This window comes from Streptosporangium sp. NPDC006930, assembly GCF_040635605.1.
Taxonomy (GTDB): domain Bacteria; phylum Actinomycetota; class Actinomycetes; order Streptosporangiales; family Streptosporangiaceae; genus Streptosporangium.
Genome location: NZ_JBEYID010000009.1, coordinates 115,344 through 229,148, shown reverse-complemented (window position 1 = coordinate 229,148; position 113,805 = coordinate 115,344). Strand labels below are relative to the sequence as shown.

The 113,805-nt window shown below is 69.5% G+C and carries 100 protein-coding genes and 2 pseudogenes (2 of these 102 running past the window's edge); 40 read left to right on the top strand and 62 right to left on the bottom strand.

Annotated elements, in window-relative coordinates; all coding sequences use genetic code 11:
• The 3 genes from ABZ664_RS18370 to sigJ form a co-directional block, all read right to left on the bottom strand.
• Window positions 1-178 carry the 5' portion of an RNA polymerase sigma factor gene (locus ABZ664_RS18370; RefSeq protein ID WP_362510594.1) on the bottom strand. Its footprint begins 1,049 nt before the window's first position, so only the first 178 of its 1,227 coding nucleotides appear in the window; its start codon is at window positions 176-178; the stop codon falls past the left edge of the window.
• 21 nt (window positions 179-199) lie between these two features.
• The gene (locus ABZ664_RS18365; RefSeq protein WP_362510591.1) at window positions 200-541 is read right to left on the bottom strand and encodes a YciI family protein; all 342 of its coding nucleotides are present in this window, start codon (window positions 539-541) and stop codon (window positions 200-202) included.
• Between the two features lie 484 nt (window positions 542-1,025).
• Window positions 1,026-2,027 carry an RNA polymerase sigma factor SigJ gene (sigJ, locus tag ABZ664_RS18360; RefSeq protein ID WP_362510588.1) on the bottom strand — a complete coding sequence of 334 codons (1,002 nt, stop codon included), beginning with the start codon at window positions 2,025-2,027 and terminating at the stop codon, window positions 1,026-1,028.
• 183 nt (window positions 2,028-2,210) lie between these two features.
• Here sigJ and ABZ664_RS18355 point away from each other — a divergent pair, with 183 nt between their 5' ends.
• From ABZ664_RS18355 to ABZ664_RS18345, 3 genes are all read left to right on the top strand, one after another.
• Complete coding sequence (locus ABZ664_RS18355; RefSeq protein ID WP_362510585.1) at window positions 2,211-2,786, top strand: hypothetical protein; 576 nt, start codon at window positions 2,211-2,213, stop codon at window positions 2,784-2,786.
• Complete coding sequence (locus tag ABZ664_RS18350; protein WP_362510582.1) at window positions 2,779-4,407, top strand: multicopper oxidase family protein; 1,629 nt, start codon at window positions 2,779-2,781, stop codon at window positions 4,405-4,407. The genes ABZ664_RS18355 and ABZ664_RS18350 overlap by 8 nt, the downstream gene beginning before the upstream one ends.
• Before the next feature lie 152 nt (window positions 4,408-4,559).
• The gene (locus ABZ664_RS18345; protein WP_362510579.1) at window positions 4,560-5,237 is read left to right on the top strand and encodes a DoxX family protein; all 678 of its coding nucleotides are present in this window, start codon (window positions 4,560-4,562) and stop codon (window positions 5,235-5,237) included.
• Between the two features lie 171 nt (window positions 5,238-5,408).
• On the opposite strand, the gene ABZ664_RS18340 is transcribed toward ABZ664_RS18345, so the two are convergent.
• Entirely contained in the window at window positions 5,409-6,038 is a 630-nt protein-coding gene (locus ABZ664_RS18340; protein ID WP_362510576.1) for a TetR/AcrR family transcriptional regulator, read from the bottom strand.
• Between the two features lie 102 nt (window positions 6,039-6,140).
• On the opposite strand from ABZ664_RS18340, the gene ABZ664_RS18335 reads away from it, so the two are divergent.
• Window positions 6,141-7,673 (top strand): FAD-dependent monooxygenase, encoded by a 1,533-nt coding sequence (locus ABZ664_RS18335; protein WP_362510573.1) that lies wholly within the window; start codon window positions 6,141-6,143, stop codon window positions 7,671-7,673.
• A 116-nt stretch (window positions 7,674-7,789) separates the two neighbouring features.
• Here the strand turns inward: ABZ664_RS18335 and ABZ664_RS18330 are convergent, their stop codons facing one another.
• Window positions 7,790-9,373, bottom strand: coding sequence for an MFS transporter (locus ABZ664_RS18330; RefSeq protein WP_362510570.1), 1,584 nt, complete (start codon window positions 9,371-9,373; stop codon window positions 7,790-7,792).
• A gap of 316 nt (window positions 9,374-9,689) precedes the next feature.
• On the opposite strand from ABZ664_RS18330, the gene ABZ664_RS18325 reads away from it, so the two are divergent.
• The gene (locus ABZ664_RS18325; RefSeq protein WP_362510567.1) at window positions 9,690-10,190 is read left to right on the top strand and encodes a DinB family protein; all 501 of its coding nucleotides are present in this window, start codon (window positions 9,690-9,692) and stop codon (window positions 10,188-10,190) included.
• A 92-nt stretch (window positions 10,191-10,282) separates the two neighbouring features.
• Here ABZ664_RS18325 and ABZ664_RS18320 read toward each other — a convergent pair whose 3' ends face one another.
• The 6 genes from ABZ664_RS18320 to ABZ664_RS18295 all read right to left on the bottom strand — a co-directional run bounded on the left by ABZ664_RS18320 (window position 10,283) and on the right by ABZ664_RS18295 (window position 20,793).
• The gene (locus tag ABZ664_RS18320) at window positions 10,283-10,684 is read right to left on the bottom strand and encodes a hypothetical protein (protein ID WP_362510564.1); all 402 of its coding nucleotides are present in this window, start codon (window positions 10,682-10,684) and stop codon (window positions 10,283-10,285) included.
• A gap of 289 nt (window positions 10,685-10,973) precedes the next feature.
• On the bottom strand, window positions 10,974-12,956 hold the full coding sequence (locus tag ABZ664_RS18315; protein WP_362510561.1) for a hypothetical protein: 1,983 nt from the start codon (window positions 12,954-12,956) through the stop codon (window positions 10,974-10,976).
• Entirely contained in the window at window positions 12,953-14,086 is a 1,134-nt protein-coding gene (locus tag ABZ664_RS18310) for a VWA domain-containing protein (protein ID WP_362510558.1), read from the bottom strand. The genes ABZ664_RS18315 and ABZ664_RS18310 overlap by 4 nt, the downstream gene beginning before the upstream one ends.
• 37 nt (window positions 14,087-14,123) lie before the next feature.
• On the bottom strand, window positions 14,124-16,376 hold the full coding sequence (locus tag ABZ664_RS18305) for a DUF5682 family protein (RefSeq protein ID WP_362510555.1): 2,253 nt from the start codon (window positions 16,374-16,376) through the stop codon (window positions 14,124-14,126).
• A gap of 2 nt (window positions 16,377-16,378) precedes the next feature.
• Window positions 16,379-17,464, bottom strand: coding sequence for an AAA family ATPase (locus ABZ664_RS18300; RefSeq protein WP_362510552.1), 1,086 nt, complete (start codon window positions 17,462-17,464; stop codon window positions 16,379-16,381).
• On the bottom strand, window positions 17,461-20,793 hold the full coding sequence (locus ABZ664_RS18295; RefSeq protein WP_362510549.1) for a DUF4132 domain-containing protein: 3,333 nt from the start codon (window positions 20,791-20,793) through the stop codon (window positions 17,461-17,463). The genes ABZ664_RS18300 and ABZ664_RS18295 overlap by 4 nt, the downstream gene beginning before the upstream one ends.
• A gap of 215 nt (window positions 20,794-21,008) precedes the next feature.
• Here ABZ664_RS18295 and ABZ664_RS18290 point away from each other — a divergent pair.
• Window positions 21,009-21,095: pseudogene (locus ABZ664_RS18290) on the top strand (DUF4916 domain-containing protein); the annotation flags it as partial.
• A gap of 74 nt (window positions 21,096-21,169) precedes the next feature.
• Here the strand turns inward: ABZ664_RS18290 and ABZ664_RS18285 are convergent.
• Genes ABZ664_RS18285 through ABZ664_RS18265 form a run of 5 tightly spaced genes read right to left on the bottom strand, consistent with a single transcriptional unit; the run spans window position 21,170 to window position 31,656 of the window.
• The gene (locus ABZ664_RS18285; protein ID WP_362510546.1) at window positions 21,170-23,530 is read right to left on the bottom strand and encodes an SDR family NAD(P)-dependent oxidoreductase; all 2,361 of its coding nucleotides are present in this window, start codon (window positions 23,528-23,530) and stop codon (window positions 21,170-21,172) included.
• Entirely contained in the window at window positions 23,527-24,861 is a 1,335-nt protein-coding gene (locus tag ABZ664_RS18280) for a cytochrome P450 (RefSeq protein WP_362510543.1), read from the bottom strand. The genes ABZ664_RS18285 and ABZ664_RS18280 overlap by 4 nt, the downstream gene beginning before the upstream one ends.
• Window positions 24,858-27,440 (bottom strand): KR domain-containing protein, encoded by a 2,583-nt coding sequence (locus ABZ664_RS18275; RefSeq protein ID WP_362510539.1) that lies wholly within the window; start codon window positions 27,438-27,440, stop codon window positions 24,858-24,860. The genes ABZ664_RS18280 and ABZ664_RS18275 overlap by 4 nt, the downstream gene beginning before the upstream one ends.
• Complete coding sequence (locus ABZ664_RS18270; protein ID WP_362510536.1) at window positions 27,437-30,382, bottom strand: SDR family oxidoreductase; 2,946 nt, start codon at window positions 30,380-30,382, stop codon at window positions 27,437-27,439. Before ABZ664_RS18270 ends, ABZ664_RS18275 begins: the two co-directional genes overlap by 4 nt.
• Entirely contained in the window at window positions 30,379-31,656 is a 1,278-nt protein-coding gene (locus ABZ664_RS18265; RefSeq protein ID WP_362510533.1) for an acyltransferase domain-containing protein, read from the bottom strand. Before ABZ664_RS18265 ends, ABZ664_RS18270 begins: the two co-directional genes overlap by 4 nt.
• 446 nt (window positions 31,657-32,102) lie before the next feature.
• Here ABZ664_RS18265 and ABZ664_RS18260 point away from each other — a divergent pair, with 446 nt between their 5' ends.
• Together ABZ664_RS18260 and ABZ664_RS18255 are read left to right on the top strand one after the other, a co-directional pair.
• On the top strand, window positions 32,103-32,639 hold the full coding sequence (locus tag ABZ664_RS18260; protein ID WP_362510530.1) for an NUDIX hydrolase family protein: 537 nt from the start codon (window positions 32,103-32,105) through the stop codon (window positions 32,637-32,639).
• Between the two features lie 215 nt (window positions 32,640-32,854).
• On the top strand, window positions 32,855-34,141 hold the full coding sequence (locus tag ABZ664_RS18255; RefSeq protein WP_362510527.1) for an endonuclease Q family protein: 1,287 nt from the start codon (window positions 32,855-32,857) through the stop codon (window positions 34,139-34,141).
• A 113-nt stretch (window positions 34,142-34,254) separates the two neighbouring features.
• On the opposite strand, the gene ABZ664_RS18250 is transcribed toward ABZ664_RS18255, so the two are convergent.
• Both ABZ664_RS18250 and ABZ664_RS18245 read right to left on the bottom strand, forming a co-directional pair.
• Window positions 34,255-34,875, bottom strand: a complete 621-nt coding sequence (locus ABZ664_RS18250; protein WP_362510524.1) for a TIGR04282 family arsenosugar biosynthesis glycosyltransferase — start codon at window positions 34,873-34,875, stop codon at window positions 34,255-34,257.
• A gap of 452 nt (window positions 34,876-35,327) precedes the next feature.
• Complete coding sequence (locus ABZ664_RS18245) at window positions 35,328-35,576, bottom strand: hypothetical protein (RefSeq protein ID WP_362510521.1); 249 nt, start codon at window positions 35,574-35,576, stop codon at window positions 35,328-35,330.
• A gap of 282 nt (window positions 35,577-35,858) precedes the next feature.
• On the opposite strand from ABZ664_RS18245, the gene ABZ664_RS18240 reads away from it, so the two are divergent.
• Genes ABZ664_RS18240 through ABZ664_RS18230 form a run of 3 tightly spaced genes read left to right on the top strand, consistent with a single transcriptional unit; the run spans window position 35,859 to window position 41,069 of the window.
• Window positions 35,859-37,058, top strand: coding sequence for a DUF559 domain-containing protein (locus ABZ664_RS18240; RefSeq protein WP_362510518.1), 1,200 nt, complete (start codon window positions 35,859-35,861; stop codon window positions 37,056-37,058).
• On the top strand, window positions 37,048-37,674 hold the full coding sequence (locus tag ABZ664_RS18235; protein WP_362510516.1) for a hypothetical protein: 627 nt from the start codon (window positions 37,048-37,050) through the stop codon (window positions 37,672-37,674). The genes ABZ664_RS18240 and ABZ664_RS18235 overlap by 11 nt, the downstream gene beginning before the upstream one ends.
• Window positions 37,674-41,069 (top strand): DUF87 domain-containing protein, encoded by a 3,396-nt coding sequence (locus ABZ664_RS18230; RefSeq protein WP_362510513.1) that lies wholly within the window; start codon window positions 37,674-37,676, stop codon window positions 41,067-41,069. Before ABZ664_RS18235 ends, ABZ664_RS18230 begins: the two co-directional genes overlap by 1 nt.
• On the opposite strand, the gene ABZ664_RS18225 is transcribed toward ABZ664_RS18230, so the two are convergent.
• Window positions 41,029-41,736, bottom strand: coding sequence for a nucleoside/nucleotide kinase family protein (locus ABZ664_RS18225; RefSeq protein ID WP_362510510.1), 708 nt, complete (start codon window positions 41,734-41,736; stop codon window positions 41,029-41,031). The genes ABZ664_RS18230 and ABZ664_RS18225 overlap by 41 nt on opposite strands.
• A gap of 178 nt (window positions 41,737-41,914) precedes the next feature.
• Between ABZ664_RS18225 and ABZ664_RS18220 the strand changes: the two genes are divergently transcribed.
• Window positions 41,915-42,415: a SigE family RNA polymerase sigma factor gene (locus tag ABZ664_RS18220; RefSeq protein ID WP_362510507.1), complete on the top strand. Its 501-nt coding sequence runs from the start codon at window positions 41,915-41,917 to the stop codon at window positions 42,413-42,415.
• The gene (locus ABZ664_RS18215) at window positions 42,412-43,653 is read left to right on the top strand and encodes a hypothetical protein (RefSeq protein WP_362510504.1); all 1,242 of its coding nucleotides are present in this window, start codon (window positions 42,412-42,414) and stop codon (window positions 43,651-43,653) included. Before ABZ664_RS18220 ends, ABZ664_RS18215 begins: the two co-directional genes overlap by 4 nt.
• 150 nt (window positions 43,654-43,803) lie before the next feature.
• Here ABZ664_RS18215 and ABZ664_RS18210 read toward each other — a convergent pair whose 3' ends face one another.
• Window positions 43,804-44,427 carry a helix-turn-helix domain-containing protein gene (locus ABZ664_RS18210; protein WP_362510502.1) on the bottom strand — a complete coding sequence of 208 codons (624 nt, stop codon included), beginning with the start codon at window positions 44,425-44,427 and terminating at the stop codon, window positions 43,804-43,806.
• A 104-nt stretch (window positions 44,428-44,531) separates the two neighbouring features.
• Here ABZ664_RS18210 and ABZ664_RS18205 point away from each other — a divergent pair, with 104 nt between their 5' ends.
• Both ABZ664_RS18205 and ABZ664_RS18200 read left to right on the top strand, forming a co-directional pair.
• Complete coding sequence (locus tag ABZ664_RS18205; protein ID WP_362510499.1) at window positions 44,532-45,749, top strand: cytochrome P450; 1,218 nt, start codon at window positions 44,532-44,534, stop codon at window positions 45,747-45,749.
• 8 nt (window positions 45,750-45,757) lie between these two features.
• A complete protein-coding gene (locus ABZ664_RS18200) occupies window positions 45,758-45,961 on the top strand; it encodes a ferredoxin (RefSeq protein WP_362510496.1) in 204 nt (67 codons plus the stop codon).
• Window positions 45,962-45,963: 2 nt separating this feature from the next.
• On the opposite strand, the gene ABZ664_RS18195 is transcribed toward ABZ664_RS18200, so the two are convergent.
• The gene (locus ABZ664_RS18195) at window positions 45,964-46,941 is read right to left on the bottom strand and encodes an SDR family oxidoreductase (protein WP_362510493.1); all 978 of its coding nucleotides are present in this window, start codon (window positions 46,939-46,941) and stop codon (window positions 45,964-45,966) included.
• Window positions 46,942-47,137: 196 nt separating this feature from the next.
• On the opposite strand from ABZ664_RS18195, the gene ABZ664_RS18190 reads away from it, so the two are divergent.
• The gene (locus ABZ664_RS18190; protein ID WP_362510490.1) at window positions 47,138-47,704 is read left to right on the top strand and encodes a TetR family transcriptional regulator; all 567 of its coding nucleotides are present in this window, start codon (window positions 47,138-47,140) and stop codon (window positions 47,702-47,704) included.
• Between the two features lie 72 nt (window positions 47,705-47,776).
• Here ABZ664_RS18190 and ABZ664_RS18185 read toward each other — a convergent pair whose 3' ends face one another.
• Window positions 47,777-50,155: an excinuclease ABC subunit UvrA gene (locus ABZ664_RS18185; RefSeq protein WP_362510487.1), complete on the bottom strand. Its 2,379-nt coding sequence runs from the start codon at window positions 50,153-50,155 to the stop codon at window positions 47,777-47,779.
• A gap of 61 nt (window positions 50,156-50,216) precedes the next feature.
• Complete coding sequence (locus ABZ664_RS18180; RefSeq protein ID WP_362510484.1) at window positions 50,217-50,627, bottom strand: VOC family protein; 411 nt, start codon at window positions 50,625-50,627, stop codon at window positions 50,217-50,219.
• Between the two features lie 212 nt (window positions 50,628-50,839).
• Between ABZ664_RS18180 and ABZ664_RS18175 the strand changes: the two genes are divergently transcribed.
• The gene (locus tag ABZ664_RS18175) at window positions 50,840-51,739 is read left to right on the top strand and encodes a TIGR03619 family F420-dependent LLM class oxidoreductase (protein ID WP_362510481.1); all 900 of its coding nucleotides are present in this window, start codon (window positions 50,840-50,842) and stop codon (window positions 51,737-51,739) included.
• Window positions 51,740-51,951: 212 nt separating this feature from the next.
• On the opposite strand, the gene ABZ664_RS18170 is transcribed toward ABZ664_RS18175, so the two are convergent.
• The gene (locus ABZ664_RS18170; RefSeq protein WP_362510478.1) at window positions 51,952-52,380 is read right to left on the bottom strand and encodes a hypothetical protein; all 429 of its coding nucleotides are present in this window, start codon (window positions 52,378-52,380) and stop codon (window positions 51,952-51,954) included.
• Entirely contained in the window at window positions 52,377-52,604 is a 228-nt protein-coding gene (locus tag ABZ664_RS18165) for a hypothetical protein (RefSeq protein WP_362510475.1), read from the bottom strand. Before ABZ664_RS18165 ends, ABZ664_RS18170 begins: the two co-directional genes overlap by 4 nt.
• 721 nt (window positions 52,605-53,325) lie before the next feature.
• Between ABZ664_RS18165 and ABZ664_RS18160 the strand changes: the two are divergent.
• Window positions 53,326-53,523, top strand: a pseudogene (locus ABZ664_RS18160) (winged helix-turn-helix domain-containing protein); the annotation flags it as partial.
• A gap of 42 nt (window positions 53,524-53,565) precedes the next feature.
• A complete protein-coding gene (locus ABZ664_RS18155) occupies window positions 53,566-54,087 on the top strand; it encodes a UTRA domain-containing protein (RefSeq protein ID WP_362510874.1) in 522 nt (173 codons plus the stop codon).
• A 208-nt stretch (window positions 54,088-54,295) separates the two neighbouring features.
• Here ABZ664_RS18155 and ABZ664_RS18150 read toward each other — a convergent pair whose 3' ends face one another.
• The 3 genes from ABZ664_RS18150 to ABZ664_RS18140 form a co-directional block, all read right to left on the bottom strand.
• The gene (locus ABZ664_RS18150) at window positions 54,296-54,913 is read right to left on the bottom strand and encodes an RloB family protein (RefSeq protein WP_362510472.1); all 618 of its coding nucleotides are present in this window, start codon (window positions 54,911-54,913) and stop codon (window positions 54,296-54,298) included.
• On the bottom strand, window positions 54,913-56,202 hold the full coding sequence (locus ABZ664_RS18145; RefSeq protein WP_362510469.1) for an ATP-binding protein: 1,290 nt from the start codon (window positions 56,200-56,202) through the stop codon (window positions 54,913-54,915). The genes ABZ664_RS18150 and ABZ664_RS18145 overlap by 1 nt, the downstream gene beginning before the upstream one ends.
• Window positions 56,203-56,581: 379 nt before the next feature.
• Entirely contained in the window at window positions 56,582-57,184 is a 603-nt protein-coding gene (locus ABZ664_RS18140; RefSeq protein ID WP_362510466.1) for a TetR/AcrR family transcriptional regulator, read from the bottom strand.
• Window positions 57,185-57,302: 118 nt separating this feature from the next.
• On the opposite strand from ABZ664_RS18140, the gene ABZ664_RS18135 reads away from it, so the two are divergent.
• Window positions 57,303-58,322, top strand: coding sequence for an aldo/keto reductase (locus tag ABZ664_RS18135; RefSeq protein WP_362510463.1), 1,020 nt, complete (start codon window positions 57,303-57,305; stop codon window positions 58,320-58,322).
• Window positions 58,323-58,558: 236 nt separating this feature from the next.
• Here the strand turns inward: ABZ664_RS18135 and ABZ664_RS18130 are convergent, their stop codons facing one another.
• From ABZ664_RS18130 to ABZ664_RS18115, 4 genes are all read right to left on the bottom strand, one after another.
• Window positions 58,559-59,161 carry a response regulator transcription factor gene (locus tag ABZ664_RS18130; protein WP_362510460.1) on the bottom strand — a complete coding sequence of 201 codons (603 nt, stop codon included), beginning with the start codon at window positions 59,159-59,161 and terminating at the stop codon, window positions 58,559-58,561.
• Window positions 59,162-59,206: 45 nt separating this feature from the next.
• On the bottom strand, window positions 59,207-60,343 hold the full coding sequence (locus tag ABZ664_RS18125; protein WP_362510457.1) for a histidine kinase: 1,137 nt from the start codon (window positions 60,341-60,343) through the stop codon (window positions 59,207-59,209).
• Between the two features lie 316 nt (window positions 60,344-60,659).
• Complete coding sequence (locus tag ABZ664_RS18120; RefSeq protein ID WP_362510454.1) at window positions 60,660-61,379, bottom strand: ABC transporter permease; 720 nt, start codon at window positions 61,377-61,379, stop codon at window positions 60,660-60,662.
• Between the two features lie 106 nt (window positions 61,380-61,485).
• Window positions 61,486-62,376, bottom strand: a complete 891-nt coding sequence (locus tag ABZ664_RS18115; protein ID WP_362510451.1) for an ABC transporter ATP-binding protein — start codon at window positions 62,374-62,376, stop codon at window positions 61,486-61,488.
• 198 nt (window positions 62,377-62,574) lie between these two features.
• On the opposite strand from ABZ664_RS18115, the gene ABZ664_RS18110 reads away from it, so the two are divergent.
• Entirely contained in the window at window positions 62,575-63,555 is a 981-nt protein-coding gene (locus ABZ664_RS18110) for a methyltransferase domain-containing protein (protein ID WP_362510448.1), read from the top strand.
• Window positions 63,556-63,584: 29 nt separating this feature from the next.
• On the opposite strand, the gene ABZ664_RS18105 is transcribed toward ABZ664_RS18110, so the two are convergent.
• From ABZ664_RS18105 to ABZ664_RS18095, 3 genes are read right to left on the bottom strand one after another with little or no spacing between them, the layout of a single operon-like run.
• Complete coding sequence (locus ABZ664_RS18105) at window positions 63,585-64,892, bottom strand: polysaccharide biosynthesis C-terminal domain-containing protein (RefSeq protein WP_362510445.1); 1,308 nt, start codon at window positions 64,890-64,892, stop codon at window positions 63,585-63,587.
• Window positions 64,889-66,988, bottom strand: a complete 2,100-nt coding sequence (gene asnB / locus ABZ664_RS18100; RefSeq protein WP_362510442.1) for an asparagine synthase (glutamine-hydrolyzing) — start codon at window positions 66,986-66,988, stop codon at window positions 64,889-64,891. Before asnB ends, ABZ664_RS18105 begins: the two co-directional genes overlap by 4 nt.
• Window positions 66,976-68,142, bottom strand: a complete 1,167-nt coding sequence (locus ABZ664_RS18095; protein ID WP_362510439.1) for a glycosyltransferase — start codon at window positions 68,140-68,142, stop codon at window positions 66,976-66,978. The genes asnB and ABZ664_RS18095 overlap by 13 nt, the downstream gene beginning before the upstream one ends.
• 46 nt (window positions 68,143-68,188) lie before the next feature.
• Here ABZ664_RS18095 and ABZ664_RS18090 point away from each other — a divergent pair, with 46 nt between their 5' ends.
• Entirely contained in the window at window positions 68,189-68,338 is a 150-nt protein-coding gene (locus ABZ664_RS18090) for a hypothetical protein (RefSeq protein ID WP_362510437.1), read from the top strand.
• 9 nt (window positions 68,339-68,347) lie between these two features.
• Here ABZ664_RS18090 and ABZ664_RS18085 read toward each other — a convergent pair whose 3' ends face one another.
• The 6 genes from ABZ664_RS18085 to ABZ664_RS18060 all read right to left on the bottom strand — a co-directional run bounded on the left by ABZ664_RS18085 (window position 68,348) and on the right by ABZ664_RS18060 (window position 74,292).
• Window positions 68,348-69,217, bottom strand: a complete 870-nt coding sequence (locus ABZ664_RS18085) for an SDR family NAD(P)-dependent oxidoreductase (RefSeq protein WP_362510434.1) — start codon at window positions 69,215-69,217, stop codon at window positions 68,348-68,350.
• Between the two features lie 136 nt (window positions 69,218-69,353).
• Window positions 69,354-69,962 (bottom strand): ATP/GTP-binding protein, encoded by a 609-nt coding sequence (locus ABZ664_RS18080; protein WP_350941467.1) that lies wholly within the window; start codon window positions 69,960-69,962, stop codon window positions 69,354-69,356.
• Complete coding sequence (locus tag ABZ664_RS18075) at window positions 69,943-70,290, bottom strand: DUF742 domain-containing protein (protein ID WP_362510431.1); 348 nt, start codon at window positions 70,288-70,290, stop codon at window positions 69,943-69,945. The genes ABZ664_RS18080 and ABZ664_RS18075 overlap by 20 nt, the downstream gene beginning before the upstream one ends.
• Window positions 70,290-70,715, bottom strand: coding sequence for a roadblock/LC7 domain-containing protein (locus tag ABZ664_RS18070; RefSeq protein WP_362510428.1), 426 nt, complete (start codon window positions 70,713-70,715; stop codon window positions 70,290-70,292). The genes ABZ664_RS18075 and ABZ664_RS18070 overlap by 1 nt, the downstream gene beginning before the upstream one ends.
• Window positions 70,696-73,053 carry a nitrate- and nitrite sensing domain-containing protein gene (locus tag ABZ664_RS18065; protein ID WP_362510425.1) on the bottom strand — a complete coding sequence of 786 codons (2,358 nt, stop codon included), beginning with the start codon at window positions 73,051-73,053 and terminating at the stop codon, window positions 70,696-70,698. The genes ABZ664_RS18070 and ABZ664_RS18065 overlap by 20 nt, the downstream gene beginning before the upstream one ends.
• 426 nt (window positions 73,054-73,479) lie before the next feature.
• Window positions 73,480-74,292, bottom strand: coding sequence for a class I SAM-dependent methyltransferase (locus ABZ664_RS18060; protein ID WP_362510422.1), 813 nt, complete (start codon window positions 74,290-74,292; stop codon window positions 73,480-73,482).
• A 287-nt stretch (window positions 74,293-74,579) separates the two neighbouring features.
• Here ABZ664_RS18060 and ABZ664_RS18055 point away from each other — a divergent pair, with 287 nt between their 5' ends.
• The 3 genes from ABZ664_RS18055 to ABZ664_RS18045 all read left to right on the top strand — a co-directional run bounded on the left by ABZ664_RS18055 (window position 74,580) and on the right by ABZ664_RS18045 (window position 77,960).
• Window positions 74,580-76,313, top strand: coding sequence for a pyruvate dehydrogenase (locus ABZ664_RS18055; protein ID WP_362510419.1), 1,734 nt, complete (start codon window positions 74,580-74,582; stop codon window positions 76,311-76,313).
• Between the two features lie 160 nt (window positions 76,314-76,473).
• The gene (locus tag ABZ664_RS18050) at window positions 76,474-76,893 is read left to right on the top strand and encodes an MmcQ/YjbR family DNA-binding protein (RefSeq protein ID WP_362510416.1); all 420 of its coding nucleotides are present in this window, start codon (window positions 76,474-76,476) and stop codon (window positions 76,891-76,893) included.
• Between the two features lie 269 nt (window positions 76,894-77,162).
• Entirely contained in the window at window positions 77,163-77,960 is a 798-nt protein-coding gene (locus ABZ664_RS18045) for a hypothetical protein (protein WP_362510413.1), read from the top strand.
• Between the two features lie 109 nt (window positions 77,961-78,069).
• On the opposite strand, the gene ABZ664_RS18040 is transcribed toward ABZ664_RS18045, so the two are convergent.
• The 8 genes from ABZ664_RS18040 to ABZ664_RS18005 all read right to left on the bottom strand — a co-directional run bounded on the left by ABZ664_RS18040 (window position 78,070) and on the right by ABZ664_RS18005 (window position 85,421).
• Window positions 78,070-79,041, bottom strand: coding sequence for an amidohydrolase family protein (locus tag ABZ664_RS18040; RefSeq protein WP_362510410.1), 972 nt, complete (start codon window positions 79,039-79,041; stop codon window positions 78,070-78,072).
• A 3-nt stretch (window positions 79,042-79,044) separates the two neighbouring features.
• Window positions 79,045-79,560 carry a 3-hydroxyanthranilate 3,4-dioxygenase gene (locus ABZ664_RS18035; protein ID WP_362510407.1) on the bottom strand — a complete coding sequence of 172 codons (516 nt, stop codon included), beginning with the start codon at window positions 79,558-79,560 and terminating at the stop codon, window positions 79,045-79,047.
• On the bottom strand, window positions 79,557-79,979 hold the full coding sequence (locus ABZ664_RS18030; RefSeq protein WP_362510404.1) for a RidA family protein: 423 nt from the start codon (window positions 79,977-79,979) through the stop codon (window positions 79,557-79,559). Before ABZ664_RS18030 ends, ABZ664_RS18035 begins: the two co-directional genes overlap by 4 nt.
• Window positions 79,976-80,836 (bottom strand): fumarylacetoacetate hydrolase family protein, encoded by an 861-nt coding sequence (locus ABZ664_RS18025; RefSeq protein ID WP_362510401.1) that lies wholly within the window; start codon window positions 80,834-80,836, stop codon window positions 79,976-79,978. The genes ABZ664_RS18030 and ABZ664_RS18025 overlap by 4 nt, the downstream gene beginning before the upstream one ends.
• Before the next feature lie 189 nt (window positions 80,837-81,025).
• Window positions 81,026-82,039, bottom strand: a complete 1,014-nt coding sequence (dmpG, locus tag ABZ664_RS18020) for a 4-hydroxy-2-oxovalerate aldolase (protein WP_362510398.1) — start codon at window positions 82,037-82,039, stop codon at window positions 81,026-81,028.
• On the bottom strand, window positions 82,036-83,028 hold the full coding sequence (locus ABZ664_RS18015) for an acetaldehyde dehydrogenase (acetylating) (protein ID WP_362510395.1): 993 nt from the start codon (window positions 83,026-83,028) through the stop codon (window positions 82,036-82,038). The genes dmpG and ABZ664_RS18015 overlap by 4 nt, the downstream gene beginning before the upstream one ends.
• 148 nt (window positions 83,029-83,176) lie before the next feature.
• On the bottom strand, window positions 83,177-83,974 hold the full coding sequence (locus tag ABZ664_RS18010; protein WP_362510392.1) for a fumarylacetoacetate hydrolase family protein: 798 nt from the start codon (window positions 83,972-83,974) through the stop codon (window positions 83,177-83,179).
• Entirely contained in the window at window positions 83,967-85,421 is a 1,455-nt protein-coding gene (locus ABZ664_RS18005) for a 2-hydroxymuconic semialdehyde dehydrogenase (RefSeq protein WP_362510389.1), read from the bottom strand. The genes ABZ664_RS18010 and ABZ664_RS18005 overlap by 8 nt, the downstream gene beginning before the upstream one ends.
• A gap of 73 nt (window positions 85,422-85,494) precedes the next feature.
• Here ABZ664_RS18005 and ABZ664_RS18000 point away from each other — a divergent pair, with 73 nt between their 5' ends.
• Complete coding sequence (locus tag ABZ664_RS18000) at window positions 85,495-86,253, top strand: IclR family transcriptional regulator (protein ID WP_350941495.1); 759 nt, start codon at window positions 85,495-85,497, stop codon at window positions 86,251-86,253.
• Between the two features lie 38 nt (window positions 86,254-86,291).
• On the opposite strand, the gene ABZ664_RS17995 is transcribed toward ABZ664_RS18000, so the two are convergent.
• Window positions 86,292-86,513 carry a hypothetical protein gene (locus tag ABZ664_RS17995; protein WP_362510386.1) on the bottom strand — a complete coding sequence of 74 codons (222 nt, stop codon included), beginning with the start codon at window positions 86,511-86,513 and terminating at the stop codon, window positions 86,292-86,294.
• 276 nt (window positions 86,514-86,789) lie between these two features.
• Here ABZ664_RS17995 and ABZ664_RS17990 point away from each other — a divergent pair, with 276 nt between their 5' ends.
• The 4 genes from ABZ664_RS17990 to ABZ664_RS17975 all read left to right on the top strand — a co-directional run bounded on the left by ABZ664_RS17990 (window position 86,790) and on the right by ABZ664_RS17975 (window position 89,617).
• Entirely contained in the window at window positions 86,790-87,503 is a 714-nt protein-coding gene (locus ABZ664_RS17990) for a dienelactone hydrolase family protein (RefSeq protein WP_362510383.1), read from the top strand.
• A gap of 311 nt (window positions 87,504-87,814) precedes the next feature.
• Window positions 87,815-88,378 carry a VanZ family protein gene (locus ABZ664_RS17985; protein WP_362510380.1) on the top strand — a complete coding sequence of 188 codons (564 nt, stop codon included), beginning with the start codon at window positions 87,815-87,817 and terminating at the stop codon, window positions 88,376-88,378.
• 129 nt (window positions 88,379-88,507) lie between these two features.
• Window positions 88,508-89,260, top strand: a complete 753-nt coding sequence (locus ABZ664_RS17980; RefSeq protein ID WP_362510377.1) for a GntR family transcriptional regulator — start codon at window positions 88,508-88,510, stop codon at window positions 89,258-89,260.
• Between the two features lie 126 nt (window positions 89,261-89,386).
• Window positions 89,387-89,617, top strand: a complete 231-nt coding sequence (locus ABZ664_RS17975; protein WP_362510374.1) for a hypothetical protein — start codon at window positions 89,387-89,389, stop codon at window positions 89,615-89,617.
• A gap of 485 nt (window positions 89,618-90,102) precedes the next feature.
• On the opposite strand, the gene ABZ664_RS17970 is transcribed toward ABZ664_RS17975, so the two are convergent.
• A complete protein-coding gene (locus ABZ664_RS17970) occupies window positions 90,103-91,389 on the bottom strand; it encodes a hypothetical protein (RefSeq protein WP_362510371.1) in 1,287 nt (428 codons plus the stop codon).
• A gap of 140 nt (window positions 91,390-91,529) precedes the next feature.
• Here ABZ664_RS17970 and ABZ664_RS17965 point away from each other — a divergent pair, with 140 nt between their 5' ends.
• The gene (locus ABZ664_RS17965) at window positions 91,530-92,072 is read left to right on the top strand and encodes a gamma carbonic anhydrase family protein (protein ID WP_362510368.1); all 543 of its coding nucleotides are present in this window, start codon (window positions 91,530-91,532) and stop codon (window positions 92,070-92,072) included.
• A gap of 380 nt (window positions 92,073-92,452) precedes the next feature.
• Window positions 92,453-93,796, top strand: a complete 1,344-nt coding sequence (locus ABZ664_RS17960) for a hypothetical protein (protein WP_362510365.1) — start codon at window positions 92,453-92,455, stop codon at window positions 93,794-93,796.
• Window positions 93,797-94,281: 485 nt separating this feature from the next.
• Here the strand turns inward: ABZ664_RS17960 and ABZ664_RS17955 are convergent, their stop codons facing one another.
• From ABZ664_RS17955 to ABZ664_RS17930, 6 genes are all read right to left on the bottom strand, one after another.
• Window positions 94,282-94,563 carry a metal-sensitive transcriptional regulator gene (locus ABZ664_RS17955; RefSeq protein WP_350941509.1) on the bottom strand — a complete coding sequence of 94 codons (282 nt, stop codon included), beginning with the start codon at window positions 94,561-94,563 and terminating at the stop codon, window positions 94,282-94,284.
• Window positions 94,564-94,581: 18 nt separating this feature from the next.
• Window positions 94,582-95,658, bottom strand: a complete 1,077-nt coding sequence (locus tag ABZ664_RS17950; protein ID WP_362510361.1) for a glycosyltransferase — start codon at window positions 95,656-95,658, stop codon at window positions 94,582-94,584.
• Entirely contained in the window at window positions 95,655-96,449 is a 795-nt protein-coding gene (locus ABZ664_RS17945; RefSeq protein WP_362510871.1) for a hypothetical protein, read from the bottom strand. Before ABZ664_RS17945 ends, ABZ664_RS17950 begins: the two co-directional genes overlap by 4 nt.
• 168 nt (window positions 96,450-96,617) lie before the next feature.
• Window positions 96,618-98,768, bottom strand: a complete 2,151-nt coding sequence (locus tag ABZ664_RS17940; protein ID WP_362510358.1) for a heterodisulfide reductase-related iron-sulfur binding cluster — start codon at window positions 98,766-98,768, stop codon at window positions 96,618-96,620.
• 352 nt (window positions 98,769-99,120) lie between these two features.
• On the bottom strand, window positions 99,121-99,909 hold the full coding sequence (locus ABZ664_RS17935) for a TetR family transcriptional regulator (protein WP_362510355.1): 789 nt from the start codon (window positions 99,907-99,909) through the stop codon (window positions 99,121-99,123).
• Between the two features lie 11 nt (window positions 99,910-99,920).
• The gene (locus ABZ664_RS17930) at window positions 99,921-100,730 is read right to left on the bottom strand and encodes a sugar phosphate isomerase/epimerase (protein WP_362510352.1); all 810 of its coding nucleotides are present in this window, start codon (window positions 100,728-100,730) and stop codon (window positions 99,921-99,923) included.
• A gap of 162 nt (window positions 100,731-100,892) precedes the next feature.
• Here ABZ664_RS17930 and ABZ664_RS17925 point away from each other — a divergent pair, with 162 nt between their 5' ends.
• From ABZ664_RS17925 to disA, 5 genes are all read left to right on the top strand, one after another.
• Window positions 100,893-101,591 carry a class I SAM-dependent methyltransferase gene (locus tag ABZ664_RS17925; RefSeq protein WP_362510349.1) on the top strand — a complete coding sequence of 233 codons (699 nt, stop codon included), beginning with the start codon at window positions 100,893-100,895 and terminating at the stop codon, window positions 101,589-101,591.
• 99 nt (window positions 101,592-101,690) lie between these two features.
• Complete coding sequence (locus tag ABZ664_RS17920) at window positions 101,691-102,071, top strand: MerR family transcriptional regulator (protein ID WP_362510346.1); 381 nt, start codon at window positions 101,691-101,693, stop codon at window positions 102,069-102,071.
• Window positions 102,068-102,382 (top strand): thioredoxin, encoded by a 315-nt coding sequence (trxA, locus tag ABZ664_RS17915; RefSeq protein WP_362510343.1) that lies wholly within the window; start codon window positions 102,068-102,070, stop codon window positions 102,380-102,382. Before ABZ664_RS17920 ends, trxA begins: the two co-directional genes overlap by 4 nt.
• Before the next feature lie 92 nt (window positions 102,383-102,474).
• Window positions 102,475-103,878 (top strand): DNA repair protein RadA, encoded by a 1,404-nt coding sequence (gene radA, locus ABZ664_RS17910; RefSeq protein WP_350941518.1) that lies wholly within the window; start codon window positions 102,475-102,477, stop codon window positions 103,876-103,878.
• Window positions 103,879-103,982: 104 nt separating this feature from the next.
• The gene (gene disA / locus ABZ664_RS17905; protein WP_362510340.1) at window positions 103,983-105,068 is read left to right on the top strand and encodes a DNA integrity scanning diadenylate cyclase DisA; all 1,086 of its coding nucleotides are present in this window, start codon (window positions 103,983-103,985) and stop codon (window positions 105,066-105,068) included.
• Between the two features lie 186 nt (window positions 105,069-105,254).
• Here the strand turns inward: disA and ABZ664_RS17900 are convergent, their stop codons facing one another.
• Window positions 105,255-105,920: a hypothetical protein gene (locus ABZ664_RS17900; RefSeq protein WP_362510337.1), complete on the bottom strand. Its 666-nt coding sequence runs from the start codon at window positions 105,918-105,920 to the stop codon at window positions 105,255-105,257.
• A 232-nt stretch (window positions 105,921-106,152) separates the two neighbouring features.
• Between ABZ664_RS17900 and ABZ664_RS17895 the strand changes: the two genes are divergently transcribed.
• Entirely contained in the window at window positions 106,153-107,028 is an 876-nt protein-coding gene (locus ABZ664_RS17895; protein WP_362510334.1) for an A/G-specific adenine glycosylase, read from the top strand.
• Between the two features lies 1 nt (window position 107,029).
• Here ABZ664_RS17895 and ABZ664_RS17890 read toward each other — a convergent pair whose 3' ends face one another.
• Together ABZ664_RS17890 and ABZ664_RS17885 are read right to left on the bottom strand one after the other, a co-directional pair.
• Window positions 107,030-107,671: a phosphotransferase gene (locus ABZ664_RS17890; RefSeq protein ID WP_362510868.1), complete on the bottom strand. Its 642-nt coding sequence runs from the start codon at window positions 107,669-107,671 to the stop codon at window positions 107,030-107,032.
• Window positions 107,652-108,428: a hypothetical protein gene (locus ABZ664_RS17885; protein ID WP_362510331.1), complete on the bottom strand. Its 777-nt coding sequence runs from the start codon at window positions 108,426-108,428 to the stop codon at window positions 107,652-107,654. The genes ABZ664_RS17890 and ABZ664_RS17885 overlap by 20 nt, the downstream gene beginning before the upstream one ends.
• Window positions 108,429-108,630: 202 nt before the next feature.
• Between ABZ664_RS17885 and ABZ664_RS17880 the strand changes: the two genes are divergently transcribed.
• Both ABZ664_RS17880 and ABZ664_RS17875 read left to right on the top strand, forming a co-directional pair.
• The gene (locus ABZ664_RS17880) at window positions 108,631-109,377 is read left to right on the top strand and encodes a GntR family transcriptional regulator (protein ID WP_362510328.1); all 747 of its coding nucleotides are present in this window, start codon (window positions 108,631-108,633) and stop codon (window positions 109,375-109,377) included.
• A 32-nt stretch (window positions 109,378-109,409) separates the two neighbouring features.
• A complete protein-coding gene (locus ABZ664_RS17875) occupies window positions 109,410-110,498 on the top strand; it encodes an alanine racemase (RefSeq protein ID WP_362510325.1) in 1,089 nt (362 codons plus the stop codon).
• A 182-nt stretch (window positions 110,499-110,680) separates the two neighbouring features.
• Here the strand turns inward: ABZ664_RS17875 and ABZ664_RS17870 are convergent, their stop codons facing one another.
• The gene (locus tag ABZ664_RS17870; RefSeq protein ID WP_350941523.1) at window positions 110,681-111,631 is read right to left on the bottom strand and encodes a TIM barrel protein; all 951 of its coding nucleotides are present in this window, start codon (window positions 111,629-111,631) and stop codon (window positions 110,681-110,683) included.
• Window positions 111,632-112,023: 392 nt separating this feature from the next.
• Window positions 112,024-113,805: the 3' portion of an ATP-dependent Clp protease ATP-binding subunit gene (locus ABZ664_RS17865; RefSeq protein ID WP_362510322.1), read on the bottom strand. Its footprint extends 711 nt past the window's final position; the window shows 1,782 of its 2,493 coding nt (coding positions 712-2,493); the start codon falls outside the window, past its right edge; it ends in the stop codon at window positions 112,024-112,026.

The following is a 113,805-nucleotide window of genomic DNA, read 5'->3' as shown; positions in this document are numbered from 1 at the left end:
CCGGTACGCCTGATTCCGGCCACCTCTGGAGTGCCTGCGCGAACGCGTCCTGCGTACACTCCTCGGCCAGGTCCCAGGCACCGCCGGTGAATCGGATCATGGTGGCCACGATCCGACTCCACCCGTCGGCGTAGATCCCGGCGATCCGGTCCTTCACCCGAGCCACCTGAGCTGTCATCGACGTCGTCCGTCTTGGCCGTCAGTCCTCGCCGTCGGGCCAGAACGGACGCAGCTCGATCATCCCGGCCCACGCCATCGGGTGCCTGGACGCGACGTCGATGGCCTCGTCGAGGTCGCCGCACTCGAGGACGTCGAAGCCGACTATCTGGTCCTTGGTCTCCGCGTACGGGCCGTCGGTCAGCAGCACCTTACGGTCGCGGACGCGAACCGTGGTCGCGTCGCTCGCCGGGCGGGTGCGGTTACCCATCAGCCGGATCCCCTTGCCGTCCATCTCCGTGACCCAGTCCTCCACATCCGGGGCGCCGTCGTCCTGGCCGGGCGTGTAGGCCGGGTCGGTGCATACCAGCATCAGGTACTTCATCGGGTTGCTCCTATCGCGTAGCCGGCGGTGACCATCACGGCGATCGTGGTGGCCATGTTTCGGCACAGGGCGATTGTGCACCGGTGACCATGTCCATGGGTGCCCTCCTCTCCCGTGCGTCATGTGGATGACGAACGGGAGGGGTCCTCCACTACAGCCCACACCAAGATTCTTTTACGCACCCGGTCGGGGGGCGTATCCCGCGCGCGGACGGGGCGGCGACTCTTCACGTGGAGACCTTCTCGGGGCCGGACCACACGATGACGCCGAGAGGTCACGACGGGCCACGCCTGGCGGTGCTCGGCAAGCGGGCGCTTGACGAAGAGCTTCGCGAGCACGGCCGGGGTCTGCTCCCCGTCGGCCCACAGGATCTCGGAATGTACGTCGTCGAGGAGCGAACACGGCATCGACGGCCGCGCGGGTGGTCTCGTCTGCGGAGTCCTACGGGTGTCGGTACGTGTCGATGCTCACGTGCCCAGCACAGTCATTTTTTGTGATTCGTATCTGCGTCTTGTTGTGGCGGAGCCGGCGTTTCCAGTGGTGGCCGCTGCGGTTCCGCCGTCCATGAGCGGAGCTTGTCGGGGTTGCGTACCGCCCAGATGTGCTTGATCCGGTCGTCTGCCACCTCGAACGCGTAGACCGACACGGTGACGCCGTCTTCCTGGGCGATCAGGCCGGGCCGGCCGTTGACCGTACGCTCCAGGAACGTCAGGTCGTGGAGCCTTCCCTCAAGCTGGACCAGGGAGCGCACGATCCGCTCGGCGCCTTCGACCGGGCGGAGCAGCGCGCCGACGACGCCGCCCCCGTCGGCGGTCGCCGTGGCGCCGGGGTCGAGCAGGGCGACGAGGGCGTCGATGTCCTTGGCCTCCCATGCCCGCTTGAACTCCCTGACGATCCGGGCCTGCCGGGCCGCCGGGGTCGTGGACGCCCGCGCGGCACGGATGCGGCGGCGGGCCGAGGAGGCCAGCTGGCGGCAGGCCGCCGGGGTGCGGCCGACGATCTCGGCCACCTCGGCGAAGGAGTAGCGGAAGACGTCGTGCAGGACGAACGCGACGCGCTCGGCCGGGGTCATCGATTCGAGGACGACGAGGAAGGCCATGTTGACCGACTCGTCGAGAGTGACCCGGTCGGCCGGGTCGACGGTGATGCCGTCCGGCCGTCCGCTGATCCACTCCGTGGCTTCGGGGAGTGGCTCGGGGATCCACTCGCCCACGTAGGTCTCTCGCCGGGCCCGTGCCGAGGTGAGCACGTTGAGACAGATCCGGCCGGCGACCGTGGACAGCCAGGCGCCGGGGGACGCGATGTCGTCCTGCTGCTGCCGGGTCATGGCGTACCAGCGGGCATAGGTCTCCTGGACGACGTCCTCGGCCTCCGCCAGCGAGCCGAGGAGCCGGTAGGCGAGATTGATCAGCCGACGCCGCTCGCCCGTGATCGCGCTCAGGCTTGGATCGAGCGGTATGTCTCCTGGCCCGGGCTGGGTGGTCATGGTGTCCCCCGACTTCTCTGGTCGCGGTCGGCTGTCAGTAGGACGACAAGACAGCTCTTCGAAATGTGAGCTTGACGCGTTGTCTCACATTTCGAAGCGCTGTCTTGTCGTACGGGTCAGGCCAAACACCTTTCCACCGGTCGTCTCGCCGGCCGGCTTGTCGAGACAGCGTGAGGAGAACGCTTGATGGTTAACGCGGCCAACAGGCTCCGCGCGATCGTGTCGGCCCGGCCCGATGCGACGCATCGGACGGGGCATCGGACGGGGCCCGCCGACTGGGTGCTGCGGGCCGTCGTCAGCGCGCACATGGTCGCGATCGCCGGCCAGCCGGTGTTCGCCGGGGTGTACATGAGCGGTGACTACGACGGCTTGCGCTGGCATGCGGCCGGCGCCGACGTGGTCACCTATGTCGGCTTTGTGCAGGTGATCGTGGGGGTCGTGATCTGGGTACGGAGGCGTCAGGCCTGGCCGTTCCTTGCCACGTCGGCGCTGATGGCGGCCGAGTCGGTGCAGTACTTCGCCGGGCTGGACGGCGCCCTGTGGTTGCACTTCCCGCTGGGGGTGATGACCGTCGTCGCGCTCGTCGCGCTGTTCGTCGCCGTGTGGAGCCGGCCCCTCCGGAGGCGACAGCACCCCCGAAACGAGCGGGAGCGGGGCGAGCGGCAGCGGATACGGAGCTCGCGGGAACGGGGCGAGCGAGAGCGGGAGCGGATACGGAGCTCGCGGGAGCCGAAACGGCAGGGAGCCGACGATGCGTGAGCCGTACGACGACCGACCCGGCCGTGCCCGTACGGTGACCAGACGTCAGGCACTGGGCATCGGCGGGGCACTCGGCCTGGTGGCGGCCGGCGGGCTGTCGGCCTCGGCCGCGCTGGCCCGCCGTACGCCGTTCACCGGGGCCGAACTGCGCAGCGCCGTGCCGCTGCCGCCCGCGTTCCAGGTGCCGTTGCCGCTTCCCTCCGTGCTGGAGCCGGTCAGCACTTCGGGCGGGGTCGGCCGTTACGAGATCACCCAGCGCGAGGCGACGGTGGAGATTCTGCCCGGTGTCAGGACGCCGCTGTGGACGTACGAGGGTTCCTTCCCGGGGCCGACGATCGAGTCGCGTCGCGGTCGGCCGGTCACCGTGACGCATCGCAACGACCTTCCCGTGCCGACCGTCGTGCATCTGCACGGCGGCCGGACCCCGGCGGGGTCCGACGGGTACCCGACCGACCTCGTCCTGCCCAAGGGCTGGCCGGACGCCGCCCACGTCACGCACGCGGGCCCGGGCGGACCGGGACATGTCATGCACGACCCGCGGGCGGTGGTGACCGAACTGTCGCGGGACTACACGTTCCCGCTGGACCAGCGGCCGACGCTGCTGTGGTACCACGACCACCGGATGGACTTCACCGCCCCCGCCGTCTGGCGGGGCCTCGCCGGGCTGCACGTCGTCCGTGACGATGCCGAGGACTCGCTCGGCCTGCCCGCCGGGCGGCGCGAACTGCCTCTCATGATCGTGGACCGTGCGTTCGCCGCCGACGGCGGCCTCGACTACCCCGCCCTCGATCCCACGTCGCGGGAGCGGCCGGGCGTGCGCGAGCCGTACCTTGCCGGGGTTCTCGGTGACGTGATCCTGGTCAACGGCGCCCCGTGGCCCGTGCACGAGATCGATGCGGCCCGCTACCGGCTACGCGTACTGAACGCCTCCAACGCCCGGCACTACGAGCTTGAGGCGATCACCGACGACGGACACCGGCTCGACCTCGTGCAGATCGGGGCCGACCAGGGGCTGCTCGCGGCTCCGGTCGTCCACCGGTTCCTGCCGATCGCGCCGGCCGAACGCTACGACGTGGTCGTCGACTTCTCCGGCGTCCCGGTCGGCGGCCGCGTCAGAGTCGTCAACCGGCTCGGCTCCGGCCGCACCCGCGACGTGATGGCCTTCCGGGTCGCGCGCGAGGCCACCGACGACAGCCGCATCCCGCGTGTCCTTTCCACCGATCTCCCGACCTGGTGCCGGTCGGACGCCGTCCGGGTGCGCGACCTCTCCTTCCGCGCCGGGCGCATGCACGGCGGTCACGGATGGCTGATCGGCGGGCTGCCGTTCGACCCCGCCCGCTCCGACGTCACCACCGGATTCGGCGACGTGGAAGTGTGGCGGCTGATCGCCGACGTCCACCATCCCGTCCACCTGCACCTGGTCGGCTTCCTGGTGCTCTCGCGCCGCGACCGGCCACCGCTGCCCCACGACGCCGGTCTGAAGGACACCGTCTCCCTGCGGCCGGGTGAATCAGTGGAGATCATCACCCGCTTCGACGGCTATCGCGGCCGCTATCTCTTCCACTGCCACAACGCCGAGCACGAGGACATGGGGATGATGGCCAACCTTGAAATCGTCTGACACCACCGCGCCGCGGAAGGTTGACGAGCATGCGGGCGAAAGTCGCGTTCAGCGGCCCTCGCCCCCTGCCGGCCACTCCGTTGTGGAGTCAGTGGAGTCAATCGCCACCTGCGACTTCGAACCGAAGTCGCTCGCAACGCAAGGAGAATCTCATGAACATGGCGGACCGACGTGACGAGGAGGCCGCGATGCGAACTCGAACGACCACGACGTTCCAGCACACGACGGGCGAGAAGCCGGCCTCCGCAGCACGAAGCGGCTGGAATCGGGGCGGGATCCGCCCTGTCGCCTTCTGGGCCACCACGTTTGTCATCGTCTTCGAGTTGGTTGCCGGATCGGTGTGGAACCTTGTGCCGATCGAGTGGGTGGAAGCCCAGTTAGGCCACCTGGGATATCCCCAATTCTTCGCCTATGTTCTGGCCGCGTGGCAGGCGGGCGCGGCCATCGTGATCATCGCGCCCGGGCTGCCGCTGATCAAGGAGTGGGCGTACGCGGGTGCCTTTTTCCTGTGGTCGAGTGCCGTGGTGTCGCATCTGACGGTCGGCGACGGTCTTCGGACGTGGGGGGTGCCGCTGGTGTTCGGGGCGTGCGCCGTCGCGTCGTGGGCGCTGAGGCCTGACGACCGCCGGCTCCCGGGGACGCGGCTCCGGCGGGAGCGCCGTACCGACGCCGGACAGGATGAGGCAGGTCCGCCGGAAGCCCGCACTCGCGCCTGGGCCGTTCCGATCGGGCTCCTTGTCGTTCTGTACGCCGTTTCGTTCCTCACGCTGCCCGCGGCCGAAGCCATGACGTACGGGTGGGCGGTCGAGCTCGGCTGGATCGACGGGTAGCGGTGTGGTTCCGCGGCACCGTCGCGGGCGTACGAAAGCGTGCCGCACGCGATGGAGACGGTTCGGCTGTTCTCGCCCTCCGGCCTGCCGAACAGCCGCCCCGCCCACACACTCGAAGCAGGATGGGCGGCCTTGGCGCCGTCCGGCGCACGGAAACCCGCGCAGGAGCCGTCATCCCGGCACACCACGCTCATCGCCGACGCCCACGCAGAGCGGAAGCGCCTGGATGATCAGCTTGCTCGTCGCCTCGACGCAGGAGTCGTCGACGGTCCGGCCGGTGTTGAGGACGCGCCACTGGGTGAGCCCGACCAGTAGGTCGAGGGCCAGGTCGAGGTCGAGGTCGGCGGGCAACTGGCCGCGCTCCATCGCGCTCCGCAGAAACCGCTCGCAGGCGGCCCTGCGCGGTTGCCGGATCGCGGTGTCGAACGCCCGGGAGAGTTCGGGGTTGCGAGCGGCCTCGGCTGTCAGATCGAGCACGATGCACATGACCACGGGATCCGACAGCGTGTCCGCCACCGCTCGGACGTAGGCTCGCACGTCGCCGCTCAGGTCACCGGCCCCGCCTGCCGGGACCTGCCGGGAGGCGACGACGTCGATGAGGTCGACCACCATCGCCTCTTTCGACGACCACCGCCGGTAGAGCGCGGCCTTTCCCGTGCCGGCTCGCCGGGCCACCGCGCCCATTGACATCCCGGCGTACCCTGTCTCCGCCAACTCGGCGACCGCCGCCGCGAGGATGGTGTCGGTGACTGTCCGGCGCAGCACGGCTGCGCCGCGACCACGCGGGCGGATCTCGGCCATGTCGGCGACATTAACACGAGACGGAACGGTTGCGTCCCAGCTTCGGGGCCGCTTATCCTCCAAACGGAACGGATAGGTTCCGTTCCGGAATCGGGGGAAGACATGACCGACGTAGACGTACTCATCGTCGGAGGCGGACCGACCGGACTGACGCTGGCCTGCGAGCTGGCCCGGCGCGGCGTCACCTTCCGGGTGATCGACAGATCTCCCGAATTCCACCGTCAGTCTCGGGGCAAGGGCATACAGCCGCGCAGCTTGGAGGTGTTCGACGACCTCGGCGTGGTCCAGGACTTTCTGGACGCCGGGGCGTCCGAGATGCCGGCGCGGATCTACCTGGACCGCCGGTTCGTCGCGGAGCTTCACCTCCTGGCCGGTGTCCGCCCGCGGCCGGATGTGCCGTACCCGACGCTCGTCCTGCTACCGCAGTGGCGCACCGAGCAGATCCTCCGCGCCCGCCTGGCCGAGCTGGGTGGCCACGTGGAGCGCGGCCTGCGACTGACCGACCTCAAGCAGTCCGACAGTCAGGTCGTCGCACGGCTCGCCACGGGTGAGGTGATCCACGCCTCCTACCTCGTAGGCTGCGACGGCGGCGGTAGCGCCGTGCGCGAGGCCGCCGGGATCACCTTCCCCGGGCTGGTGTCGGAGACCGAGCACTACCTGCTCGGCGACGTGGAGGTCGACGGTCTGCCCCGCGACGGCTCCTACGTCTGGTACGCAACCGATGAGTCCTCCGTGGGCCTCGCGCTGCTGCCCGGTACGCTGTCGTGGCAGTTCGGCCTCACCGTACGCCCTGGCGAGGAGGGGGCCGGCCAGGAGCCCTCACTCGAGCTTTTCCAGCGCCTGTTCGCGCAGCGCACCGGCCGGACGGATGTGCGCCTGCACAACGCCACCTGGCTGTCGCGCTTCAGCTACAAGGTACGGCTCGCCGACCGCTACCGTGCCGGCCGCGTCTTCGTCGCCGGAGACGCGGCCCACGTCCACCCGATCGCGGGCGGGCTCGGCATGAACACCGGCATCCAGGACGCCTACAACCTCGGCTGGAAGCTGGCCCTCACGGTACGCGGCCAGGCCCCCGACAGCCTGCTCGACACGTACGAGCGGGAGCGCCGCCCGGTGGCCGAATCCGTGCTCAAGGCCAGCGGCGCCGGCATGACCGCGCTGTTCTCCACCAAACCTCTGATGACCTTCCTGCGCGACCGGATCATCCTGCCGCTGATGCGCAACCCCGCGGTGACCAGGGCGATCGTCGGCAAGACCTCCCAGCTCGGCGTGAACTACCGCGCCTCCGAGCTGTCGGTCGGCGACAAGGGCAAGGTCCGGCCCGGTGACCGGGCGCCCGACTCACCGTGTCGGCACCCGGTGACCGGCGAGCGGTCGCGGCTGTTCGACCTCTTCCGCGGCTCCCACTTCACGCTGCTCCAGTTCGGCGCGGTGACGCCGGATCCGGCCGAGCGCCTGGACAGACTTTACGGCGACGACATCCGCGTTTACCGGCTGGAGCCAGGACCTCCGAGCAAGCGCTACGGCGCCGGCGGGGGCACGCTCGTCCTCGTCCGGCCGGACGGCTATGTGGCCGTACGGACCCGGTCAGGCGATGCGGTGGCCGACTACCTAAGGACGATCTTGGTCGCCTGAACCGGGACGAGCCGCCGGCCGGTCGGCGCCGTCCTCGGCGGAGGTGACCTCCGGACCGAGGATCTCCCACCGGCCGTTGGCGTTGGCCGCCGTGGCCACCGGCACATGCGGTCCGATCAACGTCCTGTGGTCGGCTTGGGGCCGACTCTGCCGCGCCCGAGCATGACCGCGACCGTGACGGCCATCACCGCCACGATCGCGGCGCTGACCAGGGCGCTCAACTGGAATCCCGCGGTGAACGCCTGACGGGCCGCACCGAGCAGCGTGTCCCCGAGCCGGTCGGGGAGCATGCGACTCGCCGTCACAGCACCGGCCAGGCTCTCCGTCGCGGCGGACGCGGCCTCCGCGGGGAAACCCACCACAACGCCGCCGCTCATTTCGTCTCGGTAGACCGCGGTGATGGCGCTGCCAAGAATGGCGATGCCGAGTGCGCCGCCCAGTTGGGGAGCGGTCGAGGAGATCGCCGAGGCGGCGCCGGCCTGCTCGGGCGGCGCGACACCGACGGCCATGTCGGTGGCGAGCGCCATCATCGGACCGAGCCCGGCGGACACGATGACGGCCCCGGCCACCAGGATGGCCAGGTCGCCTGTCCCGGCTGTCATGCCTACCGGCGGGACGCCCACCTGCGCGACCACCACGAAGCCGGTGGCGGCGAGAGCCAGTCCGACCGCGATGACCGGTCCCGGGGCCGTCCATCGCACGATCCTGGAGGCCAGCGTCGACCCAATGATCACCCCGACCGCCGAAGGCGCCGTCCACAGGCCCGCCTCCAGCGGAGAGAGTCCGTGTACCAACTGCAAGTACTGTGCGAAGGCGTAATTGAAACCCCACAACACGAAGATGCCGAGCGCCAGCGTGGCCACCGCGGTGCTGAACGCTCGGTTCGCGAACAACCTCAGGTTGATCAACGGGTCGCGGAGCGCACGCTGCCTGCGTACGAAGATGACGGCGAACAGCAACCCGGCCGCGACGGAGAACACGGGCAACGGGTCGGGACCGTCGGCGGCCATCTGTTTGAGACCGTAGACCGCCACCAGGACCGCGGCCAGCGACAGTACGGCGCTGATCGGGTCCAACCGCCCTACCCCGGCATAGCGTCGCTCCGGCAGCAGGATCGGCCCCAGCACCAGAAGCAGCGCCATCACCGGCACGCCGAGCAGGAACACCGACCCCCACCAGAAGCGCTCAAGCAACCAGCCGCCCACGAGAGGCCCGATCGCGGTGCCTCCGGACACGCTCGCGATGACGACCCCGACGGCGACAGTGCGTTGCCGCGGGTCCCGGAACATGGCGACGGTCAGGGAGAGCACGGACGGCATCAACGTGGCACCGGAGATTCCGAGCAGCGCGCGGATCGCGATGAGCGCACCCGCGCTGGGCGCGTAGGCCGCGAGCACGGAGGCGATGCCGTACGCGGCCGCACCGATCAACAGGAGTCGTCGGCGGCCGATCCGGTCGCCCAGCGTACCCATGGTGATCAGCGATCCGGCGAGCAGGAAGGCGTAAACATCCACGATCCACAACAGCTCAGCGCTGTCGGCCGCCAACGCCCTGCCGATGGCGGGCAACGCCAGATGGGTCACGGTCAATTCGAGGGAGGCGAGGAAAGCGGGGAGGGAGAGAACGGCGAGCCCGATCCACTCTCGTCGCCCAGCGCGGTCAAGGACAGCCGGGTCGGGGGCCGCAGAAGATCTTGTCACCCGTCAATCATGAAACCTCAACCATAGATGAGGTCAACCTTCGGCCCGTGGGCGCGACCGAGTCCCCTTCCGATGCCAGGGGGCTCGCCATCGGACAACTCACCGCCCGCGCCGACGTCGCGGGGACCAGGTGGCGTGCCCTCGCCGCCCGCGGTGGCGTCGCAGGGAACCACACCGCGCGTCGAACTCACCGCCCGCGCCGATGTCGCGGGGACCACATGGTGCGCCGGACTCGCCGCCCGGATCGGGCAAGCTCCGCCTGAAGCGTCGATGCCCGCGTCACCGGCCCGCCGCCTACGACGGATAGGTTGTGCCCGTGACCGACACCCGTGTTCCGCCGCCCCTCAACGGCGACGAGCTCACCGTGCTCAACAACTGGCTCGAATGGCACAGGGCCACTCTCGCCGTGAAATGCGCGGGCCTGACGGACGACCAGCTGCGCCTGCGCTCCGTGCCGCCCTCGACCCTGTCCCTGCTCGGCCTGGTCAGGCATATGGCATACGTCGAACGCATCTGGTTCCGCCGCGTGCTGAACGGCGAGGACATCCCCAAGCTCTGGGTCAAGGACCGCGACAACGACGCCGACTTCAACGAGGTCGACACCGCCTCCGTCGAGGAGGCCTTCGCCACCTGGCGGTCCGAGATCGAACACGCCCGTGCCATCTCCGCGGCCAAACCTCTGGACGCCTTCGGTGACCGCAACGGCCGGGACTGCACCCATCGCTGGATCCTCGTCCACATGATCGAGGAGTACGCCAGGCACAACGGCCACGCGGACCTGCTGCGCGAGCGCATCGACGGTGCCACCGGCGAATAACGATCCCCGGTGCGAAACCGGGGAACCGGTTCCGGCCGCGCTCGGGGTCCTGCTCCTGTGGCGACGAACGCTGTGCTGCCAAGGGGGCGCGCTCAGTCCTCGCCGCGTACCAGTTCGGGGCGGAACGCGATGATGAGTCCGAGGGTGGCGTACCCCACGAGCAGGTGGGTCGCGGCGACGACGCCTCCGATCGAGGCGCCGAGAATCCCCATCGCGGGGATGGACACGATCGCCCAGCTCTCGGCGACGAGCGGCCAGACGCGGGCGAGTCCGCGCCACCGGCCGGCCACCGCGACCTTGATGCCGATCACGAACATGCCCAGCATCGAGAGCGGCCAGAAGATGTCGAGGATGCCCAGCCAGAGCGTGTCGCGGGCGGCGGGGAAGAGACCGTGGATCAGGCTGCACACCATCGCCGGGGCGAGCAGCACCCGTTCGACCGTGAGCATGACGCGGGCGGTGCGGGTCACCCCGATCGCACCGGTGCGGCTCATGAGCGTGATGAGGGCCCAGAGGCCGAGCTGGAAGGCCAGGCCGCCCAGGTCGGTGATCGTCCAGCCGATCTCGGAGGTGGGCTGGAAGCCGTGGACGAAGCTGGAGGTCGACCAGATGAGCGCCCCGGTGGAGAGGCACAGGGCGAAGCGGGCACGGTCGATTCTGACGGCTGCGTGGACGGGTCGGTGCTGTGGGCGGCCTGCTGCGTGTGGTCGCGGAGGGTCTCGGTCATCGTTCTTCGTTCCTTGTCCGGTTCGGCGGTACGGAGCACCGCGTACGGTTCGGCGGTCAGCAGAGATCGAGAGCGACCTCCAGGCGCAGGTACGCGTCGACCCAGGCCTGCTCGGTCGCCTGGTCACGGCCGTGGGTCAGCGTCGCCCCGAAGGCCGTGACGGCCTGCGCGACACGGTGCAGTCCGAGCGCGGTCAACCGCTGCGCCGCGTCCGCGAGCCGATCACCATAACTCGGGGGCAGGTGGCTCAGGCCCCGGTGGGGCGCTTCCGCGAGGAGATCCCGAGTGTCGGCCAGGGCCGCGAACAACGGTTCGCGTGGGGTCGCGTCGGCGACCGCGAGCCCGACAAAGCTCCCGGCGGGCCGCAGGTCGGGGACGATGACCCGATCTTCGACCGCCAGGCCGACCGGTTCGATGACGACGCTTCCGGCTGTTCTGCGCACGATGCCGCTGATGAAACGCAGCTCACCTTCCGTACCGGCGAACACGGCCGCCAGGGCGTCGAGGCGTCCGGGGGCGGCGCTGGTGTGGGTGGCGGTGACGGTGACGGGGTTGCCCGCCCGATCGGTGATCACGGCCTCGAGACGCTGGTCACCCGGAGTGTAGGTGACGGACTCCACCCCGCCCACCGCGACGACCCGGACCAGTTCCGCTTCGACACGCGGACGGATCGGCTGCGGGGGGAGGGCGTCGAGCTCGCGGGCAAGGCCGGTGAAGTCGGTCGCCACCAGTGACGGTGGTAGTTCGTCCCAGTTGCCCCGCGAAGGGCTGACAGTGGTCTTGGCGATCCGTCCCGTGGCCAGCCGCACCGTCCGGTTGGCGCTGCGGACCGCGGATTCGGTGACGAGGTTGCCGGCGGCGAGCGCGCCCAGCGTGGTCGTGGCGATCCGTCGCCGTGACAGCTCCGCGCCGTCGGCGTCGCCGTCCCAATGACGGCGAAGCACGAGCACCATGGAACTGGCACCGTGGACGAGATACACCTCGGCGATCCGCTGGTTGCCGAGGGCCCGAATCCGGCAGCCGAGACTGTCGAGGCGGGCCCGGCGCAGGGGTGTCTCCGCGGCCTCCGCGGTGCCCAGCACGCTGCTGCGCAGAGTGGCGTTCGGGCGGATCACCGCACGGTGGCGGGCGTGCAACTCGGCGATGTGACCGGCGAGCAGCTCCGGACGGTAGTGGGCGCCGCGGTCGTGGTAGGCGGTCAATTGCTCGGCGAGATCGTCGACGGCCAGGAGCGGCCAGCGCAGACCGGCGTCGTCAAGGTGGCGGCGCACGTCTGCGACGGTGGTCTCCAGGCTCTGCCCAAGATGCGTCGCACCCTCGTGCAGGACCGTGGCGGCCAGCGTCAGCGCCCGCTCCAGCCCGGAGCCGGTGCCTGCTTCGACGCCGCCGACGTCGACCCGCACGTCGGACACCTCGGGATGCCTGTCGTCGGCGGCGCGGAACGCCCACACCGCCAGGGCGACGACCTCGTCGCGGTTGCCTGCGGCGGTGTCGGTGTGCACGAAGCCAAGGTCACCGGGGACCAGGAAACGCACGGTCGCCGCAGCGAGCTCGACCTGAGGCACCGGATTCGCGGCGGTGGCGCGGCGGACCCTGGCGGTGTATCCGGCCTGCTCGGCACGGCGGGCGGCGGCCATCATGCGGGTGCCGATCCTCGCGGTGAGTTCGTCGTCGGTCACCTGCCCCGGATTCCAGGGCGCGGGCGGGCGGGCGGCCGGACGTTCCACACCGGGTTCGCCGGCCCCTTGACCGGCCGAGAGCCCCTCACCCGGCTGGTCGGCACGCTGGTAGGCCAGGATCACGCCGATCAGGTGGCGGCAGATGCCGGTGGCACCACAGGTGCACCTCCCCGCGTCGAGGCCGCCAGGAGGCAGACTGGCGGCCGGGCCGTCGGGAAACTCACCGTGCACCGTACCGTCGGGATCGGCGCGCAGTCGTGGCGCGACGCCGTCGAGTTCTCTGGCGGCTCGTTTGACCAGGCCACGATTGGTGAGTGCGGCGAGGGAGTCGGCGGTGAGCGCGAGCAGGTCGGTCCTCATCGGCCCACGTGCTCCGCGACGAAGGCGGCCAGTTCGCCAGGTGTCATCGCGCCCACGTGCGCCCCGACATTCGCCAGGCGCTGCGCCAGCTCCCGGTCGTAATCGGGGTTGGCCTGCTCGTCGAGAGCGGCCAGGCACAGCACCTTGGTGCCCTGCCCTACCAGGTCTCGAACGATACGCACCAGCCGATGGGGATCGCCGCCCTCGTAGAAGTCGGAGATCAGCACGACGATCGCCCTCCGCGGCTGGTCGACCAGGTCGGCGCCGTACGCCGTCGCGCGGGCGATGTCGGTGCCACCGCCGAGCTGGACCTTCATGAGCAGCTCCACCGGATCGTCGACATCGGCGGTCAGGTCGACGACCTCGGTGTCGAAGGCGACCAGGTGGGTGCGCACGCCGGGAAGCCCCCACAGGCACGCCGCGGTGACCGCCGAGTGGATCACCGAGTCGGTCATGGACCCGGACTGGTCGACGAGCAGGATCACCTGCCACTGCTCAAGGTGGCGGCGGGTGCGGGTGAAGAAGTACGGGGTCTCGATCACCACCTTGCCGGTGTCCGGCCGGTAGCGGCCCAGGTTGGCGCGCAGAGTCCGGGTGACATCGAAGTTGCGGGCCTGCCGCAACCGACCGGGACGGCGCGCCTTCGTGCCGGAGAACGCGGTCCGCACCTCGGTGGCGAGCTTGTCCGTCAACTGCCGGACGACCGTCTCCACGATCCGCCGGGCCAGCCGCAGCACCTGTGGGTTCATCAGGTGTTTTGTGCGCAGCACCGCCTTGAGCAGGGCCTGGTTGGGTTCGATGCGCTCCAGTACGGCCGGGTCGGTCACCACGTCGTGGATCTCGTAGCGTTCGACCGCGTCGCGTTGCAGCCGCTCGACCGTCTCCTTCGGGAACAGCCGGGTGATGTCGTCGAGCCAGTCGACGGTGGTCGGCATCGATGCGCCGGTGCCGCCCTCACGGAAACCGCCTCGCCGTACACCCCGCTTACGCAGGTCGTCGTCGCGGCCGTAGAGCCAGTCCATGGCCGCGTCACGGGCGCCTGCCTGCGCGCTGAGCCGCTCTCCGCCCAGGCAGGCTTCGCCGGACTCACCCAGCAGCAGCCGCCAGCGTTCGAGGACGGGATCGATCATGAGACTTCCTTCGTCCTCGTGACCGGAACAAGCGTGGTCATGATGTGATCAGTCCCTCCCGGCGTAGCGCCGCGTCGACCCGCTCGTCCAGTGCCATCCCTGCCGCCACCAGCTCCGGTCTCGCATCGAGCCGCATCAGGTCCCGGCTGGAGCCGGTGCGCCACCGGACCAGGCGGGTGGCGATGATGTGCCGTTCTCGGGGCGGGAAGTAGCCGAACGCCTGGCGCAGCGCCGGCAGCGCCACCAGGAAGTCATGGTCGGTCATCGCCCCCAGCAGTTCGTCGAGCAGTTCCAGCATCCCTGCGGTGTGCAGCACCTCCTCACGGGCCAGTGCGAACAGCCCGGCCAGCCAGTCGCCCGCCGAGGCCGGGGTGAACGCGCCGCGTATCGCCCGCGTGGGGTCGGCGGCGGCCGCACCTCGCAGTGACCAGCCCAGCCCGAACGACGCGCCCCGCAGGTCGGGCGGCGCCTCGTGGCAGGCGGCGATCCGGTCGGCGACCCCCAGAGCCGCCCGGGTGTCCAGTTCGAGCGGCGTCGCGGCGTGGGTCAGGACGTCGCGGACCGCGATCATGGCACCGATCCGCCCGAGGTCGGCCGGTGCCGGACCACCCCGCGCTCCCTCGGCCAGCCACAGTGCCCGGCGGGTGGCGGCCGCGATGACCGTACCCAGCGTGGTGCTACGGCTGGTCTGGAACATGTCATCGTGTCGCCACATCGCCAGGGCGACGGTGAGCGTACGGCCCAGTGACCCCAGGTCGGCCGCCGCGCCGATGGCCCGCGTCAGGTCGTCCAGCACCCGCCCGGTCAGCTCGCCGATGCCGCACACCGCCGCGTCGAACAACAGGCGGGCCAGCTGATCCAGGTCCCCGGCCGTGACCTTCTCCGACAGGGCGGCGGCGGCCGCCTCCCGCGGGTCCACGCCGTAGCCACCGGCCTCGATCAGGGCGGGCAACCGGTCGTCGGCGTCGGTGAGCGTCCACTGCTCGACCAGCACCGGAGGGCCTGCCGGCTGCGGTCCGGACTCGCGCGCCAGGCCGGGGATCGCCAGGACCCGCAGCCGGTGCAGCAGCCTGCTGCGCTCTCGGTCGATCTCCTTTCCGAGGTCGAGACGCACCTCACCGGAGCCGTCCAGACCGTGGCGGCACAGCTGCTCGGTGACGGCGTGCACCAGCGGCGGCAGCGGAGTCGACGGGTGCAGCCGGCCGACCCGGTCACCGCTGAGCGCCGCGACCATCTCCACGATCGCGGGATGGTTGCCCGCCCGCAGACGCCCGCGGGTCGCCCAGGGCAGCGGAACCTCGAGCGCCTCGTTGACCAGGGCGCTCGCCAGGCCGTCCAGTACGTCGACCCGGGCCGGATGGCGGTGGCCGCGCACCAGCGCCAGCCCGTCCGCGGTGGCCCGAGCGGCGATCAGGTCCGCGGTGGACACCTGCAGTCTCCGTGCGCGCAGCCGTACCGCCACCGCCTCGGTGAGCCCGCGGGCGGCCTCCGCCGGGCCCGACTCCCACAGCCGCTGGTAGTAACCCGGCGACGGCATGCCCGACTGGTAGCCGTCGAAGGCGTCCAGCCGCCGGAAGGAATACGGCACCAGGTAGCTGCCGACGACTGCGTCATCGGGCGGTTCCGGCAGTTCCGGCCAGGTCCGCTCGCCCTGCTCGCTCAGCCGGATCAACGCGGGGCGGTGGAAGCCGCCGATGACCACGACGACCGGCCGCTCGCCCGCGTCGGCGACGGCGGCTCGGATCCACCGCGCCATGTACGCCTCGCGGGCCATGTCGTCGGCGCCGGGCTCGGCGTCACCACGCACCAGGTCGAAGTAGGTGGCCAGCCGTTCGGCCAGCCCATCGGCGGGCTCGATCTCGAACAGGTGGTCCCACAGGGCGTCCACGTTGTCGACGGCGAAGGTGCGGCACAGCCGCTCGGTCACCTCGGCGTAGCGGGCCTCGGCGTCGGCGTAGCGGTTGTGGACCTCGGCCAGCGCCGGATGCCAGGCGGGCAGGTCGATGAAACGCGTCTCCGCACCGACGGCGTGGCCGGCGGTCAGCGCCGTCCACTCCGGGGAGTACTCGCACAGCGGCGCCCACGAGCCGTGCCGGCGCTGCGCGTCGCGGTAGCCGGTGTACACCGCGATCGGCAACTCGTGCCCGAGCAGCAGTTCCCCGAGCCGGTGGTTCATGTCGGCCGGGCCCTCGATCAGCACGTACGCCGGCCGCAGCGCCGAGATGGTGTCGGCGACCAGCCGGGCACAGGCGGGACTGTGGTGCCGGACACCGATGAACGTCGCGGTCATCGTCAGCCCGGCAGCAGGTGACGGGCCTCGTACAGGGCCTGCCACTGGTCGCCACGCCGCCCGTTGGCCTGCTGCTCCAGATACCTGCGGAGCTTCGCCAGGTCCTCGGGGTTGTCCTTGGCCGCGGTTCCCGCCAGGCACGACACCAGGTCGGCCGCCGTGCCGGGCTCACCGCGTAGAAACCAGCCGCGCAACCCGACGGCGTGCGCGACCGAGACGGCCTCGGCGGTGCTCATCACCCCGGACAGCCGGTCGGTGGCGTCGCCCCGCCTGGTCTGCCCCTCGCGCAACTCGCGGAAGGCGGTGACCAGGACCTCCAGCACGTCACGCCGGGGCGGCGCGCCGACCCCCGAGCGCCGCAGGAGCGCCGCGGCCTCCGCCTCCACCAGCGACAACTCGGTGTCGAAGTCGGGAATGGGGAAGACGGTCTCGAAGTTGAAGCGCCGCTTGAGCGCGGCGCTCATCTCGTTGACGCCTCGGTCGCGGGTGTTGGCGGTGGCGATGACGGTGAAGCCCTCCTTCGCGAACACCATCGACTCCGGCCCGGTCAGCTCGGGTATGGAGAGAACGCGGTCCGACAGCGGCGACAACAGGCAGTCCTGCACCTCCAGCGGGCATCGGGTGATCTCCTCGAAGCGCACCACCTTGCCTTCGGCCATGCCGCGCAGCAGCGGAGCGGGCACCAGCGACCGCGTCGACGGGCCGTCGGCGACCAGCAGCGCGTAGTTCCACGAGTACTTGATCTGGTCCTCGGTGGTGGCCGCGCCTCCCTGAACGGTGAGCATCGATGTGCCGCTGACCGCTGCGGCGAGCAGCTCCGACAGCAACGACTTCGCGGTGCCCGGCTCACCGACCAGCATGAGCCCTCGATTGGTCGCGAGGGTCACCAGAGCTCGATCGATCAGTGACGGGTCGCCGGCGAACTTACGGCCGATGCCGAGTTTCTCGTCGCCGATGACGAAGCGTCGGGCGGCTCGCAGGCTCAGCGCCCAGCCGGGCGGCCGGTCGCCGTCGTCGCTTTCGCGCAGCCGGGCCAGCTCGTCCGCGTAGCGCACCTCGGCCGGAGGCCGCTGGATGTGGTCGTTCATCGGACGAGCTCCCGCAGGTCGCGCATGATCTCGGAGGCGGCGATGGGGTCGAGGCCGTCGAAGTCCTGCTTGGAGACATGCAGGGTCTGCTCCTCCTGCATGTCGATGTAGCCGATGGCGACACCGGGTTCGAGACCGACCGTGAAGGTCCTGCCTCCGGGAAGGTCGCGCTCGATCCAGCCCTGCCAACCGGCGTCCTGCGGATGACCACGTCGCCAGGCCCGCCGTTCCAGACCGAGCACCCGGCCGGTCGGGATCTTGGTGAACGCGTTCGGGTCGAAGTCCGCGGTCGAGGTGTGGACCTCCCGGCCCAGCTGCGGAAACGGCTGCAGGATCTCGTAGTCGGCGAACGTCTCCGCCCAGGCACTGAGGGTCTCGGTCAGTTCCAGCGGATGCGCCACCCCGATGAGCACACCGTCGGGCAGGGTCAGCGTCTCGTCCTCGACGTCGGCGAAGCCGCGGTCCTCGGCCACGCGTAACGCGCCGAGCGGCTTACCCGAGGAGTCGTAGTATCCCCAGACCAGCCGCCGCACGATGTGCCACAGCAACGGGTGGCCGACGAGCAGCCGGGCGAAGTCCTCCCCGCTCCAGCGCCGCTGACTCACCATGGCCTGCTCCAGCCGGCGGATGTTGTCGGCGGCCACGGTGCGGACGTCCTTCTTCAGCCCGGCGAAACGCCGGTGGGCCGCGGGCGCCAGCTCCGCGTCATCCTTGGCGCCCGGCTTGGGCAGGCTCTTCAGCCGCTTGCCCCCGGAGTCGACCACGTACGGCTTGAGCTGCTCGTCGAAGCCGACCACGAACTTCCTGGCGCCGTAGTCGAGGGTGAGGCTGCCGTCGGCGGCCAGGCCGAAATCCGGCACCAACCGGTCGGCGAGCTCCTGAGGCTCCAGGCCGAGTTCCGCGGCGACCTCGACCATCTTCTGCCGGGCCCGGTTCTTGAGCCCGCTGAACTTGACCTTCTCCGCGATACCGTGCAGGTGCATCAGCGCGACCTCGGACCCGAGGGTGGCCAGGATGTCCAGGCCGGCGACGGCCCGGCTGTGCCCGCCTTCCCCGGGCCAGGTCCGGATCAGCGGGGTCAATCTGCGGACGGTCTCGTCGTCGCCGAGTGGCGCGAGCGCGTCCATCATCCAGCTCTCCTTGGACGGGTACCCGGCCATCTGCCAGCGCTGGAAGAGCGCCCAGGCGAAGTCCGCGAGACTCCGGCTGTCGCAGGCATCCTTGACCAGGGAGATGCCCGCGTACGGGTCACCGGGCCGGGAGATCGCCAGCATCGTCATCACGTGGCGAGCCGCCTCGATCGACAGTGCCTCGGCGCCACCACGCAGCCGGACACGGGGCAAGATCGCCGGATCGGCCCAGTCGGGCAATGTCGGGATCTTGCTGGGGAGCGCGTCGAGCGGATCGCCCACCAGCAGGTCGGCGATCGCGGCTTCGGCGGCCGGGCCGTACCCCGTGGCGGCCTGGGCCACAGCGTCGCGGTTGCCGCCCGCGACCAGCGCCAGCAGGGCCTGCTCGGCCTGCCGGCGGGCCGGCCCCGGCTTGCCCAGGGCCGGCGGAACCAGCGCCCGGGCGGCGGCGGCGGGGTGCCGCGTCAGCCAGGACAGCGCGGTGGCCCGCACCGACTTCAGCCGGGTCAACCACTCGGCCATCAGCACGGCGATCTCCGGGGCGGCGAACGGGAGCAGTGCCGAAGCGATCGGCCCGGGGTTCTTCCTGGCGCTGTCGACCGCCATGGGCAGCGCGGCCGACTCGAAGCGGGCGAGCACCACCCGAATCCAGTCGGAGGCGCCCCACAGATCGGACGGGCGCCACATCTCGATCAACGGCCTGGCGAGTTCCTCCGGTCCGGCCGTGAACAGACTCACCTCCTGATACCAGGGGACGCGGCTCGGCCCGGCCCCGGCGATGCCTGCGGCGGTGCGCTTCCAATCGTGGTCGCCATAGCCGCTCCAGTGCTCTGGGACGGAGAGCCAGGCATCGCGCTCGCCCGCCCCCCACACCACCTTCGGCTCATCCGCGCACACCAGGCCGCCCACCACCACCGGCTTGCGAGCCGTACGCCGCCGTGTCCACGGCGGGCTGACCAGCACCTCGGGCAGGGCCTCCGGCGGAGCGACGGCGACCGCCGCAGCGGTCGAGATCGTGCTGACGCGCCGCGCGGCGGCATCGCCCAGCTCCGCCGACACCTCGTCCACCAGGTCGGGGTGGGCCAGCACGTGGGCCCGCAGCAGCTCATCCACCACCTTGCCACCGGAGGCGGCCAGCATCCGCATCGCCCGGCGCGGGAAGCGGGCCGCCGCCCGCAGAAGCGCCGGCTGGGCGTGCCTGTGCTCGATCCGGTCGATCAGCGCCCGCATCGCCTCGTCGGTCGGCGACTCGGCGAGCACCGCCAGCAGCCGCCGCTGATCCTCCTTGCCGTAGGCACCGTCGAACCATCCGGCCAGGACCGGCACGGCCGCGGCGCCCATGCCGTCGATGAGCGTGGCCGGCAGGGCGAGAGAGTGAGCCACCTGGTAGACCGAGACGTGATCCACGATCAGCGCCGCCTGGGCGGGGGTGCTGATCGCGGCGATCAGGCAGTCGGCGAGGCCCGAGCCGAGGCCCACGGCTTCGGTGCAATCCGCGTCCACCCAGTCGATCTCGGTCGGCACCAGGTAGGACGCGGCCATCCGATGGTGCGGGCCCTTCTCACGGCACTCGGCCAGCGCGGCCACCACCTCGGCGTACTCGGCGTCCGACGTCGCCGCGACGGCGGCGCGGACCCGCAGGGGCAGCTCCGTTCGGTTCCAGCCCCACCAGCGACCGGGGCGCTCGGTCGCGCCCAGCCACTGGATCGGCAGGGCGGATTTCATGCTGCTGTGGTAGTGGTGGTCGCCGCCGCATTTCACCGCGTTCAACTCCGCCACCGCCACCGCCGCGAACACCGGGCCTCGCTCCAGCAGCCAGGTGTCGGCGAACGCGGGCAGTGTCGTCGTGTCCTGCCAGCCCAGGTGCGCGCCCACCACCTCCGCGATCACTGCGGCGCCCAGCGGAGTCACGTTCCCGGCCAGGTACGCCGTGGCTGCTTCGACGATCTCCGGATCGGAGCACAACTTCAGGGAGCCGAGGATCGTCTGCCGATACTCGGCCAGTGTCGCGGCGACCTTCGCCGGTGCGCCCGCATCCGGCCGCTTCACGGTGACCGCCACACCGCCCCGCCGTGGGTGAAGGCCGCGTACCCAGCTCGCCGGCATCGTGAAGAGGTCTTCGTCGGCGGTCTCAGCGGGTCGCTGTGCCGGTGCCGGCGCGTCAGGCACGACATGGGTCGGCGTGCGTTCCACGGTCATGGGGATACCTCGCAAGGGTCTACGCATTACGCGCTCAGGTGGCACGGGACAAAGTAGCCACGCATGCCGACAAACTTTGGAGCGCATGCCCTGACGAGGCATGATGCGGGAACTTCGTCTCGTACGAAGCCGGCCGTGCGCAGACCCGCTCCGCCGGGCCGCCCCGGCCGTGTCACGTCATGAGCGCTTCCGACATCCGCTTTTCGCCGCCTCACGCCGGCCCTGTACGGGTCGACGAGACGGGAACGGTCACGCGCGTCGGCCTGCTGCTGCGCATCGGGGCGGACGGAGCGGTCAGCCGCGCCCGAGACGCCGGCCTTGGCCGCTGAAACCCCGCCGTTCGTGATCGGAGACCGCCTGACGAACGATCGGCTCCTCACCACGACCGATGTCGCGGGGAACCTGCCGCCGATCTCCCAGTCCTTCGGCTGCCGGGGATCACCTCTGCGACGAACAGTACGGGCTCGCCCGCCCGCGACCCGACCCAGCCACCTTCCACGGGCAGCAGCCGGTCCACGTGTTGCGCCCCTGGGCAGGGCACGATCCGGTCAATGGTGAGAAGATCGCCGCTCACCGGGCCTGCCGCGCGGACGGCGGCCTCCAGAGCGGCGGGCGAGATGCCGTGGGTCGGCGGGAAGGGTGTCGTCCACAGGTCGGCGGCCGTCACGACGGGCAGCGGGTCCTCCGCCGTCCCGAGAACGAGCCCCGACCAGGCCAGGCGGCCACCGTCGCGCGCCTTGACCGCGGATGGGGCGGGGATCAGGGGAGAGAGCGCGGGGGGTTCCGGCTGGTGATGAGGGAGCGCTGGAGGGTCCGGTTCGTAAAGCAGGCGCATCGAACCGGCGACCGCGCCGTCGGCGGCGGTGATCGTGACGTTGACCGTCCAGCCCTCCTCCGTCGTCTCGCCCACCGCCGACGTGGTGAACCGGCCGCCCTCCAGGACCAGCGCCGACAGGTGCACCCGCACGTCACGCACCGAGGCCAGGTGCTGCGGCGGCCAGCCGGGCGGCACCACCCAGTCGGCGACCGAGCACGCCTGCTCCACCAGCACCGACACCGGCAACGCCGGTCGGCCGTCCACCGTGAAGTCGGTCAGGCAGGGATGGGAGCCCTGCCGGTGGACGATCGAGCCGCGCAGTGAGTGGAAGGGCCGGAAGTCCTCGACGTCGCCGAGGAAGTGCGCCAGGCCGTGCAGCCGGGGCAGGTCGGGGTGGCCGGTGAACAGCCAGAAACCGCGCAGCTGCGTGGGCACCAGCGCGCCGCCCACCTGACCGATGAACATGACCTCGCCGGTTCCGCCGGAGCGCAGCTCGTCGATCCAGCGGCGCACGCCCTCGGCGGGGTCGAGGGTGGACACGTACCGGACCGCCGCGTCGTAGTTGGCGATCACGCCCAGGCGCTCCCACGTCGGCCAGCAGAGCGTCTGAGTCGGCAGCCCGTAGGTGTTCCGCGCCCAGAATCCCAGCCTCGGCAACGCCTCGTTGCCCGCCGCGTAGTCGATCTGGCCGATCATGCCGCCCATCCGGCCGGCCAGCGACCCCACGTTGCAGAAGACCTTGAGCGCCGCCCGCCGCTCCGGGGTGGCGAGCACCGCCCTGGTCAGGGACACGAACCCCGACACCTTCACCTCCACGGTGCGCACGACCTCCTCGGGGCTCTTCATGTCGAGCCTGGTCGGCACGTCGATGCCCGCGTTGTGCACCACCACGGTCGGAGCCGGGAGACGGGCGAACAGGGCGTCCACCTGCTCCTGCCGAACGCAGTCACACGCCTCGTACGCGATGCGCAGGCCGTCCCGCTCGGCGGCGGCCAGATTGGCCGCGACCTGGCGCAGCTCCGACTCGCGCTTGAGCGCCGCCCGCGTCTTCCTCAGGGCGTCGGCGGTGCGGGCGTCCGCGATCCGGGCGTGGCGGTGGGCGGCGTAGCGGTCGTCCGGCAGCGTGAGCCAGTCCGCGGTGGGCAGCTCGTCGCGGCCCGTCACCACGACGCGACAGCCGAACCGCTCGGCCAGTCCGCGCGCCAGGGCGAAGCCGACGCCTCGCGCGCCTCCCGAGATCAGCACCACGTCGTCGGCGTCCAGGTCCAGGCGCGGCTGCGGTTCCGGGCTCGGCAGGGCGGTGAGCGCGTGGCGCACGCCCCGCCGGTAGCCGATCTCGAACAGGTCCCACGCCGCCAGCTCGGACTTCAGAAGCCCTGCGAGCCCGTCCGGGTCGGCGGTGTCGACGTCCAGCACCTTCACCGCGAGGTTGGGCAGCTCGCGTGGCAGGCACTTGGCGAACCCCGCCCAGATGCCGCCCAGGGGCGTGCCGATCCGCCCGTCGTCGTAGCCCATCAGGCCCCCCAGGTGGGTGACCGCGACGTAGCAGTATCGGTCGGCGCGCGACTCCGCCCGCCAGGAGGCGTAGCGGCGCTGCACCATGCGGGTGGTCCTGTCCAGCGCGTCCCGCCACTCGCCGCCGCCGAGCCGGTACGGGACGCCGGTGACGTTCAGGTCGACGATTCCGTCCCAGTCGTCGTGCTCCGGCTCGCGACCGGGGGCGCACACGTCGGCGCCGAGGCGGCTCGCCAGCCGCACGGCCAGGTCCGTGTCCGAGCCGATGACCAGTAGCCGCCGCGCCACGGGGGACGGGGGCGGGAGCGGGTGGGGCACCGGCTCCCAGACCATGCGACGCACGGGCCTGACGAAGGAGCCGGTCTCGAACGACACCAGATGCGGCCGGACCGCCGTCACGGTCACGTCCGTTCCCGCACGACCACTGGCAGCCCCGAGCTGGGGAAGAGCGTGATGTAGTGGCCGCTGCGCACCTGGCTCGTGCCCGGCAGCCGCAGCCGGTAGCGCCGCGACAGCATCGCCACCGCCGTCACCAGCGTCGCCATCGCCAGTCCCTTGCCGACGCACATACGCCGCCCGCCGCCGAACGGCAGGAAGGCGTGCTTGTGCCGCTCGTCCTGGGCGTCGCCCAGGAAACGCTGCGGGTCGTATGCCTCCGGGTCCGCCCAGTGCTCGGGCGAGCGATGCGTGCCGTACACGCTGAGCAGGACCGTCGTGCCCGCGGGGACGTGCCGCCCGGCCAGAGTGTCCGGCTCGATGGCGTCGCGGGGGAACTGCCAGACCGGCGGATGCAGGCGGAGAGCCTCGTTCACCGCCGCCGTCGTCTGGGGCAGCTCGCCAAGCCGTTCGAGGTCGGGCGGCCCTTCGGCCAGTACCTCGTCCACCTCGCGCTCGACGGCACGGCGGGCCTGCGGGTGGCGGGCCAGCTCGTACATGGTCCAGGCCAGCGCCTGGCCGGTGGTGTCGGAGCCGGCCAGCAGCAGCGTGCGCAGGTTGTCCGACACCTCCGCGTCGGACAGTCCGGCGTCCAGCAGCAGTCCGGCGGCGTCCGTGCCATGCTCGCCTGCGGCCCGCCGCTCCTCGATCACCTGGCTGACGATGGCGTCGAGCACTCCTTCCGCCCACTTGCGGTCGCGGTGATAACGCGTCGGCACGAAGGACGGGATCAGCGCGGAGATGCCCTTGATCGTGCTGGTGTACATGACCTTGTTGGCGATCCCCGCGGCCCGGGAGTAGTCGGTGCCCGACAGGTCTCGGCTGATCAGGGCCATGCCCATCACCCGTGCGGACACGTCCATCAGGCCCGGCGCGACGTCCACGACCGCGCCCGAGGCGGCGTGCTCCGACCAGCGCCGCAGCAGTTTCTCCGTGGCCGCGATCGCCTCGCGGGCGCTGCCGGTCACCCGTCGTGGGGTGAAGGCCGGCTGCACCGCCTTGCGCGGGCCGCGCCAGCCGTCGGTGTCGAGCGTGAGCAGGCCCGTTCCCATCGTGCCGACGAACCCCTTGTAGAGGGTGCCGCGCCGATAGTTGTCCGGGTTGACGCGCAACACCTGCTCGATCGCCTCCGGCTCGGTGACCTGGACGAACGGGATAGGCAGCTGGACCGACACCAGCGAGTCGCGCTCCTGCATGCGCAGCGTGTAGGCCAGCGGGTCCTTGAAGTAGGGGATGGCGTCGCCGATCACCGGCAGCCCTCGCGGGCCGTGGGCGACCGGGCAGGTCCCTTCGGGGGTCATCGGCGCTCCTCGCGGTCGAATCTCTCTCTGTCGACGTACTCACCGGTCTCCTGGTCCACGTAGCCGACGACGGCGCCGACGATGTCCTTCGCCTGTAGCAGCACCTCACCGTTCGACGCGACCGCGATGGCCCGGTTGTCCGGTTCGGGGTCCTCCAGGTCGAGGTCGACCGGGGTGACGTACAACTCCACCGGCTCGGTCAGCGCGGCCAGCGTCAGGTCGGTGTGCCCGCCGTACAGGTCGACGCGGCGGATCGAGCGGGGGATCGCGACCGGCGTCCAGCGGCCCCCCGCCCGCTCCAGGACGGCCACTCGCACCAGGCCGTCCAGCGTCACGGACGGGACCAGCAGGTCGGGAAACCATCGGCGCAGCGCGGGCGCGTCGAGTGCGAGCCGGCCGCGCCGCCCCAGCGGATGCGTCCGAGTGTCGGTCGTGGACACGAACACCTCGCGCAGCAGGACGTCGGATCCCGGCATGTGGTACGGATCGCGCAGTGGCCGGCTCCCGTGCTCGTCCCAGTGCGTCCACGAAGGGCCGGGCACCGCCGCGTCGCGCAGCCGCACCGTGACCGAGAAGTGCAGCCGGTCGCGAGCGACTATGACACCGTTCGGGGCGACCACGTCCCCCAGCACCCGCACGGCCACCACCGACTCACGCTCGTCGGCGCGCACCAGCCTGGCGGTGAGCCGCTTCACCTCCGGCCGGTCCGCACGGTAGACGCGCAGGAACGACTCCAGCCGCAGGTCCTCGAAGACGGCGGGCACCCGGCCGGGCACGAGTGAGACCGCGGCCTGCGCCGCCAGCTCAGGGACGAACGTGCCAGGCAGTGTCGGGTAGCCGCGGACCCGGTGGAGGTCGAGGTATCCGTCCCGCTCCAGGGAGAACGTCCGCTCGGCCACCAGCTCTGCGGCGTCGTGGCGCAACGTCCGGTCGATGAACGGCAGGGGCCGCTTCGCGCCCGCGGAGAACTCCAGGAACTCCGGTACGGCGGCCCTGATCGCGGCCCGCTCCTTGGCGCCGAAGAACACGGTGACGGGCGCGTCCGGGGCGGCGGCCAGCTCGGCCATGAAGTGCTCGACGCCCTCCTCGGTCGGCGTCGGCGTGAACTCTCCGCTGCCCTCCAAAAAGTCGCGCATCAACGGCGACGCGCCCAGGCCGATGTCGCGCCAGAGCGTCCAGCCGATGGTGAACTCACCGGCGGCGTTCACGGCGGCCGTGTTGAGGAAGTCGTTGGCGGCGCCGTAGTCGGTCTCGCCACGCTGGCCCGTCAGCCCGATGAACGAGCCGAAGTTACACCACAGGCGTGGCTCGCGGCCCCGGGTCGCCTCCTTCAGGTTCAGGTACGCACGCACCTTGAGGTCGCGCACCGCCCGGAAGTCCTGGACGGACTTGGCGGTGACGTCGGAGGCCCGGTTCGTACCCGCGATGTTGAGCAGCAGGTCGATGGGGCCGTCCACGGTGGCGAGGGCCCGCTCGACCTCGTCGCCGTCACGCAGGTCACAGCGCAGGTAGCGGACGCGTCCCGGCCCGCATAGCCGTTCCAGCCCGGCCAGCGTACGCCGGGTCTGCCGCGCCTCGCCGAGCCGGTCGTACCGGGCGTTCGCCTCCGACACCGAGACTCCCTGCCGCACCTGGATGCGGATGAACGCGCTGCGGTCGAGCTCCTCACCGGCGTCGTCGGGCAACTCGGAACTGCCCAGCACCACCAGGCGCGGACGATGACGCGCGGCCAGCGCCTCCAGTATCGGCGCGCCGATGCCCCGCGCCCCTCCGGCTGCCACGACCAGGGCGTCCTCGCCCAGCGCCGGGACCTCGGACGGCGGGGCCAGGGTGGGCACCGCTCTCGGTGTGAGCCGCATGCCTCCCGCGTGGTAGGTCACCGGGATGAGCCGCCGCGCGCCCAGCTCGGCGCTCACCGTGGCCAGCACCTCGTCGAGCGGCACGTCCTCGTGCACGGTGGCCAGCACGTCGACGCCGGGGAACTCCAGCGCCAGGCTCTTGACCAGGCCCGTGAACAGGCCCGTGAACGGCAGCGGCACGCCCGCCTCCGTCACACCGCCCACGACGCTCACCACGAACGAGCCACCGTCCAGATACGCGGCGCACTCCTTGGCCTTCAAGAACACGCGTTCGTGCAGGTCGAGCAGCTCATCGACCGCTTCCGACCGGCGAGCCGCGCGCAGACGGGGGTCGGTTGCGTCCACAAGCACCCTGACGTGCGCGGACACACCGTCGTCGCGGCCCGTCCTGAAGCGCGGTGCGTTGGTCAGCACGACGGCGTCCGCCGGGATCGCGGGGGGTGCCGTGCGGACAGGGCGGCGCGGGTCGGGGGCCAGCTCGAACACGTGACGGTCCAGCAGCCGTTGCGGTTCGTGCTGTGCGGCGGACCTCGGAGACCGCGTGTCCCGCACGGCGGCCCCGGCCTTCCGCGGGTCCTGCGTGTCGGGTCTCCTCAGTTTGATGAGGCGCGCGCCGGCGCCGGGGTCGGGCCTGAGCTCGATCGTCCCGTCTCCGCCGCCCTCCAGGAACGCGATCAACTCGCGGGCGCCCTGCGCGCCCAGCAGATTCGCCCTGCTCATGCCGTGGCCTCCAGCCTGTCCTCGGCGACCGCCTCGACGGACACCACGGCCAGCACCGGCAGTCCCTCGGCCAGAGCCAGCGACTCGCGGGTGACCGCGAACAGGAACGTGCCCTCGCCGATCGGCCCGCAGCCGAGCAGGTCGCCCCACGACCGCAGGCTGTTGCCGTTACTTCCCGCCACCAGAACGACGTCCACGTCGCCGAAGTCCAGGTAGCGTCCGGCCAGGTCGAAGGCGTCGGCCAGCGAGGCGGCACCGCCGTCCACGGCGATGTTGAGCCCGCGCAGGTCGAAATAGCCACACAGGCGGGCGGCGATGACGTTCGGCATCTCACCGGGAAAGGAGTCCTCGTCCGGCGGCCCGATGAGCCCTTCCACGCGCTCGCGCAGTTCCACCGCCCGCTCGCCCGCCAGGTGATCGAGCTCGTCCAGGTAGGCGCGCACGGCGTACAGGACGGCGTTGCGTGTGGGACCGGTGTGGCCCACGACCACGCCGGTCGTGCGGCTGTGACGGGCGCAGAACTCGCGGACGCGCGGCTCCAGCCGCTGCATGCACTCGATGATCATGAGCTGGGTACGATCGGTCGCCCGGATCGTGGACGCCGGCAACCGCAGGCGGGCGAACGGCGGATGCGGATAGCGGTCGCCGAACGAGTCCGGCTGGAGGTGCCGTCCGCGCGCCCACGCGCCTACCTGCTCGTTGTCCTCGGCCCCCGGCGTGTGCGCCGACCAACCGACGATCACCATGGGCTCGGCGTTCCTGACCCCGTAACCCGCACGAGCGGGCCGGTCCTGGAGGAACTCCTGCACCAGCAGGTGCGCGTTCGTGCCGCCGAAACCGAATCCGGACACGGCGGCCGTGCGCGGCCGCGGCCCATCGGGCCGGGACGGCCACCGCACCGGCCGCGTGGGAATGTTCAGATTGCAGGTCGCCAATCCGAAGGAGTCCGGCGCGGCCGAGAAGCGATGCTGGGGAGGGATCGTCTCGTGCCGCAGCCCCAGCAGCGCGTGGATGACCGACACCACGCCCGCCGCCCAGCCGGTGTGGCCGATCAGCGACTTGTTCGAGGTCACCCGCACCTGACGGGTGCCGGCATAGGCGGCGCGCAGGCTGAGGAACTCGGCCTCGTCACCCGCCGGGGTGCCCGTGGCGTGCGCGATCACCCAGTCGACGTCATCGGCGCCGACGCCCGACTTGTCGAAGGCGCGGGCGATCGCGAGTTCCTGGCCCGCGCTGGAAGGCGCGTAGATCGCTTTGCCCTTGCCGTCCGCCGACAGCCCGACGCCCGCGATAAGGCCGTGCACGGTGTCGCCGTCCGCCAGCGCCCGCGACAGCCGCTTCAGCACCACGACACCGGCGCCGTCGGAGAACAGCACGCCGTCCGCGTTCCTGTCCAGGGCGCGCACCTCGCCGCCACGCGACAGGCCGTGAAGCTTGGAGAACAGCACAGAACCGCCGGGGGCCAGCGCGAACGCACCGCCGCACACGGCGACCTCGGCCCGGTCCGCCAGGAGGTCGCGCACCCCCAGATCGACGGCGTAGAGGGATGACGAGCACGCGGTGTCCACCATGAGCAGCCGCGTGTCCGCCGGGAGCAGGCCGTCGATCGCGCTCGCGCCCACCCGGTGCGGGAGCGGCTCCGACCGGAGGGCGTCGCCGTGCGGCAGCACACCGGGGCCGCCGAGCTCCAGGTCCACCAGCGCCTCCACCAGGTGCTGGCTGCCGTCGGGGGTGTAGCCGAAGCAGGCGGTGAAACGATCGGCGTCCCGCCTGGTCACACCCTCCAGCGCCTGGTGGACGCTGTGCCGCAGCCACAGCGTGGTGTGGTCGAGCCCGGCGTCCGGGCGTTCCGCGGCCAGGGCGGGGTGCGGGGTGAAGTCGGTGATGAAGCCGGAGCGGCGCTGGTAGGTCTTGTCGGGGGCGCCGGGGTCGTCGTCGTGGAAGCTTGCCAGCGGCCAACGGTCCGGTGGGACGTCCACGAACAGGTCGGCGCCCTCGGTGAGCAGCCGCCAGAACGCGTCGGGATCGTTGGCTCCCGGCACGGCCAGCCCCATGCCGACCACCGCGATCGGATCCACGCCCTGGATCCGCTCTGTGCGCGCCTCGGGCACGGGGCTGAGCTCAGATCCGGGTTCCGGCCCGGGTTCCGGTCGCGACCGCGCGGGCTCCGGCCCGGGGCCCGGGGACAGTGCCGCGCGGTGCAGCGACAGGCCGCCGTCCGCGACCACCGTCTGTCCCGTGACCCAGGCCGCACCCGGCGACGCCAGCAGCAGCACCAGGTCCGCCAGGTCGGCCGGGGTCGCCAGCCGGCCCATCGGGGTCGCGGCCACGGCGTTCGCGCTCATCGAGTCGAAGCCGGGGAACATCCGTCCGACAGGGTTGTCCAGCAGCCCGGCGGAGGCGGTGTTCACGCGGATCCCGTCCGGCGCGAACTCGGCGGCCAGGTAGCGGGTCAACGCCTCCAGCGCCGCCTTGGACAACCCCACCGGCAGATAGTTCGCCGGTGTGTACGCCGCCCCGACCGAGGAGACGTTGACGACGCAGCCCCCGTCCGAGCGCGCCAGCAGCGGACGGGCTGCGCGAGCACACCACAGCGCGCCCTTGACATTGGTTTCGTACGCCTGGTCCAGGTGCTCCTCGGTGAGCTCGTCCCAGCCGACGAAGGTGCCCGTGGCGGCGTTGTTGACCAGCAGGTCCAGCCGTCCGTACGCCGAGGTCACCTCGTCGAACATCCGACGCACCTGGTCTTGCTTTGCCACCGACGCCCGGATCACCCGGACGCCGCCGCCCAGCTCGGCCGCGAGCTCTTTGGCCGCGTCGTAGGAGTGGAAACAGTTCAGCACCACCGTGGCGCCTGCCTCGGCGAGCGAGCGCACGAGGTGCGCTCCCACGCTGCCCGCCCCGCCCGTGACGAGGGCCACCCGGCCCTCGAACGCCGTCATGCCGCGTCCGGCTTGGCCAGCGAGTCGACCGTGAAGTCCACCACTTGGCCGAACGTGCGGTAGTCGGACACTCGCAGGTCCTCGGGGCGCCTGCCCAGCTCGAACAGGAGGTTGAGCCGGCTCATGAGCTCCACGCGCTTGACCGAGTCGACACCGAGGTCGGCCTCCAGTTCGGCATGGTCCTCGAAGACCTCCTCGGGGTACTCCAGGGCGGTGGCGTAGAGGTCGCGCACGCGGGCGGCGATCGCCTCCCTCGACTGCGAGGCCGCGCCTCCGGCGGAGACGGCGGTGCTTTCGTCGACGGCCACCTGAGTGGTGGCGACATCGGCGGTCACCGGTCGGGCGACGGCGCTGTCAGCGGAAATCGTCTGGACAGTGGGGTTCTCGATGGTCATCGACCGAGTGACGGGATTTTCCGCGGTCACCGACCGGAAGGTGGCGGCGGGAGCCAGGAAACGTCCGGTCTCCCGCAACGTGTCCACGTCCTGAAGCAGCGGCGTGCACACGGACGCGGCCCGGTGCGCCGACCGCACCCGTGACGTCAGTGCCCGCCCCGCGCCCACCTCCACCCAGACGCCCGCGCCGGAACGGTGCAGCCGCTCGACGGCCGCGCCGAAGCGCACCGGGGTGACGAGGTGGGAGGCGAGCAGTTCGCCGAGGTCGTCCGAGTCGCGATAGTAACGGCTCAGGATGGGCGAGAAGACGGGCACGTCCAGCCCGCGCCGCCCGTACCCGGTGAGCCTACGGCCCAGTTCCCGCCCGGCAGGGTCGAGCAGCGGGCTGTGGAACGGGTGCGGCGCGCGCAGCTCGGTGACGGAAAGGCCCACGGCGTCGGCGATCGCGGACGTGCGCCGCAGCGCGTCGGCCGACCCCGACACCACCGTCTGATCCGGCCCGTTGTCCACCGCGATCACGGCCCCGGAGGTGGGCAGCAGATCCAGGATCTGCTGGGCCCGCTCCGCCGCGCAGCCCAGCGCCAGCAACCCGCCGCCGCTGCTGTCGTGCTCGCGCAGCACGATGATGCGGTGGCAGAGGATCTCCGCCCCCTCGGCGATGTTCAGCGCGCCGCCGGCGACCAGTGCCGCGATCTCGCCGAGGCTGTGCCCGACGAGCACGCTGAACCGTGCTCCCTCCTCGGTGAGCGCGCGGTGAGCCGCGGTGGACGCGGCGAACACGGCCAGCTGCAGGACATCCGGCGCCTCATTCAGCAACTGCTCCAGGGAATCACCGGAAAAAGCGCGATCCAGGCCCTTGCCCAGCATTCCCCTGGCCACTTCGTCGATGATTTCAACCGCTTCTGTCGCACCATTTCCATAGTCCTTTAACCATCGCAGGGCGTTCGGCACATATGCGCCTTGACCCGGGAAAAGGCCGACTACTATCTCTACGGTGCCCAGCATTTCCTTTCCCTTCCCGAGCACGAAGAACAGACAAACGCATCGCCCATTGCAGTCCCCACGAAAAAATGCGTGCGAGGGATTGACTCTTTTGACGACAACCGCGATCATGATGCACTGGACACCCCTAAGGTTTTAACTACATTCGTAGATCATGGTTCAAGTCACCGGGGGACGGCCTGTAGTCGGTGGAGCATCCCGCGGTGAGCTTCGCCTTGACCTACGATCTGGTCGTGTCCCGGAATGCCGATCTGACCGCGCTCGTCGGGAAGAACCGGCCGCTCCGACGTCTTTCCGAGCCGACCACGAAGTACGATCGGTCAATGACCGAAATGACCGAAACCACGCCCGGCTGGCTCGCTCCGGAAGAACTGGAGGCGACCCGCGCGCGGATGCCGATCCTCTACGTCGACGCCGTCCCCGTACGGGTCGACGAGACGGGAACGGTCACGCGCGTCGGCCTGCTGCTGCGCATCGGAGCGGACGGAGCGGTCAGCCGCGCCCTCGTCTCCGGCCGCGTGCTTCACCACGAGCGCGTCCGTGACGCGCTCATGCGGCACCTGGAGAAAGATCTCGGTCCGACGGCACTGCCCTGCATTCCCCCTTCCCCGCAGCCGTTCACCATCGCCGAGTACTTTCCGACCCACGGCGTCACGCCCTATCACGACCCCCGGCAGCACGCGGTCTCCCTCGCCTACGTCGTCCCCGTCACCGGTGACTGCCGTCCCCGGCAGGACGCCCTCGACCTCGTCTGGTTCACCCCCGAGGAGGCCTCGTCACCGGTGGTGCAGCAGGAGATGCTCGGCGGACAGGGCATCCTGCTGAAGCAGGCCCTCGCCCACGTCGGCTGCCTTTCCTGACCATCGCACGACCTGGGGAAACGACCGGTCGTCGTACCCGGGCCGGTGCCGCACGCGTCGGCTGCCTTTCCCGACCGTTCGCCCTCGCGATATACGGCCATGATCTTTTTCTTGGGCTGTGGCGGTCTGGGTCATGACGGTCTGGGTATGAGGGCTTCACCGACGCCTACGGGTGGCCCTCGCCGAGCCGGCTTTCCCGGGACAGGAAGCGATGGATGCGTTTTCATGCGGATTTACACATTCACTCGAAATACGCGCGGGCCTGCAGCAAAGACAGCGACCTGGAGCACCTGACGTGGTGGGCGCGGCGCAAGGGCGTCGCGTTGATGGGCACCGGTGACTTCACGCATCCGGCGTGGTTCGAGCATTTACGCGAGAACCTCGTACCGGCGGAGCCTGGGCTGTTCCGGCCGCGTGAGGAGATCGCCCCAGAGGCCCTCGGGCCGCTGCCCGCCGGTGTCGCCCCCGGCGAGGTGCGGTTCATGCTGTCCACGGAGATCTCCACGATCTACCGGCGCGGCGAGCACACCCGCAAGATCCACCACCTGGTCTACATGCCGGGCTTCGACGAGGCCGCGACGTTCAACGACAGGCTCGACCGGATCGGCGACCTGAGCTCGGACGGGCGGCCCATCCTCGGCCTCGACTCCCGCGCCCTGCTGGAGATCACCCTGAGCAGCGGTGACGGCGCCTACCTGGTGCCCGCCCACGTCTGGACGCCGTGGTTCGGCGTCTTCGGCTCGAAGTCGGGCTTCGACACGATCGAGGAGTGCTACGGCGAGCTCTCCGGCCACATCTTCGCGCTGGAGACCGGCCTGTCCAGCGACCCGGCCATGAACTGGCGGGTCTCCGCCCTCGACCGCTACCGGCTGGTCAGCCACTCCGACGCCCACTCGCCGCCCATGGTCGGCCGCGAGACCACGGTGTTCGAGACCGACCTCGACTACTTCGCCGTCCTGCGAGCGCTCCAGACCGGGACCGGGTACGCGGGAACGACCGAGTTCTTCCCCGAGGAGGGGAGATACCACGTCGACGGGCACCGCAGGTGCGACGTCCGGATGGGCCCCGAGGAGACACGCGGGCGCGACGGGATCTGCCCCGTGTGCGGGAAGCCGCTCACGGTGGGCGTGCTGAACCGGGTCCAGGAGCTGGCCGACCGGCCCGACGGCTTCCGGCCCGAGGGCGTCGCGGGCTTCCGCAACCTCGTACCGCTGCCGGAGATCATGGGCGAGATCCTCGACGTGGGGTCGAAGAGCAAGAAGGTCCTCAGGGAGGTCGACAGGCTCACCGCTGCGCTGGGACCCGAGCTGAGGATCCTGGAGGACGTGCCGGTCGAGGACATCGCGGACCTCTCACCGCCGCTCGCGGAGGCCGTCGGGCGGCTGCGCCGCGGCGAGGTGATCAGGGAACCCGGGTACGACGGCACGTACGGTGTGATCCGGCTCTTCGAACCGGGCGAGCTGGAGCGGGCGCGCGAGGAAACCGCCCCGACGCTTTTCTAGTCCCGCTCCCCCGACCTCGCCTTCCAGGCACCGCCGACCGCGACCTCCCTTCGGTCCCGGTCTCCGTCGACCGCGCTCCCCGGTTCCGTCCGCGCGGTCTTCCCGGACTCCGGTCACCTCAGCGCGCTCATCCTCGCGAGGGCGGCGGCGAAAAAAGAGCGCGGAGCCTGCGCGGCCACCACGAACGCGTCGGCCGCGGTGTCCACGTCGGTGAGGCGGGGCATCAGGGCGACGCTCAACCCGGCCTCCTCCAGCCTCCGCAGCTGGACCTCTCCTGCGGTCGGCTCCGACACCGGTACGCCGAGCAGGAGGGCGGGGTGGGGAGCGCGTAGCCCGAGCAGCCAGAACCCGCCGTCCGTCGCCGGGCCGAACACCGCGTCGTAGGCGCTGAGCATGGACAGGGCGTAGGCGAGCATGTCCGGGGTGACCTGCGGGGTGTCGGCGCCGATGAGCACGACCGGCACGGGCAGGAGCCGATGGGCGTCGTCGAAGGCCGCGGCGAGCCGCTCGTCCGGCGCGTCCCCGCGCTGCGGCAGCACCGTGAACCCGTGGGGAAGCCAGGGTCCGGGGACGCCGTCGAGCGCGATCACCCTCCTGTCGACGGGAACGCGGGCGACCGCGCGCAGCGTGTCCTCAAGGGCGGCGGCGGCGAGCGCGGCCGCCTCACGCGCGGTGAAGGGCGGGATCAGCCGGGACTTCACCTTTCCCGGCACCGGCTCCCTCGCGATCACCACGACCTGTCCCTCGGGCGGCCCGCCCTGGGACGGTACGCGCCGCGACGGCTCACCCCAGGCTCGTCGGTTCCTGGACGCCTCGCCATGAGGTGTCCCGTCCCGGGCACGTTCGGCCCAGATGTCCCGGGTGGCCCGGGTGTGAGGGAAAGGGCCGGTGCCGTACCGCCCGTTCCCGGCACGGCTCATGCGTCCGCTCGATCGGCCATGACCCGGCGCGTCAGAACCGCCTCCCCGTACGGGCACTGCGGCACCACGTCGATCTTCATCGTTCGACGTTAAGGCCGGTGGACGGGCTCCCTCGTGAGGGAAAGGGCGTGCTTCCAATAAATGACCGGTTCAGGCCCACGATTGGAGAATGTTTGGGAATTCCGGCGCGGATACCCCCACTCGCCACGCTCACGAACCACCGTCGCACCCCCGGGCTCTCTCAGGAACGCGTTCGGGACAACTCCCTACATGCTCTCTGTGAACGTCCGGGAGTTGCTCTCACTGCTCTGGTAGCTCTGGTAGCCCGGCCCCCACGTCCAGATTTCCGTACGATCGCCGTTTTTGACGATCTTCTTCCCGAAGAGCGAGCATTCGCTCGCCATGGCAGGCGTGGGCGGGATGAGGGCGGCGGACGCGACCGGTGCGGCGAGCACCACCGTGGAGGCTGCGAGGGCGGCGAGGACGATGACAGTGATACAGCGGGCAACGGGCATGGGTTCTCCCATGACGTGCGGATGATCCGACGGAGATATCGCCTTTTTTCAGGAAAGGCGAACCACGCCGACCATCAAGATTCACACCGAGTCGCATTCGGATCATCCCACTTTGTCCACCACTTGGAATCACACCTTCCACAACCAGGGGATAAATCATCTCAAATACGAAATTTCGGGCATTGAAAACGGATGAATTTTATCGCTTCTCGCAAAACACCTGCATCACCCAGCACTGGCGTATAGCCTCGCGAAGTCTCAACACGCAGAAAAGGAAGTGGCGTGGCAGGATCATGGGCGGAGCTGCCGACGGGACGCGTCGTGCGCGTTCACGGCGCGGACACCGACGCCATCGCCCTTTCGATCGACCCGCTTCCCGACGACGCGCCGGCGATTGTCACCTACCACGCGGGTGACACGCGATCCGCGGGGGAAACGGTCTCCTCGGTACTGCGTGAGCTGGAAAAAGCCGCCGTCGGCCTTTTCCCCGCCTGGCTGCCCGGCGCCGAGGGCATCGGCGGCCCCGGTGGCGCGGGCGGGCGTGCCGTACGCGTGCTCGCCCTACAGGCCGCGTCCGCGACCGAGCACTTCGGCCCCTTCCTCGCCGACCTCGCCGAGCGGGCGCTTCACGAGGTCGAACCTCCCACGCCACAAGGGGCGTCCCGGGAGGCACTCCGAGCGTCGCGGGAGGCGGCGACTCGGGAGGCACTCCGAGGGGCGTCGCGGGCCGCTCGGGAAGCGCTACGAGGGGCCTCTCGCGAGGCGAGAGCGCGGCGCCCCTCCAGATTCACGGCCGAGATGCGAGCCGCCGGCCTCGGGCGAGTGATCGCCGCCAGCTTCGGCCGGTCCCGCGCGGCCGTCCTCGTACACGTGCCCGCAGACCTCTCTCTCTCGGCAGAGGAGGCGCTCGTCGCGGGATGCGAATGGCTCGCCCACCACGGTGACCTGGGAGTCTGGCTGATCGGCGCCCCCCTGGCCACCGTGGACCGGATCGCCGTGACGACCCTGCGACTGCCGACCGAGGTGACGGACCTCCTCCGCGGCCTACCGGAACCGGCGGATCCCCAGCCCGAGGCCCGTACGGCGCACACGGTCACCTACCCGGCGTTGGCGGGAAGGCCGCACCCGGCGAGCGTCGCCGAGCGGACGCTGGAGACCGCGCTCGCCACGTGCGACTGGGCGACGGGACGCGCGTGGAACCAGACCCACCGGCCGCACCCGCTCGTCAACCCCATCCGGGTGGACCTGCTCTGGCGGGACGAGCGGTGCGTGATCGAGATCGACGGCCCCGAGCACCACTCCCCGCGCGCATACGCGGCGGACAGGCAACGGGACGTACGGCTCCAACTCGACGGCTACGCCGTGCTGCGCTTCACCAACGCGCAGGTCATCACCGATACGAAAACCGTGCTTCACCAGATAAGGCGATTTCTCCGGGACCGTCGCCCCGGAGCGTTGGAAGGATTAGAACATGCCCGATAAAGCACTTTCACTGCCGGAAATCGCCGCACTGCTGGTGTTGATGATCGAGGCGAGAGAGATCTCCAATCCGGAGCTCAAGGAGCTTCACGGCCTGACGTTCACCAAACAAGCGCGCGAGAAGTTGAACGACCTGAAGCTCGTGGAGAGCCGGAAGGGAAAGCGCGGCGCATTCTTCCACACGCTGACCGACGCCGGATGGGCCTGCCTGAACACCGAACTCCGCGCCGGGATCGTCGTCCCGAAGGGCTCAAGCTTGGAGAGGGCCGCGCTCCGCGCCGCCCTGCACATCCTGCAGGGCTTCATGAAGCTGACCGACCACAATCTCGCCGACGTCGTCGGGGGAAACTCGGCGGCTCCGGACGTCGAGCAACGCATTCGTGCCGCATACCGCGAACTGGCCGCCAAGCCGGACGCCTGGGTGAGCCTCACGAAGCTCCGCCCGCTCTTGGGCGAGGTACCGAGGGCGACGGTCGACGAGACCCTCATCCAGATGAACCGTATGAAGGACGTCAACATCGCCCCTGATGACGACCAGAAGATGCTTTCCAAAGAGGACAGGGACGCGGCGGTGACCATCGGCGAGCAGGAGAAGCACCTCCTCTGGATCGAGGCGTGATGAGGGACGAGGAGCGCAAGGCTCTGACGGAGCTCAAGCTCAGGCTGAACTCGGTGCTGACCATCGACGACGTGTGGAACACCTCGCCGTTCCACGTGAAGGGCCTGCACCGCCACACCGGCCAGCTCCTGCTCGACGGGCTGGGCGAGGCCGGGGAGAGCCGGGGCCCGAGCCCGATCGGCGTGGTCGTCCAGGGCCAGCGGGGCACGGGTAAGACGCACCTGCTGGGCTGGGCGCGCGCCCGGGTCCTGAAGGAGGGCGGATACTTCTTCCTGGTGAGCCTGCTGGACGCCAGGAGCTTCTGGGAGAGCGTCGTGGTGTCGATGCTCGACAGCCTCTCCCGCAAGGTCAGGGAGGATGACGGGGCGAGCCAGCTCGGTGTCTTTCTGGAGCGCCTGTCGGAACTGGTCGAGGTCCCCCGGATGGTGCGGCGCGCGGTGACCGGGAACACGACGCTGACGAGGGAGGCCCTCGACGCCTTCGTCGAGGCGCTGCACCGCTTCGACGGACAGCTGTGCCGGGACACCCAGAACACCGTACGGGCGCTCGTCCTGCTCGCCTCCGGCGGCCTCGCCACACAGGACATCGGAACCTCCTACCTCTCCTCCATTCCCGAGGAAGAGCCGGGCGAGCGCGCCCCGTGGGGCATCCGGCGGGGTGAGAAGACACCGCAGGAGATCGTGCGGGACATCTCGCGGCTCATGGCGCTCACCGGCCCCACCGTGATCGCGGTCGACCAGATCGACATGCTCATCGCGCAGTCATCGCTCATCGACGTCAACGACTCGGAACAGGACTGGCGCCAAGCCCTCGTCATCGAGCAGGTGGCGGGTGGTCTGATGGCACTGCGGGAGGTCACTCGCAGGACACTCACGGTCGTCTCCTGCCTCCCGAAGACCTGGATCCTCATCGAGAGGCTCGCGACCGGCACCGTTCAGGATCGGTTCAGGAAGACGGTCCAGCTCATGACCATTCCCAACGCCAAGGTGGGCTGCGAGCTGGTCGAGCGGCGGTTCGCCCCGCCGTTCCGAGGGGTCGACTTCACGCTGCCCTATCCGACGTGGCCGGTGCGGCCGTCCGCGTTCGAGGACGCACCCGACTTCACCCCACGGCAGTTGCTGAAGGTCGTCGACCGGCACCTCCACTCCTGCCTGGTCGACGGCGAGATCAGGGAGCTGGAGAGCCTCAACTCCCGCCCCGCCCCGGATCCGACCTCCCTCCCCGACCCCCCTGTCTCCCCTCAGGAGTTCGCGGCACTGGACGCCCGCTTCGCCGTACTGCGGGACAGGGCGGACATGACCTCGGCGACCAGTCCCTCGACCGAGGACATGACGATGCCCGCGCTGCTCTCGGCCGGACTCAGCGCCTGGATCGCCGAACAGGGCGACGCGGGACGCCTGTTCAGCCAGGACCCCCCGCCGAGTTCGAAGCCTCCCCTGCACGCGCGTCTGCGGCGCAGCCTGGACGAGACCACCGAGGACGAGGCGCACTGGTGCTTCCGTGCGATCGCCACCAAGCACGCCAACGCCGCGCTGGTCCGCCTGCGCAACGCCTCGGTGGCGGCGGGCTTGGACGCCGGGGTTCCGAAGCGGAAACTGTTCGTACTGCGGAACGCGGAGTGGGCGAAGGGGCCGCGCACCCGGGAGGTTCTCGCGGAGTTCGAGCGGGCGGGCGGCAGGGTGCTCCGCGTGGACGACGAGGACCTCAGGATCCTCACGGCGCTCCGTGACCTGTTCGTCGAGGACCCCGCGAACCTGCAGGCCTGGCTCGTCTCACGGAAGCCCAGCGGTGACGTCAAGCTGTTCAGCGAGGCGCTGGGTGACGGGTGGACCGTTCCCGGCGAGCCTTCGGGCCCCGAGCCGCCCTCTCCCGTCGCCTCCGACGAGCCGTCCGGCCGGGCCACTCTCGAAGATGCCGAGGTGGCGGGGCACGCCACCGTACTCGCCGAGCCCGGAAACACCGCCGCCGGAGGGCACCCCGGCCGGGTCGCTTCCTCGCCGCTTTCCTCCCCCGCGGCGAGACCCGCTGTGAGGCCCGACGCGGAATCCGACGCGAGCCCTCACACGAGACCCGCGAACCACACGGCCCCTCGTACGGGAACCGGCACGGAATCCAACGCGAGCCCTCGTACGAGACCCGACGCGAACCGCGCGCCTTCCGTCACCCTCGGCAGGGCGACGGCCGACGGCGCCCCCCTTGAGCTCGACCTGGAATCGCTCAGGAAACACACCGCGATCTTCGCCGGGTCCGGGTCGGGGAAGACCGTGCTCATTCGCGGCCTGATCGAGAGGTGCGCGCTTCAGGGCGTGTCGGCCATCGTGCTCGATCCCAACAACGACCTGGCACGTCTGGGAGACCCCTGGCCGTACCCGCCGACACACTGGGACGCCGATGCCCCCGCGAAGGCCGAGAGGTATCTCGCCGACACCGATGTCGTGATCTGGACGCCGCGTCGCAGCGCGGGACGTCCCCTCAGCTTCCAGCCCCTGCCCGACTTCGCGAGCGTCGTCGACAATCCCGACGAGTTCACCGAGGCCGTGGAGGTGGCCGTCGCGTCCATCGTGCCGCGAGTCAAACTGGACGCGAGAACGACCAAGGCCCAGCTCGGGCAGGCGGTGCTCAGGGAGACGCTCAGACACTACGGAAGGCAGGGGGCGAGCAGCCTCAGAGGGCTCATCGCGATGCTGTCGGCACTGCCGGACGGGGTGAGCGAGCTCGACAACGCGGAGAGGATCGCGGCCGAGCTGGCCCAGAACCTGACCGCGGCCATGGTGAACGACCCGATGTTCGGCGGTGAGGGTACGCCGGTGGATGCCGGGCTCCTGCTCACCCCTCCCCCGGGAAAGAGGGCACGCGTCTCGGTGATCAGCCTTGTCGGGCTGCAGTCGGACCACCAGCGGCAGAGCTTCGTGAACCAACTGCAGATGGCCCTGTTCGCCTGGATCAAGAAGAACCCGGCCGGTGACCGGCCGCTGGGCGGGCTGTTCGTGATGGACGAGGCCCAGACGTTCGCGCCGTCAGGCGTGATGACGCCCTGCACGCACAGCACGCTCGCGCTCGCCTCCCAGGCCCGCAAGTACGGGCTCGGTCTCGTGTTCGCGACCCAGGCACCCAAGGGACTGCACAACCGGATTCCCGGTAACGCCGCGACCCAGTTCTTCGGCCTGCTGAACAGCCCGATCCAGATCTCCGCCGCGAGGGAGATGGCCCAGGCCAAGGGGAGCGACGTCACCGACATCTCGCGGCTGCGGACGGGTCAGTTCTACGCGGCCTCCGAGGGCGCGGCGTTCGTGAAGGTGCAGGTCCCCATGTGCCTGAGCCACCATCCGAAAGATCCGCTCAGCACCGAGGAGGTCATCGCGAGGGCGGGGAGGCCGGTGGCGGACTTCCGCTGACCTCGCCGATCGAGCGCAGGACGGCGTCGGGGACGACGAGGTCGGCGCGGAAGCGGGTGGTGGCGATGAGGTCGGCGTTGCGCTGGTCGGTGCCCAGCGCCCAGGCCGCGGCGGCCTCGGGATCCTTGCCGAAGCGCTCGTGCCGGGCGACGAGGCGGCGTACGCGCTCGTCCGGGTCGAGGTCGCAGTACCAGACCTCGTGGAGCCACGATCGCACGCGTGCCCAGTCGCCCCGGTCCAGCAGCAGGTAGTTCCCCTCGGTGACGACGAGCCTGGCGGCCCGAGGGACCGGGATGCTTCCCGCGATCGGCTGCTCCAGGTCACGCTCGAACGCGGGCGCGTAGACCATGTCGTCCTCGTCCTCGCGCAGGCGGCGCAGGAGCGCCGCGTATCCGGCGGCGTCGAAGGTGTCGGGCGCGCCCTTGCGCTCCCGGCGCCCGAGCCGGTCGAGCTCGACGTCGGCGAGGTGGAAGCCGTCCATCGGCACGTACGCCACCCACTCCCGCTCCGGCAGTCCCTCCGGAGGCACCGAGCGCAGCAGGCCGACCAGGTGCTCGGCGAGGGTGGTCTTGCCCGCCCCCGGGCTCCCGGTGACGCCGAGCAGCGCCCGCCGCCCCTCCCGTACGAGGGAGCGCGCCCTGTCCACCAGATCGTCGAGGGAGCTCATCGGGTCAGGCCCACACGGAGCGGGTCGTCCTCGGCCGAAACCGTCGAAGTGCTCGTCACGTGAACGAACGTAGCCGAGCCGCCCGCCGGCATCCAGCGCGGCCCGTACGTCCCGACGGCGCTGCAACAATTCCGGTCCCTGCGCCGTCTAGGCCGTAACGACGCAGAAAGGACGACAGTTGGACGACGAACCCGGCTTTGACGACTTCGTGGTCGAACGAGGCGAGGCGCTGCTCCGCTACGCGTATGTCCTGACCGGCAACCCCCACGACGCCGCCGACCTCACGCAGGAGGCGCTGACCCGATTACGCGCCGCCTGGCCGAGGGTGCGGCACAAGACCGACGCGCTCAGCTACGCCCGGACGACGATGGCGCGGCTGCACATCAGCATCTGGCGTCGACGCAGGCGCGAGCACCTCACCGGGGAGCCGCCCGAGCAGACCTGGAAGGCGGTCTTCCCGTCCGACGAGGATCAGGGGCTCTGGCGAGAGTTGGCCGCGCTGCCCCGCAGACAGCGCGCCGTGCTGGTGCTCCGCTACTACGAGCAGCTGACCGACGCCGAGATCGCCGAGGTGCTCCGCATCTCCCAGGGGACCGTGCGCAGCCAGGTCTCCCGGGGCCTGGACAAGCTGCGATCCGCCATCTCCACCTCACCGAAGGCCTACGGGGGCACGCGATGACCGAGATCGAAGACAAGTTGAGCCGCGTCCTGTCCGTAGCGGCGGAGCAGGTGCCCGAGCAGGCGCGGATCAGACTGTCCGCGGCGGTCGGGGAACGCCGTCGGCCTCGGCGAGCACCCGCCGCACTGCTCGCGGCGGCGGCCGTGATCGTGGTGGTCGGTGGGGCGGGTACGGCGGTGCGAACCCTGGGCACCTCGGCCGCACCCCAGCCCGCGGTGAACGCCACAGGCACGCAGAAATCCACGCCACCGCCGGCCCCGGTGCCGAAGGAGAAGCTGCCACCGCCCATCGAGCGGGTATGGCCGCAGGCCCTGCACAAGATCCCGGCCAGGCTGCCCGACGGCCGCGTCTACTATCCGCAGTTGCTTCTCGACGATCGGACGCTGCTTGTCAGGTCGGGAGCGAGCGGCGGGAAGAAGCAGTTCCTGTGGAGCTATGACCTGGAGAGCGGAAGGCCTCGACGGATCGCCGAGATCCCAACCCGGAATTCGATGACCTTCGTCGACGACGTCACAGCGAGTGGCGGGAACATCGCCTGGTGGACATGGTACAAGGAGCCGGGCAGGCAGCGGGTCGTCCAAATTTGGACGGTGCCCGTCGGCGGCGGCACCCCTCGGAAGGTGACCGATCTCCCGCCGAAGAAGGTCCGGGCGATGGAGGTTGTGGGCCGGGACGTGGTCTTCTCCAACGAGAGCGGAGTGTACCGGGTGCCACTGCGCGGCGGCGAGCCGCGGGCGGTGCCGAGGACCGCGGGACAGCACCTCCTGCGGTGGCCCTGGGTGGGCCGCGACATCCCTCGGGATACCGCCACGTGGAACGACTCGGCCATGCTGACGCGATTCGGCGAGCTGTTCAATGTCGAGACGGGGGAGCGGCGGGGCGCCGTGGTCAAGCCCCACGAGAACTTCGTCAGCTGCGGCATCAACCGGTGTTACGGCCAGAGCCTGCCTGTGGGGTCCGAACCACGCAAATTCGTTCGCGACCGCGATGGTTCCCGGGAGCGGACGTTGCCCTTTGATGTCCAGATAGACGATCCCGGTTTGGAGCGGTTCTACAAGAGGATGCCCATTGACGGCGGTGTTTTCCTCTACGACCTGGCCACCGGCACCTCCGCCGACCTGGGCGTACGACGGAACAAGCAGAAAACGACGACCGTCCCCGACGGCGGCTTCGACCGGCTGATGGCCTATCGGGTCGGCGAGGAGATGTACGTCGTGGACCTGGCGGCCATCAGGTAGCGGAGGGGCCGGGGCTTATGCCCGCCCCGGCGCCTTCGGGGAACACTCCTCACCGCGAGAACAGCCGGCCTCTCCCCCTGAAGCAACCCGGGGAAGACCGGCCGGTCCGAGGTGTACGGATCATCGTCTGGGCCGAAGACGGAGGCGTGGTCAGAGCGGCGGCGCGGAGGCGGCGCGGAGGGCGGAGAGGACGAGTTCGCTCGCCTCGCGGCCGGCCTTCAGCATCTCCTCCGCCGAGGCACCGTTGCTCATGCTGACGATGGCGGCAAGCTTGCCCCCGCCGATCACCGCGCCGACGACCGCCGACGCCTCGACGAGGCTCAGTTCCTCCGGGCATGCCCGGTGCAGGGCCTCGGCGAGCTCCCGCTGGCTCTCGAAGAGAAGCAGCAGGCCGCGTGCCCGCAGCGAGGGGACGGTCATGACGAGGTGGTTGATCGGGCCTATCTCGCCCTGGAGCCGCTCGTCGAGGGTGATCGCGGAGAAGCCGGAGTCGACGGCGCGGGTGAGGAGGTCGATCGCCCGGTCTCCAGGACGGGGCTCCGCGACCACCCGCAGCACGCGCTCGACTCCGTCGCGCGAGTTGCAGAAGATCACGTCCTCCTTGCTCGCGAAGTAGCTGAAGAAGGTGCGCGTCGAGACGTCGGCGGCCGCGGCGATCTCCGAGACGGTGGTCTGCTCGTAGCCCTTGTCCATGAAGAGCTCCAGCGCGGCGGCGATGAGCGCGTGCCGGGTGCGCAGTTTCTTGCGTTCGCGCAAACCCAGAACCTCACACATGCGGGCAGTTTAGTACATCAGACCATACTTTGCACCTGTTGAAATTTTGCACTTGATGTAGTTTTCTGGATGGGACGAAGCACGTCACCGCAAAGGAGCGTGAGATGGCACAGTCCCAACCGGAAGCCCAGGCCCACCAGGAAGCCGTCACCTTCCCCTTCGGACGTCCCAGCCCCTTCGAACCGCCCGAGCGCCTGACCTCGTTACGCGAGGAGGGGCCCATCACCCCGATGGTCTACCCGGACGGCGCGACGGGCTGGCTCGTGACCGGCTACTCCGCCGTACGGTCGATCCTGGCCGACCCCCGCTTCAGCTCCCGGCGCGAGCTGCTGCACGTCCCCGTGCCCTTCCCGCTGATGCAGGAGATGCGCCGGCCGGCCGACCCCGGCATGTTCATCCGGATGGACCCACCCGACCACACCCGCTACCGCAAGCCGCTCACCGCGCAGTTCACGGTGCGGCGGATGAAGCAGCTGGAGCCGAGGATCCGCGAGATCACCGAGGAGCGGCTCGACGCGATGGAGAAGGCCGGGCCTCCCCAGGACCTGGTGAAGGAGTTCGCGCTGCCCATCCCCTCCCTGGTGATCTGCGAGCTGCTCGGCGTCCCGTACGCCGACCGCGACGAGTTCCAGCGGTCCACCGCGGTGCTGCTGAACCTGGAGTCCTCCGTCGAGGACATCCGCGCGACGATCGTAGGCTTCAGCGCGTTCTTCGCCCGGCTCATCGAGGCCAAGCGGGCCGACCCCACCGACGACCTGCTCAGCGGGCTGATCGCGGGCGGCGAGCTGACCGACGAGGAGCTGGGCAACGTCGGGTTCCTGCTGCTCGTCGCCGGACACGAGACGACGGCGAACATGCTCGGCCTGGGCACGTTCGCCCTGCTCCAGCACCCCGACCAGCTCGCCGCGCTGCGCGCCGACCCCTCGCTGATCGACAACACGGTCGAGGAGCTGCTGCGCTATCTCGGGATCATCCACGTCGGCCCGCTCCGCGCGGCCCTGGAGGACGTCGAGATCGAGGGGCGGCTCATCAAGGCGGGAGACCCGGTGACCCTCTCACTCGTGGCCGCCAACCGCGACCCCGCGCGCTTCTCCGACCCCGAGCACCTGGACATCACCAACTCCGCGACCGGGCACCTCACGTTCGGCCACGGGCTGCACCAGTGTCTCGGCCAGCAGCTCGCCCGCGTGGAGATGCGCACCGCGTTCCCGATGCTGTTCGACCGCTTCCCCGGGCTGCGCCTCGCCGTACCCGCGGAGGAGGTCCCCATGCGCGAGAAGATGTCCATCTACGGTGTACGGGAGCTGCCGGTCAGATGGTAGGAGACGGAATGAAGGTCACCACGGACGTGGCGCGGTGTATCGGAGCGGGCATGTGCGTGCTCACCGCGCCCGAGGTCTTCGACCAGAGTGAGGACGAGGGCACCGTCGTGCTTCTCGACGAGACGCCCGCGCCCGAGCTGCACGCGGCCGTCCGCCGGGCCGTGCAGCTGTGCCCCTCGGGCGCGATCTCGGTGAGCGATCCGGAGGGCTGAGGCTAAGCGGACCGGTCGGCCCTGAACGGGAGGGCTGAGGTTCCCCCGGGCCGGTCGGTCCTGAAGTAGTGGCCCTTCTCCAGGTCCTCTATCAGGCCCGGCTGGGTCGGCTGCCATCCCAGCAGTTCGCGGGTGACTTCGCCGGAGGCGGGGTTGTCGGTGGCGAGGAACCACGACAGCCAGCCGAAGTGCCCGGCCGCGTCGTCGACGGAGACGGAGCGGGTCGGCAGGTCGAGGTGGCGGCCGATGACCTCTGCGATCGAGCGGAGCGGCACGCCCTGTTCGGCGACCGCGTGCAGGACCGATCCGGGCGGCGCGCCCTCCAGGGCGAGCCGGAACAGGTGCGCGGCGTCGACGCGGTGCGTGGCCGGCCAGTGCTGGAAGCCGTCGCCGATGTAGCCGGAGAAACCCTTGTCACGGGCTATGCCGACCAGGGCAGCCACGAACCCGTAGTCGCCCTCGCCGTGCACGGTCGGCGGAAGTCGTACGACGGACGAGCGGATGTTCCGGTCGGCGAGGGCGAGGGTGAGGTGTGCGGTGCCCATCCGGGTCCGCGGGCCGCTGGCCAGGTCCGCGGGCAACGCCTCGGAGGTGAGTCCGTCCTCTTCCGTGCTCATACGGCCCGGGGTGAGCCCGACCACCCCGGAGGCGAGCAGGAACGGCCTGGCGGAACCGGCGAGTGCCTCCCCGAACGTCTCTACGACGCGGCGGTCCGCGTCGGCGGCGGTCTGGAAGTCTCCCCTGAAGGCGATCTCGTGCTTGAACGCGAGGTGGACCACCCCGTCCGAGGCGGCGGCCGCGTCGCGCAGGACGTCGAGGTCGTCGAGCGTGCCGCGGACCACCTCGGCCCCGGCGCTGGTGAGGGCTGCGGCCGAGGCGTCCGAACGGCCGAGCCCCACGACCTGGTGACCCGCGTCGATGAGTTCGGGGACGAGTGCGGAGCCGATCCATCCGGATGCTCCGGTGACGAAAACGCGCATGAGTCATGCCTCCCGCTCGGGTCGGTCGCCCTCGCGCGGAGAAGCGCGTCGGGCGACCGAGTAATGTCAGTCACTGCCATCACACCGTAGCAACCGATGTCAGTCGCTGTCATCACATGGTGGCAAACAATGTCAGTGACTGTCATCACGCGGCGCCGACCGATGTCAGCCACTGCCATCGGGTACACTGCCCGACATGGGGAGATGGGAGCCGAACGCACGATCTCGGCTCGAACAGGCGGCGCTGGATCTCTACCTTGAGCGCGGCTTCGAACGGACCTCGGTCGCGGAGATCGCCCAGCGGGCGGGGCTGACCGAGCGGACGTTCTTTCGCCACTACGCGGACAAGCGCGAAGTGCTGTTCTCGTGTCCGAGCCTGCTGCAGCAGCTTTTCACGGACGCGGCCACCCAGGCCCCCGAGTCCGCCACCCCGATAGAAGCCGTGGCGGCGGCCATCGAAGCCACCGCGGCCGTGCTACAGGAACGTCGGGAGTACACCCTCCGCCGCCAGACCGTCATCGCCGCCAGCGCCGAGCTGCAGGAACGCGAGCTGATCAAACTCGCCTCACTGTCGACCACACTCGCCGACGCGCTGCGGCAACGCGGAGTCGAGGACGCCTGCGCGAACCTCGCCGCGGAGGCGGGCATCGCCGTCTTCAAGATCGCGACTCGCCTCTGGGTCGAGCAGTCCGGCCAAGGAGATCTCTCCCAGTTCGTCAAGGAGTCGTTCGAAGGACTCAGAGCGGTGACCGCGGGCACCTGACCCGCGAGATCCGACCGGCTCGGATTCCCGGCGCTCGACGTTCCCCTTGGTCAGGTGCCCGCGTTCTCCCGCTCAGGTGCCGACGTAGGCCGCGAGGTGTTCGCCGGTGAGGGTGGAGCGGGTGGCGACGAGGTCGGCGGGGGTGCCCTCGAAGACGATCCGGCCGCCGTCGTGACCGGCACCCGGACCGAGGTCGATGATCCAGTCGGCGTGCGCCATCACCGCCTGGTGGTGCTCGATGACGATGACCGACTTGCCGGAGTCGACGAGCCGGTCCAGCAGGCCGAGCAGCTGCTCGACGTCGGCGAGGTGCAGGCCGGTGGTCGGCTCGTCGAGGACGTAGACGCCGCCCTTCTCCGCCATGTGGGTGGCGAGCTTGAGCCGCTGCCGCTCGCCGCCGGACAGCGTGGTGAGCGGCTGGCCGAGGCTGAGGTAGCCGAGCCCGACGTCGGCGAGCCTACCGAGGATCGCGTGCGCGGCCGGGGTGCGCGCCTCGCCCGCGCCGAAGAACTCCTCGGCCTCGATCACCGACATCGCGAGCACCTCGCTGATGTCGCGACCGCCGAAGCGGTATTCCAGCACCGACGCCTGGAACCGCTTCCCCTCGCACTCCTCGCAGACGGTGGCGACACCCGCCATCATCGCCAGGTCGGTGTAGATGACGCCCGCGCCGTTGCAGCCGGGGCAGGCGCCCTCGGAGTTCGCACTGAACAGCGCCGGCTTCACGCCGTTCGCCTTCGCGAACGCCTTGCGGATCGGTTCGAGCAGTCCGGTGTACGTCGCCGGGTTGCTGCGCCGCGAGCCCTTGATCGCGCTCTGGTCGACCGAGACCACCCCCGCGCGGGCGGGGATCGACCCGTGGATGAGCGAGCTCTTGCCGGACCCCGCGACGCCGGTGACGACGACGAGCACCCCGAGCGGGATGTCCACGTCGACGTTCTGCAGGTTGTGACGGTCGGCGCCGCGGATCTCCAGCGTGCCCTTGGGCGTCCGCACCGTCTCCTTGAGCGTGGATCGGTCGTCGAAGTGGCGGCCGGTGATGGTGCCGCCGGTCCGCAGCCCCTCGACGGTGCCCTCGAAGCAGACGGTGCCTCCCTCCGTACCGGCTCCGGGGCCGAGGTCGACGACGTGGTCGGCGATCACGATCGTCTCCGGCTTGTGCTCCACGACGAGGACCGTGTTGCCCTTGTCCCGAAGCCGCAGCAGCAGGTTGTTCATCCGCTGGATGTCGTGGGGGTGCAGGCCGATGGTGGGCTCGTCGAAGACGTAGGTGACGTCGGTGAGCGAGGAGCCGAGGTGACGGATCATCTTGACGCGCTGGGCCTCACCGCCCGACAGCGTGCCCGCGGGCCGGTCGAGCGAGAGGTAGCCCAGCCCGATCTCCACGAACGAGTCGAGGGTGTGCGCCAGCGTGCCGAGCAGCGGAGCCACCGAGGGCTCGTCCAGGCCGCGCACCCATCCGGCCAGGTCGCTGATCTGCATCGCGCACGCGTCGGCGATGCTGACCCCGCCGATGCGTGAGGACCTCGCCGCCTCGCTGAGCCGGGTGCCGTCGCACTCGGGGCAGGTGGTGAAGGTGACCGCCCGGTCCACGAACGCCCGGACGTGCGGCTGCATCCCCTCCCGGTCCTTGGACAGGAACGACTTCTGGATCTTCGGGATCAGTCCCTCGTAGGTGAGGTTGACGCCGTCGACCTTCACCTTGACCGGCTCCCCGTAGAGGAAGTCGTGGAGTTCCTTCTTGGTGTAGTCGCGGATCGGCTTGTCCGGGTCGACGAACCCCGACTCGGCGTAGACCCGTACGGTCCAGAAGCTGTCCGACTTCCAGCCGGGGATGGTGAACGCGCCCTCGGCGAGCGACTTGGAGTCGTCGTAGAGCTGGGTGAGGTCGATGTCGGAGACCGCGCCCCGGCCCTCGCAGCGCACGCACATGCCGCCGATACGGGTGAAGGTCGCCTTCTCGGTCTTACGGGCACCGCGCTCGACCGTGATCGCACCGCTCGCCCGGACCGTGGCGATGTTGAAGGAGAACGCCTGGGGCGAGCCGATGTGCGGCTGCCCGAGCCGGCTGAAGAGGATGCGCAGCATCGCGTTCGCGTCGGTGGCGGTGCCGACCGTGGAGCGGGGGTCGGCGCCCATCCGCTGCTGGTCCACGATGATCGCGGTCGTCAGCCCTTCGAGGACGTCGACCTCGGGCCGCGCCTGCGTCGGCATGAAGCCCTGCACGAAGGCGCTGTAGGTCTCGTTGATCATCCGCTGCGACTCGGCGGCGATCGTACCGAAGACCAGAGAGCTCTTGCCCGAGCCGGAGACACCGGTGAACACCGTGAGCCGTCGCTTCGGGATCTCGACGCTCACGTCCTTGAGGTTGTTCACCCGCGCGCCGAGCACGCGGATCAGATCGTGGCTGTCGGCGGCGTGCGGCTCGGACGACCTCTCGGTCATACTCATCGGCTCTCCAACTGTCTGCGGGGGCGGCTGTGCGAGTTCTTGGCTGCGCCCCCCGGGGGGATCAGCGCAGCTCCTGGATGCGGATCAGGTTGCCCGCGGGGTCGCGGACGGCGCAGTCTCGAACGCCGTACGGCTGCTCGGTCGGCTCCTGACTGATCTCGGCGCCGCCTGCACGCAACCGTTCGAAAATACTATCGAGATCGTCGGTGGAGAGAACAATACCGGCGTAGGTGCCCTTCGCCATCATCTCGACGATGGTGCGACGCTCGTCGTCGGTGATGCCGGGGTCGGCGACCGGCGGTTGCAGGACGATGGAGGTGCCCGGCTGTCCGGGGGGACCGACCGTGATCCAGCGCATCCCGGCGTATCCGGCGTCGTTGCGGACCTCGAAGCCGAGGGTGTCGCGGTAGAAGGCCAGGGAGGCGTCCGGGTCGTCGTGCGGGAGGAAACTCGCGTGAATGGTGATGCCCATGGCCTTCACGCTAGGTGCGGCTCGGGGGTGTGCGCTTCTCCGATCCTGACCGGTCGGGTCACCTGTCCGGCCAGGCAGGACGGTATCCCCGCCGTCGCCCGGCCGAATCCGCACGGAGATTTCGGCATCCCTCCCGGGGAGAGCGCAAAAATCTCATGCCCGCTCCGACTACTCATCGAAAGGACACACCTCAACGATCATCGGAGAACGAGATGAACCATCCGCGTATCGGCGTCAGCCTGCCGCACTTCGGGCCGTACGCGGGCCCGGACGCCGTCGTCGCCGTGGCACGGGCGACCGAGCGGCTCGGGTTCCACGCCGTGTCCGTCAGCGAACGGCTGCTCATGCCCGCCGCACCGGACTGGACCAACGACGCCGGTCTGCCCGAGTCCCATGTCTGGGACTCACTGGAGATCCTGACCTGGGCCGCGGCCCACACGGAGCGGATCCGGGTGAGCACCGGAATCGTCAACTCGATCTTCCAGTCGCCCGTCATCCTCGCCCGCAGGCTGGCCACCCTCGACCGGCTGTCCGGTGGCCGCCTGGACGCCGGTATCGGCCAGGGGGGCGGCACGATGGAACCGCCGTACTACATTCCCGAGGAGTTCGTCGCGGCGGGAGTGCCGGCCTCGCGCAGAGGTGCCGGGTTCGTCGAGCACGTCGCCGCGATGCGGGCCTGCTGGGGGCCGGATCCCGTCTCGCATCACGGCCGCCACTACCAGATCCCGTCGTCCCTGGTCGGGCCGAAACCGTTCGGGGACACCATCCCGCTCTTCATCGGCGCGCTGACCCGGCACACCATCGAACGGGCGGCGCGCATCGGTGACGGCTTCATCGTCGTGGCCCTGGACTGGGAGGAGACCCGGACCAAGATCCAGTGGTACCGGGACGCGGGCGGCACCGGCACGGTCGTGGTGAACACGATCCAGGCCTACCCCGACACCCCGATCACCCCCGCCACGTTCACGGACGCCACGCTGAACGACCTCGAACGCGCCGCGAAAGCCGACGCGGACGAGATGCACCTCACCCTCAACCTCAAGCCCGTCTCCCCGGACGATCAGATCGAACTGCTGGAGGCCCTCGCCGGCAAGCTCGGCCTGTCCGCCTGACGAGGTGCCGGTGAACGCTTCGTCCCGCGTCCGCCGGACCGTCTCCTGGGGGTGCCCTCGCCGGGGCAGGGCACCACTCTTGGAAAGCGGCGTCCCCAGGTCGATCGTCCGGTCGAGGCCGGGCCACCCCTCGGAGCGCTGTTCTTGCCGGGGAACGACCGGCAGCGGTGCCCTCGCCACCCCTGACAAGGGCACCGCCACGGCGACCGGGATCATGACTCCCGGTCGCCCCCGGCCCCGCGAGCGATCCCGGAGGGTTCGCACCACCGCTCGCGCTCACGGGAGTCATCGGCACGACGATCACGAGACCGCCTCCGCGCCCGTTCAGGAGACGTACCAGAGCCCTCCACCACGGACCGGACGGCCAGAGCCATCACGATCCCGTACATCTGGGCTTCGAGATCGTCGGCGGTGGAACCCTGGAGGATCACCGGGCCGGGCACCGGCCAGGCCGCGATCGCGTAGAACAGCCGCGAGTGCGCGCCGTAGAAGACCGTCCAGTCCTTCCACTCACGATCCAGCCGCTCCGCCTCACCACGGGCACGGTGATCCCACGTACGCCGGGGAACAAGGGCGGGGGCCATACCGTCGCGGCCGTCACGGTGCCGCCCTCCGGTGGACGCGGACCTGCGCCGGATCACGAGACCGCCTGCCCGCTCACCCGCCGAGCGGCACTCTCCTGCCGCTCGACCTCCTCCCGCAACCCGTCGAGAGTATCGGCGTCGACCGTACGCGCCGCCCCGGCATCGAACTCCGCATCGGTGAACGGAACAACACGAGACGCCCACAACCGCCCCTTGTCACTGAGAATGACCCGCCAACCGGAAATCACCGGCTCAGGAGTCGTTGACTTACCATCGTCCATGGATCGGACCTCCATCCGATCAAGGACCCGCCCGGACGTCGCGAGCGCCGGGCGGGTCCGGCTTGTATGGGCAGGAGGGGTCTGACATGCGCCGCCGTACGGCGGCCTGGGTGGAACGTTCTTCGGGCGAGAACGCCGGGTGACCGGATGTCCTCTACCGGCCGGGCATCGGGTGTCTCTACGCCGAGGCGGCATGGCTGCGGGACCTGTCCCCCGAGATCGATGCACTTGCCGGGGAAGCGGTGTGCGCGCGGTGGGTGCGACCGCGTCGGTCTTGGACCGGCCGGGGCCACGCTGCACGGGCACCAGAGGAATCACCTCGGCAGGGGCCTCGTCGGCGGCCGACTTGGAGACCGGCATAGGAAGACCGAGGCGACGGGCTTCCAGGCGCACCGCCATCAGCTCACCGGACGGCTGCGCGTATTCGTGATCAGCGGGTTGACCGGGACAACCGTGCGCGTACGGCGCGTGCCCGCAGACGGCACACCCCATCGGCAACGGTGCGACCTCGGCGAAACAGCCGCATCCACTCGGCGTGGCCCGGTCAAGAACCAGAGCGCTGGAAACGTTCACTGGCCGAGAGAACCTTCCTGGTCATGAGGGACAACAGCGGGCATGAGCACTCAAAGGCGACGCTGTATACTGGTTAATCGAGTTCGTATACGAACTTGCCCGACCGTGTACGCTCCTGTCAAGCCAAACTGAAATTCAGGAGGTAGACGTGACCGAAAGGCCACATGCCTATCTCCGTATTGCCGATCACCTGCGAGAACTGATCGTGTCGGGAGTGCTCGCCCCGGGAGCGAAACTGCCGACGCAACGGCTCCTTGCCGAGGAGCACGGGGTTTCCGACATCCTCATCAGGCGGGCGCTGGAGATCCTTCGCAACGAGGGCTTGGTCGAATCGCGCCAGGGCTCCGGAACGTACGTCCGGGAGCGTCTGCCCGTACGTCGCATCTGCATGGACCGCTACCTGATCGATGCGGGGCCGCAGGACAGTCCGCAGACGAGTTTCACACATGATGTCGGGATCACCTGGTCGCAGTACCGTCTCGACAAGGCTTACCGGATGATTCGAGCCGACGAGCGCCTGGCCGGCCTGTTCGGAGTCTCGACCGGAATCCGGGTCCTTGAACGCCGGTTCGTCTTCTACGCCTCGGGCAACCCGAGCCAGATGGCGCGCTCGTGCCTGTTGGCCGCTGACGTGGAGGGCACGCCGGTCGCCAACCCGAGCAATGAGCCGTGGCCGGGCGGCAACATCGGTCAGCTGCGGACTCTCGGGATCGAGGTCGACAAGATCACCGAAGAGACCGCGACGCGTATGCCGACACCGGAAGAGACCGAGCTGCTCAGGATCGCGGCTGGAGTGCCGGTCTTCTCGATCACTCGGCTGATGTACTCAAAGAAGCGTGTCGTGGAGGTCGCGGATCCGATCGTCATCCCCGGCGACCGGGCCGTGCGGGTGGATCACATCGTGCTGTGAGAGGCAGCCCGCTTAGGGGTCCCAACAGGAAGGTAAGGCATCGCCAGCAGCCAATCGCGAGGGTCATGAAGACCTCGTGAATATCATCGCGCGCCTCCCTCTCAACGGATACGTAGTCGGCGAAACCAGCGCAGCGGGCGATCGTCTGCTCGCCCTCCATCGGTCCAGCCCAGTCAACTGGTCCGTTAGTTACAGAAGCACCTCGGCGCTATTCGCCTTCAAGACTCCGTAAAAATTTATACATCCCCGAAGATGGATTGTCATGTGGAAAAGATGTGCCATTTTGCACATGCCGTGCATCGAGGCGCTTGGCGTGCTCGGCCGCCTTCTTTCTTAGAGGCATATAGACTTCGGGGTTGATCCTCTTTCCTGATCGGCCGTCCAGCGAACGGGATCGACTGTCTGCGGAATTCGTGTCCATAAATGCACTGCAGTTGCTGTAGTGCAAGATCAGCCACAGCTCGAAACACGGGTTTGATATCGCAAGGTTTATCCCGTTCGACCTCGCTAGATCTATTGCCTGCGGCAGGTTCGGGTGATTTTTGGGCCACTCCACATCAAAAAGGCACCAACATTCATCGATTTCGGGATCGCTCTTGTACGCCATGGCCTTCTTGACCAAGGTGAGAGGCACGCCCTGTTCGGGATGGATCTCTATGCTCAGCGCTGTGTTTTCGGCTATGTGCGGAAGCCTCTTCAGGCCGTTTATGTAATCGGGTTCAGAGTTCTGCCCTTCACAAAAAACCATTATCGTGCGGAGCTCGGGCCGCTTTTCAGCGGTCCTCCTCAGTGACTTCCCGCCCCTTTGGCGCCTACTCGAAATCATCAGCCGATTAATCCAAGAGCGCGCAACAGGGCAGTCTGGTCCACTTGAGGTAGAGCGCCGAACCTGCCGTGGAGATAAGCATTCTCAAGGTTCTGCGATTTGCGCACACGCTCTCCGGAAAAATCGGCCAATGCGCCGAGGCGGGTGGAGCCGTCGGCTTGCTTTTCGGTCAGCCAGACTTCGTCTCGATTGAGGTGATTCAGAAGACTGGTGTCGTGAGACGTAAAGATCAATTGAGCACCGCGTGGATTGGTCACCGGACTACGGAAGATCCTTAGCAATTCCGCTGACAAGGTTGGGTGCAGGCTCGTGTCCAGCTCGTCGAACAGGACGACCGAACCCTGCCGTAGGGCAGTCAGAACTGGGCCGATCAGAGCGAACCACGTTCTCGTGCCCTCTGACTCGACATCTAAATCAAACGGGACGCTCTCCTCTGAGGTCTTATGTAGAAGTCGCACCCTGCGTTGAGTACGCACCTCCGAGTCGGAATAGATGACCTCTCGGCGATCGATGACCACGTCTTCGATGCCAAGGTCGGCCAGACGCAACAGCGCCAATGCTTGTTGGCGAACTCCAATAAATCTCCCGCCAAGTTCGTTGTCATCGAAAAGGGTCAGTTGGTTGCCCTCCTCTTCGAACCAGCGAATTGTTGAGCGATGGCTTGAGTTTCGATACGCTCCCGCCGGGAGGCGCGACTTGCTACGCCTGGGCATGTGACCAAGGTTCTGTATGCCTAGAAGCTCTCGCGTGAATTCCGACACCAGCGGTTCATCAAAACGTCGCGCGATCGAAAGTGCCAGAGTCCTGTGCGTGATAAGTTCGCGAGTGCCGGATAGGCCGCCAAGCCCTCTTTGCAGCTTCAGCTCCAACTCTTCTCGCTCAAATATTCTCCTGCGCTTTTTCTCTGGATAGTGAAACAAGCCTTCATGGATCACATGTTCGCGGTCCAACTCAAGTACATACTCAAAACGAACGCCATCGATTATGACTTCGACGCTGAACTCACTCGCAAGTGTACGACCATCACCAAAGGCGAATGGCTCAACCGGTATTTCGTCCTCCCAAAAACGAAAAGAAAAACTGACCGCATCGCACAACCAGGAGAGCGCTGCTACGACGTTTGACTTTCCAGAGGCATTTGGTCCATATATCGCCGCAATTGGTAGAAGGCTCTCTCCGAGCAGCGGTACGGGGCGCGCTTCTTCGCGATCTCGATCGATTGCGACCATCGAAAGATTGACTGGCCCTCGGATGGAGCGATGGTTCGTGGCTCCGAATCTGATCAACACGATCTCACCCTACATGCACTCCAACTGCTGACACAGGGCCTACGCCGTAAGTTTAAGACGAAATCAGTCCTCTGTCTGCAGCACTCCTGCATGCACGTGCCTGCGTTGATACGCCCCGCGATGATCGCCACGCCGAGATCGAGGTCGGCACACGACTGGGGCATCGTTGCCGCACTGCTTTCAGTCCTCGGGGTTTACATGCCATCGAATAACAAGAACGGCTGAATACAGCAAAACCGCTCTGAACGATCAAAAGCACCAGACCGCATCTGCCGCTTAGAACTCCTGACAGAATGCGGCCGGCAGTTGAGGCCGCCCCCTTCTACATCACCCTCAAGCCGGACAAACGGCGACCAAGTTTCTTACAACCCCCGTCCGGTCAGTGCGACGAGTCGGAGGAAACACGCCGGTGCGGGGTGCGCAGTCCGTCGATGAGCAGCGCGACCATCCGTCGGCTGTGGTCGTGGCCTTCGCCGGGTACGGGCATGCACAGATTGGCGACGGCGTACAGGAGGTCCCGGGCACCGACGTCGTCGCGCACTGATCCGTCGGCCACGGCGGCATCGAGCAGTGCCGTGAGAACGGGACCTGTCTTGTCGATGAAGTAGCCGGAGAGGGTCTCGTAGGCCGGATCGCCGGAGTGGAGGGCGGGGGCCAGTCCTCGTTTGGTCCCCAGGAGCTCGGCGTACCGGCGCAGCCACCGGGCGAGCGCTTCCGCGGGCTCGTGGGCGGCGCTGAGCTCGGGTCCTGCCGCGGCGACGGCGTCGATCCCGCTTTCCACGACCGCCTTGACCAGGTCCGAGCGCAGCGGGAAGTGCCGGTAGAGAGTTCCGACGCCGAGTCCGGCCAGGTCGGTGATCTCTTTCGCGGGTGCGTCGACACCGGTCGTGTCGAAGACCGTCTTCGCCGCCTCGATCAGGGCGTCGACGTTGCGCTGCGCGTCCGCGCGCATGCGGCGGGACGGCCCTGTCTTCTCGGTCATGAGATCCCTCCGGTTGCGTAACCGGAAAACCTTTCCGTATAGTTCCGGAAAGCTTTTCCGCTTAGATGGAGCGTAGAGCACCCCGCGGACGCTCCACCACACCCCGAGGAGAAACCCCATGCAGTACCGTCCCCTGGGCCGCACCGGCATCAAGGTCAGTCCCTACGCGCTGGGCACCCTCATGTACGCCACGCGCATGGGCAACGAGCCCGAGGAGTCGGCACGCATCATTCACAAGGCTCTGGACGCCGGCATCAACTTCATCGACACCGCCGACGCCTACGGCGACTCGGAGGAAGTGGTGGGCAGGGCCCTCAAAGGACGCCGTGACAGCGTCGTCCTCGCGACCAAGTTCGGCAATCCGATGGGCGAGGACCCCAACCACCGGGGCACCTCCCGGCGCTGGATCACGACCGCCGTCGAGAACTCGCTGCGACGGCTGCGGACGGACTACATCGACGTCTACCAGATCCACCGCCTCGACCCCACGACCGATGTCGAGGAGACCCTCTCCGCGCTCACCGACCTGATCCGCAGCGGCAAGATCCGCGCGATCGGCTCCTCCACCACCCCGGCCTCCGACATCGTCGAGGCGCAGTGGGTCGCCGAGCGCCGGAACCTGGAGCGATTCCGGACCGAGCAGCCGCCCTACTCCCTGCTCAACCGCGGCATCGAGCGCGAGGTCCTGCCCGTCGCGCAGAGCTACGGCATGGGCGTCATGGTCTGGGGTCCGCTCGGTCAGGGCATGCTCACCGGCCGCGTGCGCAAGAACGGGGAGAACGACCTGAGCCGCGCGGGCTTCTTCAGGCACCTCAACGACGAGCGCCGCATCGACGTCGTCGAACGACTCATCCCTGTCGCCGAGGAGGCGGGCATGCCCCTGACCCACCTCGCCATGGCATTCACCATCGCCCACCCGGGTGTCACCAGCGCCCTCGTCGGCCCCCGCACGATGGCCCACCTTGACGACCTCCTCGCCGGCATCGACGTCCGGCTCGGCGACGACATCCTGGATCGGATCGACGAGATCGTCCCGCCCGGCACCGATGTCGGCGCCCTCGACCAGGACTACCTGCCGCCCGCCCTGCAGACCGCGGCCCTGCGCCGCCGCCCCGTCGGCGAACGCGCGGCAGCCTGATATCCCGGCCCGAATCCCGCGGCCGGTCTCGTACGCCGAGCAGCCTGCTCGACCAGGTTCGAGCTCACTCTCAGCCCCGCCGGTGTTCCCAGGGCCGGCTCGGAGGCCGCCTCCCCTGCGGGCCGGCCGGACACCGCCGCCCGGATGCAGACGCGGCCCGCGGTGACGTCGAAACCAGAGACGTCCGGCAGGCGCCATGACATCGAGAAGCCCTCCTCGACACCGGCCTCGGGCGGTTACAGCCAGTCGTGTTCGCGGGCGTATCTGGCCGCTTCGTGGCGGGTGCGGGTCTGGGTCTTCTGCATCGCGTTCGAGAGGTAGTTGCGGACCGTGCCCTCCGCCAGGTGGAGCCGGGTGGCGATGTCGGCGGCCGAGTAGCCTTCGCTGGTCGCGCGCAGGACGTCGATCTCGCGGTCGGTGAGCGGGCAGTCGTCGATCACGGCGAGGGCGGAGACGTCCGGGTCGATCCATCGTCTGCCCTCGTGCAGGGTTTTGATGACCGAGACGATGTGTGCCGGTTCGGCGGACTTGCTGACGAAGCCCTGGACGCCGAGCCTGAGCGCCCTGCGCAGCACGCCGGGTCTGGCGTGGCGGGTGAGCATGAGGATCACCTGGTCGGGCCGGGTACGGCGGATCTCCGCGACGGCGCCGAGCCCGTCCACGCCGGGCATCTCCAGGTCGATGACGAGCACGTCGGGCCGGTGTCGCAGGGTGGCCTGGACGGCTGTCTCTCCGTCCTCCGCTTCGGCGAGTACGGTGATGTCGCCTTCGAGGGGGAGCAACGCGGCCAGCGCCTTGCGGAGGAGGGCCTCGTCGTCGGCGAGCACCACGGTGGTCATGTCGGTCGACTCTCCTTCCACAGGTGTCGATTCTCCTTCCACAGGTCAGGGAGTGACGGTCGAAGGGTCGTGGGGGAATGTCGCAGCCGTGAGGAAACGTCCGTCCTTCTGCTCCACCGTCAGCTCGCCCCCGTTGGTCGCCACCCGTTCCCTGAGGGTGGCGAGCCCTCGGAGCGCGGGAAGCGGGGCGTCCGGGACGCCGTCGTTCACGATGACGATGCCCGACTCCGAGAGGGTGACGCGCACCTGCCTGGCCTGCGCGTGCCGCAGGATGTTGGTCGTCGTCTCCCGTAGGACCAGGCCGAGCAGTTCGCCCGCGCGGGCGTCGACCTCGGCCTCGCGGTCGACGCGTACGTGGATGCCCGCGGCCTCGAAGAGGTTCTTCGCGTTCTCCAGCTCCGCGGAGAGGTTGAGCCGCCGCTGGGCGTAGGCGAGCTCCTTGGTCTGGTTGATGGTGTCGCTGACCAGGGCGTGCACCTCGCGTAGCTCCTGCTCGGCCCGTTCGGCGTCGCTGCGTACGAGCCGCTGCGCCAGCGCGATCTTGAGCTTCACCACGTGCAGGGTGTGGCCCTGGATGTCGTGCAGGTCGCTGGCGAACCGGACGCGTTCGCGGATGACGGCCAGCTCCGCTTCGCGCTCTCGTGCCTCCTCCAGCTCCTCGACGAGGCCGTAGAACCGCTTGTTGGGGAACATGAGGCCGATGACCGCGGCCGTGCCGCCCGTGGGAAAGACGACGTACTCGATCAGAGCGGAGGAGTCGACCTCCTGGGTGATCAGCAGCCTTGTCGCCCCCACCGCGGCGACGTAGGCGACCACTCCCAGGGCCGCCGCGACCCGGTGGCGCGGTAGCTGGGGGATGACGTGGGAAGCCACGATCGAGATGCCGTAGAACGCCATGCCGCCGCCGACCACGAGCACGGAGAAGGGCCACACGGCCGCGGCGACGATCAGGCAGGGGATCGCGACGCGCAGGACGTCGCCCGCCGCCCACCGTACGAAGGCCACCAGGGCCGCCACCACGCCCGCGCTCAGGACAAGGGCCTCCCACCAGGTCCTGGCGTCCTTCACCACCACCAGCACCCCGACGCCGATGAGCATCGGGAGGAACAGGGTGAGGTTGAGCCTGCGCAGCCGCCCCCGCGTGGACTCGGTGGCCTGGGGCACCGCGTGTGTCGGGCTCACTGATCCTCACCTGGTCGCCGGACGGTCGGTCCTCGCGGTCGGGCCGCTGGGCCGCGGGTCGTACACAGCCGCAGGTCGTACACGTCGGCCGTGTCCACAGTCGGCGGCATCGCGCGGTGGTCCCGCAGGAACGGCTCTCCAGGGTCGAACAGCGGAGTCCGCCCCGGCATTCCTCTCGCTCCGGGGCACCACCGGTGACACCGTTTCATGGATTAAATGGATTGACCTGTGGAAACGTCACGACAGCCCCTCGCGTCCCGCCGCCGCGGCAGGAGCACACGAGGCACTCTCGTACGGTCGGCGGCGTCGAAGGGTGTCATCGGCGCGGCTCCCAGCGGAAGATCCGGGAGGCGAGCGCGACGGCGACGATCACCCAGCCCAGGGTGGGCGCGAGGAGGATCAGGGAGTCGGTGAAGGGAACGCCGCCGTTCCAGGCGTTGACGGCGAGTTCGGTGGCCGAGCCGCCGGGGAGTAGCCGTTTGAGCATGGCGAGCTCCTCGGTGCCGGTGATTCCCACCCAGCTGGCCACGGCGATGGCGCCGAGGCTGACGGGCAGCGTGGTCACCTGGGCGTGTTCCGGGGAGTTCGTCACTCCCGCCGTGGCCAGTCCCAGGCCGAGCATCATGACCACCATCGAGAGGACGGCCGCCGCCAGGAGGAGGACGTTGTCCGGCCGGCCCGTGACGGTGGCAAGCGCGGTCATGATCACGGCAACCTGGACGAGCGAGATGACGGTGGCCGGGAGGATCAGCCCGGAGATGATGTCGCCGTCGCTCGCCGCGGTGGAGCGTAGCCGCTTGAGGAAGAGGTTCTGCCGACGCGAGGCGAGGGTCGTCACCGTGGTGGTGTAGAGCCCGAACGCCCCCACGGTGAACATCGTGATCGCCGCGATGTATCCGAGGCTGCCGATGGCCGCGAAGACCTCGTGCTGGTAGATGAAGAACCCGCTGACCACTATGGGCATGACGAGACTGGTGACCAGGACCAGACGGTTCCTGAAGATCTGGATCAGCTCGCTGCGAGCGATCGAGAGCATGGCGAAGCTTCTTTCCTTTGGGAATTCGGGGGTCTACTGAGGATTCGGGGGTCTACTCGCTTGAGAGAGCGGAGGTTCGCTCGCTTGAGCTTGCGAGGGCGGAGGTCTACTCGCTGCCGAGGGCGCGGAAGACGTCGTCGAGCCGGGTCGATCCGGCCTGGAGGTCCCGCAGTTCCACCGAGTGGTCCTGCGCCCAGCGGAGCAGGGTGTACAGGTCCTTCTGCAGACCGAAGGTCTCGATCAGGAACGTGCCTTCGGCGTCGCGGGCGGCCTGCAGCGGGAGTGGCGCCTCGGGGAGGGTGCCCGGCAGGGAGAAGCGGATGGTGGAGGGCAGGGTACGCGTCAGTTCGGAGACGGTTCCCTCCCGGTGGAGGGTGCCCTGGCGCATGAGGCCGATGCGGTCCGCGTACTGCTGCGCCTCTTCCAGGTAGTGCGTGGTGAGAACGATGGTGGCGCCGTCTTCGCGCAGCTTGCCGACGGTCTTCCACAGGTCGTCCCTGGACTGGATGTCCAGGCCGGTGGTGGGCTCGTCCAGGAAGATCAGCTCAGGCGTTCCGTACACGGCGGTGGCGAAGTCCAGGCGTCGCTTCTCGCCGCCGGAGAGCTGGGCCACCTTGGTGTCGGCCTTGCGGGTGAGGTTCACGACGCCGAGGACGCGTTCGACCGTGTCCGTGCGCCGGGTGAGTTTCCCGATGAGCCGGACCGATTCCCGCACCGTCAGGTCCGGGGAGAACCCGCTTTCCTGCAGCATGATGCCCATCCTGGGTCGTACGGCGTTCCGGTCGTTCGGGCTCTGCCCGAAGACCCGCACGGTGCCCGAGGTGGCTCTGCGGTGGCCTTCGATGGTCTCCAGGGCCGAGGTCTTCCCCGCCCCGTTCGTGCCGAGCAGCGCGTAAAGCTCTCCCTGCCGTACCTGGAGGGAGAGGTCCTTCACTGCGTGGAAGTCGCCGTAGGCGAGATTCAGACGTTCAACGTCGATGACCGGTGTCGAGGACATGCATCGATCTCACCAGCCGCCGCGCTCATCGGGCAGTGCGACCACGTCATGAGCTTGTCATGACATTTATCGGGTGAACGTATGACGTGGCGTCACTGTCGCCACCCCGGACCACCTTCTTAGTGTGACCGATCAGTTGCGATAGGTTACGGATCATCGTTTGGGAAGTCCTCGTACGGCATGTGGCAGGAGACGATGGTGGACGAGATCCTTCTGCAGGTCAGGCAGGGTGAGAGGTTCGCCTTCGGCCGCAACTGGAAGGCGTTCGTCGCACGTGTCGACGAGAGTCGCGTCCAACGCGCGATCGACTCGCTGCGGGCGGCCCTGGAGGTCGAGGATCTCGCCGGGCGCACCTTCCTCGACGTGGGCTGCGGCAGTGGTTTGTTCTCACTCGCCGCGCATCGCCTCGGGGCCCGCGTGCACTCCTTCGACTCCGACGCCGAGGCGGTTGAGTCCGCCGTACGGCTACGGCACGCCTTCGCTCCCGACAGTTCCCGGACCGTTGAAGGGGAAGCGACCGGCACCCCGCGGATGACCGAACGGGAAGCGGCCGACACCTCCCAGATGCTCGAAGAAAGAGACGCCTCCTGGACGATCGAGCGGGGGTCGATTCTGGACGACGGTTACCTCGCGGGGTTGGGGACCTTCGACGTGGTGTACTCCTGGGGAGTCCTGCACCACACCGGGGCCATGTGGCGGGCCTTCGACGCCACCGTCGGGCTCGTCGCCCCCGGCGGGCTGCTGTTCGTCTCGCTCTACAACGACCAGGGCAGGCAGAGCCGGGTCTGGACCGCCGTGAAGCGGCGCTACAACCGGTCGGGGCCGGTGACCCGTTGCGCCCTGGTCGCCGGGAGCGCGGCGTACATCTACCGGGCCTGGCCCGTGATCAAGGTCGCGCGGCTGCTCCGTGGCCGGGCCGACCCCACGGCCCCCCAGCCGCGGGGCATGTCGCGCCGGCACGACATGCTCGACTGGGTGGGCGGGTACCCGTTCGAGGTTTCCAGGCCCGAGCAGGTCCTCGCCCGTGCCCGCGCGCACGATCTCAGCCTCCTGCTCCTCAAGACGTGCGCGGGCGGACTCGGCTGCAACGAGTATCTGCTCAGGCGACCAGCCGAACCAGTCCGACCGGCCGAACCAGCGCGATCAGCCGTATCAATCGGGTCAGCCGAATCAGCCTGATCAGGCGGGTCGCCCCCCGATCAGTCGGATCAGCCGACGCGCAGGAGTCCGCGGACCCGGTGGGCGATCTCGCGCACCTCGGCGGCCCCCGGGCTCAACCTCCGCAGGGGCACTCCCACTGATCGCGCGAACCAGACCAGCTGGGTCGCGGCGAGGGCCGTGTAGGCGATCGTGGACGCCAGGGCGCACCCCGCGACACCCGCTTCGGGGATGAGCAGGACGTTCAGCACGAGGTTCGCCGACAGCGCCGCGCCGTACATCAGCGAGGTGACGAGCGGCAGGTCGAGGCGGAGCAGGTAGGCCGCGGCCGGGGCCGCGGTCGCGGCGGCGGCCACGCCCGGTGCGAGCACCAGCATCGGGACGACGCACCCGGCGAAGGCCGGACCGGCCGCGGCGACCACCAGGAACGGCCCCGTCAGGCAGAGGAGGGCGAGTGACGAGGCGGCGAGGACGGCGGTGATCCGGATCGTCCGCGCCGTGTACGCGGCGGCCGCCTCCCGGCTCGACTCCATCTGCCGGGGCAGGGCGACCTGAACCACCGCGCCGGTCATCGCCCGCAGGAGTTCGGCCGGTGTCACCGCCATGGAGTAGATCCCCACCGAGGCGGGCGTGCTCATCGCGTTCAGGATGAGGACGTCGAGCCGCAGCAGCAGGAAATGACAGACGTACCCCGGGTGGTAGCGCAGCCCGCACGACAGCGTACGGGCGGCCAGCCGCCCCTCGCGCGGGCGGCGTAAGGGCAGGGACGGCAGCAGGAGCAGCAGGTTCACCACGAAGGAGAGGGCCCAGACGATCACTACTCCCTCGACGGTGAGCCATCCGGGAAATCCGAGGGCCGCCAGGGCGGAGCACTGCAGGGCGGCTCCGGCCAGCGAGCCCCGGTTGACGACCCCTGTGCGGGCGCGCAGGACGTGCACGTTGTTGACGTAGACGATCGTCGTCATGACGGGTACCGCGGCCAGCCCCCAGGCCAGGGTGGAACGGTCGGCGCCGACGCCCGGCAGGGGCGCGACCGCGAGGAAGGCGATCCCCGCCGCCACCGCGCCCACGGCGAGCCCCAGCCACGGGGAGTTCGCCGCGATCGCGGGCCGATTCTCCTCCCGCGTCCACAGCGCCGTCTGTGACTTCTCCACCGACAGGTTTCCCATCGCCGCCGCCGTGGTCGCGATGGTGACGATCACCCAGTAGGCGCCGCGGTCCCCCGGTCCCAGGGCGCGGGCCACGATCACGCTGGTGAGTCCTCCGGCGACGGTGAGCGTGAGGTGGGTGAGGAGCAGGTGGGCCAGGCGAGTGGCGGTCGCGTCTCCGCCGCGCCCCGTCGCGACCGTGGCACTCACGTGAGCCGCGGTCGCCGACAACGGTCCTCGGCCGGTTGTACGGCGGGTTGTTCGGCCGATCGTGCGACCGGTTCCACGGCAGGTCGTGCGACCGACTGCCCGACCGGTCGTGCGGCAGGTCGCGCGACCGACTGCCCGACCGGTCGTGCGGCAGGTCGTGCGACCGGCTGCCCGACCGGTTGTACGACGGACTGTTCGGTCGATCGTGCGACCGGTTGTACGGCGGGTTGTTCCGGCAGGTGGGTTCGGTGCCAGAGCTCGAACTGCAGCAGCGCCCAGATGCGCTTCGAGTGGTCCCGGCCTGCGGCGTGCTCGGCGAGCAGGCGGGCGACGACCTTCGGATCGAAGATCCCCCGGTCCCGGGCGGTGGCGTCGGTGAGCAGGTCGTGGGCGAGGGGACGCAGCCCGCTCCTGAGCCAGGAGGCGAGCGGCACCCCGAACCCCATTTTCGGGCGCCTCAGCAGGTGGGCGGGCAGCCAGCCGGCGAGGGCGTGTTTGAGGAGGTACTTCGTCGTACCGCCACGGACCTTCAACTCCCCCGGCAGGCCCGCGGCCCATTCCATCAGGACGTGGTCCAGGAAGGGGGAACGCGCCTCAAGCGAGTAGGCCATCGTGCTGATGTCGGTCTTCACCAGCAGGTCGCCGGGCAGGTAGGTGTTGACGTCGACGTCCATGGCCCGGGTGAGGTCACAGCCCGCCGAGGACTCCTCGAAGGCCCGCTCGATGATGTCGCCGCTGTGGACGCCCGCCACCCGGCCACGCTGCCACGGGGTGTAGACCTGCCACTTCTGTTCCTCGGTGAAGTAGGACATCAGGCGTGTGTATCCGCCTGCCGTCGGCAGTCCGGCCAGTTCCATGCCCCACCCCGCCTTGCGGAGCATCGATCCCGGGCGCGACAGGGCCTGCACGCTCCTGCCCGCCGCGCCCAGCAGCGGTGACGCCGCCGACGGCATCCGCAGCCGGGAGATCCAGCGCAGCAGCGCGTAACGGCGGTAGCCGCCGAAGGACTCGTCCCCACCGTCCCCGTTGAGCACCACCGTCACCTCCCGGCCGCTCATCCGGGCGACGAGGAGGCTGGGAATCGCCGAGGAGTCGGCGAACGGCTCGTCGAAGTGCCAGGCCAGGGTGGGGAACACGTCCAGCGGGGCGCCGGAGAGGACGAGCTCGGAGTGGTCGGTGCCGTAGAGGGCGGACACCTCCCCGGCGTGCGCGCGCTCGTCGAAGGCGGCCTCCTCGAAGCCGACGCAGAAGGTGCGGACCGGCCGCGAGGACTGCCGTGCCATCGCCGCGACGACCGCGGAGGAGTCGACGCCCCCCGACAGGAAGGCTCCGATCGGGCGCTCGCCGGTCATCCGCAGCCGGGTCGCCTCCAGCAGCAGCTCGCGGAGCCGTTCGGCCTCCTCCTCCACGGCGGCCACCGGGCGGAGGGTGGCGTCCAGCCGCCAGTAGCGGTCGACGCGCACCCGGCCTTCCTGCCACACCAGGGTCGAGCCCGGCGGGAGCTTGCCGATCCCCTCGAAGATCGACCAGGGGGCGGGCACGTACTGGAACGTCAGATAGTGGTGCAGGGCGACCGGGTCGATCTCGCCGCGCCGGCTCGGGTCACGGATCAGCGCCTTCAGCTCGGAGGCGAAACGCAGCGAGCCCGACCTCGTCTCCCAGTAGAGCGGCTTCTTGCCGACCCGGTCACGGGCGAGCAGCAGCCTTCGCCTGCGCCCGTCCCACAGGGCGAAGGCGAACATGCCGCGCAGGCGGTGAACGAGGGCGTCGCCGTGTTCCTCGTACAGGTGGACCAGGCACTCGGAGTCGCCGTTCGCGGCGAGGCGGTGTCCCTTGGCCAGCAACTCGGCCCGTAGCTCGGCGAAGTTGTAGATCTCGCCGTTGAACACCGCGACGACGTGGCCGTCCTCGCTGTAGACGGGCTGGTCGCCACCGGCCACGTCGACGACGGCGAGGCGGCGCGTGCCGAGCACGGCCGAGTGCTCCACGTGCAGGCCGCCGCCGTCGGGGCCGCGGTGCGCGATCGTCTCGCACATGTCGCGGACCGTGTTCGGGTTCACCCCGTCCGGGCAGACGGCACCGGCTATCGCGCACATCGCTCCTCCAGAAGGCGCCGGTACAGCGTCAGATGCCGGTCGATCATGGAGTCCACGCGGAGGTTGTCCAGTGCCCAGGCGCGGGCGGCGCCGCCGAGGGACGCTCCCAGGCGAGGGTCGCGCAGCACGCGCTCCAGGGCGTCGGCCAGTGCCCGGGGATCCTGCGGGGGGACCAGCAGCCCGCGCCCGTTCAGCAGCTCGCGGGTGCCGCCCACCGCGGTGGCGACGATCGGCCTGCCCGCCGCCATCGCCTCCATGACCGCGTTGCTCATCCCCTCCTGGAGCGAGGCGAGCACCACCACCGACGCCCGGTGCACCAGGGCCTGGACGTCCCTGCGAAGGCCCAGGAGGCGCAGGTCCACCCCCAGGCTCTCCGCCTGCGGTGTCAGTGCGTCGCGCTCAGGTCCCTCTCCCGCGAGCACCAGCGTGCACGGCGTACCCCGGTCCGCCAGCAGCGCCATCGCCTCGATGAGGTGGCGGTGGCCCTTGTACGTCATCAGGTTGGCGACGCAGCACACGACCGGCAGGTCGGTCGCGATCGACGCGGGCGTGACGGGCAGGAAGGCCGACTCGGGGAGCCCGTTGTAGATCACGCTGATCTTCTCCGGGGCGAGACCCTCCACCCTCCTGGCGTCCTCCGCCACGGCCACGGCGTTGGCCACCACGTGCCGCGTCAGCCGGACGGCGAGGCGCTCCAGCGCGTGGATCCCGTACGGGAGCCTCTTGAAGAGGCTCAGGCTGCGTCGTCCCGCCACGATGACGGGGACCCGGGCGAGCCAGGCGATCGGCGTGCCGATCACATAGGCGTGGTACAGGAAGGCGTGGAGCACGTCCGGCCTGAGCCGCCGTACCAACCTGACGAGGCGTACCGCCGCGAGCAGGTTGCGGGGAAGAGCGGTGATTCCCGTCGACAACGCCGTGAACCCGGCGTTGTGCACGGGGACGCCGGCGCGTTCGAGCGCGTCACCGTACGGACCTCCCAAGTGCAGGGTGACCACGTCGACCTTCACGCCGTCGCGGGCCAGGCCCGTGGCCAGGAGGAAGATCTGCTTCTCGGTGCCACCGACTCTCAACTGCCCGGCCAGCAGCAGGACGCGGCGGAGCCCGCCGGATGCCGCCTCCCGGTTCGGGATCACCCTGCGGCTACTCTTCACATTCGCGATCTTACGTTCGGTTATCGCCGGCGTGAGGGAGATCGCCGTGGCCGTTGAGCGTGTCGCGGCCCGGCGGGCGGGGCCGCTCCCCGTCCGCCTCCTCTTCGCCGACGACGAGAACGTCGTATCCACGCCGCCGACAGGCGCGCCGTCGGCCCGGCCCACTCGGTCCGGCTACGCGACCCGTCGGCCCTGACCGTTCGGATCAGGTACGCGGTCCCGGGGCCCGACGGAAGGCGAAGGGCTGGCTCTCGCGGCCGGGGACGACGAACCAGCACTCACCGGTGCCGTCGCTGTCGAGCAGCCGGAGGAAGGTGTCGACGACGGACGAGACGTCGAGGATCGGGAAGCCGAGTCCCTCCAGCACCGCCTTGCTCTCGCCGAGGATCGCGGTGTCGGCGAAGGACGGGCAGAGCGCCTGCACCCTGATGCCGTGCGGCCTGAGGTCCTCGCCGAGCGAGCGGACGAGTCCGACGACGGCGTGCTTGTTGGCGGCGTAGACGGGGTCGGACGGGATGCCGACGATGCCCGCCATGCTCGCGGTCGCCACGATCGTGCCGCCACCCGACGCCCGCAGGGCGGGGATCGCGGCGTGCGCCCCGAAGACGACGCCGTCGAGGTTCACACCCATCGCCAGGCGGTAGCGCCGGATGTCGAAGTCCTCCCCCAGGCCGCAGCCCGAGGCGATGCCCGCGTTGAGGAAGGCGAGATCGAGCCTGCCGTACCGCTCGACCGCGGTCGCCACCGCCGTCTCGTTGTCCTGCGGCCGGGACACGTCGCAGTGGACGTACGTCGCTCCCAGCTCGTCCGCGAGCCTGCCGCCCGCGACGTCGTCGATGTCGGCGAGGACGATGCGGGCACCGCCCTCGGCCAGCCGCCGGGCCACTCCCGCGCCGATGCCGTTGCCGCCACCGGTGACGAGGGCGACCCTGCCCTCCAGTTCGTCGGCGCGGACCACGTTGAACGCCTCCGCCGGGGTCCCCTGGCTCCCCGTTCCCAGCCCGCTGAGCAGCCCGCCCCCGGTGAGGCCGGCCTTCGCACCCGCGCCCGCCTTCTCCGGGTCCCCCGTCCTCACGACCTCCACGCTCGTGTTCTCCGTGTTCACAGGGGCGGCCCTCCGGTGGCGGCGTTGGTCGAACCCGTACTCCGGTACGCCGCGATCGTACGCTCGGCGACACGGTCAGGGGAGGTTCACGCGGGTGCGACGGGTCTCAGGCGCCCGCGTGGGCCGCCTGGAACGCGCCTCCCGCCGCGTAGGTGACCAGCGTGGTCAGCACCTCCTTGACCGAGTCGCGCCTGCGCACGTCACAGAGGATGATCGGTGCCACGCCGTCCAGGCCCAGTGCCCGCCGTACCTTGATCGGGTCGTGCCGGCGCGCGCCGTCGAAGCAGTTGACCGCGACGACGAACGGGAGCCCGCGCTGCTCGAAGTAGTCCACGGCGGGGAAGCAGTCCTGCAGGCGCCGGGTGTCGGCGAGGACGACCGCGCCAAGGGCGCCGACGGACAGCTCGTCCCACATGAACCAGAACCTGTCCTGGCCCGGGGTGCCGAACAGGTAGAGCCAGAGCCCGTCGCGGATGGTGATCCGGCCGAAGTCCAGCGCGACGGTCGTGGTGATCTTTGACTCCACGCCCGCGGTGTCGTCCACGTGGATGCCGCGCTCGCTCAGCAGTTCCTCGGTGTGCAGAGGCCTGATCTCGCTGATCGTGCCGACCATGGTCGTCTTGCCGACTCCGAAACCACCGGCGACAAGGATCTTGATGGCCATCGCGGGGGTGTCGCCCGGGGGCATGCCCGGCTCAGAGGCCGCGTATTCCATGCAGCACTTCCCTGTAGATGCGTTCGTCGATCGTCTTCCCCATCGGCCGGGGCTTGTCGATGGTGACCAGGCCCTCGCGTCGCAGCTCGCTGAGGAGTACGCGGGTGATGTTGAGTGGCAGCTTGAGATGCGCGGCGACGTCGGCCACGGTGGTGGGCCGACGGCATGCGTACAGCATGTTGAGATGTTCGGGCATCAGCCCGACCGGCTCGAAGGGCACCTCGACGGTCGTGACGATGGCCACCAGGTCGAAGCTCTCCCCGACCGGGCGCGCCCTGCCTCCGGTCACCCCGAAGAGCCTGACCAGAGGCCCTGGATCCTCCCCCATCACGTCCTCGTACCGTTCCAAGAGGGCGCTGGGGCGGCTCCCCTCGGCTGAGCGGACAGATGCTCGCCGACGCGCTTGACCAGCAGCGCCATCTCGTAGGTCACCATGCCCAGTTCGGCGTCGCCCGCGGCGAGTACGGCCAGCCTGGCTCCCTGTCCCGCCGCGGTGACGAACAGGAAACCCCCCTCCATCTCGATGATGGTCTGCCGTACGCCGCCGAGGCCGAAATGCCGCCCAGCGCCCAGCGCGAGGCTGTGGCTTCCCGCCGAGATGGCGGACAGGTGTTCGGCGTCCTCCCGGGTCAGCCCTCGGGAGCCGCCCATCGCCAGGCCGTCGGCGGACAGCACGATGGCGTGCCGGATACCGGTGACCCGCTGGGTCAGGTCGTCGAGCAACCAGCTCAGTTCAGATCTGGTGTCGGGCATCGGAGTGGCCGTCCTTTCGCTTCCACACGTCCGTTTCCTGCTCCGCATGGCTGCGACCCTGCTGCCAGCCTCGCTGCATGGAGGACATGAGGTGTGAGAGCTCCTCGGGAGTTCGCGCGGTGGTGTCGCACGGCTCGGGGGAGCGTGTCTGGCGGAGCTGAGGGGCCAGGTTAGCCTGCCGTACCCGCATCGGCAGCCCGTCCAGGTCGTCGTCGGTGTCCGGGATGAAGACGGCCCGCCGCACGGGTATCGAGGAGGGGGTTGCGGGAGCCTCGCGCCGCTCCTGGGTGGGGAACCAGCCCGACGTGGTCTCGGGAGTGTGGACCACCTCGTGGTCCTGCGTGCCGGAGAGTGCCCTGGGCCAGTCTTCCGATGTCGCGCTCAGCGCCCGTGCCGGTCCGCCCGGGTGCGCGCCGTCCTGACGCGCCCGGTTCGGCATGGTCTCGGCGGCGAGCGACTCGCAGGTGGCGAGCAGGCTCTGCGGCAGCAACACGATCGCGGTGGTGCCGTCGTACGGCGAGGGGCGCAGTACGACCTTGATCCCGTGCCGGGCGGCGAGCCTCGCCACGACGAACAGGCCGAGCCTGTCGCTGTCCGCCAGGTCGAACTCCGGCGGGTCGGCGAGCTTGGCGTTGAGCTCGTCGAGGTTGGCCTGGCTCAGGCCCAGGCCGCGGTCCTCGACTTCCAGCGCGAAGCCGTTCGCCGCGGTCATGCTCCGCACGTGGACCGCGGTGTTAGGCGGCGAGAAGGTGGTGGCGTTCTCCACCAGCTCGGCGATCAGGTGGATCACGTCGGTGACCGCGGCGCCGACCAGCAGCGGCGCGTGCGGCATGGGGAGCACGGTGACGCGGGTGTAGTCCTCGACCTCCAGGATGGCGCTGCGCACCACGTCGAAGATGGGCACCGGGTCGCGCCACCTGCGGGACGGAGCCGCGTCGGACAGGATGATCAGGTTCTCCGCGTGCCGCCGCATGCGGGTGGTCAGGTGGTCGAGCTTGAAGAGATCCTCCAGGATCTCCGGTTCTTCGACGCGGCGCTCCATCGTGTCGAGGAGCGTGAGCTGGCGGTGGAGCAGCGCCTGGTTGCGCCAGGCGAGGTTCAGGAAGACCAGGCCGACGCCCTTGCGGAGCGTCGCCTGGCCGACCGCGGCCTCCACCGCGGTGCGTCGCACGGCGGAGAACGCGTGCACGACGCGGTCGACCTCGGCGGTCCTCGCGGGAGCGAGCTCGGGGGCCTCGGTCGCCGGGTCCACGTCGTCGCCCCTGCGCAACCGCTCCACCAGCCGGGGCAACCGCTCCTCGGCCAGTTCCACGGCGGACGCCTGGAGCCGCTTGAGCTCGGCGATCAGGGAGCGGCCGAACCGGTAGGAGGCGAGGATGGAGACGACGATCGCGAGCAGGCCCAGTCCCAGGATCAGCCCGATCCGCAGGTAGGTGTCGTTCCTGAGCGCCTCGCCCCTGGTCGCCGAGCGGGCGAACTCCTGCACGCTCTGCTTGTTGACGGCGGTGAGAACAGCCTCGGCGTCACGCTTCCACTCGGCGGCGTCCAGCGGGGGCTTACCGGCGAGGTTCCACGAGAAGATCCTCTCCTCGCCCGCGGTGAACCGCTTGTAGGCGGGGCTCTGCAGGAACGTCTCGTGATCGGCCCGCAGGTCCGGGCTCATGTCCCGCTCCGCGTAGACCAGGTAGTTTCTCCGGCTGGTCATCGCCGAGACGAAGGCCGCGTGTTCCGCGGGCGTCATCGCGCCACGCTTCAGCGCGGCGGTGAGGACGGCGTGCTCCCTGCTCGTGAACTCGGCGGTGGTGCTGTAGGCGCCCATGCCGCGGACGTTACGGAAGGCCTCCAGGTCCGCGATCGCGGTGGCGTCACCGATCTGCTGGTTGGCGACGCCGACGAACTCGTTGTAGCCGTCGGTCACCTGGACGGGGCTGAGCGCACCGCGGTCGGCGAGGGTACGGACCTGGCTGAGCCCTTCCATCGCCGCGATCAACGCCCGGATGTCCGTCGGGGCGTTGTCGGGCTCGTATGCCTCGGCGGACGCGACCGCCTGGCGTACCCGGTCCAGTTGGACGTTCGTGACCCGCCGCTGCTTGGAGAGTGTCTCGTTCTGGGCGGTGGCACCGGCCGACTCGGCGGAGATCTGGCGTTCCCGTTGGATCTCGAAGATCAACCGCCGGATCGGCTCTCCGATCACCTCCCAGCGGCTCTGGGTCTGGGCGATGCCGGCGACCTGCGCGACGGTCGAGTAGGCGACGAATCCCCAGAGGACGATCAGCGAGAGGATGGGAAGGAGCAGGATCGCGAGGATCTTCGAGCGAATCGGAGGGGGGTTGCTCATTCGGACTTTCCAATCCGCGGTTCCTGCGCCTGGCCGGCGCCCGCAGGCCGGACGGGCCCCGCGGTCGCACGCCGCGACTGGTGCGTGTGTGATTCGACACACTATGCCCATGGGACTTATCACGCTTCAAGTCACCAGAGCGAAGATTGAATATCAATGTTCAGGGTGGGTAGGGCGGTTTCTTATCCATAAAAGCGGGATTTCTGACGATCGCCCAGCTCACACCGGGTGTCGCCCGCTAGTGAGCGTTCCCCGCCGTCGCCACGGATTGAGACTGTTTCGTCACCATCCGCCGATCGACCGCCGGTCAGGCGCGAGGCCCCTCTCCGGCGGACCGGGTGCCCTCGCCGGATTCTCACCCCCTGAGGACTCCCGGTCGTCTCGGATCCCGCGGGACGCCGGGCCGCCGCACCCCTCGCGGAGCGCTCAGTCGTCGTCGGGCCTGCGGGCGAGGACCGAGTGAATCTCGAAGGAGGGGGCGCTGAAGCCCGGAGCCGACATGACCTCCCGGACCTCCCTGAGCTGCCCCGAGGTCATCCCCGCCGCCGTCAAATGGTCCTCCAGATGGTGGCTGTTGCTGATCAGGAGGCCGAGCCCGGCGGACCCGCGCTCCCACACCTCGGTCCAACGCACCTGGTCGATGTCGACCAGGCCCGCCGCCGCGATATCCCGCGCGGCCACACTCCCCCAGGTCGGATCGCTACCCGCCGCGCCCAGGACCCGGGCCATGGCCGTGACGTAGATCCCGTACACCTCCCCTTCGCGCCCGCCGGAGGCGGGCGGCGCCACCCAGCGGGTGATGTCGATCTCGTCGAGCTGCAGCCGGCCGCCGGGCCGCAGCGCGGCGCGCAGGCGCCTCAGGACCTGGCGGCGCTGCGGCAGGTGGCTGAGCACGAGCCGGGCGTGGATCAGGTCGAACGCGTCCTGTGGCAGCGGGTCGGTGACGATGTCGTGGCGGGCCACGGTCAGCCCCGGTCTGGACGGGATCAGGCCGGGCTTGATGTCGGTCGCCAGCACGTGTCCACCCGGCGTCACCCGTTCGGCCAGCCAGAGGGCCACGCTGCCACCGCCCGCCCCGACCTCCAGGCACCTCCAGCCGGGCCCGACACCGGTCAGGGCGAGACGCTCGAACGTGAGCGGGTCGAGAAGCCGGGCGAGGTAGTGGTGCTGGTCGGACGAGTGGTCCCCGTCGTTGTCGAAGACGTAGTCGGACGCGGTCGCCGAGTTCTGCCCGGTCATCTGGCCCCTTCCGAGAGTGGTTACCTCGTCCGCATGGTAAGTAGGGTGCCACGGAAAGTGACAGGCATCCGGCCGGACCTGGCCGTCTTCTCTGGAGAACCTATCCCTCCGGTTACACTCTGTACGCATAAAGAACTTTTGTTCGATATATGAACGATGCTGTGTCGCGAGACACAGGTCCCCCGATACACGCGGCCGGCCGCACCCCTGACTCTTCCCGGGCGATCCTGAGTGATCCGGCGAAATACGGTGAGGTACCCCGGTGACGCCAGACATGAGGGGGCACCATGGCGACCGTCGCCGAGCAGTTCATCGAGGTTCTCCGCCAGGCCGGGGTGGAACGGATCTACGGGGTGGTGGGCGACAGCCTGAACCCGGTGGTCGACGCCATCAGGAAGGCCGGCGGCATCGAGTGGATCCACGTGCAGAACGAGGAGGCCGGGGCGTTCGCCGCCTCGGCCGAAGCACAGGTCACCGGGCGCCTCGCGGTCTGCGCGGGCAGTTGCGGGCCCGGTAACACCCACCTGCTCCAGGGCCTCTACGACGCCCACCGCAGCGGTGCCCCGGTGCTCGCGCTCGCCTCGCACATCCCCTCCGCACAGATCGGTACGGGCTTCTTCCAGGAGACCCGCCCCGGACGGCTGTTCGTGGAGTGCAGCCACTTCTGCGACATGATCAGCACACCCGAGCAGATGCCCCGGGTGCTGCGCACCGCCGTCCAGCAGGCGATCGGCCTCGGTGGCGTCTCCGTCGTGGTGCTTCCCGGTGACGTGGCGGAACTGTCCGCCGTCCATCCCGCGGGCGAGCACGACTTCCTGACCACGACCGGCACGGTCGTACCTCCCGCCGACCAGGTGGCCGAGCTGGCGGCGGCGTTGAACCGCGCCGAGAAGGTGATGCTGTTCTGCGGCGCGGGGACGCGTCACGCCCGCGACGAGGTCATGGCGCTGGCCGGGCGCGTCCTGGCGCCGGTCGGGCACGCGCTGCGCGGCAAGGAGTGGATCCAGTACGACAACCCGTACGACGTGGGGATGAGCGGGCTGCTCGGGTACGGCGCCTGCCACGAGGCGATGCACGACGCCGATCTGGTGGTGCTGGCCGGGACCGACTTCCCGTACGACGACTTCCTGCCGGGCGCGCGGACGATCCAGATCGACCACGACGCGGGACGGCTGGGCCGCAGGACCCCGCTGGAGCTGGCCGTGCACGGCGACGTCGGCGCGACGATCCGCGCGGTGCTGCCCCATGTCGCCCAGAAGACGGACCGCCGCCATCTCGACAAGACGCTGCGCAAGCACCTGAAGGTGCTGGAGAACGTCGTGGAGGCGTACACCCACGACATCGAGCACCACCTCCCGATCCACCCCGAGTACGTCGCGAACCTGATCGACGAACTGGCCGCGGACGACGCCGTGTTCACCGTGGACACCGGGATGTGCTGCGTCTGGGCCGCCCGTTACCTCAGCCCCAACGGGCGTCGCCGTGTGATCGGCTCGTTCGTGCACGGAAGCATGGCCAACGCGCTCCCGCAGGCCGTCGGCGCCCAGTTCGCGGACCGGCGCCGCCAGGTCGTCTCGCTCTCCGGGGACGGCGGGCTCGCCATGCTCCTCGGGGAGCTTCTCACCGTCCGGCAGCACGATCTGCCGGTGAAGACGGTGGTGTTCAACAACTCCTCGCTCGGCATGGTGAAGCTGGAGATGATGGTGGAGGGGATGCCCGACTTCGGCACCGACCACGCCCCCGTCGACTACGCGGCGATCGCCGGCGCGGCCGGGATCGGGGCGTTGCGGGTGGAGAATCCCTCGGACGTACGGGAGGCCCTCGCCACGGCCTTCGCGACCCCCGGCCCCTTCCTTCTGGATGTGGTCACCGACCCGGACGTGCTCGCCATGCCTCCGAGCGTCAGCGGGGCACAGGTGAAGGGGTTCGCCCTCGCCGCGAGCAAGATCGTGCTCAATGGCGGGGTGGGGCGCATGATCGACATGGCGAAGGCGAACCTGCGCAACATCCCCCGTCCCTGAAACCGACGGGTCCGGCCGTCCGGTCACGATCGTTCCGAGATCCGGACCGACCCGAAGCCGACCCGAGGCGGGGCCGAAGCCGGGCCGACCCGGGATGATCCCGGTAGATCCGCGCCGGCCCGGGGTGGAATCGTCGGCGCAGAGGTTCAGAATGGGCGCCATGGACAACTGGCGTGAGGTCCGCGAGACGCTGCGCGAGTTCGCGTTGCGCCTGCCGGAGACCTACGAGGATCACCCCTGGGACGACACGGTCGTCAAAGTCAACAAGAAAATCTTTCTCTTCCTCGGCGTCGAAGAGCCGACCGAGAAATGGAGACCGAGAGTCGGGATGAAGTTGCCGGAGTCTAGCGGCCACGCGTTGGCGTTCGACGGCGTCAAACCGTCCGGCTACGGACTGGCCAAAACGGGGTGGGTCTCGATCTCCCTGATGAACGCGAGCGCGCTCCTGGAGACCGAGATACTCCTCGACTGGGTCGAGGAGAGCTACCGCGCCGTCGCTCCCAAGAGGCTCGTCGCCACGCTCGAGGCGCCCTCACAGATCGGTGACGGACCGTCGCCCGTGGACGATCGATCACTGTAGTTCCCTTCCATTCGCCCTTTCCTCGTTCAGTGGTCTTGGTCTCGGCGTGTCATCACATGGCCCTCAAGTGAGGCTGTAAGCATCGTCACTGTCACGATGAAGCGGCTCGGCACACCGGAAAAAAAGCGTATTCCGGTCAGCGGATTGGTCGCGGCCACAGACCATGTCTCGAAGGGAATGGTGTCTCCATGATCACTCCCCATCCTCAAAAAAACGCCGCAACCATACGTAAACGACAGAAAGGGCACCGGCCGAAGAAAGGGCCGGCGATGCCGGCCCTTACCGGATTCCTCTGTCTGGCCCTCATGGTCACCGTGTCCCCCGCCCTCCCCTCACCCGCCACCGCGTCCGCGCTCGGCGACCCGTCACCCGACCCGTCCGCGTCCGGCGATCCGTCACCCGACCCGTCCGCGTCCGGCGATCCGTCACCCGACTCCGACTCGTCCGTCACGTCGACCAGCACCTCCACCTCCCCTTCCGGCAGAGACACCGACAACGGGGTCGGCACCGGAACCGGCACCACCGCGACGGGCACGAAAACCGGAACCGACACCGACACCGACGGCCCCCGCCACACGCTTCTGGATCAGGCGCGCAAGAAATGCAGGCCGAGATCCTTCTTCAGATTCCACTCCTTCAGACCGAGGAATTTCTTCATTCCCCGCACGCGCTTCATCGACGGCCCCGGCGGCACGATGACGGTTTCCGTCACCCGGCAGCATCGCGTCTACGCCGAGATGGAGCTGGAAAGGGAAAAACTCAGCGAGATCGACAGGGGCGAATTGATCCGTCAGTTGCGAAACCTGGTCAATCCGCTGCTCGCCGAGGAGTACATCGTCGAGGCCGGGCACGAATACGTGCAGGAGATCACCGACGGCAAGTACGGAAACATGTGGTATCGCGTTTTCGGCTACCGGGTGGGCTTCTCCGCGTGGCGCCAGGTCTACAGCTGCCGGGTCCGCAAGGTCGCCGCCGGAGTGGCCAACATCCCCGCGCGGGTAGAAGGCTGGAGATACTGGGAGACCGACTACCCGAAGTACAGGGGACGCCGGCTGAGCAGGCGCTGAGCCTCCCGGTCCCCGGCGGCGCGTTCCGGACCCCGGCCCTGCGACCGGTCCCGCTCAGCGCCCGCTCAGCGCCCGCTCAGCGCCCGCTCAGCGCCCGCTCAGTGCCCGCTCAGTGCCCGAGGAACCGGGTGGCGTTGCCGCCGAGCAGCTTGGCGCGGGCGGTGTCGGAGAGAAACCCCGCCCGGCGGATCAGCGAGCCCACCGGTGACTCCCCCAGCGGGTAGGGGAAGTCGGAGCCGAGCATGACCCCGTCCTCTCCCATCGTGTCGACCAGCAGCCGCAGCGCCCGCTCGTCGAACACGACCGAGTCCACACTGAACCGGTCGAGATAGTGCGACGGGGGAAACTCCGAGACCCCGACCAGGTCGTTGCGACGGTGCCAGGCGTTCTCGAAGCGGCCTAGCCAGAAGGCGAACGAGCCGCCGCCGTGCGCGAAGCACAGGCGCAGCGTCTTCGGCACCCGGTCGAGGACACCGCCCAGGATCAGGGCGAGCACCGACAGGTGCGTCTCGGCGGGCATGCCGACCAGCCACTGCGCCATCCAGCGCTCCAGCCGTGGACCGCCCGCCATGTCCCAGGGGTGGACGAAGACGGGCGCCCCCACCGAGGCACAGTGCTGGAGGAACTGGACGACTCCCTCGTCGTCGAGGTCGCGGTCGCCGACGTGATTGCCGATCTCGACGCCCGCGTGCCCGGAGGCGAGGCACCGGTCCAGCTCGGCGCAGGCCAGGTCGGGATCCTGGAGCGGCACCTGGCAGAACGGCACCAGCCGCTCGGACTCGCAGATCTCCAGCGCCAGGTCGTTGAACACCCTCGCGACCCGTACGGCCTCGGCCGCCGGACGCTCGTAGGAGAAGAAGACCGGCGTCGGGGAGACGACCTGGACGTCCACCCCGTCGGCGTCCATCCGTTCCAGGCGGACCGAGGGATTCCAGCAGTCGTCGGCGATCCGGCGGAACTCCCGATCCCCGAGCATGATCACGGCCTCCCGCTCGGAGTCGACCCTGAGCCGGGGCGCCCCCGGCCAGCCGAGATCGGGCCAGCCCTTGGGGACGTGGTGCGTGTGAACGTCGATGATCAACGACTATCCCCTGCCGGGGTGGACGGTGCCGCAGTTCCCGCAGGTACGCGCCTTCTCGTCGTCGTAGAACGCCTGGAAGATCGGCGGCAGGTCGGTCACGATGTCACGGACCTGGAGTTCCACCTCGTGGACCACGCCGCTGCACCGCGGGCAGTACCAGAGGAATTTCTCCAGCACGCCCTCCGGCCTGATCCGCTCCACCACCAGGCCGATCGACCCCTCCTCCGGGCGCTGCGGCGAGTGCGGCGTGTTCCCCGGGAGCAGCCACATCTGCCCCTCGCGCACGTGCACGGTCTCCGGCCCCTCGGGGGTCATGATGTTGACGTGCATGTTGCCGCGGATCTGGTAGAAGAGCTCCTCGTACGGGTCGATATGGAAATCGGTCCGCGCGTTCGGGCCTCCGACGACCATGACGATGAAGTCGCCGGTGTTCTCGAAGACCATCTTGTTGCCCACCGGCGGCTTGAGCAGGTGGGCGTGCTCGTCGATCCACTTGGTGAGGTCGATGGGGGCGATCATGGGCGAACCTCCGGTCGATGGGCCACGGCCTGAATCTCGATGAGCAGGTGCGGGTGGGGCAGTTGGTGGACGGCCACGGTGGTGCGTGCCGGGCCGGTCTCGTCGAAGTACTTCGCGTAGACCGCGTTGTATCCGCCGAAGTCATTGATGTTCACCAGGTAGGTGGTGATCTGTACGAGATCGCTCAGGTCGGCTCCCGCCGCCTTGAGGATGTCTCCGATGTTCTCTATCACCGCCCTGGTCTGCTCGGCGATGTCGAGCTTCACCGTGCCGAACTCGTCGACCTCGGCTCCCACGATCGTGTTGTCGGGCCTGCGCGAGCTGGTCCCGGACACGTACAGGAGGTCTCCCGCACGCTTGACGTGCGGAAACCTTCCTCGCGGCGTCGCCTTTCCCTCGACGACGAGCCCCTCGCTCATGATTCCTCCCCCGAAGTTCCCGGTCTGTCCGAAGCCCCCTGTACCCCGGAAACCCCCGACGCCCCCGGCGTCGTCGGCGCGGGTTCGGAAGCGGGTTCCGGCGCGGAGGCGGTGAACGAGACCGAGCCCAGGTGCTGGATCTCGGCCCGCACCCGCGCACCGGGCACCAGCGGCTCGGCGGGCGTGGCGGCACCGGCGAGCAGGATCCAGCCCGGTTCCAAAACCATCTCCGCCTGGAGGGCGAGGCGCACGGCCTCGGCGAGTGCCCTGCGCGGGTCGCCCAGGATCGCGCCGGTCGATCCGGTCTGGACCACGCGCCCGTCGATCTCCAGGACGACGCCCAGGTTCCAGCGCGACGGGTCGTACGGCTGCCAGGGGCCGACGACGTACCCGGCGGCCGAGGTGTTGTCGGCGATCACGTCGGGCAGCGAGAATCTGAAGTCCTCGTAGCGCGAGTCGATCACCTCGATACCGGCCGCGACGGCCGCGACGGCGCCCGGCGCGAGCGCGTCGCCCGGCGACGCGATGCGTCGGCCGATGAGGTAGACGACCTCCGGCTCCACCCTCGGATGGATGAATCCAGAAATATCCATGTACGAGCCGTCGAGGATGGCCGACGACTCCGGCACCCGGCCGAAGATGACGTCGTGCACCCCCATCTGGCGGCGCTTGCCCTCGCTGGTGAAGCCCAGCTTCACCCCGGCGAGCCGGTCCCCGCGCTCCAGGCGGAGCCGGATCAGCTCCTCCTGGACCCGGTAGGCGTCGGCCACGCCGTAGTCCTGCTCGGGCCTCGGCACCGCGCGACCGGTGCGGGCGGCCTCGTCCAGGACGGCGGCGAGCTTGTGCAGGTCGGTCACTGGGACACCATCTTTCTCGCGGGCACCACTGCGGTGCTCGGTGAAGGGACTCGGCGGGAGCCGGGGGACGGTGACATCGCTACGGCGCTCGACGAAAGAGCTCGGCGGAAGCCCGAGGACGGTGACACCACTACGGCGCTCGACGAAAGAGCTCGGCGGAGGCCGGGGAGAGCCGGAGGACCGCCGGTGTCACGACGTCTCCCCGGTCCGCGCCAGGTCCAGCGCGATGTCCACGATCATGTCCTCCTGGCCGCCCACCATCCGGCGGCGACCCACCTCGGTGAGGATGGTCCGGGTGTCGACCCCGTAGCGCGCCGAGGCCGCCTCCGCGTGCCGCAGGAAGCTGGAGTAGACCCCCGCGTAGCCGAGCGTCAGCGTCTCCCTGTCCACCCGGACCGGCCGGTCCTGCAGCGGCCTGACCAGGTCGTCGGCCGCGTCCATCAGGGCGTGCAGGTCACAGCCGTGCTCCCAGCCCATCAGGTCGGCCACCGCGACGAACACCTCGATCGGGCAGTTGCCCGCCCCCGCGCCCATCCCCGCCAGGGAGGCGTCCACCCGGTAGGTGCCGTTCTCCACCGCGACGACCGAGTTGGCCACGCCAAGACCCAGGTTGTGGTGGGCGTGGATGCCGATCTCCGTACCCTCGTCGAGCACCGAGCGGTAGGCCCTGACCCGCTCCCGCACCCCGTCCATGGTCAACCGGCCGCCGGAGTCGGTCACGTAAACGCAGTGAGCGCCGTACGACTCCATGAGCGCCGCCTGCCGCGCCAGCTCGTCGGCGGAGGTCATGTGGGACATCATCAGGAACCCGGCCACGTCCATCCCGAGCTCGCGCGCGGTGGAGATGTGCTGGGCGGAGATGTCGGCCTCGGTGCAGTGGGTGGCGACCCTGACCGAGGTGACACCGAGGGCGTGGGCGCGCCTGAGGTCGTCGATGGTGCCGATGCCGGGCAGCAGCAGGGTGGTCAGCTTCGCCCGCCGTACGGCACCGGCGACCGCCTCGATCCACTCGTCGTCGGTGTGCGCGCCCGCGCCGTAGTTGAAGCTGCCCCCGGAGAGGCCGTCGCCGTGTGCGATCTCGATCGCCGCCACCCCGGCGGCGTCGAGGGCCGCGGCGATCTCGGCGGCCTGGGCGACGGTGTAGCGGTGCCGGATGGCGTGCATGCCGTCCCGCAGTGTCACGTCCTGCACGTAGAGCTTCACGCGCCCACCTCCGCGTCCGTACGAGCGGCCAGGTCCGTGCGGTCCCGGTCTTCCTTGCGACCCGCGTCCGCGGCCCGCTCCGTCACCTCGGCGAGCCGCTCGGCGGTGCGCAGCGCGGCGGAGGTCATGATGTCGAGATTGCCGGCGTAGGCGGGCAGGTAGTGGGCGGCGCCCTCCACCTCCAGGAAGACGGTCACCTTCACGCCGCCGTCGCGGGTGCCGTCGGGGAGCGGCTCCCCGGCCGGGATCGTCTCGAGCTGGATGTCCTGTTTGAGGCGGTAGCCGGGCACGTAGTCGTTGACCCGCGCCACCATTTCCAGCACCGCGTCCTTCACCTCCGCCACGGTCGCCTCGTCGCACTCGTCCACCAGGCAGTAGACCGTGTCCCGCATGATCAGCGGCGGCTCCGCCGGGTTGAGGACGATGATCGCCTTGCCCCTCGCCGCCCCGCCGACCCGCTCGATCGCCCGGGAGGTCGTCTCGGTGAACTCGTCGATGTTGGCCCGCGTGCCGGGCCCCGCCGACCGGGAGGAGATCGAGGCGACGATCTCCGCGTACCGGACGGGCACCCGCGAGGCGACCGCCGCGACGATCGGGATCGTGGCCTGCCCGCCGCAGGTGACCATGTTGAGGTTCGGTTCCGTGAGGTGGTCCTCCAGGTTGACCGGGGGCACCACGTAGGGGCCGACCGCGGCAGGGGTGAGGTCGATGACGCGCTTGCCGTGCGCCCTGAGCACCCGGTCGTTGTGCCGGTGCGCCCCGGCCGAGGTCGCGTCGAGGACGACGTCCACCTCGGCGAACCCGGGCAGCGCGACCAGTCCCTCGACGCCCTCATGGGTGGTGGCGACTCCGCGGCGGCGAGCGCGGGCCAGTCCGTCGGAGTCGGGGTCGATGCCCGCCATCGCGACGACCTCGACCTTCTTCGACAGCAATGCCTTGAACATCAGGTCGGTGCCGATGTTCCCAGAACCGATGATGGCGATTTTCACAACAGGCCCGCTTTCACACGTCGTACGAGTTCCCCTGGTCCTCCGAGCTCTCCGGACTCCCCGAGCTCTCTGGACCTGCCGAGTTCCCCGGCCTCGCCGGACTCCCCGGGCTTCACGGATTTCACGAGCCGGTCGGGGCCGTGGGCTCTCACGAGAAGACCGTCCTGACCGAGCCAAGGCCCTCGATGTGGGCCTCGAACACGTCGCCCGGCTCGACGCCGACCATCGGGCCGAGCGCGCCGGTGAGCACGACGTCCCCGGCGCGCAGCGGGAAGTCCGTACCGCCCAGCGCGTCGGCGAGCCAGACCGCGGCGTTGAGCGGATGCCCCAGGCAGGCCGCGCCCACCCCCGTGGAGACCTCCTCGCCGTGCCGGTTCATGGTCATCCCGGCGAGGCGCAGGTCCAGGCCGCGCAGGCTCACCGGGGTGTTGCCGAGGACGAACGCGCCGCTGGAGGCGTTGTCGGCGATCGTGTCGACGAGGGTGATGTCCCATCCCGCGACGCGGCTGTCGACGATCTCGATCGCGGGCAGCGCGAAGTCGACCGCCCGGATGACGTCGGCGACCGTGAACGGGCCGCCCTCCAGGTCGCTCCCGAGGACGAGCGCGACCTCCGCCTCGACCTTGGGCTGCAGGAAACGGCCGGTCGGCACGGGCAGGCCGTCGAGATAGGCCATGTCGGCGAAGAGCATCCCGAAGTCCGGCTGGTCCACGCCGAGCTGGCGCTGGACCGCGGCGGAGGTGAGCCCGATCTTCCTGCCGACCAGCCTCCTGCCCTCGTCCAGCGCCCGCCTGGTGTTGATCTCCTGTACGGCGTAGCCGGTCTCGGCGCTCCCGCTCGGCAGCGTCTCGCGCACCGGGGCGCACGGCTTGCCGCTCCTGGCCGCCTCGAGCAACCGGTCGGCCGCCTCCACGCGCACGTCGGTGGCCTCGCTCCACTCAGTCATGTCCAGGCTCCAGCTTGATGGTGATCGTGGTGGGCTCGGAGTAGAAGTCCAGCGAGCGCGTGCCGCCCTCGCGGCCGATGCCGGACAGCTTCACCCCGCCGAAAGGAGTGCGCAGGTCGCGCAGGTACCAGGTGTTGACCCAGACCAGGCCGGCCTCCAGCGACCTGGCGACCCGGTGTGCCCGGCTCAGGTTGGAGGTCCAGACGGTCGCCGCCAGGCCGTACTCGCTGTCGTTGGCGAGCCCGACCGCCTCGGCCTCGGTGTCGAACGGGGCGATGTGGCAGACGGGACCGAAGATCTCCTCCCGGTTCACCCGGGAGTCCGGCGGCAGGCCGGTCAGCACGGTCGGCTCGACGTAGTAGCCGCCGTCGCGGTCGTCGCCGAAGCGCGGCACCCCGCCGCCGGCGCGGATCTCGGCACCCTCGTGCTTGGCCAGCTCGTAGTAGGAGAGCACCTTGTCCCGGTGCTCGGCGGAGATCATCGGCATCATCGTGGTGTCCTCGTCGGAGGGGCGGCCGAACCGCAGGTCACCGGCGCGCCTGGCCAGCCGCGCGGTGAACTCCTCGAAGACGGGCCGCTCCACGTAGAGCCGCTCGGTGCACAGGCAGACCTGGCCGCCGTTGGTGAAGACCGACCGCACGCTTCCCTCGACGGCCGCGTCCAGGTCTGCGTCGGCGAAGACCAGCCCGGCGTTCTTGCCGCCCAGCTCGAACGAGACGGGCTTGACCCGGTCCGCGACCGCCTTCATGATCGTCGATCCGGTACGGCTCTCGCCGGTGAAGGTGACCGCGTCCACGCCGGGGTGCTCCACCAGGAACTGGCCGGTGGAGCCACCACCGAAGCCGTTCACGACGTTGAGGACACCGGGGGGCAGACCGATCGAGGCGGCGATCTCCGCGAGCACCGCGACCGAGCTCGGCGTGTGCTCCGAGGGCTTGACCACGACGGTGTTGCCCGCGACGAGCGCGGGACCGAGCTTCCAGGTCGCCAGCAGGAACGGCAGGTTCCACGGCACGATCACCGCGACCACGCCGAGTGGCTTGCGCACGGTGTAGCTCAGCACGTCCGTGAGGTGGAACGCGTCCTCCGGGTGCTGGGCCGCGATCTCGGCGAACGACCGGAAGTTCGCGGCTCCGCGCGGGATGTCCAGGGTGCGGGTCTGGGTGATCGACTTCCCCGTGTCGGCGATCTCCGCCGCCACCAGGTCCTCGAACCGCTCCTCGATCGCGTCGGCGAGGCGGCGCATCCAGGTGGCGCGCTCCGCCATCGGCAGCGCGGCCCATCCGGGCAGGGCCGCGTGGGCCGCGGCGACCGCCCTGTCGACGACGTCCCGGTCCGCCTCGCGGACCTCGCGCACCGGCCGGCCGGTCACCGGGTCATGGGTGGCGAACGTCGCGCCCTCGGCGACCGGCACCCCACCGATGAAGTGGTTCACCTGGTCAGACAAGTCTGCTCCTCGGGAAGGTACTCCTTCAGGTCACTACGTACGGGTATAGAGCCGCAAACGGCCATAGGCAAGAATGGGTTCCGTGAAACGGAACCCCGACCGTCTGTCCCTGCTGGAGAAATCCTGGCTCGTACTCGACGCGTTCCGCCCCACGGGAGGACCGCTGCGCCTGGCCGACGTCGCCGAGCGCTGCCACCTGCCCAAGACCACCGCCTTCCGGCTACTCACCGAACTGACCGCGATCGGCGCGATCACCCGCCGCCCCGACGGCTACTATCTCGGCCGCCGCCTCTTCGAACTCGGGAGCATCGTGCCCCTGGAGCGCGACCTGAGACACGCGGCGCTCCCCTTCATGCACGACCTTTACGAGGCGACCCACGAGACCGTCCACCTCGGCGTGCGCGACGGCCTCGACGTCGTCTACGTCGAGAAGATCCGCGGCCAGGAGACCTTCGCCCTGCCCTCGCGCGTCGGCGGGCGCCTCCCGCTGACGTGCACCGGGATCGGCAAGGCCCTGCTCGCCTACTCGGGGCCCGACCTGATCGACGAGGTCCTCGGCCGCCCGCTGCGCCGGTTGACCCCGCACTCGATCGTCGACCCCCGGCGTCTGGAGGAGGCGATCGGTCAGATCCAGGCGGCGGGGCTCGCCTACGAGCGGGAGGAGGCCCAGCTGGGCGGCGCCTGCATCGCGGCCCCGGTGTTCGGCGACGGCGTGGCCGTGGCCGCGCTCTCGGTCTCGGTGCCGCTGGCCCGCTTCCAGCCCACCCGGCTCGCCCCTGCCGTCAAGGCCGCCGCCCTGGGCATCTCCCGCGCTCTGGCCAGGACCATCTGACGGGCGGTCGGCCGCGCCGAGGAAGCCCTCGAACGGCCTCACGACCGGAATGGCCTGCCCTCCTGCTCGGCATCCCGGCTCATGTAGCCGAAGAACGCCTCCGCGGCCTCGTCGAACGCCTCGCCGCTGTAGATGTTCACCTGCGGAATGATGATCGACCGCTTCGCCTCGGCGAGACGGACGTCGATGAACTCGCTCGCGCCTTCGGAGGCGTCGGTGAGGTCGCCGGAGTACTCGGCGAAGCTGTTGCGGTAGTCCACGAGATGTGCTCGGCGTCGAGTTGGTGTGCGGCCACCTCTCCCCAGCCCGGGGTGGAGGCGGCGGGAGCGTCGACGGGGACTCGAAGCCGCCTGGTGATGACGAGGCTTTCCAGGGTGTCCACAAGCGCACCTTATCCGCGAGACGCGCCCATGCTCGGCGGGTTTTCCTGGCCTGCGCCCGCACATCTGTCCGCGTTCGGCGGGTATGCGATTCGCCGACCGTTCGTCCGTCATACGCCGGCACGCCGGCGGTCGACACGCCAGCAGGAGGATCCCGTGGAAGTTCGCACCGAGACGGTCACCGTCGCCGACGGCTCGTTCGACCTGCACCTGTGGCTTCCCCCGAGCGGCCGGGGCCCGGTCATCCTGCTGATCCAGGAGATCTACGGGGTGGGACCGTACATCAGGAAGGTCGCCGAGGACCTGGCCGCCCTCGGGTACGTCGTCGGCGCGCCCGACCTGTTCTGGCGGATCCGGCCCAACTGGGTGTCCGGCCACGACGACGCGGGAACGGCCCTGTCGGTCGAGATGGTCTCCACGTTCGACGTCCCCCAGGGGGTGGCCGACTCCGCCGTCGCCCTGACGCACCTGCGGGAACTGCCCGAGGCCGAGGGCGGGGCCGGGGTGGTCGGGTTCTGCCTCGGGGGTTCCATCGGCTACCTGCTCGCGGCCACGGTCGAGGTGGACGCGGTCCTGTCGTTCTACGGGTCCGCAGTCCCCGACGCCTCGGGCATGCTGGAGAAGACCACCTGCCCGCTGTTGCTCGTCTTCGGCGGTTCCGACCCCTACATCCCTCGGGAGCGGGTCTCCGTGGTGGAGGAGGCCGCGGCCGGTCGGCCGAACGTCAGGGTGTACGTCGCCGAGGAGGCCGGGCACGCCTTCCACAACCACGAGGCCCCCCAGTTCTACGACCAGGAGGCCGCGCGGGCCGCCTGGGACCAGGCCGTGCACTTCCTCGGACGCAACCTCCCCCTGCCCTCTCTCCCCTGAGGCGCGTACCGCGCGAGGAGCCCGCCCTTCCCTGAGGCGCATCGCCCTGGCACATACCGCGCGAGGAGCCCGCCCTTCCTCGAGGCGCGTCACCCTGGCACATACCGCGCCGGCCTCCCTTCCCCGGGGCGCGTCCCCGGCTCGGGGCCTCCGTACGCGCGAGCGCGCCGACGGCCTCTCCTCGCGCCCGGGCACCCTTTCGCCGCTCGGGGAGCCGCTCACGGGGATGAGAACGACCCTTGCCTGGAGGTCACCTTCTCGTAACCTCGAAGGCCGCCCGAGGGGACTCCGCGCACCCCATCATTTGTCTTGTGCACCAGGCGTGGCAGCAGTGGGGGAATGTCGTTATAGCGGCCTTGCTCGCGGTCCCCGCGGTCGTCGTCGCCGTCCGCCTGCTCACCCTCCGCCGCGCCCGCTCCGGCCACCCCTTCCCGGCGCGCACCGCCCTGGCCGACGTGGTCGCGGTGGCGGGGACCGCGCCCTGGATCTGGATGATCCTCACCCCCGGAGCGGGGATCTCCGGCGTCAGTCCCGTCCCTTTCTCGGACCTGTGGGCGACACTTCACGGACCGGGACAGACGGCGTTCGTGCAGGTCGGAGGGAACCTCCTGGTCTTCGCCGCGCTCGGGGCGATGCTTCCCGTCCGTTCGGCGCGTTTCGCCTCGCTCACCCGGATCGCGGCCGTGGCGGCAGGGGCGTCGCTCACCGTGGAGGTCCTCCAGTACGCCCTGCGCCTGGGGCGGGTGAGCTCCGTCGACGACGTGATCCTCAACGCGGCGGGGGCCGTGCTGGCCGCGGCCGTCACGCGCCGATGGTGGGCCGTTCGAATACCGGTCAGGACCGTTCCACGGTTACGGACCGGGAAAACTCTTTAAGATCGCCACACGGGCACGATCCTCCCAAAAGAAGCACGATACCAACCTCCGTATCTGTGCGATCGTGGACAAGGCGGGGCAAGTTCTCTGGAGACGCCAAACCCGGTTGGTGACAGAGGGTGATCGAACGTGCAGCATTCCCCGGTACCTCCCGAGCCCCCGATCTATCGGCGCATCGCCGACGGGCTTCGCGAAGCGATCCTGTCCGGCGATCTCCGAGACGGGGATCGGCTTCCGGGCGAGAACGCCCTGATGGCCAGTCACGGCATAGCCCGTGCCACCGCCAGGCAGGCCCTGTCCGTACTAATCAACGAAGGCCTCGCCGTCCCCAAGCGCGGCTCAGGGGTGTACGTCAGGCAGTTCCGCCCCATCAGGCGACACGGCTCCCGACGGCTCTCCCGTGACCAGTGGGAGCGCGGCGAGGCCATCTGGGACTCCGACACCAGGGGGCGCCCCTACACCGTGGACCAGGTGGACATCGACCGGGAGACCGCCGAGGACGCCGTGGCCAGGGTGCTGGGCAGCCCCGAGGTGTGGGTCCGCAGGCGGCGCTACTCGGTGGACGAGCGGCCGGTGCAACTGTCGGTCTCCCACTTCCCCGCCCTCCTGGTGGACGGAACCGCGATCACCAGAGAGGACACGGGCCCCGGAGGCGTCTACGCGCGCCTCGGCGAGCTCGGCCACGCCCCGGCGCACTTCACCGAGGAGATCAGGGCCCGCATGCCCCATCCCCACGAGACCGTCCAGCTCGACCTGCCCGCGGGCACCCCGGTCATCGTGATCGCCCGGGTCGCCCGCACCGTGGACGGCGTCGCCGTCGAGGTGAACGAGATGACTCTCGACGCCGCCTCTTACGTACTTCAATACGACTTCGACTCATAGATCAAGACCATCCGTCAACCGATAGGTTGACCTGTCCCCCGCGATCATTGATTTCTCTAGAGAAGTGCCTCACCGTCAGAGGTGGAGCGTCGCAAAGACGGGCCTGGGCGCGGGGAAGGTGCACAGATGTCTCTCGACCGACATCTCGCTGAGATCGCCCGGGAGTTTCCCGACTGGACGATCTGGCGGAGTGACGCGGGTCGGTGGTGGGCAACCCGCCACCACCCGCTGACCTCCGCCCAGCGTGATGTCGGCTGCGCGATGACCATCGACGCGGACGATCCGGAAGGGCTGCGTGAGCAGCTAATCGACCAGCGGGAACGTTCCGGCGACACGGAGCCGGGGACGGACACCTGAAGACCGCCCGGTGCCGGGATGAGCGGATCCGATGCGGTCCCGGCGCCGGGCCCCCAATCGCGGAAGTCCCCGACCCGATCGGGGGCGGGGGCTTCCGCCTGATCCTCACCACCGTCGGGGCGGAGGCCTCCGCGTGCCTCCGCCTCCGCCGGGGGCCACCGCCTGACCTCCGGCCGACTCCCGCCGCCGTGACGTCCGCGAGGCCGTACGAGCCCCGCGGCGGGTCCGTGAGGAGATCACGTCCCGCCCGCCGTCCCTGCCGCGCGGACCCTCTTCACGGCCTCCTGGACCGACCACGGCCGTACGAGCCCCTCACAGCCTCCTGGATCGGCCACGGCCGTATGAGCCCCTCACAGCCTCCGGAGCCGACCACGGCTGCGAGCCCTCCTCACCGTCTCCACGGCCGTGCGAGCCCCTCATGGTCTTCGGGGCCGACGTCTCCACGGCCGTGCGGGGCCCCCTCGTGTCTCCGGGGGCGAGGACTCTTACTTTCTTCTGGGCGTGGCGTACTTGTCCTCGTCCTTACCGGCCTTCTCCGCGGCCGGACCGAGGTCGGTGTCGCCGACGAGGTCGGTGTCGTCGTACACCTCGACGCGCGTCTCCTCCGAACGGTCCTCGCCCTTGCCACGCCGCTCGCCCGCGCCCCCGACGGTGTCGTCGTCCACGATCACACGTACGGATTCCAGGTCGGGTGAGTCGAACCCGGCGTTCCGCCCGCTCTTGGACGCGTTCCCGGATCCGGGGGGCCCGGCCTGTCCCGACGGCGCCTTCGCGTCGTCAGGGGTGACGGCGTCCGCCGCGCCGGGTGTGCCATGGACGTCGTCGGGCGTCTCCTCGGCGACGGCCCCCGAGACGGCGTCAGGTCCCGTGGCGGGGGCGGTCAGCGCCGGCTGGACGGGGGCCGGGGGCAGCACGGAGCTCTCGTCGATCAGGGCCCCCGCCGAGCTCTCGCGGTGGAGCAGGTCGCCCAGGACGGTGCCCATCTCGTGCAGACGGCGCATGACCTCGTGGTGGGTGTCTGTGAGGTAGACGACCCGGCGACCGGTGGTCTCGTCCAGGGCGGCGGCGCGCTGCTGTGCCGCCGACAGGGTGGAGTGCGCGTCGTTGTTGGCGGCGAGCACGGTCGCCTCCGCCTCGGCACGGGCGGCGCTCAGCGTGGAGTCGGCCTCGGCGCGGGCCTCCTGAACCGTCCGCTCGGCCTCGTTCCTCGCCGAGGTGATCATCCGGTCGGCCTCGGTGCGGGCGCTGCGCAGGGTGTCCTCGGACTCGGCGCGGGCCGCGTTGAGCGTCTCCTCGGCGTCGTTGCCCGCCTGGGACAGCATCTGCTCGGCGGCCGCGGTGGCCTCGGCCACCCGGCGCTCGGCCTCCTGCTGCGCGGCGTTCAGTATGCCCTCGGCCCGATCCTGCGCGGAGGTGATCAGCCGCTCGGCCTCCATCGCCGCGTCGTCGCGGAGCTTGATCGCCTCGGCCTCGGCGACCTGCTTCTTGGAGGTGGCCTCCTCCTCCCCGAGTTTCAGTATCTGGCTGAGCCTCTGGCCGAGCTCGTCGTAGTCCTGCGGGGCGTCGGAAAGCCTCTTGCGGGCCTCGGCCAGCTCGATCCGGCCCTGCTCGGCCTGGTCGATCGCGCGCCCGAGCCGCTCCTCCAGGTCGCGGATCTGGTGGCGGTGGCGGTCCATATAGTCGTGAACCTGACGACGGCTGTAGCCGCGCATGACGACCTCGAACGAGTCCTCATGCATCAGGTCGGGAAAGCTCTCGTGCTGGTTTGTCATAGCACTACCCGTGGAGGTTGTGTGGCGGAAAAGGAGACGTCAGGAGACGACTTTCCTGCTTACTGCCCAAGTCTGCAACCGGAACGCCCCACCTGCTTACCGAAAAACCGGACAGATCGACCCCTCGTAACATCGTTGACATGAACGTCACGCCCTACATCGCGGCCCTCGACGGCGGCGCCGTCCCACAGATCCATCCGGACGCCTACATCGCCCCCGGAGCGGTGGTCGTCGGGAGGGTACGGCTGGGCCGTGCCGCGAACGTCTGGTACGGCTCGGTCCTGCGCGGCGACGACGAGGACGTCGAAGTCGGGGAGGAGTGCAACATCCAGGACCTGTGCTGCCTGCACGCCGATCCCGGTCAGCCCGCCGTACTGGAACCCCGGGTGAGCCTCGGGCACAAGGCCATGGTGCACGGGGCCCACGTGGAGACCGGCGCGCTCGTGGGCATCGGCGCGATCGTGCTGGGCGGCGCCAGGGTCGGCGCGGGATCGCTGATCGCGGCGGGTGCCCTGGTGGCGCCGGGGAAGCGGATCCCCGCCGGGGTGCTCGTCGCGGGCGTCCCCGGAAAGATCGTCCGTGAGCTCACCGACGACGACCGCGCCCTGTTCGCCGGTACTCCGGCCGGCTACATCGCCAAGGCGGCCCGCCACCGGGCCGCGACCCCCGTGCCACCGGCCTGAACGGCCAGAACGCCCCGAGCACACCCTCGGGCGGATTTCCCGACCCCGGGCACCGACGCCCCGAGGGATTTCCCGGCCCTGGCCGTACCGGCTTCCGGCGGACTGCCCGGTCCTGGCCGTACCGTCCCGGGTGGATCTCCCGCTCCCGGCCTTATACGCCCTCGGGAAACTTTCCGGTCCTGGCCTTGTGCCCCCGGATGGACTTCCCCGTCCGGGTCGTGGCGCACGCTCCCCGACACGGTGGCGGGGAGAGCCTTACGATCGTGCGAGGCCCGATCGGGGATCGCGGGGCCTGGCAACGACCTTGACCGCTTGACCGAAGGGAGGCAGGGGCGTCCCGCCCGTGGCACCAGGCTGCGGGTACTCGCCCCGGAATGCCGATGACCGGCATGTGGCAGTGGGATGGGTTCGACGCCATCGAGAACGACGTGCGGACCATGGTCACCGACCCACGGTGGACGGCGCTGCCGCCGCTCGCACGCGCTCAGGCCATCGCCCAGCGCACGCTGTCCACCCCGGACGGCGGGCGCTGGCTGTTCGGCGCCCACGCCCGCTGGTACCGCCAGGATCCCGCCGACGGCCGGTGGCACCTCACCGCTCCCCCCGCCGACCGGAGCTTCCGCGCCGCGGCGCACGTGATCAACGTCACCTCGATGATCATGCAGCACCTGATACCGACCGGCGCCGACTTCGCCGTCGACCGGGGGTCGGTCCAGGGGTTCGTCGGCCCCGACGTGCCGTACGAGATCACCGAGAGGGTCCGCGAGCTGGTCATCGCCCAGCGCGGCAGGCGCAGGGAGGACTTCCCCATCACCGGGCCGTTCGCCGGGCTCTTCGCCGGGGAGGTGGCCAGTCCCGTCGCCGCGATCTGGGGCACGCTCATGTGGTGCGCCTACGCCCCGGCCTTCGACGGCAACGAGGTGTTGCTGTCGATGTTCGGAGAGTTCCTGGCCCGCCCGCTGCCCGGCGACGAGTGGGTCCGCTGGCTGCCGCCCACCTCGCTGGGCGACCTGGTCGCGCTCTACGGCGAGCGGGTCAGGGCCGGGCACCCCGAGGCGGGCCTGCGGCTGGTCGCGCTGATGGCCGACACCGCCGCCGTGGTGCGTGCGGATCCGAGGTTCAGGCCGAGGGCCGACGCCCTGCTGTCCATGGTCGAGCCGTTGCTCCGCCGGGCCTGCCAGGATCCCGCCATCGCGCACCAGGGCGACGACGCCGTGAGGAACGCGTGGCTTTCCCGCTGCCCGCCCCACATGACGCTGCCCGACGACTCGCCGGGCGAGCACTTCCAGCACGCGCTCTACGACCTGGTCCAGTCGCTGGGGTTCCTCGCCCCGATGGGCGCCGACCCACGGGCGGTGGCCGCCTCGCTGCTCGCCGCCGACCTGTCGGGTGTCGCGCCCAGGGCGGCCGACCGTCTCTACCCGTGGCTGGATCCCGAGCTGCGGCACATCCTCCACGTGGTGCTCACCGACGCCTCGCATCCGCTGAGGGGATGCTGGCCGCGCTCGGGCGAGCTGCCTTCCGCGCTGCATCCGCCGGACCGTAACGCCGCCGCCGCTCTGCTCGGTGCCGCCTACGCCACAGGGCTCGCGTGGTGCCGCCTCACGGGGACCGAGATACCGGAGCGCGGATTCGCGACGGCCTCGGCGGTCGTGCACCGGCTGACGCACGAGCGCGACGACCCGGTCCCCCCTGTATCGGGAACTTACCCCCGCCACTTCTGACACAGATCAGTATAGTTAAACCACAAATTCAGTTATTTCATCCTTACTCCCCCTATATCCTTCTAGCCCCCTACGCATCAGACAATTAGCTGAATTGTGATCTCCTAAACGGGAAATGATCCTCCTTGAGGACGTGTCGGGCGGGGCGAGGAATGGTCCCGATGGGCCATGGGCACCGATGACCGCCCGCCGTAACCTCGAAGTGGGTGTGGGCTGCGGAAGGAAGGACGACGCGGTGGGGCACGACGACCTGGACTCTAGGGTCCACGACCGTGTCGCGTTGGACGAGATCGCGCTCTATGCCGAGGTGCTGTCCGCCGTCGCGATGAGCGAACGGCCCCTCACCTCGGTGGAGCTCGACAACGCGCTCGGATTGAGCGCTTCGGCTGTTTGCTGAGGCCTCTGGAAGAACCGTTTCCAAGACCTTGTCCCGGACCCTCCGACGGGGTCCGGGACGTGGTCGGAAAAGATAGTCATGTGACTAGTCACGAACGGACGAGACGGGCGATCGCGGCCGACGCCTCCTTGACCTTCTCCTCCGCCTCCGGCCCCCCGGCGCTGATGGCGTCGGCGACGCAGTGCCCGATGTGGTCCTCCAGCAGGCCGAGCGCCACCGCCTGGAGCGCCCGCGTGGCGGCCGAGACCTGGGTCAGCACGTCGATGCAGTAGGCATCCTCTTCGACCATCCGCTGCAGGCCCCTGATCTGCCCCTCGACACGCCGCAACCGGGTCAGATAAGCCTGCTTGTCACCGCTGTACCCATGCATGTCCCAACGGTACCGGTGTCAGGCACGGCGGGATGTCGCCGCGATCAGTTTCTCCCAGCGGTCGGCCACCGAGGACGCGCCGTGACCCGCCGCGACCTCCAACGCCCCCGCGGCCAGCTCCCTGCGCCGCCGCTCGTCGTCGATGAGCGCGAGCATCGCGGCCGCGTACGCCTCGATCTCGTCCTCTCCCTCGGCGACCAACACTCCGTTCCTGCCGTCGGCCACGAGCTCGCCCGGCCCACGGGGGCCGCCGAACGCGATCACCGGTACCCCGCTCGCCATCGCCTCGATCACGGCCATGCCGAGCACCTCCGTCCTGGAGGTGCTCGCCACGATCGACGCCTTGGCGAACTCGCCGGTGAGGTCGGAGGTCGTTCCCATGAAGTAGACGTGGTTGTGCAGGTCGAGGTCACCGACGAGGGCGCGCAGGCGCTTCTCCTCCGGGCCCCCGCCGTACAGGCGCAGCCGCCAGTCGGGGCGCTTGCCCGCGACGACGGCGAACGCGCGGATCAGCCGGTCGTGTGCCTTCGCCGGCACCAGGCGCCCTCCGGCGGCGACGATGCGGTTGTCCATCCGCGAGCGCGGCCACGGCCCCGCGGGCAGCGCGTCGGGGATCACGTTGACCGGCACGTTCCCGCCCAGGAGGTGATCCCACTCCTGCCGGCTCGTCTCGGTGGCGGTGGCGACCGCGTCCAGGCGCGGGTAGAACTTCCTGATCGGCCCCGGTACGGGCGGCCGGCCCCACTCGCGGGCGATCCGCGTGATGTCGCGCGGCGCGTGCCTGGCCACCTGGACGCTCAACCCCGGCCTGGTGCTGACGAGCACGTCGGCCCGCAGCCCGCGTAGCCGCCGCCAGAGGGCGACCTCGGTGCGCATCTGGCCCCGGGGGAGCAGGTATCTGCCTCCCGGCTGGGCGTCGACCACCCAGGAGAGCTTCACTCCGGACGCCACGGGGAAGAACGGTTTCTCCCGCTGACGGCGGACGCTGATGATCTCGACCTCGTGACGTTCTGCCAGCTCTCCCGCGAGGTTGACGATCGAACGTACGTCACCGCGCATGCCGTATACAGAGGGGGTGAGCAGGCAGATCCTCACCCGCCGACCTCGATCCTGAGCTCGTCGTCCGCCGTGTAGCAGGGACGGATCGGCACCCCGTCGATCTGCGCGGCGGGATAGTGCAGGCGTCGGCGCTTGCCGTCGACGTCGTCCAGTCGGGAGCCCAGCCGCAGCGGCGTGGCCACACCGCGTACCTCCAGGGAGGGCTCCCAGGAGCCGGTCTGGTCGGGGGCGGCGGCGAGCACGTCGCACAGCGAGAGCGCCGCGTGGAAGCGCACGCCCTGGACCGTTGCAATGGAGGTCAGCTCGGCGTCGGGCCGGCTGCGGCGCAGGGCGAGCTTCGCCTCGTGCCTCGCCTCGTCGTCGTCGAGGCCGGTGAAGGCGAGCAGCCCGGTGACCTCGAAGCGCCCCTCCCTGAACCAGACGGAACGGACCTCCGCCGTCGGCCGGGCGTCGTCGATCTTCAGGGCGAGGAAGCCGTTGCGGGTCCGGTAGGCGCGGTAGGCCAGTGTGCGGCGGCTCAGCGCGTACGTCTCGAGATGGTCGAGGGAGAATCCGGGGTCGACGCTGCGCAGCCGCGTGCGCGCCTTGCCCTGTTGCAGGTAGGTGTCCCAACGGCCGGGACCGAGTGCGAGCGGGGCGAGTGAGACCGCCAGCTCAGCTTTGCGCATCCGTGCGTCCGGAGTGCCCAACGGCACCCGGCTCTCGACCGAGGTGGCCCGGTTACGCAGGACCAGTTCGGTGCCGTCGGCCAAGGGTTCGTCGACGGCCAGCCGAAGTGAGAGAACATCGGCCAGGGTAACCTCGGCATCGCTGACGACGGCTGGCATCGTCAAGCCCCCTCCCCGTTGAATGAGCTACGCGACGTTGAGGTTACCGTGATTTTCCCGTTATGTGGAGAAAGGTTTTCGGACCTTACGTCCTTTTCACGTTGACTTGACCCTATGTCAGAGGGGACATCGGGAAAATGTCCCCTCTGACGGATGACACACCCGCTGTCAGGGCGCCTCTACGGGCCGGCCTTTGATCGACTTGATCAGCAGCTGGGAGACGTCGACGACCTCCAGCGTCTCCTTGGCCTCGCCCGCGTTCTTCTTCTCGTTGATCGAGTCACCGAGCATGACCAGACAGAACGGGCACGCCGTGGAGATGGTGTCCGGCTCGGTGGTGAGCGCCTCGTCCACCCGCTCGGTGTTGATGCGCTTGCCGAGCCGCTCCTCCATCCACATCCGCGCGCCACCGGCGCCGCAGCAGAAGCCGCGATCCTTGTGGCGGTGCATCTCCTGGGTCTGCACGCCGGGCACCTTGGCCATGATGTCGCGGGGCTGGGAGTAGACCTTGTTGTGGCGGCCGAGGAAGCACGGGTCGTGGTAGGTGATCTTCTCCTCGATCGGCGTGATCGGGACCAGCTTGCCCTCGTCCACCAGCTTGGCCAGCAGCTGGGTGTGGTGCACGACCTCGTAGGTGCCGCCGAGCTGGGGATACTCGTTGGCGAGGGTGTTGAAGCAGTGCGGGCAGGTCGCGACGATCTTCTTGACCCCGGCCTCGTTCAGCGTCTCGATGTTCTGCTTGGCCAGCATGTCGAAGAGGTACTCCATGCCCAGGCGGCGCGCCGGGTCGCCGGTGCACGCCTCCATCGGGCCGAGCACCGCGAACTTCACCCCGGCGACGTGCAGCAGCTCCGCGACCGCCTTGGTGGTCTTCTTCGCCCGGTCCTCCAGCGCTCCGGCGCAGCCGACCCAGAACAGGTACTCGGTGTCGTCGGGCATCTTCTCGTCGACGAGCGTGACCTCGATGGGGTCGACCTCGCGGCTCGCCAGCTCCTCGACCCAGTCGGCCCGCTTCATCTCGGACATCCCCCACGGGTTGCCCTTGTTCTCCAGGTTCTTGACCATGACGCCGGCCTCGGAGGGGAAGTTGGACTCCACCATCGCCTGGTAGCGGCGCATGTCGAGGATGTGGTCGATGTGCTCGATGTCGACCGGGCACTGCTCGACGCAGGCGCCGCAGTTGGTGCACGACCACAGCACGTCGGGGTGGATCACGCCTTCCTCGCCCACCAGCGGCTTGTCCAGCAGGGCCAGCACGTCCTCGTGCAGGCCCGCGCGCTGCTCCCCGGTGGCCATCAGGTACGGAGCGACCTTGAAGGCGTGGTCGCGCTGCTCAAGGATGAGCATCTTCGGCGAGAGCGGCTTGTCGGTGTTCCAGGCCGGGCACTGGTCCTGGCAGCGTCCGCACTCGGTGCAGGTGTAGAAGTCGAGGAAGCCCTTCCAGGTGGTGTCCTCGATCTTGCCGCGGCCGAGCCGGTCGCCGTCGAGCTCCTCGTCCTCGAAGTCGACGAGCTTGCCGTCGATCCGCATCGGCTGGGCGGGGCCGTTGCCGTCGGGACGCCGGGAGAACGCCACGTTCAGCGGCGCGGTGAAGATGTGCAGGTGCTTGGAGTTCACCACGATCACGAGGAAGACCAGCATCACGCCGATGTGCAGGAGCAGCCCGACGTGTTCGAGCGTCTCGTTGGCCGAGATGCCCAGCGGGCGCAGCAGGGCGGCGGTCGCCTCGGAGGCGAACGCTCCCGAGGCGTAGGGCAGGTTGCCGGTGTTCGCCGCCGCGCCACGGAAGAGGAGCATCGTCCAGATCACGTTGAAGATCATGAAGAGGACGAGCCAGGCACCGCCGAGGTGCGAGCCGAAGAACCGGGACCTACGGCCCAGCTTCTTCGGCGAGTTCTTGATCCTGATGACCGCGAAGGCGATGAGTCCGAGCAGGGCCGCGACCGCGATGAAGTCCTGCAGGAAGCCCAGGATCGGCCACGTCCCGACGAGCGGGATGTGGAAGTCGGGGGTGCCGGTGACGGCCCCCTGGATCAACGCGCCGTACGCCTCCAGATAGACGGTCGCCAGGATGAGGAACGCCCACATGACGAAGAAGTGCGCGACGCCGGAGGCCGTCCACTTCAGCAGCTTCCGCTGCCCGAACACCTCGACCAGCTGGGCCTTGATCTCCTCACCCAGGTTGGCCTTGGCATACTCGACGCGCTCAGGCGCGGGGGGCCCTGCGGTGGCGAGCTTGTACAGGAACAACACGCGGCGCGCGGCGAGCGCGAGCGCGACGGCTGTCATGACCAGCCCGATGATCGCTACCCAGAGCACTGGTCCTCCCACAGACGGCGTTGGCTGCCAGCGTACGACCGCCGGTCATCCACGATGACAGAGGGTCCCCATAGATACTACCGACGAGTAACTTCTCTTTGTCGGGAGACCCCCGGTGACCGTCGTCACCCTACGGTCAACACCGTTCCCAGAACAATGCTCTGCATGCCTCCGAACGGTGTCGAAGTGACCTTCGAGATTCATGGAGCTCGGCGGGCGTGGCCTGGACGTCGGCAGGACGGGGACTCGACGGAGCGTGCCGGTACGCCGGCCCGAATGGTGGGAATGCGCGGGATACAGCGGTATATGGCGGAAAGACCGCTATGGGGGAATCCGGAGGGCGGCGGGGAGACTAACGCGGCGGGTCGAGATAACCCTGGATCGTGGGTGTGAGCAATTTCACCAACTCCTCAAGATCCACCGAGGCGAGCGGCTCCAGTTCGAGGACATAGCGCATCAGGACCACGCCGAACATCTGCGCGAAGGCCGCCTCCATCCGGATCAGCGGGATGTCCAGGCTCTCCGCGACCCGGTTGAGCAGCGCGCGGGTCACGAACTCGCGGATCATGACGACCATCCGCTCGTTCGTCATCGCGGTGCGGGCCAACGCCAGCACCGGCTGACGCGCCCCGGCCTCCGAGGTGATCGTCAGGATGAGCCTGACCAGCCGCTCGCCGACCTCCTCGCGAGGCCCCGCCGTGATCGCCGCGAGGACGTTCTCGGGGTTGACCGGCAACTCCATCGCCTCGACGAACATCTTCTCCTTGCCGGAGAAGTAATGGTGGACCAGCGCCGGGTCCACCCCCGCCTGCCGGGCGATGCCCCGGATGGTCGCCTTGTCGAACCCCTTCTCCGCGAAGGTCTCGCGCGCCGCCGCGAGGATCTGCCCCCGCGTGTCGGCCGAGCCCGGCCTGCGCCCCGGACGCCTTCTCCCCTCCGCCGGCCCGTCCGCGGGCCTCTCCGCAGGTCCGTCCGCGGGCCTCTCCGCGGGTCCGTCCGCGAACCCGTCCGCGGACCCGTTCGCGGGGACGTCCGTGGTCCCGCTCGCGGGCGTGGCCGTTGACGTCCCAGAGGGCCCGTTCGCGGGGACGTCCGTTGACCTCTCCGAGGAGCCGTTCGAAAGCCCGCCCGTGGTGCTCATGACGGGCTCACTCATGCTGGGGTGGAGGCCGCGAGGTGCAGCCGGGCGAAGGCGAGCGCCTCCGCGAGGTCGTCGATCCGCTCGGAACGGCTGGCCGCCCTGCGCGTATTGATCTCCAGCACGACCAGCCCTGAATATCCGTTGCCCGCCATCCGCTCCAGGATCGGCGCGCACGGCTGGTTGCCCCGCCCGGGAACCAGGTGCTCGTCCTTGTTCGGCACTCCGACGCCGTCGGCCAGGTGCAGGTGGGCGAGCCGATCGCCGAGCTTGGTGAACATCTCCAGGGCGTCGGACCCGGACACCGCCGTGTGCGACAGATCCAGCGTGACCTGCGGGAAGTCGTAGTCGACCGGGTTCCAGTCAGGAGAGTAGGGGACGACCTCGTTGCCCCTCGCCCTCAGCGGGAACATGTTCTCCACCGCGAAGACCACGTCGGTCTCCTCACGCATCCTGGCCAGGCCGATCTCGAAGTCGCGCGCGTAGTCGCGCTGCCAGCGGAACGGGGGATGCACCACGACCGTCCTGGCACCGACCCGCTCGGCGGCGCGCTGCGCGCGCTGGAGCTTGGCCCACGGGTCCTTGCCCCACACCCGCTGCGTCACCAGCAGGCACGGTGCGTGAATGGCCAGGATCGGCAGGTGGTAGTGGTCCGACAGCCGCTCCAGGACATCGACGTCCTGGCTCACGGGGTCGGCACCCACCATGATCTCCACACCGTCGTACCCCAGGCGCGCGGCCAGTTCGAAAGCATCGGGAGTACGTTCGGGATACACCGACGCGGTGGACAGCGCGATCTTCGCGCTGGATACACGGACGCTCATACCGCTTCCTCGTCTCCGGCTCGGAGCGCACACTCGCGAACACCGCCGGGCCGACCGGCCCGATCGCTCACGTCGCTCACATTTGCCAGCCTAAGCGGGTCCGGAGAGCAGTGCTGTCCGCCACCACCGACACGGCCTAGATCACACCATTACGGTGAGGGCATGCCGAGGTTCTTGAGGGGCTCCATCCCCAGCCCCAACATCTGGAACACCCCCCAGATCTACGAGTTGGAAAACCGGGCGGTGGATCCCGAGGGGCACGCCGAGGCGGCGATGTCGGCGATCCGGTCGTGGACCGGGGCGACGGTCCTCGACATCGGCTGCGGTACCGGCTACCACCTGCCCGCCCTCGCCTCGACCGCCACCCGGGTGATCGGCGTGGAGCCGCACGAGGACCTCGTCCTGCTGGCCAGGCGCCGCTGCCGCGCCCTGCGGAACGTCGAGATCCATGCCGCCACCGCCCAGGCGATCCCGCTGCCCGGCGCCTCCGTGGACGTGGCCATCGCCCGCTGGGCGTACTTCTTCGGCCCCGGGTGCGAGCCGGGCCTGGCCGAACTCTCCCGGGTGATGCGGCGCGGCGGCGCGGCCTTCGTGATCGACATCGACACCACCCGCGGCGCCTTCGGCCGCTGGTTCGGCCAGTCCATCCCCGCCTACTCCGCCAGGTCCGTCGAGAACTTCTGGAGCCGCCAGGGCTGGCAGACGGACAAGCTCGACCTGCGCATGTCCTTCGAGCGCCGCGCCGACCTGGAGGCCGTGCTCCGCATCGAGTTCACCCCCGCGGTCGCCGACCTGGCCATCGCCGAGACCCCCGGTCTGGAGATCGCCTACCCCAACCTGCTGCGCTGGAAGCGGTTCTGAACGGCGACGACCTCCGCGGGGCCGACCGGGAACAACGGGACGGGGCCTTGACCTTGACGTTGATGTCAAGGTCTATCGTCGTGCCGTGGGGAGGGCCGGATGCGGATCGGTGAGCTGGCGCGGCGGGCGGGTGTCAGCACCCGGGCACTGCGCTACTACGAGCAGCAGGGACTGATCACGGCCCGGCGCTCGGCCAACGGCTACCGGGAGTACGGGGAGGAGGATCTCAGGCTCGTCTCCGAGATCCGCTCGCTGCTCGCCGTCGGCTTCACCCTGGACGACGCCCGCCCGTTCGTCGCCTGCCTGCGGGCCGGTCACGAGTCAGGGGGGTCGTGCCCGGAGTCCGTCGCCGTCTACCAGCGCAAACTGGCGGAGATCGACGACGAGATCCGCATGCTTCTCACCCGGAGGGCGGAGGTGGCGGCGCAGCTGACCACGGCCTGCCCGGGATGCGTACTGAGGAAAGTGGGAGAATCATGATCACATTGACCGCGGAGAACTTCGACGAGCAGGTGCTGCGGAGCGACAAGCCCGTCCTGGTCGACTTCTGGGCCGAGTGGTGCGGGCCGTGCAAGATGATCGCGCCGATTCTGACGGAGATCGAGGCCGAGCTCGGCGACCGCGTCACGATCGCGAAGCTCAACGCCGACGACTACCCCGAGATCACCGCGCGGTACGGCGTCCTCGGCCTGCCGACGCTCAACCTCTACAAGGACGGCGAGGTCGTGCAGCAGATCAAGGGCGCCAAGCCCAAGCGCCTGCTCCTCGCCGAGCTCGAAGGCCACATCTGAAGAAGCGCGCTCCGTCCCTCCCCGCGACTTTCACCCGGTACGGCATGCCGTACCGGGTGAAAGTTGTCGGGCTCTGCCGGTAACGTGCGGCCATGGCGAAGAAGGCTGGTGGCTACCGCTGTGCCGAGTGCGGGTGGCAGACGGCCAAGTGGGTGGGGCGCTGCGGTGAGTGCCAGGCCTGGGGCACGGTCGAGGAGGAGACGGCTCCTGCGGGGGCGCGTGTGGCCTCCGCCGGGGCGGTGTCGGCACCGGCGGTGCCGATCGGCCAGGTCAAGGCCGAGGTGGCGCACGCGCGCGGCACCGGTGTTCCCGAGCTCGACCGGGTCCTCGGCGGCGGTCTGGTTCCCGGAGCCGTCGTGCTGCTGGCCGGCGAGCCCGGCATCGGCAAGTCGACCCTCCTGCTGGAGGCGGCGGCCAAGATCGCCCGACAGCAGACGGTCCTCTACATCACGGGTGAGGAGTCGGCCGCCCAGGTGCGGATCAGGGCCGACCGGATCGGCGCGATCCAGGACCGCCTCTACCTGGCCGCCGAGACCGACCTGGGCGCGTTGGTCTCGCATGTCGAGAAGGTCCAGCCCGACCTGCTCATCGTCGACTCGGTGCAGACGATCGGCTCCACCCAGGCGACGGGCGTGCCCGGCGGGGTGACCCAGGTCAGGGAGGTCGCGGGAAACCTGGTGCGGCTCGCCAAGGAGCGCGGCATGGCCACCGTGCTGGTCGGCCACGTCACCAAGGAGGGCTCGATCGCCGGCCCCCGCACCCTGGAGCACCTGGTCGACGTCGTGCTCCACTTCGAGGGCGACCGGCACTCCCGGCTCCGCCTCGTCCGTGCGATCAAGAACCGGTACGGCCCGGTCGACGAGGTCGGCTGCTTCGACCTGCACGAGAGCGGCATCGAGGGCATCACCGACGCCAGCGGCCTGTTCGTCTCCCATCGCACCGACCCGGTGCCCGGCACGTGCGTCACGGTCACCCTGGAGGGCACCCGGCCACTGCCCGCCGAGGTCCAGGCCCTGGTCGCGAGGACCGAGGCCCAGCAGCCGCGCCGATCCTCCTCCGGGCTCGACACCTACCGGGTCACGATGGTCCTCGCCGTGCTGGAGCGGCGGCTCAACGCCAAGCTGGGCGGATGCGACGTCTTCACCGCCACCGTCGGAGGGATCAAGCTCAGCGATCCCGCCGTGGACCTGTCGGTGATGCTCGCGGTCGCCAGTGCGGCGGGTGACAAGGCGCTCCCCTCCGGCCTGGTGGTGCTCGGTGAGGTGGGCCTGGCGGGAGAGTTGCGCCCGGTGCGCGACGTGCGGCGCCGCCTGTCGGAGGCCGCCCGGCTGGGCTTCACCCGCGCGCTCGTCCCCACCGGCTCCCTCGACACGGGCAAGAAGCGCAACGGCGACCACTCCCTGGTCCGCATGGCCGGACGCGGAGCGCCGTTCGCGCCCGGCTTCGACGTCGTCGAGGCGGAGAATGTCTGGGACGCCCTCACCCATGTCACCTGAGACGCGTCACGGGCTCCGTACGGGGGGGTGGCATCCACCGATTCCGGACCGCGCGGATCCTCCGCCGGTAAGCTTGAGCGTTATACGCAGACCACGGGGGTCATGTGCCAGCAAACTACAAAGGGCTCGACGAACGTCGCAGAGCCGTCCTGGCCGCGGTCGCACCCGGCACCGCGCTGCGCGACGGACTGGAGCGCATTCTCCGCGGGCACACGGGTGGCCTGATCGTGCTGGGATACGACGGCACGGTCGAGGAGATATGCAGCGGCGGCTTCGAGCTGGACGTCGAGTTCTCCGCGACGCGGCTGCGCGAGCTGGCCAAGATGGACGGCGCGATCGTCCTCAACTCCGGCGATCTCAGGATCGTACGCGCGGCCGTGCACCTGATGCCCGATCCGTCCATTCCCACCGACGAGTCCGGCACCCGGCACCGCACCGCCCAGCGCGTGGCCCTGCAGACGTCACTGCCGGTCATCTCGCTCAGCAAGTCCATGCGGATCATCGCCCTCTACCTCGACGGCATCCGCTACGTGGTGGAGGAGTCGGCGGTCATCCTGTCCAAGTCCAACCAGGCCCTCGCCACGCTGGAGCGCTACAAGCTCCGCCTGGACGAGGTCTCCGGCACGCTCTCCGCGCTGGAGATCGAGGACCTGGTGACGGTCCGTGACATCGCGGTGGTCGCCCAGCGGCTGGAGATGGTCAGGCGCATCTCCGAGGAGATCGCGGGGTACGTGGTCGAGCTCGGCACCGACGGCCGGCTGCTCTCCCTGCAGTTGGACGAGCTCGTCGCCGGCACGGAGAGCGACCGTGAGCTGATCGTGCGCGACTACCTGCCCGCGGCGGGCCGCCGCCCGCGCAAGTTCGCCGAGGCGCTGCACGAGCTCGACCAGCTCTCCTCCGCCGAGCTTCTCGACCTCTCGGTCGTCGCCCAGATCCTCGGCCACTCGGGCAACGACGCACTGGAGGCCCCGGTGAGCCCACGGGGCTACCGGCTGCTGGCCAAGGTCCCGCGTCTGCCGAACACGGTGGTCGACCGCCTCGTCGACCACTTCGCCAGCCTGCAGAAGCTCCTCGCGGCCAGCATCGGCGAGCTCCAGGAGGTGGGCGGGGTGGGCGAGGCGAGGGCCCGCCACATCCGCGAGGGCCTCTCCCGGCTCGCGGAGTCGTCCATCCTGGAACGCTACGTCTGAGATTCCGGCGGGGCCCCGGTGAGCCCACGGCGTACCCGGCGTCCCGCGCGCCCTCCGGATTCGACAGCCCCGACGACCGCGAAAAGCGAACCCGGGACACCCCCGATGATCCCCGAGGGCGGCCTCAAGGTCCCGCCGGACGGGAACCCCGACGGCTGAGGTCTCGCCAGACGGCAACCCCGACTGCTACCGAAGGTGGAAGACCGCCTTGCGGCTCCTCAGGCCTGGAGCATGGACCACCGCGACGTAGGTACCCGGCAGGGCGGCGGCGCGGTCGGCGGTGCAGTTGTCGCCGGACCGGCGGCGGTCCCACACCAGCTCCTTGACGTACGGGATGCCCCGGTCGAGTTCGCGGATCTTGACGGCGTCGCCGCCGACGCAGTCGGAGGACGACCACACGCGGTCGTTGCCGGAGGTGATGCGCATCTCCATCGCGCGCGGCCCGACGTCGGCGGTGCACATCACCTTGCCGACGTTGACGAGGGTGAGGACGAAGCGGGGCTGGACTCCCGCCGGGTAGATCGTCCCCTCGCCCTCCATGCTCAGCACGAGCTGCGGGGAGACGCAGGCCTCGCCCGGCCGTCTGGGCCGCACGACCGCCTTCGGCATGGGCGTCGGGCTCGCGGACGTCGAGGGGACGACCGTCATGGTCGGCAGGACGGCCGTCAGCGGGTCAGGTGTCTCCTGTCCGGCGGCCGAGGTGCTCCTCTCCCTGAGGTCATCCGGCCTGCTCGTCGACGAGCAGGCCCACGCCACGACGGCGACCACCACGAGCACACCGACAAGCGCGGCTATCCGGCGCCGCCAGTAGACGTCGGCTCCAACGTCACTACGGAACGTGTCGGGATCCATACGCTCAGTATGGTTAGTCCTGGCGGACCACAGGAGACGACCCGCCGCTTCCGGCCTGTTTCGGCCGCAGGTCAGTCGTCGGGGCGGGCATGGAGCAGGCACAGCCAGGCGCGGACAGACACAGTCAAGTGCAGCCAAGTGCAGACAGGCGAAGCCAGGCCAAGGCGTCCGCGCCTGTCCGCGTCCGCCCGTGCCTGTCCGTGCCTGTCCGTGCCCGCACTATCGTCGAAAGGTGCCCGAGTCGAACCGCTTACTCGAACCCGTCCTCGACTGGTACGCCGGCAACGCCCGCGACCTTCCCTGGCGTACGCCCGGCGCCTCCCCCTGGTCGATCCTGGTCAGCGAGATCATGCTGCAGCAGACCCCGGTGGTCAGGGTGCTTCCCGTCTGGACCGACTGGATGGAGCGCTGGCCCACACCCGCCTCCCTCGCCCGCGAGTCCCCCGGAGAGGCCGTACGCCACTGGGGCCGCCTCGGCTACCCCCGCCGGGCACTGAACCTGCACGCGTGCGCCCGCGCGATCACCGAACGGCACGGCGGAGAGGTCCCCACCGGCCACGACGCCCTGCTCGCGCTTCCCGGTGTCGGCGAGTACACCGCCGCCGCGGTCGCCAGCTTCGCCTTCAAGGGCCGCCACGCGGTTCTCGACACCAACGTGCGGCGGGTCCTGGCGCGGGCCGTCAGCGGGCAGGAGTATCCGCCCAAGGCCACCACGCCCCCGGAACGCAGGCTCGCCGCCTCCCTGCTCCCCGACGCCGACCGCGCACCCGTCTGGGCGGTCGCCGTGATGGAACTGGGCGCCCTGGTCTGCACCGCTCGCGCCGCCCGCTGCGCCGACTGCCCGATCAGTGACCTGTGCGCCTGGCGCCTCGCGGGCAAACCGGCCCACGACGGTCCGGCGCGCAAGGGCCAGACGTACGCGGGAACGGACCGCCAGTGCCGTGGCCGCCTCCTCGCGGTGCTGCGCCAGGCCCACGGCGCCGTACCCAAGGACGCCCTCGACGTGGTCTGGGACGACGCCCCGCAGCGCGAGCGCGCCCTCGACGGCCTGGTCGCGGACGGCCTGGCCGAAGTCCTCGACGACGGCACCTACCGCCTCCCCGGCTGAGTCACCAGCCGGTGCGGTACGTCGTCCATGCGATGGCGGCGGCAGCCGCTCGGCGTTGGTAGGCGCGAAGGTTCGGGACGCCCGGCGGTGCGGGCTGCCGGCTCATCCGGGTCCAGTACCCGGCGAACGATGCGGCGTAGCCGGTGATCACATCCGATGGGGCGAAATCCCATGCCTGGACGCCGATCAGCGTCTTCTCCGCCGACGCCGGAGAATGGCCCGCCATGATCATGTGAGGGACGAGGTCGGCGACGTCCTGCCAGGCGGCTCCCCTGCTGGGTTGTGCCCAGTCCACGACGAACACGCCCCCGCCCATAGCGATGATCATGTTGTCGGGGCGGATGTCGCCGTGAACCAGGGTGGCCCCATCGGCGTAATGCGCCCAGTGGGTCTCCAGCTCCGAGAGATCGCGCAGGTGGCGTCGTTCCCAGCCGCCGAGGTCGCTCAGCGGGCGGGCGACCATTTCGCGCCAGCCGTGCAGGAGGGAGACGCGAGTGGTGGAGGCCGAGGGGAGGTCGGACAGTGGGGAAGGCGCCAGCAGTTCGCCCATGCCGGATACGGCCGTGACGACAGCGGGCACATCGGCCGACCCTGGCGACAGGTCGGGGTGGCGGCCGTCGAGGTCATCGAAGATCAGAACGATCCACCCCGCCGATACGCCATACCACCGTAGACGTGGAGCCGGCGCGGTGGCGGGAAGGCCCGCGGAGGTCGCTGCCTTCGAGGAAGCAGGCTCCCCAACAGAAGATCGTGCCCGCCTGGTCAGTCCATACGGTCAGCTCAGAGCTGATCACAAGACGAGGCCTGCTCTCGTCGTAGGCGATCTCTGGGTAGATGCGGTGGGTGTGTAGTTCGGTGCGCAGGTGTTTGAGGGCGCTGATGGCATCGGGGCGCCAGGTGGTCGCGCTCAAATGATCGCCAGCCAGGGGGTCGAGGTGCGGGATCACGGGCGCCTCCTTTTCCACGACGAGAAGCGTGGCTTTGGGACTTGCTCGGCGCGCGCCGAAGGGGCCGTCATCACGTCCCGGCGGCGCGACGACGGGGCGAGTGTCTGGACGAGGGAAGGACCGAGGTGTGCGCTTGGGCAGCGGCGTCGGCGCGGCCGAGGCGGGCTGTTCAGGACGGCGCTGCGCGGGCACGAGGGGAATGGCCTCAGCGTCGACGAACGCTTCGGAAGCGGGCAGCAAAATGCCGAAGCGCCAGGCCTCCAAGCGGACGGCCATCAGCTCCCTGGACGGCTGGACGTAGTCGTGGTCGACGGCGCCCTGGCCGGGACAGCCATGCGCGTAGGGGGCGTGCCAGCAGAGGGCACAGCCCATCGGCATCGGCGAAACTTCGGCAAAGCAGCCACAGCCGATTGCCGCAGCCTGGTCGAGACTCGGGGCATTAGGGTTGTTCACGGGTCAGGAGTGCCTTCCTGGTCAAGGGCCTGTTCGGTGTTCTCAGCACCCAGCAGGCCCGATCTTTTCTCTGACAGCTCAAGGCGATACTGCAGAAGACAAACGTTTAACATCTCCGGCTTGGTGCGATCGAGACCCACGTCAAGAGATGACAAACGTTTAACCTCTATGCTTGGTGGCTGCGAGAGAGGAGAGCTGGATCATGAAGTTCACATATAGGGACATAGCCGAAGACCTGCGTAAATCAATCCGGAGCGGAACCTACGCTCCCGGTAAGACCCTGCCGTCCGAGACAGCCCTCGCTGCGGACTACGGCGTCTCTCGTAGTCTGGTGAACAAGGCGTTGCAACTCCTGGCCACTGAAGGCCTGGTACGTCCCCGACAGGGAGACGGAACCCGAGTGACTTGGCTTCCGCCCCTGTCACGGTCCGGCGCTCGCTATCGGCGCGACACACGTGAGCACGAAGGAGCGAAAAGGGCGTTCGACGCTGAGATTCGTGCCATCGGCCTGGAACCTCAGCATGAGATCTCGGTTACACGAATGACCGCTCCGGACGACATCTCCGTCCTTTTTGGCCTTTCGGAGATCACCGTGATACGCCGGTCACGTCGCCTGCTTGCCTCCGGCATACCCGTCAGTCTCGTCGTTTCCTACATGCCTGCTGACATCGCGGTCGGCACCGCGCTCGAAGAACCTGAGCCGATGATCGTCGGGGGCATCAAGTCCCTGTACGCCAGTCTCGGCCATCCTCAGGTGGAGGCAGACGAGCGGATCTTGGTTCGCCTCCCAACCGACGAAGAGGCGGAGAAGCTGGAGATCAGTACCGAAAGGCCGGTCTTCGACATTCTTCACACGGGGCGCATGGCTGACGGCCGGACCGTGGAGGTGACCACGACCGTCACGCCTACCAGCTACCTGATCATCGAATCCACGTTCCCTCTCACCTGATCCTCGGCATCCCACATCCATCGGAGATTTTTGTGGACGCTCTCACCGTAAGAGCCCGTGAGCTGGCGGCGGCCGGAAGGTTACCCGCCTACGTGTACGACCTGGCCGCCCTGGACGCGCACGCGGCGGCGGTGCGGGCCGCGCTTCCGGGAATCGAGCTGTACTACGCGGCCAAGGCAAACCCGGACCCGGAGTTGCTGCGGGTGCTGGCCCGGCACGTGGACGGGGTCGAGGTCGCCTCCGGTGGCGAGCTGGAGCACGTGCGGGGTGTGCTCCCGTCGGCCAGGATCGCGTTCGGCGGCCCCGGCAAGACCGACGACGAGCTCCGGCTCGCCCTCGATCACGGCGTCGAACGGCTGCACGTGGAAAGCCCGAACGAGTTGCGCCGCCTGATCGCCACCGGGCGGGAGGCCGACGTGCTGCTCCGCGCCAACCTGGCCCTTTCGCTGGGGGACGTGGCCCTGGCGATGGGCGGCGGCGCGACCCCCTTCGGCATGGACCCGGCCGGCGTCGAGGAGTGTCTCGCGCTTCTGGAGCGCCAGGACGCGGTGCGCCTGCGTGGCGTTCACGCCCACCTGGCCAGCGGCCTGGACGCCCCGCGCATGCTGGAGGTCGCCGACGGCGTGCTCGGCTACGCCCGCGGCCTTGGCCTGACCGAGATCAACCTTGGTGGCGGCATGGCCGTCGACTACGCCGACCCCGGCGCCGTCTTCGACTGGGAGATCTACGGCAAGGGCCTGGCGGGACTGCGCCGCCCCGGCGAGACGCTGCGCGTCGAGCCCGGCCGGTCCGTGTCGGTCTACTGCGGGCGGTACGTGACCCGTGTGCTGGACGTCAAGCGAGTCCACGGCGAGTTGTTCGCCATCGTGGCGGGCGGGACCCACCACATCCGCACACCCGCGACCAAGGGCCACGACCAGCCGATGGTCATCGCCGGGGAGGGCGAGCCGGTCACGGTCGTCGGCCAGCTCTGCACTCCCAAGGACACCCTCGCGCGCCGGGTCCCGGCCGCTCTGGCGACCGGCGATCTGGTGCAGTTCCTGATGGCCGGCGCCTACGCCTGGAACATCTCCCACCACGATTTCCTGATGCACCCGCATCCGGAGTTCTCGTACGTCTGAGGTGTGCCGCCCCGATGCCGCGAAAGCCCTCGGCTCTTCTTGCAGCCGAGGGCTTCGACGATTTCCCGGTGATGAGCCGTTGTGACACGAAGAGATCAGGACACCTCTCCCGGAGCCGTCCGGCGCCGAGTTCGGTGAGTCCGCCCTCGGCATCGACACAACAGGGCGTCGAGCCAGGAAGGTCAGGCGGCGAGGCGCAGGCCGAGGGCGGTGAGGCTGGTGCGGGCCCAGTCGAGCTCCTCGGCGATCACGTTGACCAGGGCGCCGGGGCCCTTGCCCCTGAGGGGCACGGCGAGATCGTGGGTCTCCACCTCGATGTGGGCGGTGCCGTTCACCGCGCCGGAGAGCATCGCGGTGAGGGTGTCCTCCAGGACCGGGCGGGTGCTGGGCAGCTCCTGGCACGCGGCGGCCATGTGGTTGTGTACGTGGCCGAGCTTCACCACGGGGGCTCCGGTGTCCGCCAGGCCGCGCAGGGCGGCTCCCGGCTCCTCAGAGCCGCCCGCGAGATAGCAGGCGTCCAGGCAGATGCCCAGGTGCTCGGAGTCGATGCCGCCGACCCGGTCGAGGGCCTGCTTGGTGGTCTCCAGCACGCATCCGGGCCACGGCTCGAAACCGACCCTGATCGTCTTGCCGGTGACGCTGTACAGTCCGCGCAGCTCGCGGGCGAGGCGCTCCATCCGCCGCGAGGCGATCGAGTGCAGGTCGGCGGGCCAGTCGCGGCGCCAGCCGATGGGGATGGTGGAGATGCTTCCGAAACGGACGTCCTGCGGGAGCAGGAAGGCGAGGATCCTGGCCAGCGCCATCGTGTAGCGGTAACGCTCGGGCTTGGCCCAGTCGGGGCCGGGGACCTCCTGGTTTCTGCCACCGGTGCCGTTGAGGCTGACGACCTCCAGACCGCGCTCCTCAAGGGATCGGCGCAGCCGCACCAGCTCGATCCTGTCGGAGGTGAGATGGTCGGCGACGCTCGGGGAGAGCCAGAGGCCGACCCCCATGCGCTCCACCCCGAGGCGCTTGCGCACCGGCACCGCGTACCGCGTGAGGTGCGCGATGAGGTTCTCCAGATCCTCGGCGGGGTGCACACCCGCGTTGTAGGCCAGGTGAACGAGCGTCCCGTCCTCGTGCCGTAAACGCATGCGTGCCTCCAAAGCGTGCTTTCGTGTAAGCGTCCCGATGGCCCCCGCGCCGCTCGTCGACGGCGGCGCGAGCCGGAGCCCTCCGGCCGGGAGTCCGGCCCGGTCGTCTGAAGCATCCCGCGCGGGCACCGATCTCCGCGTCACTCTCGGAGTTGATTCCTCGGTACGTCGCCGGGCTGACCTCGATACCGCTCTCACCGCAGCCGGTACTACTTTCAGATCATCCGGGTGAGAGTCACCGAACTCACTCTACAGAGTGTAGTACTACCTGTCGTGGCGAAATACCGTCTTAGATAACAAATGAGCAGACCCCGCCGTGAGTCTCCTCACGGCGGGGTCTGCTCATTCGGCCTGAATCAGGCCATGTCTGACCGGCTCCGGTCCTGGATCGGCTACACGATGGCCGCGGCCGAGTCGGGGACCTGGGGAGACGGCGCGTTCTCACCGATGAAGGTGAACTTCGCGTTCTCCCCCTCGCCCTCGATCCCGATCTTCACGATCTGGCCGGGACGGAGCTCCCCGTACAGGATCTTCTCGGACAGGATGTCCTCCAGCTCGCGCTGGATCGTACGGCGGAGCGGACGGGCGCCCATCACGGGGTCGTAGCCACGGTCGGCCAGCAGCTGCTTGGCCTCCTGCGTGAGCTCCATCCCCATGTCGCGGTCCTTCAGACGCAGGTCCACCTGGGCCAGCATCAGGTCGACGATGCGGATGATCTCCTTCGGCGTGAGCTGGTGGAAGACCACGATGTCGTCGACACGGTTGAGGAACTCCGGCCGGAAGTGCTGCTTGAGCTCCTCCTGGACCTTCGACTTCATCCGGTCGTAGTTGGACTCGGCGTCGTTGTTCTTCGCGAAGCCGACGCCCTGCCCCTTGGAGATGTCTCGGGTGCCGAGGTTCGTCGTCATGATGATGACGGTGTTCTTGAAGTCGACCACCCGGCCCTGGGCGTCGGTCAGGCGACCGTCCTCCAGGATCTGCAGCAGCGAGTTGAAGATGTCGGGGTGGGCCTTCTCGATCTCGTCGAACAGGACGACCGAGAACGGCTTGCGCCGCACCTTCTCCGTCAGCTGACCGCCCTCCTCGTATCCGACATAGCCGGGAGGCGAGCCGAACAGGCGGGAGACGGTGTGCTTCTCCATGAACTCCGACATGTCCAGCATGATCAGCGCGTCCTCGTCCCCGAACAGGAACTCGGCCAGCGCCTTGGACAGCTCGGTCTTACCGACACCTGACGGACCGGCGAAGATGAACGAGCCACCCGGACGGCGCGGGTCCTTCAGACCGGCGCGCGTACGGCGGATCGAGCGGGACAGACCCTTGATGGCGTCGTCCTGACCGATGATCCGCTTGTGGAGCTCGTCCTCCATGCGGAGCAGTCGCTGGGACTCCTCCTCGGTGAGCTTGAAGACCGGGATGCCGGTGGCGGTCGCCAGGACCTCCGCGATGAGCTCCTCGGTGACCTCGGCGACGACGTCCATGTCGCCGGCCTTCCACTCCTTCTCGCGGCGCTCGCGCTTGAGCTGGAGCTGCTTCTCCTGGTCGCGCAGCGCGGCGGCCTTCTCGAAGTCCTGCGCGTCGATCGCGGACTCCTTGTCGCGCCGCACGTTGGCGATCTTCTCGTCGTACTCGCGGAGGTCCGGCGGCGCGGTCATGCGGCGGATGCGCATGCGCGAGCCGGCCTCGTCGATGAGGTCGATCGCCTTGTCCGGCAGGAACCGGTCGCTGATGTAGCGATCGGCCAGCTGCGCGGCGGCCACCAGGGCGCCGTCCGTGATGGAGACGCGGTGGTGTGCCTCGTAACGGTCGCGCAGGCCCTTGAGGATCTCGATCGTGTGGCTGAGGCTGGGCTCGGCCACCTGGATCGGCTGGAAGCGTCGTTCGAGCGCCGCGTCCTTCTCCAGGTGCTTGCGGTATTCGTCGAGGGTGGTGGCCCCGATGGTCTGCAGCTCGCCTCGGGCCAGCATCGGCTTCAGGATGCTGGCGGCGTCGATCGCGCCCTCGGCGGCACCCGCGCCGACGAGCGTGTGGAGCTCGTCGATGAACAGGATGATGTCGCCTCGGGTGCGGATCTCCTTGAGGACCTTCTTCAGCCGCTCCTCGAAGTCACCGCGGTAACGGGAACCCGCCACGAGGGCGCCCAGGTCGAGGGTGTAGAGCTGCTTGTCCTTGAG

What these genes read in the sequence shown, in the direction of transcription:
- ABZ664_RS18135 (WP_362510463.1), top strand. Translation starts at nt 57,303, where the DNA reads ATGCAGTACCGTCCCCTGGGCCGCACCGGCATCAAGGTCAGTCCCTAC.
- ABZ664_RS18295 (WP_362510549.1), bottom strand. Translation starts at nt 20,793, where the DNA reads ATGACCGTGGAACGCACGCCGACCCATGTCGTGCCTGACGCGCCGGCA.
- ABZ664_RS18310 (WP_362510558.1), bottom strand. Translation starts at nt 14,086, where the DNA reads ATGATCGATCCCGTCCTCGAACGCTGGCGGCTGCTGCTGGGTGAGTCC.
- ABZ664_RS18150 (WP_362510472.1), bottom strand. Translation starts at nt 54,913, where the DNA reads ATGATTTCGAGTAGGCGCCAAAGGGGCGGGAAGTCACTGAGGAGGACC.
- ABZ664_RS18070 (WP_362510428.1), bottom strand. Translation starts at nt 70,715, where the DNA reads ATGCCCGACACCAGATCTGAACTGAGCTGGTTGCTCGACGACCTGACC.
- ABZ664_RS18060 (WP_362510422.1), bottom strand. Translation starts at nt 74,292, where the DNA reads ATGACCGGGCAGAACTCGGCGACCGCGTCCGACTACGTCTTCGACAAC.
- ABZ664_RS17955 (WP_350941509.1), bottom strand. Translation starts at nt 94,563, where the DNA reads ATGCATGGGTACAGCGGTGACAAGCAGGCTTATCTGACCCGGTTGCGG.
- ABZ664_RS18130 (WP_362510460.1), bottom strand. Translation starts at nt 59,161, where the DNA reads ATGACCACCGTGGTGCTCGCCGACGACGAGGCCCTCCTCCGCAAGGCG.
- ABZ664_RS18045 (WP_362510413.1), top strand. Translation starts at nt 77,163, where the DNA reads ATGCCGGCCCTTACCGGATTCCTCTGTCTGGCCCTCATGGTCACCGTG.
- asnB (WP_362510442.1), bottom strand. Translation starts at nt 66,988, where the DNA reads ATGTGCGCGATAGCCGGTGCCGTCTGCCCGGACGGGGTGAACCCGAAC.
- ABZ664_RS18340 (WP_362510576.1), bottom strand. Translation starts at nt 6,038, where the DNA reads ATGGCCGAGATCCGCCCGCGTGGTCGCGGCGCAGCCGTGCTGCGCCGG.
- ABZ664_RS18120 (WP_362510454.1), bottom strand. Translation starts at nt 61,379, where the DNA reads ATGCTCTCGATCGCTCGCAGCGAGCTGATCCAGATCTTCAGGAACCGT.
- ABZ664_RS18270 (WP_362510536.1), bottom strand. Translation starts at nt 30,382, where the DNA reads ATGACGGCGTTCGAGGGCCGGGTGGCCCTCGTCACGGGCGGGGCGGGC.
- ABZ664_RS18140 (WP_362510466.1), bottom strand. Translation starts at nt 57,184, where the DNA reads ATGACCGAGAAGACAGGGCCGTCCCGCCGCATGCGCGCGGACGCGCAG.
- ABZ664_RS17920 (WP_362510346.1), top strand. Translation starts at nt 101,691, where the DNA reads ATGCGGATCGGTGAGCTGGCGCGGCGGGCGGGTGTCAGCACCCGGGCA.
- ABZ664_RS17945 (WP_362510871.1), bottom strand. Translation starts at nt 96,449, where the DNA reads ATGCCAGCCGTCGTCAGCGATGCCGAGGTTACCCTGGCCGATGTTCTC.
- ABZ664_RS18275 (WP_362510539.1), bottom strand. Translation starts at nt 27,440, where the DNA reads ATGAGCAGGGCGAATCTGCTGGGCGCGCAGGGCGCCCGCGAGTTGATC.
- ABZ664_RS18055 (WP_362510419.1), top strand. Translation starts at nt 74,580, where the DNA reads ATGGCGACCGTCGCCGAGCAGTTCATCGAGGTTCTCCGCCAGGCCGGG.
- ABZ664_RS18245 (WP_362510521.1), bottom strand. Translation starts at nt 35,576, where the DNA reads ATGCCCGTTGCCCGCTGTATCACTGTCATCGTCCTCGCCGCCCTCGCA.
- ABZ664_RS18300 (WP_362510552.1), bottom strand. Translation starts at nt 17,464, where the DNA reads ATGAACGACCACATCCAGCGGCCTCCGGCCGAGGTGCGCTACGCGGAC.
- ABZ664_RS18235 (WP_362510516.1), top strand. Translation starts at nt 37,048, where the DNA reads ATGCCCGATAAAGCACTTTCACTGCCGGAAATCGCCGCACTGCTGGTG.
- ABZ664_RS18050 (WP_362510416.1), top strand. Translation starts at nt 76,474, where the DNA reads ATGGACAACTGGCGTGAGGTCCGCGAGACGCTGCGCGAGTTCGCGTTG.
- ABZ664_RS17935 (WP_362510355.1), bottom strand. Translation starts at nt 99,909, where the DNA reads ATGAGCACCACGGGCGGGCTTTCGAACGGCTCCTCGGAGAGGTCAACG.
- ABZ664_RS17880 (WP_362510328.1), top strand. Translation starts at nt 108,631, where the DNA reads ATGAAGTTCACATATAGGGACATAGCCGAAGACCTGCGTAAATCAATC.
- ABZ664_RS18320 (WP_362510564.1), bottom strand. Translation starts at nt 10,684, where the DNA reads ATGAGCCGCACCGGTGCGATCGGGGTGACCCGCACCGCCCGCGTCATG.
- ABZ664_RS18335 (WP_362510573.1), top strand. Translation starts at nt 6,141, where the DNA reads ATGACCGACGTAGACGTACTCATCGTCGGAGGCGGACCGACCGGACTG.
- ABZ664_RS18035 (WP_362510407.1), bottom strand. Translation starts at nt 79,560, where the DNA reads ATGATCGCCCCCATCGACCTCACCAAGTGGATCGACGAGCACGCCCAC.
- ABZ664_RS17975 (WP_362510374.1), top strand. Translation starts at nt 89,387, where the DNA reads ATGTCTCTCGACCGACATCTCGCTGAGATCGCCCGGGAGTTTCCCGAC.
- ABZ664_RS17960 (WP_362510365.1), top strand. Translation starts at nt 92,453, where the DNA reads ATGACCGGCATGTGGCAGTGGGATGGGTTCGACGCCATCGAGAACGAC.
- ABZ664_RS17930 (WP_362510352.1), bottom strand. Translation starts at nt 100,730, where the DNA reads ATGAGCGTCCGTGTATCCAGCGCGAAGATCGCGCTGTCCACCGCGTCG.
- ABZ664_RS18215 (WP_362510504.1), top strand. Translation starts at nt 42,412, where the DNA reads ATGACCGAGATCGAAGACAAGTTGAGCCGCGTCCTGTCCGTAGCGGCG.
- ABZ664_RS18185 (WP_362510487.1), bottom strand. Translation starts at nt 50,155, where the DNA reads ATGAGTATGACCGAGAGGTCGTCCGAGCCGCACGCCGCCGACAGCCAC.
- ABZ664_RS18115 (WP_362510451.1), bottom strand. Translation starts at nt 62,376, where the DNA reads ATGTCCTCGACACCGGTCATCGACGTTGAACGTCTGAATCTCGCCTAC.
- ABZ664_RS18155 (WP_362510874.1), top strand. Translation starts at nt 53,566, where the DNA reads ATGGACCGCTACCTGATCGATGCGGGGCCGCAGGACAGTCCGCAGACG.
- ABZ664_RS18190 (WP_362510490.1), top strand. Translation starts at nt 47,138, where the DNA reads ATGGGGAGATGGGAGCCGAACGCACGATCTCGGCTCGAACAGGCGGCG.
- ABZ664_RS18345 (WP_362510579.1), top strand. Translation starts at nt 4,560, where the DNA reads ATGAACATGGCGGACCGACGTGACGAGGAGGCCGCGATGCGAACTCGA.
- ABZ664_RS18200 (WP_362510496.1), top strand. Translation starts at nt 45,758, where the DNA reads ATGAAGGTCACCACGGACGTGGCGCGGTGTATCGGAGCGGGCATGTGC.
- ABZ664_RS18030 (WP_362510404.1), bottom strand. Translation starts at nt 79,979, where the DNA reads ATGAGCGAGGGGCTCGTCGTCGAGGGAAAGGCGACGCCGCGAGGAAGG.
- ABZ664_RS18065 (WP_362510425.1), bottom strand. Translation starts at nt 73,053, where the DNA reads ATGAGCAACCCCCCTCCGATTCGCTCGAAGATCCTCGCGATCCTGCTC.
- ABZ664_RS17870 (WP_350941523.1), bottom strand. Translation starts at nt 111,631, where the DNA reads ATGCGTTTACGGCACGAGGACGGGACGCTCGTTCACCTGGCCTACAAC.
- ABZ664_RS18180 (WP_362510484.1), bottom strand. Translation starts at nt 50,627, where the DNA reads ATGGGCATCACCATTCACGCGAGTTTCCTCCCGCACGACGACCCGGAC.
- sigJ (WP_362510588.1), bottom strand. Translation starts at nt 2,027, where the DNA reads ATGACCACCCAGCCCGGGCCAGGAGACATACCGCTCGATCCAAGCCTG.
- ABZ664_RS18205 (WP_362510499.1), top strand. Translation starts at nt 44,532, where the DNA reads ATGGCACAGTCCCAACCGGAAGCCCAGGCCCACCAGGAAGCCGTCACC.
- ABZ664_RS18260 (WP_362510530.1), top strand. Translation starts at nt 32,103, where the DNA reads ATGACCGAAATGACCGAAACCACGCCCGGCTGGCTCGCTCCGGAAGAA.
- ABZ664_RS18000 (WP_350941495.1), top strand. Translation starts at nt 85,495, where the DNA reads ATGGGTTCCGTGAAACGGAACCCCGACCGTCTGTCCCTGCTGGAGAAA.
- ABZ664_RS18010 (WP_362510392.1), bottom strand. Translation starts at nt 83,974, where the DNA reads ATGACTGAGTGGAGCGAGGCCACCGACGTGCGCGTGGAGGCGGCCGAC.
- ABZ664_RS18225 (WP_362510510.1), bottom strand. Translation starts at nt 41,736, where the DNA reads ATGAGCTCCCTCGACGATCTGGTGGACAGGGCGCGCTCCCTCGTACGG.
- trxA (WP_362510343.1), top strand. Translation starts at nt 102,068, where the DNA reads ATGATCACATTGACCGCGGAGAACTTCGACGAGCAGGTGCTGCGGAGC.
- ABZ664_RS18255 (WP_362510527.1), top strand. Translation starts at nt 32,855, where the DNA reads ATGCGTTTTCATGCGGATTTACACATTCACTCGAAATACGCGCGGGCC.
- ABZ664_RS18195 (WP_362510493.1), bottom strand. Translation starts at nt 46,941, where the DNA reads ATGCGCGTTTTCGTCACCGGAGCATCCGGATGGATCGGCTCCGCACTC.
- ABZ664_RS18315 (WP_362510561.1), bottom strand. Translation starts at nt 12,956, where the DNA reads ATGAGGACCGACCTGCTCGCGCTCACCGCCGACTCCCTCGCCGCACTC.
- ABZ664_RS18350 (WP_362510582.1), top strand. Translation starts at nt 2,779, where the DNA reads ATGCGTGAGCCGTACGACGACCGACCCGGCCGTGCCCGTACGGTGACC.
- ABZ664_RS17965 (WP_362510368.1), top strand. Translation starts at nt 91,530, where the DNA reads ATGAACGTCACGCCCTACATCGCGGCCCTCGACGGCGGCGCCGTCCCA.
- ABZ664_RS18280 (WP_362510543.1), bottom strand. Translation starts at nt 24,861, where the DNA reads ATGACCCCCGAAGGGACCTGCCCGGTCGCCCACGGCCCGCGAGGGCTG.
- ABZ664_RS18305 (WP_362510555.1), bottom strand. Translation starts at nt 16,376, where the DNA reads ATGACCGCGACGTTCATCGGTGTCCGGCACCACAGTCCCGCCTGTGCC.
- ABZ664_RS18080 (WP_350941467.1), bottom strand. Translation starts at nt 69,962, where the DNA reads ATGGAATACGCGGCCTCTGAGCCGGGCATGCCCCCGGGCGACACCCCC.
- ABZ664_RS17925 (WP_362510349.1), top strand. Translation starts at nt 100,893, where the DNA reads ATGCCGAGGTTCTTGAGGGGCTCCATCCCCAGCCCCAACATCTGGAAC.
- ABZ664_RS18210 (WP_362510502.1), bottom strand. Translation starts at nt 44,427, where the DNA reads ATGTGTGAGGTTCTGGGTTTGCGCGAACGCAAGAAACTGCGCACCCGG.
- ABZ664_RS18230 (WP_362510513.1), top strand. Translation starts at nt 37,674, where the DNA reads ATGAGGGACGAGGAGCGCAAGGCTCTGACGGAGCTCAAGCTCAGGCTG.
- ABZ664_RS18175 (WP_362510481.1), top strand. Translation starts at nt 50,840, where the DNA reads ATGAACCATCCGCGTATCGGCGTCAGCCTGCCGCACTTCGGGCCGTAC.
- ABZ664_RS17970 (WP_362510371.1), bottom strand. Translation starts at nt 91,389, where the DNA reads ATGACAAACCAGCACGAGAGCTTTCCCGACCTGATGCATGAGGACTCG.
- ABZ664_RS18165 (WP_362510475.1), bottom strand. Translation starts at nt 52,604, where the DNA reads ATGGACGATGGTAAGTCAACGACTCCTGAGCCGGTGATTTCCGGTTGG.
- ABZ664_RS18075 (WP_362510431.1), bottom strand. Translation starts at nt 70,290, where the DNA reads ATGGGGGAGGATCCAGGGCCTCTGGTCAGGCTCTTCGGGGTGACCGGA.
- ABZ664_RS17900 (WP_362510337.1), bottom strand. Translation starts at nt 105,920, where the DNA reads ATGGATCCCGACACGTTCCGTAGTGACGTTGGAGCCGACGTCTACTGG.
- radA (WP_350941518.1), top strand. Translation starts at nt 102,475, where the DNA reads ATGGCGAAGAAGGCTGGTGGCTACCGCTGTGCCGAGTGCGGGTGGCAG.
- ABZ664_RS18365 (WP_362510591.1), bottom strand. Translation starts at nt 541, where the DNA reads ATGAAGTACCTGATGCTGGTATGCACCGACCCGGCCTACACGCCCGGC.